Genomic DNA, 115,343 nt, shown 5'->3' on the forward strand with positions numbered 1-115,343 from the left:
GTGCAGGAGGAGGTGGGAGCGGTCGTCACCCGTATCGGTGACTCCGTCGTGCTCCGGCGCTCCCGGCGGACCGGACCTGACCTGCCCGCGCTCGTCGCCGCCGGCATCGTCACCGACGACCAGCTCGCCGAGGTCAGAACGGCGCTGGAGCGGACCCAGGCGGTGGTCCTGACCGGGCCCGCCGCTCCGGTCATCATGCGTTCCTTCACGGCGCTGCTCCCTGAGGGCAGCCGGATCTTCGAAGGCCCGTACGCGGCCCTGCCCACCTGGTGTGTCGCGGCGGAGAGCCCGCTCGACGCCGACTACGTGGTCGGAGTACGCCCGGGCGAGCCGGCCGAGGACATGGCGGCGATGGGACAGATCGGTGCTCTGATCGCCAACCCCGAGACGTGGTTCGAAGCCGCGGTCCGGTACGGCGTGCAGGGAAGGTCTGCGGCGCCCGAGAAGCTGACCTCCGGTGATCCCCATCGTTGAGCCGTTGGCTATTGCGCCGACCGTCGTCGTAGCGGGAAACCCGGGTGTCGCGAGCAGGCTCCGGGACACCGGGCGGTTCCCGGTCGTGTTCGACGTCGCCTCCGCCTCGGAGCTTCGGGATCTCTCCCGGAGCGGCAGGGTGGGCTCGCCGGTCGCCTTCGTGTTCACGCCGGGATTCGCCGAGGACGTCCGCGGCGCGGAGGTCGCCGCACTGGCCAACGGCCTGGTCCGCAACGGGCACACCGTCCTCGTCCACGTGTCCTTCGCCGAGCGCGGCGACGTCTTCGACCCGAGGGTGGTCATGGCGGCGAAGCGGCTGAACATGGCGGAGTTGCTGGTGGCTCTCGGCACCGTCGACCCGGGACCGCGGCTGGAGCTCCAGCCCGCGCCGCCGCCGGAGCCGTGGACGCCTCCGGGAGCGCCATACGCTCGGCCGATCCCCGCACCGGCTCCCCCGGCACCACCCGCCCGGCCGGTCCCCGAACACCGGGCCTGGCCGCCGACACCGATCGACGGCGGAACGGCTCCCCGCCCCGCCCCGGTGGGCTCCGGCTTCCGGCAGGAACCGTCCGCGAGCGCCGGGGCCCCGGCCGCGTACGTTCCGGCCGGCGAGCCCGCCGGGCAGGGCACGGTCATCGCGATCACCTCGGCGAAGGGCGGGGTCGGCAAGACGACTACGGCCGTGAACCTCGCGATGCACGCGGCGAGGCTGCTGCGGAGCGCGGGCCGGGCGGGGTCCGCCGTGGTGGTCGACATCAACCTCGAGCGGGCCGACGTGGCACGCTGCCTCAACCTGAAACCGCCGACCGTCCGGGATCTGCTCCAGGCCCCCTGGTCGCTTTCGCCGGGGGCGGTGCGCGAGAACCTCGCGAGCATCCCCGAGATCGGCCTCTACGCGCTGCTCGCCCCGCAGGACATCGTCAGCGTCGACCGCTCCAGGATCGACGCGCTGTACCGCCGGATCCTCGCCGTGCTGCGCCAGACGTTCGACTTCGTCTTCATCGACACGCCGGTCACCGAGCCGGCCGACCGGGCGTTCACCGACCGGGTCCTGGCGGGGGCCGACGCCGTCCTGGTGCCGGTCGAGCCCGACCGGGTGACGCTGGAGGCCGTCGGCTCCTGGCTGTCGGCCCTCGTCACGCCGGAGCGGCAGGGAGGCGGCGGGATTCCTCCGGAGAAGATCCTCATGATCCTCAACCGGACGAGGCCCGACGTGGGGTACGGGCCCAAGGAGGTCATGGACCAGCTGGGCGGCTGGCGGTTCGCCGGCCTGGTCCCCGAGGACGAGGGATGGATGCGGGCGGTGAACACGCACCGGCCGGCGAGCATGCGCCCAGGACCGGACCTCGAGCGGACGCTCCGGGGAATCCTGGCGGCCATCAGCGACGACCCCGCGTTCGGCGATACGGAGGGGGAACGGCCGGTCGTGACGAGCCGCTGAGAGCCGCCGTCCGCCGACGGCGCCACCGTCGTCGAATCGCCGGAGTCGCCGCACAGCCCATCGGCCCCGTTCTGGAGAAAGAACACGCTCCCGGGAAAGAGAGAGGTCGGCGGAAGCCTTCGTGCGTTTCGCGGGGTCAGGTCTCCTGACGCTGGGCGCGGTGGCGTTCGTCGCCGCCGTCGAAGTCGGTGTAGGTGTAGGGGTTCGGGATGCGCTCGGCGGCGGGCAGCTCCGGGGTGATGCTGTCCTGCCAGGCCTCCTCGCCCATGGTCGACCGCGCGTACTCCACGGTGCGCCCGACGGCCTCCTTGGCGCCGGCCAGGTCGGCGCCGACGAGGCGGTGCTCGTGCTTGACCACACGCCCGTTGACCAGCACGGTGTGCACGTCGCCGCGGCCCGCCTGATAGACGACGCTGCCGTACGGGTGGAGCAGCGGGTACAGGGCCGGGGCGTCGTCGTTCTTGATCAGTACGAGGTCGGCCTTCTTGCCCGGGGTCAGGCTGCCGATCACCGAGTCGAGCCCGAGCGCGCGGGCGCCGCCGATGGTGGCCCAGCGGACGACCTCCTCGGCGCGCAGCCGGTTGTGCACGACGGTGTCGCCGCGGGAGTGCGCCTCCAGGTGTTCGCGCGAACGGTCGGCGGACAGCGTCGCCCGCATCGCGGAGAACAGGTCGGCGCTCCACCACACGCTGGTGTCCATCGACAGCGAGACGGGGATGCCGTGCCGCCGCAGCTCCCAGCTCGGCGGGTATCCCTGGCCGGCGCTCTGCTCGCTCTCGGTCGACACCGACACGGACCCGCCGCTGGCGGCGATGCGCTGGTAGGAGTCCTGGGTGAGGGTGGCGGCGTGGACGTACGTGGTGCCGGGCGTCATGAAGCCGCCCTCCCACATCAGCCGGATGCTCTCGTCGTTGGTCGCGCCCCACACACCGGCGTGCGTGGTGACCCGCAGGCCCAGGTCGCGGGCGGCCTCGAACGCCGCCTTCTCCGGAAACTCCGGGTCGCCGGTGACGTCGAAGGCGAGCTGGAGGCCGAGCATGTCGTCCGGCGTACCGAAACGCTCGACGAAGCCGCGGAACTCCGGGCTGTTCGTCCACTCCCACGGGGCGCCGAGCAGGTTCCCGTACGCGAGGACGAACCGGCCGGGCGCCGACCGCAGCGCGTCGGCGGCGGCCTCGCCGTGCTCCACCGTCTGCAGCCCGTGCGACCAGTCCACCGTCGTCGTGACGCCCGCGTCGACCGCCTCGATCGCGGACAGCGTGTTGCCGGCGTGGATGTCCTCGGGGCGGAAGATCCTCCCCCAGTTGAGGTAGTAGAAGACGAAGTACTGCGTCAGGGTCCAGTCGGCGCCCAGTCCGCGCAGCGCGGTCTGCCACATGTGCCGATGGGTGTCGACCATGCCGGGCATCAGGATGCCACCGGAGGCGTCGATCTCGGCGGTGCCGTCGGGCACCGCGAGGCCGCGGCCGACCTCGGCGATCGTCTCTCCGGTGACGAGCACGTCGCCGCCCTCGATGACGCCGGCGTCGTCCATGGTGAGGACGGTCGCGCCGCGGAAGACGATCGGGCGGCCGTCGAGCTGTTCAGGGTTCAAGAGTCCTCCTTCGTCGGCCGGAGTGACCACTGGTACGCGCCTTCGATTCCCTCGCTCCGCTCGGTCATGGCGTCACCTGTGCTCACGTGGAGATGTCCGGGTACGGGAGGGTGAAGTGGGACAGCTTGGCGGCGTAGTCGAGCTGCATCCCCAGCGGTTCGGTGAAGTCGCGCTCGAACATGGCGATCCACAGCGTCAGCGTGAGGAAGTTGTGCGCGCCCATCGCGAACAGGGCGACGTGGTCGTGCGTCCTGAGCGCCTGGCGTTCCTCCTCGGTGAAGGACAGCCAGGTCGAACGCTCCTCGGACGGCAGGTTGAGGATCTCGTTCGCCTTCTCCGCCTCCCACCACGCGACGGTGCCCTCGGGGTCGTCGCGGTAGCGCTCGACGAGCTCGGGATCCCGGTCGATGGTGTAGAGAAACTTGTTCACCAGGTACTTGCTCATGCGTCCACTCCGTTCGGGTACCAGGTGAAGTAGGCCTCCATGGTGTGGAACAGGTCCAGATGGTCGGCGTAGTCGGCCTTGTGGGCGCCGGCGATGCCCATCATCAGCATGAAGTCCATGAAGCCGTGGGTGGCGTTGCCCGGGGCGTGCAGGCTGTCGAGCGTGACCTCCGCCAGGCAGCCCTCGAGGTCGCCGTTCGCGATCCACTCGACCGCCTTCGCGTCGAACTCCGGGTCGGGCCCGTGGGGGCCGAACTGACGCGGGCCGCCGAGTTCGAGCGACAGGTGGCCGGTGCCGATCACCGCGACGCGCAGGTCGCTCGGCCACGCGTCGACCAGCTCGCGGATCGTCCGGCCGAGCTGCACGAACCGCTCCGGACGCGGCAGCGGCGGGGCGAAGATGTTGGTGTAGATCGGCACGATCGGCAGGTCGTTCTGCGGCCGTACGGTGAAGATCGGGCACGTGATGGAGTGGTCGACGCGCAGCTCGTTGCTGAACGCCAGGTCGAAGCCGCGGTCGATGCCCTCGCGCAGGATGTACGCCGACAGCTCCTCGTGCCCCTTGAGGAGCAGCTTCGGCAGGCCGAACTCCCGCTCCTCGTTGTAGTAGTTCGCGTCGTAGAACGGGGCCTTGCCGACCAGGAACTGCGGCATGTTGTCCAGCCACAGCTGATGGAAGTGGTCCGAGCCGACCATGACCAGCACGTCGGGGCGGGCGCGCGTCAGCGTCTCGCGGTAGGCCTCGACCTTCCGGACCCACTCGGCGGCGAAGGGCGGCGCCTCCTCGGCGGGAAGGCGGCTGGTCCGGTAGTAGAACGGATGGTGCGTCGTGGCAAGAATCGCGACGAGCTTCGCCATCGTGACGGTCCTTCCTCGATGACAACCGTCTGCCGGACACTCGTCCGATGAGCGGCGTTAGGGGAAAGATGTCGCGGGAGCCCGGCGGGTGTCAAGGGGGACGCGGCCGGGCGTGCCGACCGGTTCACGGCCCCTTGGCCGGTTCACGGCGCGTCGGCCGCTGTGCGACCATGCTCCCGTTGTCACTGTCCGGTGACACCGGTTGAGCAGGGGAGACATCATGGCCGGACGCGGCTCCGATCCCGACTTCGTCGAGGCGCTCGCCCGCGGGCTGGACATCCTGTCGTGCTTCGGCGAGCGGCGACCGCGCATGACGCTGACCGAGGTCGCCGCGGCCACCGGCCTGGCGCGCCCGACCGCGCGCCGGCTGTTGCTGACGCTGCGGGAGCTCGGCTACGTCCGGGCCGACGACGGCGCCTTCGCCCTGACGCCGCAGGTGCTGCGCCTGGGCATGGCGTACGTGGGCGCGCTCGGGCTGTGGGACATCGCGCGCCCGCACCTGGAGGACCTGGTCGCCCAGACCGGCGAGTCGTCCTCGATGTCGCAGCTCGACGGGTCCGACATCGTCTACGTCGCCCGCGTCTCCGTGCCGAAGATCATCACCTTGCGCGTCGAGATCGGCACCCGCTTCCCGGCCGCGCGCACCTCCCAGGGCAAGGTGCTGCTCGCGGCCCTGCCCGCGCACACGCTCCGCGAGACGCTGAGCCTGCCGAGCCGTGCGGGCCTGCCGCCGTTCCTGCCCCGCGACCCGGCCGAGCTGGAAGAGGAGCTGCTCACCGTACGCGCGCGGGGGTGGGCGCTGGCGGACGAGGAGCTGGCGCCGGGCATCCGGTCGATCGCGGCCCCGGTCCGCGACGGCGCCGGCCAGGTCCGCGCCGCGATGAACGTGACCGTACACGCGGCCGAGACGAGCGTGGACGTCCTGGTCGGCGAGCACCTCCCCCGGCTCCTGCGAACGGCGGGCGACATCTCCGCCGAGTGGGCCCTGTGGGAGTCCCGCCCCCACGCCGAGGTGGAGGCCGACCGTCCCACCGGCTGACCCGGTCAGCCGGACGCGGCGCCGAGCTGACGGCGCAGAGAGTCCAGGTCGCCGAGGACCCAGGCCTCGCTCAGCCGGCCGGCGGCGGCGGTGAAGAACGCGGCCCCGCTGTAGGCGATGGGCCCGCCGGCGCCGGCGACGCCGAGCAGCGTGCCGTGGTGGTGGCCGGTGTAGAACAGGCGGGCCGCCGCCCGGTCCCCGTCGATGACGAGGTCGACGATCTCGTTGGTGAAGTCGGGCACCCCCGAGCGGATCTTGTCGCGGTAGGAGCGCCATCCGTCCGGCCCCCGTACCTCGTCACCGAGTGAGCCGCGGAAGACGAAGTCCGGAGCAAGGATCTCTTCCACGACCGAGTCGTCCCAGCGGTTCCACGCGTCGAGATAGAAGCGGTGCACAAGCGCGGCGATGTCTGACATACGACCATGATCGACTGATGCGTCCCGGCCGTCGGCCTTCGGTCTGTCGCGAATTGGCCACGGAGTCTTACACCCTGTGGTCCGGGACGGGTCAGGCCCGGTCCCGGGGCCCCGATGTGAGGAAGCCGGTGGCGGGTCGCACCAGCCGGGTCTCGTACGCGTCGGCTGACGGTTGTCCGTTGACAGATAGAGCCTGTCACTACCAGAGTTACGGACAGTTGTCCGTATCGCGGTTGGAGCGCCTCATGTCACCAGGAAATTCCGGGCCGCTGTCGGGCATCGTGGTGGCCGACTTCTCCCGTGTGCTCGCGGGCCCGTACTGCACGATGCTGCTCGCCGACCTGGGCGCCGACGTGATCAAGGTGGAAGGTCCGGCCGGCGACGACACCCGGCACTGGGTCCCGCCCGTACGCGACGGTGTGGGCACCTACTTCCTGGCGGTCAACCGCAACAAGCGGTCCATCGTGCTCGACCTCGCCGACCCGGAGGACTCCGAGGTCGCGCACGCCCTGTCCGCGCGGGCCGACGTGTTCATCCACAACTTCAAGCCCGGGGGCCTGGCGAAGTTCGGTCTCGACTACGACGCCGTGGCCGCGCGCAACGCCGACGTCATCTACTGCGAGATCAGCGGCTTCGGCTCGGCGGAGGGCGCGTCGCTGCCCGGGTACGACCTGCTCGTGCAGGCCATGTCCGGGCTGATGAGCCTGACCGGAGACCCCGGCGGCCCGCCGTACCGCTCCGGCATCTCGGTCTTCGACGTCATGACCGGCCTGCACTCGGCGGTCGGCATCCTCGCCGCGCTGCACCACCGCGACCTCACCGGCCGGGGGCAGCGCATCGAGACGAACCTGCTCTCCACCGCGCTCAGCGCCATGGTCAACCAGGTGTCGGCGTACATCGCGGGCGGCGTGGTCCCCCGGCGGATGGGCAACGCGCACCTGAGCCTCTTCCCGTACGAGCCGCTCGCCACCGGCGACGGGGAGCTGATCGTGGTCGCCGGCAACGACGGGCAGTTCCGCCGCCTCTGCGCGGCGATCGGCGCGCCCGGGCTGGCCGACGACGAGCGCTTCGCGACCGTCGGGAGCCGCAACGACAACCGCGAGGAACTGCGGCCCCTGCTCCTCGAACGCCTCGCCACGCGGTCGGCGCAGGAGTGGTTCACCGTGCTCACCGAGGCGGGCATCCCCTGCGGACCGATCAACGACGTACGCGGCGGCGTCGAGCTCGCCGGCGAGCTGGGCCTGGAGCCGGTCGTCGCGCCGGACGGCGTACCGAGCGTGCGCAACCCGGTCCGCATGTCGGCCACGCCCGCGCGCTACGACCTCGCGCCGCCCGCCCTGGACGCCCACGGTGACGAGGTACGCGCCTGGCTCGGCCTGCCCAGACACGCAGAAACCCACCCGGAAGGACCCCACGCGTGAGCCGTCCCGTACCCGAGTTCCCCACCTCGCTCGGCACGTCCGACCCCACGACCATCACGCTGCTCGGACAGGATCTCGCCCGGGACCTGATGGGCAAGGTGAGCTTCGGTGAGCTCGCGTACTGGCTGCTCACCCTCGAACGCCCGACCGCGCAGCAGTCGCGGCTGTTCGAGGCGGTGCTGCTCGGCCTCGCCGACCACGGGTTCACCCCGACCGCGATCGCCGCGCGCCTGACCTACCTCAGCGCGCCGGACGCGATCCAGGGCGCGCTCGCGGCGGGGCTCCTCGGCGGCGGCTCACGGTACCTCGGCGTCACCGAGGACACCGGCCGCTTCCTCGCCGGCGTCCTGGCCGAGGCGGGAGAGGAACCGTCCGACGAGGCGGGCTGGGACGCACTGGCCGAACGCGCGGTCGCCGCACGCAAGGACGCCGGCCTGCTGGTCCCCGGCCTGGGCCACCCGGTGCACAAGGAGGGCGACCCGCGCACGCCGGTCATCATCCGCATCGCCCACGAGGAGGGCCTGTACGGACCGCACCTGGCGCTGTTCGAGGCCGTCGGCCGCGTCCACCCCCGGATCCTCGGCCGTACGCTGCCACTCAACGGCGCCGGAGTGAGCGGCGCGGCCCTCGCCGACCTCGGCCTGCCGCTCGAACTGCTCCGCGGCACCGTACTCCTCGCCCGCTGCGCCGGCCTGCTCGGCCACATCGCCGAGGAACTGCGCCGCCCGGTGGCGAACGACATCTACCTGGCGGTCGACCGCAACGCGACGTACGTGAGTCCGGAGGGGTGAGTCGCGGCCGCCCGCCGGCCCCGATGACGGTGATCTAGGCTGCGCGCGTGCAGAACAGGACGTTCCGGGTCGTGGACGGCGAGCGGATCAAAGGAACCTGGGTCTTCGACGAGCCGCATGTCTGGATCGACCCGGACGACTTCGTCACCCAGGTCGCCGACGAGATCGACCGGTTGAACGATCGCCCGGACTCCACCGGCCACTGTCTGCGGGTTCTGGATCGGTATCTGGCCAGCCGTTCAGAAGAGGACAGACGCGCGCTCGCCACCGCGTACCTGGCGATCCCGGCGATGGACCCCCGCTATGCCCTCGGCGACATGGACTCCAAGGACTGGCCGCTGCGCGTCCTGTGCACCCCGGTGGGCGACACGCTGATCGGCGAACCCGAACCACCGGACCGGTTCGGAGTCGTCACCGAGGACATGCGGCGGCGGGCCTTCGACTACTTCGCCGAGCAGGAGCGCAGCCGCGCCGAGTACGCCGATCGGCGCGAGCCGGACGATCCGCTCGGGCCCGCGGCGGGACCGGTGAACCTGAACGCGGTCTTCTACCCGAAGGGCTGGCCGGACGATCCGGGCGTACTGGTCCTGCGGAACGAGTTCCCGGCCGTGATCGAGTTCGGCGGCGTCCGCTATCCGACGGTCACGCACGCCTACTGGTCGCTGTCCACGGACGATCCCGACGCGGCCGATCGTATCCGCGCCGCAGAGCATCCTCACGACGCCCGGAAGCTCGCCGGGCAGGCCGTACGTCGTCCGGAGTGGTCCGACATGCGGGCCGGGGTCATGGCCGCGCTGCTGCGAGCCAAGTTCGCCCAGCACCGCGGGCTCGCCGACTCCCTGATCGCCACCGGTGACGCGCCCATCCACTACTCCGATCTGGGTTCGGACTACTGGACCGCAGGCGGGGATCGAGGCCGTAACTGGGTCGGACGGCTGCTGGAGCTGATCCGTGCCGAACTCGTCGCCGAACGGGCCGGGCTGGCGCTGCGCTGAGGCCCCTGAGGGGTGGCGGTGTGCGGTCGGCACGGGATGATGGGGGGATGCCGGACGAGACGGATCTCACGCCGCAGCGGGTCCGTAACCCCTGGGGACAGGGTGAGCGGCTGCGTACGGAGATCCTGGAGGCGGCCGTGCGGCTGCTCTCGGAGCTGGGCGGCGCGGAGGCGCTGACGATCCGCGGGGTCGCGCGGGCGGCCGGCATCGCCCCGGCGAGCATCTACCAGCACTTCGCCGACAAGGCCGCGCTCGTCCGCGGGATCGTCGAGTACGACTACGAGCGCCTCTCGGCCGTCATGCGGGAGGCCGACGAGAGCGTCGACGCCGGCGACGTGGTCGGGCGGGTTCGCGCGCAGATGCACGCCTACTGCCGGTTCGCGATCGCCAACCCGGGTCACTACCGGCTGATGCTGGGCAACCGCCGCATCACGCACGAGCCGGACGGCCGGCCGCGCGGCCCCATGGTGGCGGTGGTGGAGTCCGTCGTCGCCGCGTTCGAACGCTGCGAGCGGGCGGGCCAGCGGCTGCGCCTGCCGAGCGACCGCGCGGCCGTGGTGGTGTTCGTCGGCACCCACGGCCGGGTCGCCCTGTTCCACTCCGGCCAGTCCGACGAGAACGCCGAGCGCATCCTGCGGTTCGTCGACGAACTCATCTCCCTCGTCCTCGAGTAGAACTGGCGTGTGAGGGTCGGCGTGTGAGACACCCCTGGAGCTGGGGGTGTCAAGCGGCGGTGTTGTGGTGGACTCGGTGTGCCCATGCGGTGGCCGGGTTGTAGGGGGTGCTGGTCTTCAGGCAGCCGTGCAGGATGCCGACGAGTCGGTTGCCGAGTTGGCGGAGGGCGGCGTTGTGGCTGGTGCCGCGTGTGCGGAGCTCGTCGTAGTAGGCGCGGCATCCGGTGTCGTGCAAGATCGCGCAGGATGCCTGCATGTGGAGGGCGTCGAGGAGACGGTCGTTGTGGACGAAGCGGGCGTGGACGGTTTTGGACTTGCCGGATTGGCGGGTGATCGGGCTGGTGCCGGCGTAGTTCTTGCGGGACTTGGCGTCTGCGTAGCGTCCGTCGGCGTCGCCGAACTCTGCGAGTACCCGGGCGCTGAGGATGGGGCCCAGACCAGGCTGGGATAGGTAGATCTCAGCGTCCGGGTGCCGGCCAAAATAGGCCTCGACCTGCTCTTCCATTGCCTTGATCTCGCTGGTGAGGGTCTGCAGGACCGCCACGGTCGCCCGTGTCGTCGCGGCGTAGGCCGCGGTGATGATGGGGCTTTGATCCAGGTGTGGGGTGCTCAGCGCGTCGTGGATCGCCTTTGCCTTGGCCGTGATGTCACGGCGGCGGCCGGTGAGCGCTGCGGTGATCGCCTGTGGGCCGAGTTCGGCGGCCGCCTGTGGGGTGGGGGCCGCCGCCAGCAGCTCCAGGGTGTCGGCGGCGGTCAGCCCCAGGTCTTTGTAGGCCATCAGTGCGGCCGGGAAGTACTCGCGCAGCGCGGCCCGTAACCGGAGCATGTGCCGGGTCCGTTCCCAGATCAGCGTCTGATGCGCACGGGCCAAGACCTTGACCGCCTCGGCGATGCCGGAGTCGGCGGCGACCTGGCGGAGCTGGTGACGGCGGGTCCGGGCCATGTCGGCCAGGGAGCTCGCGTCGGCCTTGTCGCTCTTGGCGCCGGAGACCGACACGATCTCCCGGTGCCGGGCGGCGACCTTGGGGTTCACCCCATACACCTGGTAGCCGGCCGCGATCAGCGCCCGTACCCACGGGCCCCGGTCGGTCTCGATACACACCACCACCTGCGAGGGGTCACCGTCATCGGGCAGGAGGGCCGCGAGGAGTTCATGCAGACCAGACACCCCCGCCACACCCTCGGGCAGCCGGGCCTTCCTCAGCGCCCGGCCCGAGCCGTCCTGAACCTCCACATCATGGTGATCTTCGGCCCAGTCATCTCCGACGAACAACATCGCCGCTCCGCTCCATCGGGGGTATCGATCCAGATCAGCAGCCCGCGAGAGCCCACCGGCGGCCTAATGGACCAGTGCTCACGCCAACCGGCGGGCACGACACCCCATCAGCGGTCCGGCTCCCGACCACCAGCGAGGGCACGATCTCACACCAGGACTCAACAACGGTCCAGGGGCACCGAGTGCTCACCCACCAGCGGCTACCAGGCACCGAGTCTGTCCCACAAACTCACCCGGCACCTCCCATTAGGGGCACCCTCACCACGCTCCTGCCCGGTCAGAGTCACCCTCACAATCCGCAAGCCCCGGCACTGGCCGGCGTGGCTGGCCGCAGTCGGCCGAGCTCCGAGAATCCGCACGACAAACCGCTAGTTAGCAGGCGAAACGTGATTTAGACCTCATGTTGGCACTCTCCTCATGCATTGCCGCTCGGCATATGCTGAGGAAGTCACCGAACAATCGTTCGGCAACTGTCCGTGTAGGAGGCCTCGATGCCGGACACCCGTGTGCCCGCCTACCCGATGAAGCGGGCCTGCCCGTTCGACCCACCGCCCGAGCTCGGCCGCATCCGCGCCGAGGATCCCGTCACCAGAGTGCGGCTCTGGGACGGCAGCCAGCCCTGGCTGGTCACCGGCTACGACGACCAGCGCGCCGTCCTGCGGGACCGCCGGTTCAGCGCCGACGTGAGGAGACCCGGATACCCCCACGTCACCGCCGCCTCACGGGCGCGGCGCCGGCGGTCGCGATCGTTCATCTCGATGGACGAGCCCGAACACGGCAAGTACCGCAGGATGCTGACCAGCACCTTCATGATCAAGCGCGTAGAGGCCCTGCGCCCGCGGATCCAGAAGATCGTGGACGAACTCATCGACACGATGCTCGCCGGCACGCCACCGGCCGACCTGGTCTCGGCCTTCGCGCTGCCCGTGCCCTCGCTGGTGATCTGCGAGCTGCTCGGCGTCCCGTACGGCGACCACGACCTGTTCCAGCGGTGCAGCCGGACCATGGTCAGCACCCGGTCCACCGCCGAAGAGGCGGTCGCGGCCGGCGACGAGCTGAAGGAGTACCTGGTCCGCCTGCTCGACCGCAAGGCCGACGAGCCCGCGGACGACCTGCTCAGCCGGCTGGTCGTCGAGCAGGCCGAGACGATGACGCGCTCCCAGCTCGCCGACATGGCCGTGCTGCTGCTCGTCGCCGGGCACGAGACGACCGCGAACATGATCGCGCTCGGCACGCTGACCCTGCTCCAGCATCCCGACCAGCTCGCCGAGCTGCGCGAGGGCGACCCGGAACTGATCAAGAGCGCGGTCGAGGAGCTGCTGCGCTACCTCAACATCGTGCACAGCGGCCGGCGCCGGGTGGCCACCGAGGACGTCGAGGTCGGCGGGCGGCTGATCAAGGCCGGTGAGGGCGTCATCGTGGCGACCGACGCGGGCAACCGCGACGAGAGCGCCTTCCCCGACCCGGACGTGCTCGACCTCCACCGCGACGCACGGCACCACGTGGCCTTCGGGTACGGCATCCACCAGTGTCTCGGCCAGCCGCTCGCGCGGGTCGAGCTCCAGGTGGTCTACGGCACGCTCTACCGCCGCGTCCCGACGCTGCGGCTCGCGGTGCCGCTGGAAGAGGTCAGGTTCAAACACGACATGCTCGTGTACGGCGTGCACGGGCTGCCCGTCTCCTGGTGAGGAGGAATTCGGCATGAAGGTCAGCGTCGATCAGGACAAGTGCATCGGATCGGGCCAGTGCGTGATGCTCGCCCCGGACGTGTTCGACCAGCGCGATGAGGACGGCATCGTCGTCCTCCGCGACGCGAACCCGCCGTCGGACCTGGACGACGACGTCAGCGAGGCCGCCCACGTCTGCCCCGGCCTCGCGATCGAGGTCGAGGACTGACACCGCGGCGGGCGGATTCAGGCAGGGGTTTCGTCGTTGTCGGAGGTCGGGTGCTTGACCTTCATCGCCCAGGCGATGAAGCGGGTGATCTGCGGCAGGGAGGGCTCCTCCTGCGGCCGGTCGGGGCGGCGGCCGTCGCTGGTGACCGGCGTCAGCCGGGCCACGCGGTTGAAGTCGCCGCGCAGCCGCAGCCAGCGGCGGCTGCGCGGCTCCGCGTGCTCGGCCAGGCGCTCCTCCAGGGAGTTCTCCAGCGCGTAGCCGACCGCACGGTTGACGCGCGTGTGCTCGCTGACCCCGTGCCGGAACTGGCCCTCGGGGTCGCGCGGCTCGGGGACCCGGCGGCGTGCCCCCTCCGGGCGCAGCACCGCGTCGTACAGCGCCTGCGCGTCGGCCATGTCGGCGCGGTGGTAGAAGAAGTCGGCGCGCGCCTCGCGCATGCGGCGGCGTACGGCGTCGTCGAAGAAGTGGCCGGTCACCACGATCACGGTGAGCCGCCCGGCGTGCCGGCGGATGTGCTCGACGACGGCCACGCCCGGGAACTGGTCGTTGGGGCGGCGGTGGTCGGCGGCGTCCACGATCGCCACGTCGGCCTCACTCCACACGCCGTCGGCGGCCAGCGCCTCGTCGTGGTCGAGCGCCGCGACCAGCGTGATGTGGTCCGAGGCGGACAGCAGGGCGGCCATCCCGTGTCGGTTGACGGCGTCGTCGTCGACGACCACCACGCGGACGCACGCATCGACAGGCCGCGGCATGCCGCCCTCCCCGCACCTGGAACCTACGCCAACATGATTACGGATTCCGTGCGGATAAACCATTCCATTCTAGAAAGGAATGGTTATTCAGTCGGCCGCGGCCGTGGCCAGCATGGCGCCCGCCTCCTCCAATCGACGTTCGATCTCCTCGCCCATATAACGCGGAACCGCGTTTCCGAGAGCGCGGTAGCGGCCCTGTAGCTGATCGACCGCCTCGCCGGTCAGCTCCACCACCAGCAGGCGCCCCCGGCGGAACCCCTCGCGGACCGCCTCGTCGCTGATCCGGACGCGCTGGGCGTGTATGTCGGCGACGTCCTGGTCGAGGATGTCGCGGACGCCCATGATGGTCAGCACCGGCGGTGCGAACCAGCACAGCCCGATCAACGCGTCCACGGCCCGGAACGGCGGCATCGCCAGCGCACCGGTGCCGAGGGCCGCCGCGAGCCCCGCCGCGACCAACGGCAGTCGGCTCCGACGCAGGTCACGGGCGTGCACGTACACCAGCGGCACCACCCAGTGCAGGAAGAACTCGAAGGGCAGACGGCCGCTGCCCACGCGCATCGCGACCGAGGTCACCACGCTCTGCAGCGCGCCCAGCAGCAGCGCCACCGGGATCACCCGCCGCGCCAGGTCGCGCGGGTCGCGGCCGGCGTTGCGGTGCGCCCACCACGCCGCGACCATGTTCACCGCCGCGAGCAGCGCGGTGAGCCAGAGCGGCACCGCCTCCCACGCCGGCACCGACTGGCAGAGCACGACCATCGCGCCGCCGATGAACGCGATCGGCGCCGCGGTGATGGGCCAGGAGTCCGGCCGCGGGTCGGCCGGGACGATGACCGTCCGGCCGTCCACGAGGACCTCCTGCCGCTGGCCGGGCGGCCCGAGATGCGGCGCGTCGACCGTCACCGTGCCGCGCGGCCCCATCGCGTCGAGGTCCGACTCCAGGTGGCGTGCCTGAGCCGGGGACAGCAGGAGGGTGCCCGCGCCCGGGCTGATCCGCAGCTCGACGTCCGTGGACAGGTCGGGGCTGCGCGAGTTGTACGCGCTCTGCCAGCGCAGCAGCGCGACTCCGAGGTAGGTCGACTGGCGCCCGCACGCCTCGGCCAGGGCCGCCTTCCACCCCGAGAACGGCGCCGGGACCGGCGCGGGCTCGTACTGCGCGATGAGCGGTGCCGTCCGTACGAGGAGGTCGACCACGGAGTCCGCGCCCATCGCGACGCTGTTCTGTCCGGCGAGTTCGGCCTGGCTGACCGCGGCCTCGATGTGGTGCCGCATGAGCCGCGCCTCTTCGCGCCAGCGCGCCAGCAGGTAGACCCGGATGAGCCGTCCGCCGAGGGCCGCGAAGCCCGGCCACAGGAGCGTCAGCAGCGTGAAGTGCCCCACCGCGGCCTGCGTGGCGGTGGCCGCGCAGCCGACGAGGACCGGGGGGACCAGGCCGCGGGTGCCGTACCAGAGCCCCGCCTCGGTGATCACCGGGCTGGCCGCGATCACGACCACGTCGCCGGACCCGGGCAGCGCGAGCGACCACAGCGCCACGTCGAGCGTGTCCAGCGCCACCCGCGGCACGATCCGCCGGCCGGGGCCGCTGAGTATCGGCGCGAGCAGGCAGTCGAGCACGCCACAGCCCAGGGCCGCGAGCGCGAGGAGCCGGCCGTGGCCGACGCCGCTCTGGAGCGCGACCAGCGCCTCGAACAGGCGGGTGACCAGCTTGAAGCTCAGCAGCATCCGGAGCGGGAAGGCCTTGGCCACGCGGGGCATCAGCCGGCTCAGCGACAGGTCCTCGCGGGGCATCCTCAGCGTCAGGTCGTCCTGCGCGGTGTCCGCGCCGGATGCTCCGCCCGTGGTCACCGAACGCCTCCTGCCGTCATCCGCCTCAACTATGGCCCAGCCCGCGCCGGATCAGCGGGGCATCGCGCAGACCGGTCCGGACTGCGCGAGCGCCGTCCCGCCGTCGGCCCGCCGCAGGAGCACACCGACCAGGAAGCAGTACTGCTGACCGGGCTTGAGCGGCACCGCGACGTACGTCTCCGGCAGCCGGCCGTTCGTCCGCGACAGCGCGGCGACCGGCTGATCGTCCGCGGGCTGGCGGCGGATGATGATGCCCGCGCCGTCGCGCCGGGCGTCCGGGGGCAGGGACCACGTGAGCACGGCCTGCTGCGGCGCGGGCACGGCCTTGAGCTTGGCGGGCTGGTAGCGGGTCAGTTCGAGCTTGCTGAGGACGGGCGCCTGCCGGGTGGCGGTGGGCGCCGGGTGCGACGGGGCGGGCGTCGGGGCGGCGGGTGTCGGGGCGGGCCGCTGCGCCGCCGCCTCCTGCGACCGGCCCCTTCCCAGCAGCCCGATGACGCCCGTGACGGCGACGATCGCCAGCGCGGCGGCGGCCACGACCAGCACGCGCCGCGCGCCCGGCCCGCCCGGTTCCGCCGTCTCGAGCTCCAGGCCGGGAAGCGTCTCGACGAGCGGCCCCGGCGTCTCGGTCACGGCGTCACCAGGAGCGGTCGTCAGGGCCTTCTCGGCGGCGGGGTCCGGCGGTGTGAACGTGGGCGCCGCCTCGGCCGGACGCGCGATCTCGTTCGTCTCGGCGGTCTGGACGCCGCGCAGCGCCGCCGCCAGGTCCGCGGCGGAGGCGTACCGGGCGGCCGGGTCCGCCGCCATCCCGCGCCGGACCACGGCGAGCAGGCCGTCCGGGACGTCCGGGCGGGTGATGGCCGCGGACAGGGGTTCGAGCTTGCGCTGGATGAGCGTCGCCTGCCCGGCCCAGGCCGCCGCGAGGTGCATGGGCTCCCCGGCGATCGCCGTGGCCAGCACGGACGTGAGGGCGTACACGTCCGCGGCGACGCCGGGCTCGGCGCCCTCCAGCACCTCCGGCGCGAGGTGGACGCACCCGGTCGGCGCCCAGGTCAGTGGCGGCGCGGCCGGGGAGAACAGCCCGAAGCCGGTGAGCTCGGGCGCGGCGTCGTCGGCGAGCCAGACGTACTCCGGCCGGATGTCACCGTGCACGATGCCGGCGTCGTGGGCCGCGCTCAGCGCCTCGGCGAGCCGTACCGTGAACGCGACGGCGGCGGGCGGCGGTAGCGGGCCGCCCGCGTCGATCCGGTCCCCCAGCGACCGGCCCGGCGCCGCGGTCGCGACGTACGGGTGGCCGGCCTTCGTGCGCCCCGCGTCGTACACCGTCGCGAGGCCGGGCCGCTGCGGGAGGTTCGCCAAAATCGCGCGGAACCGGTCGAAGTCGCCGGCGTGGGGCGCGACGAACACCAGGACCGGCCGCCCGACGCCCTCCTGCACGGCGTGGAAGGCGACCACCGGATCGGCCGCCGGCACACGTGTCAGCCCGGTGTAGCCGTCGGGGACGGAGAGTTCGGCCGTTCTCGACCGCCTGAGCTTCACTTCGTCTCCTTCACAGTGCGGCGTACGGCCGCCCACGGGGGGCGCACGAGTTCGCGGAACCGCTGGGCGCGGGTGACCCGCCCGTCCACCAGCGCCCGCATCCGCGCGACGATCAGCCACGCGGCGGCGGCGTCGGCCTCGCCGGCCGGGCGGCCGGAGAACACCGAGGCCGACAGGTGGCGGGCGAGGCTCTCCATGTGCGCGCCGGCGACATCGCCGAGGCGGCCTCGCGTGTGTTCGGTGACCTCCTCGGCGGTCGAGGTGGTCAGGTCGCCGGCGCCGGGCAGCCGGGCGAGCGCGTCGACCGTCTCCTGCCAGGCGCCGACCACCTGCTCGTACGGGGTGCCGGACCGGCGCCGCATCCGGGTCAACGCACGGGTCACCGGCCCCGGCAGCAGGTAGCCGGCGAGCAGGAGGAGCGGCAGGAGCGCGACGGGCCACCAGCGGTACACCGACGCGCCGGGCGACGCCGGGGCGGTACGCGCGGCGGCGGTCTGCTTCGGCTGCGCCGAGGTCCCTCGGGCGGCGACGGTCCGGTCCAGCGCGGCGCGCTCGGGCGGCTCGCCCACGGACCGGCCGATCGTGCCACCCCCGTCGCCGGCCCGTGGCACGGGGTAGAACGGCACCCAGCCGAGCCCGCGCAGGGCCACCTCGGGCCAGACCACGACGTCGGCCGTTGTCACCTCGTACCGTCCGCCGCCGACCGGGTGGCCCGGCGTGAAGCCGACGGCGATCCGCGCCGGGAAGCCGAGATGCCGGGCCATCAGCGCGAACACCGTGGCGAACTGGTCGGCGGTCCCCCGGTGGCTCTTGTCGTAGAAGAAGTGCAGGTGCCCGACGGTACGGCCGGGCGCGGCGCGCACGTCGTACCGGTCCTGGGTGCGCAGCCGGTCCTGGAGGGTGAGCAGCCGCTGGTACGGGCTCACGGCGTTCCGCGTCAGCCGCTCCGCGTCGGCCAGGATCGAGGGCGGCACGTCCGCCGGCACGTCGAGGGTGTCGCGGTACGCCGGGCCGTACGCCGGGGTCGCGTCGGCCGCCTGTCGCGCGGTCAGGCTCGGGACCCTCGCGGTCACGCTGTAGCGCAGCCCGGTGGCGGCGTGCCCGCCCGCCGTGGTCAGCACGCCCGCCGTCCGGTCGACGCGCACGAGCGTCCCGGTCACCTCCGTGGCCCGGTCGGGGGCGGGCAGCCAGGCGAACGGCAGGGCGTCGACGGCCACACTCTCCCGTACGGACCGGCCGGGCCGTCCACCGGCGGGCAGACGAGAGCCGACCGGGACGTACGACGCGCCGGAGGACCAGTCGAGGCCGTCGTAGTGGTCGAAGACGGCGAGCCGCTGGTTCACCGGGGCGGCGGTGGTCAGCGTCAGCAGGCGGCGGGGCGGCTCGGCGGCCCACAGCGAGGCGTACGCGAGGGGGCTGAGCTGGTGTTCGAGCTGTTCGGGCGGGTGGACGAGCGCGCGTGGGTCGAAGACCGGGCGCTTCCCCTCGTACGGGAGGCGGGCGGCGGCGGTCAGGGCGCCGAGCACGACGACCGCGCACGTGACGGCCGCGACGAGCGTCCGCCGGAGGCCGGCGCCGCTCCGGACCGCCAGCAGAAGGGCGGCGAGCCCGGCGAACAGCGCGGCGACCGGCAGCCCACGGCCCGGCTGGGAGACGCCGAACCCGATGCCGGTCAGCAGCACGAGGCCGGGCGGCAGGAGCGCGAGCAGCGGGGTGACGCGCGGGTCGGCGGCGCGCCCCGCCCAGTACGCCGCCCACCAGACCAGGGTGAACACCCAGAACAGCACGGCCGGCGTCGCGGGCAGCGGCAGCGCCTGGGTGAGCGCCATCCGGAACCCGTCCACCAGGCCGCCGCGGACGACGTCGGGCACGCCGGCGGTCCCGGCGCCGAACGCGAGCGCCAGTGGCAGCCCGGCCACGAGCCAGCCCGCGAGCGCGACCAGCAGGGATCCGCGCCGGGCGGTCACGACGACGACCGTGGCCAGGACCGCGGCGAACGGCACGACGAGCAGCACCCGCGTCGCGCACAGCGGCACGAACGCCAGTCCCGCGACCCCGGCGAGCGCCGCCGTGAGCACCCGCCTCACGGCCGTGCTCCCACGAGGTCGTTCCAGCGGGCGCACGCCTGGGCCGCGCCGGTCGCGGCGATGACCGGCACCGCGCCGTCCGTCGCCACGGGCGCGGCCACGCCCTTGAGGTGGAGCACGATCAGCGCCGTACGGTCGAACCGCGGGGCGACCTGCCGCAGCGCCGCGAGGTCGGCGTCGCCGGCCCGCCCGGTCACCGCGATGAGCGCGGCCCCCGTACGCCGGTGCGGCAGGGCGTGCGCGAGGCCGCTCACCCCCGGCCCGGCGCCGAGGGACAGCCCGGCCAGGAAGTCCAGCGCCTCCGCCGCGTCCCCCTTCGCCTCGACCGTTGACCCGCCCGCCACGCATCGGGCCGGGAAACCCAGGCGTACGGCCGCGACCAGCGCGGACGCGGCCACCTCGACGGCCTCCTCGAAGCAGACGTCGCCGTCGTAGCCCATGTACGCGGTGTCGAGGAGGACGGTGGTGGCGGGCAGGCTCGTGTCGAGGTTCTCGCGCACCATGAGCGAGCCGGTGCGGGCGGTGGACCGCCAGTGGATCTGCCGCAGGTCATCGCCCGCGACGTACTCGCGGAGCCGGTGGAAGGCCGCACCGCTGGCCACGACCGTGTCGGCCGGGCCCTCCGGGTTGCGCGCCCGGCCCGACGGGACGATGGTCATCGGATGCGCCACGGGGTGGACGTACAGGCCGCGGACGTCGCCGGCCTCGCCGCCCGCCGACGCCAGGCCAAGGCCGTCGCGCCGCTCCCAGCGCAGCGGCCCGGCCTCGTACACGCCCCGCCGCGTGCTGTCGAGCCGGTACGTCAGCGTGGTCTCCCGGCCGGGGCGCAGGAACGGCACCTCGACGGGCACCCGGCGCGACCCGAGCCGGTCGTGCACGACCGTGCGCGGCATCGGCAGCCGGCCGGTGTTGCGCACGCTCAGCACGCAGACCGCGGGCTCGCCGCGCGCCACCCGCGTCGGCTGCAGGTCGCGGGACAGCTCCAGCGACGGCCGCCACGCCACCGCGGCGACCGCGAGGACGACCGCGAGCAGCGCCGCGCAGCCGAGCACGTCGAGCTCGGTGTAGCCCAGGCCGTAGCCCCCGGCGAGGCAGCACAGGCCGGCGACGAGGAGGGCGATGCCGGTACGGGTGGGCACGGCCTACCTCCCGTCCGGCACCCGCGTGGAGGCGAGCACCCCGCGGACCACGTCCTCGGCGGACCTGCCGCCGACCTGGGCCTCGGCCGTCAGCAGCACCCGGTGCGCCAGGACCCGGACGGCCAGCGCCTTGACGTCGTGCGGCGTGACGAAGTCGCGCCCGCTCGCCGCGGCGTGCGCGCGGGCGACGCGCAGCAGCGCGATCCCGGCCCGCGGGCTGGCGCCGAGCCGTACGCCGGGCACCGTCCGCGTCGCGGCGGTCAGCCGTACGACGTAGTCGTAGACCGGGTCGCCGACGTGCACCCGCTGGGCGGCGGCGATCATCTCGCCGACCGCGGTTTCGTCGGCGACCGTGGACACCGGCCGGGCGCGGTGGCCGTTCGCCTGGGTCTTCAACACCTCCATCTCGGCGGTGTGGTCGGGGTAGCCGACGGTGAGCCGCATGGTGAACCGGTCGATCTGCGCCTCCGGCAGCGCGTACGTGCCGTCCATCTCGACCGGGTTCTGGGTCGCGACGACCATGAAGGGCCGGCGGACCGGGTACGCCATGCCGTCCACCGTCACCTGCCGCTCCTCCATGACCTCCAGGAGCGCCGACTGCGTCTTCGGCGACGCCCGGTTGATCTCGTCGGCGAGGACGATCGAGGAGAAGACCGGGCCCGGCCGGAACTGGAACTCCTGGGTGCGCTGGTTGAAGATCGACACTCCGGTGACGTCGGAGGGCAGCAGGTCCGGGGTGAACTGGATCCGCCCCCAGCTCACGCCCAGGGCCCCCGCGAGGGCGCGTGCGATCGACGTCTTGCCGACGCCGGGCACGTCCTCGACCAGCAGGTGCCCCTCGGCGAGCAGGCAGATGAGCGCGGCGTCGACGACCTCGCGCTTGCCCTTGATGTCGCGGGCGACGCTGTCGCCGATGGCGGTGAACCGGTGCGCGTACTCGGCGACCGGCAGCGGTGGCGGCGGCGCCTGGGTCGTCAGAGTCATCGGGTGCCTCTCTCCTGTCGGACGTCGTGGTTCAGTGGGTCACGGGCCGCGTCATGGGCCGCGTCACGGGTCGCGTCATGGGCAGGGCCAGACGCTCTCGTAGGCGTCCGCCCCGCCGAGCCACAGCGTGCTGACGTAGCCGCGCTCGCCGTCGTGCTCGATGAGGATCCACTGCGTCGACCGGACGCCGTCGTCGTTGCCGATCGACTGCCCGTCCTTGTGGCAGTAGCCGACGACGGTGGCGCCCTGCGGGGCCTCGCCGGTCGACGCGCTCGTGTGGGTGGGGTCCTCGCGCATGGTCGCCCGGCAGTTCGGCAGGTCGGTGCACGGGTTGACCGGATCCGTCGTGGTCTTGGACACGTCGACGGTGAAGGACTTGCCATCGCCGCCGGACCGCGCCTTGGCGGTGGCCGCCGACGAGTCGCCGCCGTCGGTGTGCGCGGTCACCGAGAAGGTGTAGGTGCGCAGGAAGACGAGCCGGGTCGCGTCGACGGTCAGGACGGTGCTGGTGGTCTGCACCGAGCCGGAGGAGTCATCGCCATCAGAGTAGAAGACCGTGTAGGAGACGTTTTTAGGCGCGCCCGACGGCGGGCTCCAGGAGACCCGGACCGAACCCCCGGGCTGCGGCGCCGCGTCGACACCGGTCGGCGCGCCCGGCGGCTCGGGCGCCGGGACGGTGTCCGTGGGCGTCGGGGTCGGAGTCGGGGTCGTGTTCGCAGGAGGCGTCGGCGTCGTGTCGCCAGGCGGCGTCGGGGTGGGGTCCGTGCCGTCCGTGGGCGTGCCGCTCGGGGTGGTCGGGATGCCCGACGGGTCGGGTGGCCCGCTCGTGTCGGACGGCCGGGACGGAGTGCCGGGGCCGGGCGTACGGACGGTGACGGGTCCGGAGGGGCCGCTGCCCGGGACGGTGGGCCGGGTCGCCGGAGCGCTCGGCGTCGATCCGGGCAGCACCGGGCCGGCCGGGCTCGGCGACTTCCTGGCCCCCGGCCGTACGGGCGTGAACTTCTGCACCGGGCGCGGCGTGCCGTCGGCGCCGACCACGACCGCGTGCGAGCTCTCGGTGTCGTTGAAGTACACGGCGTCGTTCTCGGGCAGCGTGTCGATGGGCCCTGCCTTGCCGCCGACCGGGAAGGACGGCTCCCACGTGTGGTGGGTGGTCGAGTAGACCAGGACCGAGCCGGTCGACTGGTCCGGGATGTAGACGCGGTCGCCGTTCATCGCGGGCGCGCCGAGGTCGTGCCCGCCGCCGTTGTCGAGCCGTACGGACTGGACCTTGTGGGCGTCGGTGTCGACGACGAAGAGACGGCCGCCGGTCTTGTCGACCAGCGGCAGCCGGCCCTTGTCCTGGGTGGCGGGGGCGAGCAGTGCCGCGCCGGAGGCGGCCCCGGGGAGCGCCGCCGACCAGGCGACACCGGTGGCGGTCAGCACGCTGACCCGGCCCTTGGTGCCGTCCACGACGACCGGCCGCCCGCGGACGACGGACACGGCCATGTTGGAGCCGCGCCCCTGGACGTCGACGGGGGTGCCGAGCCCGCCCGAGGTGACCGGCACGACCATGCCGTCGTCGGCGCGCGGCAACCAGAGCGTGCCCTGGGCGTCGACACCCGCGGTGCCGAGGTGCCCGGGGACGCGGATCACCGCCCCGACGTTCTCCAGCGTGGCGAGGTCGATGCGCTGCACGGTGCCGGCCCCGTAGTCCACCAGGTAGGCGGCCTTGGCCCCGGCGACCAGCCGCACGCCGGGCACGGTCGCCCGCGCCGGCCCGGCCGTCAGCCGCCCAGAGTCGATCTTGGTGAGCACACCGGTGCTCGGGTCGTACACGAGGATCGTGTCGCCGTCCTGGCTGATCTGCAGCCGGTGCCCGGCCGTACCGGGAAGGACGATCTCCGCCGACGGCCGCCCGCTCGTGCCGTCGACGAGCGTCACCGACCCCCGGGGCGTGGTCCCCAGCCAGGCGGTGCCGGCGTGCGTCGAGAAACCGGCCGAGGCGATCCCCTTGCCGGCCGCGAACGCGACCCCGGCGAGGAGCAGCGTCGCCGCGAGCCCACCCGCGATCGTCCGGCCCGGCGTCCGCCGCGCCATGACGGCACGGACGGCACGCCACACGTGGTCCTGCAGGCTGCCGAGCACGCGTTCCTCCTCGTGAACGGTCACCGGGACGCCGATGCGCCCCGCGCCTCATTCTGCGGAGAAGGGGTGCGCGTTATGGTGACCCGCTTTGCGCACTAGGCGCCGAGGTCGGCGGGAAGGAGCGCGAGCAGTTCCGCACGGCTCGGCTCGGCCACGGCCGAGAGCCGCCGCGCCTGCCGCTGGATCATCTCCTCGAGCACGACCCGCGCCGTACGGCCGTTGCCGAAGTGCCGGTCGCGCGGGATGGCCGCGAAGTGGCCGAGCAGCGCCCGTTCGGTCTCCTCGGACAGCTCGTAGTGCAGCTTCCCGGCCTGTTCGCCGACGATCGTGACGAGCTCTTCGGAGGAGTAGTCCTCGAAGGTGATCGTGCGGGTGAACCGCGACGCCAGCCCGGGGTTGACGGACAGGAACCGGTCCATCTCGTCCGGATAGCCGGCGACGATGACAATGACCTCGTCCCGGTGATCCTCCATCAGCTTGACGAGCGTCCCGATCGCCTCCCGCCCGAAGTCGTCGGAGCCGGAGGAGAGCATGTACGCCTCGTCGATGAAAAGCACACCCCCACGCGCCTTGTCGAACGCCGCCTGCGTCTTGGGCGCGGTGTGCCCGACGTACTCCCCGACCAGGTCGACCCGGCTGACCTCGACGAGATGCCCCTTGGTGAGCACACCGAGCGCCGCGAGGATCTTCCCGTACATGCGCGCCACGGTCGTCTTGCCCGTGCCGGGGCTGCCGGCGAACACCAGATGCCGGCTGAGCGGCGGAGGCGGCAACCCGGCCCGCTCCCGCTGCTTCGCGACGAGCGTCAGCTTGACCAGGTCCCCGACCTCCTGCTTGGCCCGCGCGAGCCCGATCAGCTCGTCGAGCTCGGCGAGCAGCCGGTCGATCTCAGAGATTCCGTCGTCTGCCGCGTCGTCCGCCCCGTCACGGGAGACGTCCGAGGCCGCCGCGACGGCCGGTAGGTCGGGAGCGGTCATCGCATCGAAGGCGAGCGCGCCGAGGGCGACCGTGTAGCGGCCGTCACCGTTGGTACCACCGTGGGCCGCGACCGCCGCGTTGCGGGTGTCAGTGATCAGGCAGTCATCCAGAGCGCCGCCGCCCCCCGCCTCCACGCGCACGCCTCCAGCCGGAATGTGCGAGATCGTGCAGCGCCGTAGGTGTGGCGTGCCGCCGTCGGCTATGCGTACCGCCGCCTTGGCCTCGCCGGTACGGGAGATCACGCACTCCTCGTAAGTCCCACGCGCGGCCAGGTGCAGGCCGTGCCCGGCCACATCGGAGATCATCGCACGGCGAACGACGGGATCCGCGCCATCGCTCGTCGTGAAGCCGTTCCCACCGACGTTGCGTACGAGGCAGTCCTCGTAGGTGCCGCGTGCCCCCGACACGGCGACACCGTCCCCGGCGGCCCTGATGGTCGCAGCGCGGATGACCGGATCGGCGCCACGGGAGACGTACACGCCGTGTCCCCTGACATCCTCGATCCGGCAGTCGGTGATCAAGGCGGTGGCGTCCTCGTCCACCCATATCCCATAGGCCGTCCCGCCGCGGACCGTGCAGTCCCGCACCACCGGATCCGCGCCGCCGTCGACCGCTATCGCCGGTTGCCGGGCGTCGGTGATCGTGCAGGACGCGAATGTGCCCTTCGACCGGCCGGTGACATAGATTCCGTTGCCGCCACAGCGGTCGAACGCGCATCCGGTCACCTCCGGCGCCGCGCCCGCGGTGACGAGGATCCCGCCACGTCGGCCGGTCACCTCGCATCTCGCCACTGTGCCGCGGGAGGCGTCGCGTATCACGATGCCGAATCCCGCCGCGTTGATCGCGCAACCTCTCAGCGTCGGCTCCGCACCGCCCTCGACCGCGACTCCCCCGGCATGTTCGCCGGTTATCGAACAGTTCTCGATGACCGGGCGACCTGTGGTCACCAGCAGTACCGGCTCGGCCGCGTCCCCGCCCTTCAGCGAGATCCCGTCGATCGAGGCGTCCCCTCCGACGGTGAGCGTGACGCCACGGTGGGCTGCCAGCGTGACGTCGCCCTCGGTCTCCACCGTCACCTGCTTGTCGATCACTACGTTCTCGACGTACGTCCCTGCGACGACCACGAGACGATCACCGTCCTCGGCGGCGTCCATCGCCGCGCCCAGCGACGCGAACCCGCCCCATTTGCCCCGCTCGACCCGCAACGTACGTCCAGCGGGTGCGCCGCCCGCGGGCCGGAGATCGGCAAGGTCATGAGCCGTCATGACGCGGCCACCTCTCCCACATCCGGTAGCCGATGGAACAAGAACAGATCATGGGCGACCCTCAGCGCGTCGCGGACGCGTACCGCCAGATTGGTCTCGTGGGGCGTCAGGACCTCTCCGGAACGGAGCTTGTCCAAGAGGTCCATGACTTCGGACTCCCGATTGCGGAGTTCGACCATCCGCCTGCCCCTGGCACTCCATTCCGGGGTGTCCGGAATCTCCGTGATCGCATCTTTTATGCTACGCACGATGAACGAGCAGACGTAATCATGGAGCCCGACTCCCATACGCTCCTCTCGAACGATCTCGCGAATCAGAGCCGAAGCGTGACCGTTGTACATGAGTCTTTCCAGATAATCGAGACCGACCTGAGCCCGGGACAGCCTCGCCGGGGTTTCCAGCTCTCCAAGAAGTAGGCGTCTTTCCGCGCGGAAGAGGTTCTCCGCCTTCTCAAAGTGGCGTTTCAGGGCATTGATCTCCGCGTCCGTGATCGGCTCCCCCGCGTCCAGGCGACTCGTCGCCAACACGACCAGGTCGTCCGGCTCCCCGGCCGCTCCCCACGAGTCGATCTCACGCAGCACCGCGAGGACCGCCCGCTGATCGCGCGCGTCGGCCTCACGAATCCCGAGGTCCACCAGCAGCGAGTCGCCGGCACCCGGCACGCCCGAGGTCGCGTCCCGCCTCGGAAGCCCCTCGATCGGAACGTCGGCGGAACGGAGCAGCGAGATCCTCCTATTGATCTCCTTTAGGCGCTCCAGGAGCGGAAGATACGCCTCGGAGAGCCGGGGCGTCTCCACCTCGCTCGGAAGAACCTCTACGACTTTTCCATCTCGGTCGTAGCGGAGGATACGCGCCCGATCTTCTCCGCTCACGGTCGCATGCTCGATGACGTATTCATGCGAGTAGGGATTGTCCAGCATAGTGATGAAGTCCGCAGCACTGACCATATCCGCAAAACTGTATGCGTAGGGGTGACTGTGAATTATCACTCGGGAGGTCGGCAGCGTGCCGACGTCCTCCGGCCCCCCTTCCACCAGCGACAGCTCGGGCGTCTTCACCTCGAGAGCTTCTCCCGGATCGCCGGGCCAGATTTCTCCGGCGTATTCCCATCCCTTGCCATTGGCCATCTCGTCGTTCAGGCGGCTGAGCAGATGCTGCCACTCCTTCTTGGTCAGTTCGGTCCCCTCGGCGAGCAGGCTCCGTATGGCCTCCTCACCGCCGACGAAATCCACGTCGAGGTCCCATGCCTCTACTTCGCGTGGGTTCAGGTCGTTCGCCACGTCCTCGACCACGGGAACGTCCCGATGCGGGGTCAGATCCAGCTCGTCGGTGAGTCCCAGTTCAGAAAGGGAGAGCCGACGGGTGACCGGTCGTTCCGGAAGAGCCTGCGACGACGATCGCACCACACGATCACGTATCTCGTCGATGAGCGGAAGGCGGGATCTCTTCGGAACGTTCACCTCACCCGATCGAGCCCGCAGTTCGGCGGTCAGCCGCCGAACCTGGTCGTGCCAGAGTTTTGGGCTCTCACCATTCATCGGATCGATATCGCGGCGCACTTCCTCGCCATGAACCGCATTGATGAGGCTCTCGTAGTTGACGTGGAGGGACTTCAGCCTCGCCCGAAGCCTCGTGTTCTCGAGAAGCACGCTCTCGTAGCGATCCCAGTGCCGGGCGATCGGCGAGTCCAACATCTCTTGGAGGAACTCCGCCTCACCGCGCCAAGCCGTCATCGCTGCTCCCAGAGAACCCGACCGCTGCCCCACGTACTCGGACAGGTCGTGTTCGGCCTCGATGGCGGACAGCCGCTCTTCCAAGCGGTCGTACAGTTCCCGCAGGTAAGGATCACGCAGCTCCGCCGACCGCCGGCTCGTCAACCGGAGGAAGTCGGCCTTCAGCCGGTCGCCGAGCGACGGATGCACGTGCGGGGACAGCGGGTCGACGAGCGGGGACGCGGGATTGCCTCGTACGTTGGCCTCCAGAGCGTCGAGGCCTTCCCGGAGCGCCGCGCGCAGTTCCGGCGACGGCGCTTCGCCGAGAGAGTCGACGACGTCGGCCAGGGCACCGATCAGACCGGCACGCGTCGGGTCGGGGGGCAGGCTCGCATGATGTTCGGTGAGGGCGGCGACGAGCTCGGGCAGGGGTACCGCGAACTCGTCGTCCGGGAGGGTCAGCAGATGCCGTAGCGCGTCGATCCGCGAGATGAAGTCGACCGTCTGGGAGATGGCCGGCAGGCCGAGGGCCGCACGTACCTCCGGAGGGACCTCGTACTCATACGGCAGAAGGCCGTTCTCGATGAGGATCGCCTTCGTCTGCCCGGGCGACATGCCCAGCACTCTCAGGTCTCCCAGAGACGGTCCACCCGCCGCCAGCCAGTGCGGATGGACGTGCATCCACACGCGTTCGATGCCCAGCGACGGGGTGTCGAGCATCGCGTACTTGCCCGCCTTGACGATGTGGAAGCTTCCGTCGTGGAGCTCGACGACATTGTGCTCGAGATGGGTCTGGAGGTTCAGCTGCCACAGTGCCTTCCACAACCGTTCGAACTCCGGGGAGTCGGTGCGGAGCACCGCCGACGGGTCGACGTCCGGCATGTCCACGATCTCGCCGGGCGCCTGCCATGGCAGATCGGGATAGACGTCACCCGGTGGAGGGTTGTTCGGGCCGTAGTCGCCGGGCGGCAGCGGCTTACCGTCGCCGAACGGATCGAGCGGCCCGGTGACCTTCGGGCTGCGCGGCGTCAGGCCGTTGTTCCGCGACCACCTTTGCGCGCCCGGGTACTTCGGCAGGCCCCCCTTACCTCCCGGCGTGGCCTGGATGATCGCCTTCTCCTCCGCCGGCGCTCGCGACTTCAGTTCGGCGACGAGGGCATCGGCGCGCGCATGCCATCCGGCCAGTGCCTCCGCGCGTCCGAGCGAGTTCTCTTCGTAGGCGGCGTGGATCGCCTCGTAGTCCTGGTGGAGCGCGGAGAGCCGGGCGCACACAGCCTCGTCGGCGGCGAAGAGAGCGGCATGCCGCTCATACAGGCCGGCGACGGGCGAGCGGAGCGCTTTCTCCAGGTCTTCGGCCATCGTCCGCCAGGCGACCAGTGCCTGGTCTCGCTGACCGACGTCGCCGGTACGCGCGTACTCGTTCTCGATGGCTCGCAGCATGTCCATCAGCGCCCCGTGCCGTGCCGCGAGGTGCGGGTCGGCGAACGCCGCGGCGTAGCGTTCGGGCAGCTCGGAGAACGAGGTCTCGGCGATCGGTTCGACGCGTAGCGGGCCCTCCGACGCGCCGGCCGCCTCGTGCTCGGCGACAGCGAAAGCGTCGTCCTCGACGTCCGGCAGGTCCTTGGCGCGTTCGGTCATCGGTTTGGTCCAGTCGTTCGCCGAGCGCGACGGGGCCGAATCGATCGGTTGCAACGCGTGCGACTCGCCCGAAGCCAGCTCGGCCCTCCACTCGTCCAGCACGTCGTGCAAGCTGGTGAGGTCGGCGTGGAGACGCTCCACCCGCGCGATCGCCTCCGCTGAGGGCGGATACACCACCTGGTTGTCCGGCTTGAGGCGATCGAGATACACGGCTTCGAGGGCGTACTCGGTGTCCTCCCAGTGGGTGCGGTACTCCTCCAGCGCCTTGCCCAGCGCGTTGAGCCGACTCACCTCGGCGGGGGTGTAGATGTTCAGGTCGACACGTTGAGACAGGCGGCGTATGGCCTGATCGATGACGATCCTGATGTTCCGTGTCAGGCGCATGCCCAGCAGACCGGTGTCCTGCCCTTTGAGGCGGAACTTGATCTTGTCCTCGCCCATCGCGTTGGCGATGCGCCTCGGCACCTGCTCTTCCCGCAGCCAGGCGACGTAGTCTCGGGCGTCCTCGGCGCGGGCGAGGGTGCCGGGGTGGGTGACGTCGACGTTCAACTTGTGGACGTTCGCCGTCCGCACCCCCGCACGGCGTACCTCGTTCATGACCTGCCGCAGCGACTCGACGTCATGCTCGGACAGGTGGCCTGCCGTGGTCAGCCGGTCGACATCGGCGCGCAGCCCGTCCAGGAGGGTGTGCTCCCGCACGGCGTACGGCGATCGGTCGACGATCTCGCCCGTCGCGTCCAGCAGGGCGTGGAAGCGCTCGCGAGCCACCGCCGGGTCGATGTGCGAGGACGCCAACAGCTCTTCGACGTCGTCGACGACATCGGCGAAATCGACATCCGCCCGAATGTCGACATCCGCCTGCCGGGCCACCAGTGCGTCGCTGTAGAGCGGGTCGACCGAGGGCACGACCAGCTCTTCGATCATGTCGTGCGGCCAGTTGAATTCGGGAGCCTCCCTGGTGATCCGGACGAACATGGCCCGATGGTTCGGGTCTTTCGACGCGTGGTGAATCACGTACAGGAAGTTCTGCGCCGTGTAACGGGTGGAGAACACGTCGGCGCTGGATGGCAGGCGCCCGCCCGCGTGTCCGTACGGGTGGTGATGCATGAGCACCACCCATCCCTCGGGTGGCCGCACGACGGACGATCCCGCGTTCTCGGCGACGATGATCTTCGCGGGTTCGGTCGCGGTGGCGGGACGGACGAACACCGCTCCCTCGCCGGAGTACTTCTCGGGGTGGTACATCCGGTCGACCATGATCCGGGCGTACTTCTCCAGCTCCGGACCCGTCAGGTGGAAGCCGCCGGGCGGATGACGACGTTCGATCTTCGCGCCGTTCGCCAGGTCGACGCCGCGGAGCGGTGTCGCCTTCGACTCGTCGACCTGGACTCTGCCGAGGGTCTTCCGCTCGGAGAGGTCGACGACCGCCGGGTGCACGGGATGGTCGGGCGTCGTCGGACGCACCTTGGAGATGTCCGATCCGTTGAGGTCCGTCATCGGTCCCTTTTCGCCGGGGACGAACTCCGCCTCGCTGAGCGGGCCCGTGACCATCGCCCGCCCCCGCGGAACGGCGGGCTCCTGCGGACCGACCTCGAAATGCTCGCCCTGTTCGAGCGACGACGAAGCGACGGAGATGTTCTCGGGACGCTTGAGAGCGTCGAGCAGGCCCTGGATCCGGGCGCGCTCGGCTTCTTTCGCCGCCTCGGCGGCCTTTCCCGCCGCCTCCACGGCGTCCAGCCGGGCGCGGAATCCGTCACCGAGCCCGAACGGGAGCCTGGACAGCAGCCGCGGGCCGTAGTGCTCGACATAGGGCTTGACGTCGAAGGTCAGAACCCGGTTCCAGGGCACCGTTCCCCAGCTCGAGTCCCACCCGAGGAACCACTTCGTCGGCGGTTGAAGCGGGAAGCCGTTGATGTCGTAGGGAAGGCTCACGAAAGTGCCGATCAGCCCCTCGAAACCGGCCGTCCAGTCGATCCGGTCGCCGAGGTGCGCCACCTCGCCGGTGAGCTGGATGACTCCGACGCCGCCGAACTGGATGAGCGTCGGCCGGTCCATCGGAGCGATTCCGTGGATCGTCGGGGCGAGCTGAACGATCGGGACCGCCTGCCCCTGAATGCCCCACTTCACATAGAACTGCTCCGTCTTCTGCACGTCGTCGGCGGGTCTGAGACCGATGGCGGGCTTCTCATACGACCACCGCTTCGGCAGCCCGCTCTCGTACGGGTCGGCGAGCTTCTTCACCTCGACGGTCTCCCTGCCCACCTGGTCGAAAAGGTAGAAGTCCCGCCGGAGGGCCGGGATGTACTGCAGGTCCAGGTGCGGGCCGTACGACAGGCCCAACTTCACGGTGAGCGGCCCGAGTTCGAACGCGGTGTGCGGCCCGGTCATCGCCCAGTAGGGAATCTTGCCGTCGGCGAGGCCGCCGTCGATGCGCAGCATGCTGTGCCGGCCCTCGGTCAACAGGCCACTGTCGATCATCAGTGCCTGATGCTTGTAGACGGAGACCTCCAACCGGACCCCGTCGGGCGTCTCGACGACGAACCTCCGGTCGAGGATCTTCGAATCGACCGGCAACCGTCCGCCGACGATGTCGGGCCAGGGCTGGCGTCCGGTGAGCCAGTCCCGGATGGCCTCGCGATGGGTGAGGTGAATCTTCTTGGTGACCGGCACATCGAGTTCGGTGATCTTCACCTGGTCTCCCCAGGTGCGCGGATCACCGAGCGGATCGATCACGACGTGCTTGCCCTGAAGCACTCTGCGGGCCAGCCGTACGGTGTCGCTCCACAGGTCCGTGCCGAACGGACGGTGATCGGCGCTCATCGTCTCACCGAGGTACGCGGCGAGACGTTCGCGGCCGCCGGCGGCGTGCAGGGTCGGACTACCGTCGTCGCCGGTCGACCAGTGGTCCAGCAGCCGATGCAACGACGCGACACGCTCCGTCTGGGCCCGCAGGGCGTTGCTTCCCGCGGGCCGGGTGGCCCGGAGTTCCTCCAGGCGGGCCGTCTCCTCCCGCGTCTCCGACAGCAGCGCGATGTACGTCTGATGCTGCCGCGTCCGGACCTCCAGATCCATCCGGTCGGCCAGCGTCGCACCGAACCGGCCGGAGACGTGGCTTCTGGCCATCTCGGCGATGTCGCCGGTCCAGTTCCCTTCGAGAACGGGGGCGTCGTCGAGGACCGCTCGCATGAAGTCGAGATCGAGCTTGTACAGATCGTGTTCGGCGCCCTTCAGCGACCTGGAGACCTGGTCGGCTGAGCCGAGCAACCGATCGATCGCCGGTTGGAGGGCACGGGCCCGATCCCGCAGCCTCCCCGCCTTGGGCGAACCGGCCTCGGTGAGCCGGTCCGCCTTTTCCTGGAGCCGCGTCTGGAGAGCGATCTTCCGATCGGCCTTGGACAGGCTCGCCATGGCCGCCTTCACCGACCTGTCGTACGGATCCGGCTCCGGCGCCGGCCCCCGCACATCGGCCGGCCCGTGGACCCCTACCTCTTTCTTGATCACCTCCGCATCGCCGATGCTCATGGCCTTCTCGACGAGCGTGTTCAACGCCGCGTCATCGCTGACCGCACGCTCCAGCATCTCCTGGCCGAATGACGTCCAGCCGTCGGACTCCAGCTTCCGCAACGCGTCGACCAGCTTGTAGCGCGCCTTGGCGTACCTACGCTCCAACTGGGCGGCTTCCCCCGTTTCGAGCAGGCGTGCCTCGACGTCGCCGATGCGAGTGAGCTCGGCGCGTACCGGGCGCAACGCGCGCCGTGCGCCGAGCACCTTCTTGATCGCGGTCTCCAGCTCGTCGACCCGTGGCTCGATCTGCCGTTCCAACTCGGGCACCGCAGTGGCGGCCTCCCGCTCGCGACGTCGCAGTTCCTCGGTCGCCTTGCGCAGCGGTGTCTCCAGCTTGGCGACGTCCGCGGCCCGTCCCTCGGCCGCCGCGTTGTCAAAGGCCTGCCGGGCGTCGGCGACCTTGACGCGCGCCTCCTCGATCCAGTTCTCGTACGCCCTGATCGGACGGCGGAGCGCGTCGATGTGAGACCGCAGATGATTGACGGCGCGCCTGCGGATCAACCAGTCCCGCCGGTCGGTCAGGCGGGCCACGTCGTCGGCGAGAGAGTTCACCGCGACGTGGTCTCGGCGGCCCTGCGCCTCCGCCATCGCCCGCTCCAAGCGGCTGATCTCCTCATCCACGACTTCCGGCTCGATCTCCAGAAGCCGCGGGTTGTGCTGGTAGTAACGGCGTTCCGCGCGCTCGTACCGCTCGCGCTCGACGAGTGCGGTCTTCAGCGCGGCGAGCTTGGCCTCGCGCTGGTCGATGAGGGTCCTGCGGGTCTCACCTTCGGACCGGCCGATCCGGGCGTCGAGATCGCCGAGCTCCGAACGCAGATCACGCACCCGCTGCTCGGCGGCCGACAGCCGCGACGCGCGCGCTCTCCGGTAGTCGTCGGCGCCAGGCTCACGGCCGGTCATCAGCTCGTGGAGCTTCATCTTCATGCGTTCGCCGTGCTCACGGTCGAGCGCGACGATCAACTCGGCCTCGGCCTTCCGCAAGCGCTTCTCCACGGCGACGATCCGCCGGGCGTCGTCGGCCGCCTGAGCCTCTGCCAGCTCGGAACGCAGTTCGCGGACCTTCGTCTCCAGCCGGCGGGCCTGCTGGTCGGCCAGGGGCGCCGGGTCGGTTTCGCGCAGCAGGAACTCGCCGTCCTCGCCCCGGACCAGCCGTCCCAGCTCATGGCCGGTGATGTAATCGTGGACCATCAACGCGTCCACGACGGACGCCTTCATGGCCTCCAGCCGCGCTCGATCCGCGGCGGGCAGTTCGGCCGGATCCTGGAAATCGGCGAACAGCTCATCCACGGCGGCGATGTCGGCCTTCAGCTCGTCGGAAAGCTCCAGCCGCGACTTCGCCCGGTCGACCATGGCCTCCAGACGGAACAGCTCATCGGCGTGCTTCTGCCCCTGTGCGACCAGACGGTCGAGGCGGTCCCGGCGCATGCGCATCTCGTGCGGCACGTCCTCACGGCCCGGACGCGGTACCCGCCCAGCCTCCTCGTCGAAGGCGTTCAACGCGTTCCGCAGCTCGGTGAGGTGCTCCTCATAAGTCCTGGTAAGCCGCCAGGCGAAGTCGATCGCCGCACTGATCCGGTTAATCGGGCGAAGCCCGAGTTCCTCGATCTTCGACTGCAGGGTCTCCAGATGCCTCTGCTGCCGCTCGATCTCGGCGGCCAGTTCCGGGACCGCCCGCGGCTTCGGCGTCGGCGACGCATGCTGGACGTCGCTTCGCGTCCGCGGGACATCGGCCGGGTGCGCGGCGTTCCCCTCGATGTGCTCGTTCGCGTGAGTAAGTCCGCCACCCGTGCCCTCGAACTTCAAATCGCCGTCTTTGGCGACCCAGTGGTAGTACTGCCCCTCGTTCTCCCCGGGCGTCTGCTCAACAGGCTCGTCAGCCTGAACAGACTTCTGCGGCTCCGACTCGACCGGCTCCTGGTGTTCTTCCGCCTCGGCCTCTGAAGCGATGTCCTGCTGCTCGTCCGGCGGGAACTCACGCGACTTGTGCACTTCGTCCGACACCGCAGGGTGAGGTGGCTCCGGCTCGACCGACACGTACGAGTCGGGGGCGGGAAGCGGGGAGACCTTCGCCTGCTCGGCCACACCGGTCCCCTGGAGTTCCTCGATCTTCGCGTTGAGCTCGGCGATCTCCTTCTCGATGGCCTCGACCGCGGCCTGGTCCTCGGCCTCCCTGGCCTTGCTCTCGGCGAGCCGCTCTTCGCCGAGCCGCCGGATCTCCTCGAGCTTCCTGGCGGTCTCGCTCGCGATCTTCGCCTGTTCGCTGGACAGCTGCGCGTTGATGTCCGCCTGTTCCTTTGCCAGCTCCTTCTTGAGGCGCTCTTCCTCGATCTCCAGCTCGGCCTGCCGACGGGCGAGCTCCACCTCCGGCGGTCGCTTGGATTCCTCCTGACCGCCCGAGTTGTCCTGCCGATCGACCGACGGTTGCTCCTCGACGTCGACCTCGGGCGGCTTCGGCGGCTTCTCGTTCCCCCCGCCTCCCGCCTCGGGAACGACGGCAGGCGTCTTCTCCGCGTTGTTCTCGACCTGTTCGACGAAGCCCTCATTGGGGGCGGACGCGCTCTTTTCGATCTCGTCCGCCATCCTCGGCACCACCTTCGGCGCCTCTTCGGGGACGGACACGGCGTCGGCGACGCGGACCTCGACGTCCAGACCGGAGATCTCACGCAGCTTCTGGACGATCGCCTCTCGGATCTTCTGGGCCTCGGGAAGGGATTCCAGCGGCACGACGTGGTGCCCTTCGGGCGTCGCCTTCTCGACCACCGGATCCTCCAGGACGAGCCGGGCGTCTCCGCGGGCGCCCCGCTCCATCCGCGACGTCCACGTCACCCGGTAGGCGGCTTCACCGGGCTCGTTGATCTCGACGGTGGTCGGCTTCCCGACCTCGAAGTCGACGAGGATCATCCGGCGCACGTCCTCGTCGGTCAGCCGGTAGACACGTGCGGCGGCGTCCTCCGGCGCGAGGATGGCGCCCAGCCGTGGCTCCATCGCGATCCGTACCGCCTCCGGTTCACGGGTGGCGACACGGTCAGCGATGTCCCCGACGGCCTCCTTGACCTGGCTCATGACCACGTCTTGGGGCATGTGGGCCAAAGACCCGGCGCCATCGCCGGCGCTCAGCAGCAAAAGCACCTTCCCGGTCGCGGTGTCGATCTCGCCCGCGACATTGATCATCACCACCGTGCCCTCATGTTCAATCGGGAAGGTGAAGGGCTCGATCCGCCCGCCGGTCTGCTGCACGGCGGCGACGTACTCGGCGACCTCTTCTCGCTCCAGGGCGATCGGTCCGTGCTCGGTCATGCCGCGCACACCGCCAACGGGCTCGTACACCGCCCCCCGGAAATGGCGCTCCAGCCCGGACGGGTCGAGCACCACCCGGAAACCCAGTGTCTCGGCGAAACCGCTGAGGATGCCGTCGAATCCCGTCAGGATCGCTCCGCGAAGCTCCGGGCGGCTCAGGGCCGCCGCGACATCCGCGAGGTCACCTGCGAAACGCGCATGGATCTCGCCGGCCTCCCGGTCGACCTCTCCCGTGAGCCGGATCGTCTCGTATCCCGCCCCGTGGCGTACGGTCACAGAGATCTCGGGCAGGGTCTCCGCGCCTGAGGCGAACGCGGTGCTCCATGGAGCGTCCCAGCCGGGCAGCGGGGTTCCCGACGGGACCTTGGTGATCACCGGCGGTGCCCCGGTGTCCAGCGGGGAGAAGCCGATCGTGTCGTAGTGCGGCCCGGAGCGGCCGACGTCGGACGGCCGGGAGACGGCGACATGCCCCGCCCCCTCGTCGAACTCGACCGTGCGTCCGGTGAACTCGGCGACGTCCTTCAGCGCCGGTTCCAGCAGGGGTGTCACCTGGTGGGCGGGCAGCGGCTCGGTACCCCGCAGGGCGGCGACGTCGGTCAACCGGACCGTCTCCCCGCGGGTCCCGGCGTTCTCGACGCGGGTGGTGAACTCCACCCGGATGTCATCGCCGAGGTTCAGCGTCAGCCGTTGCTCGCCCGACTCCACGGCCGACTTGATCGACTCCAGCACGTGGTAGACGGCGGCGGGCCGGTCACCGGAAGAGTGGAAGACGAGGTCGGACCCGTTTCTCGGTACGTCGAGAACGCCCCCGGTGTCGACGTGCAGCGGCGTGCCGCTCGCGTCGGCCATCTCGTGCAGCGCCGTTTCCACGGCCCGTGTCACGGCGCGACGATCGAGCCCGCCGAGGCCGTCCGCGGACAGCTTCAGCCGTACGGCGCCCGTGGCCGGATCAACCGACACGTCCACCCGGACGCCGTCCTGCGAGCCCGGCACATCGATGGTGAAATGGGCCTTCTCCCCGCGACGCGCCGCGTCGATCGCGTCGACCGCCGCACGGAGCCCGGCGGAGTGCGCGCCGGTGATCAGCCGGGGCAGCTTGGACGCGGCCGGAGAGGACGCGTCTCCGCCCTTTCCAAGGATCTCTCCCGGCGCGACCGTCGCGTGCTTGATCTGTGCGGGGTCCGGGACGGCCAACCGGATGTTGGAGACATTGCCCTCCGTGGTGATCTGGAAGAGGGCCTTGCCCTGCGCGTCGGTGACCAACCCGGTGTCGCTGATCGCCGGCGACTTCCCGTTGGCCGCGTTCGGGTCGTCGACGTCGATACCGACCGGTTGTTCGCCGCTTCTCCGCTCCGGCGGATCGATCACGACCTTGCCGTCCGGGCCTCGGTGGGCGATACCGTACGTGCCGAAGCGTCCGTCTTCGCCGAAGGCGTACAGCGTGGCGTGCGTGCCGTCCCAGCCGGGTGTCATCGCGTGCGTCACCCGCCCCGCCTCGTCGATCGAGATCGTCGACTCACGGGGAATGACGACCTCACCGGGCGCGTCGATACTCGGCAACCGCGGTCCGGTGATGATCTGGCCGGTGCTCGGGTCCACGCGCAGCGGCTCCTGGGTGAAGAACTGCGTCTCGACCGGGTGCCCTGACCCGTCGATCGCCCGGATCGCGCCATGCGAGTACGTCTCCACCTGACCGGTTCGGACGGTCGTCCCGTCCGCGAGAACCTGGTAGGAGGCGTGCGTCTCCGTGATGACCTTCTGCGGGGAAACGACACCCGTCTTCGGGTTCTCCACTCCGGCCATCTGGATCTGATGGGTGACGACGTCGACCTTCGATCCGTTCAGGCCGATGTCGAAGCTCCCCGGCGTCTTGTACTCCGGCCAGGTCATCTTGGCGTCGTCGAATGTCACATGGATCCGTGGCTCTCCCGCGTAGGAGTTGTCGAGAATCCCGGTGCCGATCTCCTTTCCCGTGTTCGGGTCGACGAAGCGGTAGTCGTCTCCATGGATGTTGAACGTGTACGTGCGGTCACCGGGGCCATGCACGGTGAGTATGTCGCCGTGCGGTGCCGCCGGGCCATGGGGAAGATCCATGCCAGTCCCCATGCCGACGTTCAGCCAGAACTCCTCCCAGTTCCATCCTTGCTGGGGATTTCCGTTGACGGCCGCGTTGAAATTACGACCGGCCTGGAAGATCGTGTCGGCGCCGCCGCCGGTGAGCCCGGCCCAGAAGTGACTGATCAGCGTGGAGAGCCACTTGGTCTTCTCAATTCCCGTATCTTTGAGAATGCTCTTTACCGCAGGCGAGGTGAAATGCAACAACCCTTCGGTGAGCGCCATCGTCCCCGCGGACTCGAAGACCTCGGCAAGATTGAATTTATATTGATCCGGAACATAATCGTCGTATTTCCCGTTAAGTGGGACCGTATAGTTGACATACCATGTCGCCTGCTTGAGGCCTTGAATCGCGAGATCCGTGATACCGCCGACAAGCGCGCCGAGGAAAGCGCGAGTGATGAGCTGCTTCAAGGCGTTCAGCGTGAATGATTTCGCGATCGCGAAAACGGCGTTCTTGAGAATGCCGAGCGCAGTGGTTTTAAGTACCTGGAGGCCGGCCTGGACCGCGATGTCGACCAGCCCTCCGGCCAGTAGGCCGATTCCCAGCGAAGCGACGGCAATGAATACCGATCCCCACGTGACGAACGTGTCGATATCCTCGATCAGCTTGCGGGTATAGAGGAACGAGCCGACCGCCTCCGCCAGGTCGTCGATGGCCTTGGCGGTGTCGAGGCTCATCTTCTTGAGCTCAGGGAGGGCTGGTTTCCAATTTCCGGCGTCAATACCGCCAAAATAATCGAGCCACTGCGTAACGAAAGCGTTCCGGGCGTCACCCTTCCACACCTTGAGGTCGTTCGTCACATAGTCGTTGGCCGTCTTGGTGTGCGGATCGATCGTATCGGCGAAGTCGCGGAACTTCTGCGCCGCATCCCGCAGCGGCTTGATACGTTCGTTCACCCATGCCACGTGATGCCACGCCACCTCGTACGCCTCACCGGAATTCGCAGGATACGGCGGAGTCGGAGTAGGCGTAGGGGTAGGTGTTGCAATAGCGGGGTAGTTCGAGTCGCCCATGACCGCTACTCCATCGACTCCTCGAGATTTCTCATCTTGGTCTTGTAATACTCATACTTGTCTTCCCCGTTGACGTATCTCCGCTGATCCTCAGGTGGCCGCGGGTCCTTGGCCGTCAGCTTGAACTGTTTGAGATTCGCCTGCTCTGTGGCGAAGTAGGCCGATGCCGTCTTCTTGAGCCCATCACCCATGTCGTATATCGCATCGATGACATTCCGCGTCGCCTGCTTCTGGCCATCGTAAAGAGAGTCGAATTTCATCTTGAAGTCATCAAGATCGACGTCGCCGTCGAACACGCTGCTCACGTCTATGTTCATGATTTTGGCCACCCAGTCACTCGAGATCGCGTCGGCGACGCTTTCGAGATCCTTTGCCAGTTGTGTCTGCTCCAATATGTCGGCGGCGACCTCTCCCGCCATCGCATAGGCGGTCGCCGCGACGGACAGGAGGTTCGCGTCGATCTTCTTGTTGTCCGAGTCCGTCAGTTGATAGGTGTCCTGCGAGAAGAAGTCGTCACCGAGTTCCGGAAGGTACTGGGATATGCCGGGAGGAAGCTCGGCATTGTTCTTGCTCAAGACGTCCTGCACGATCTGGCTCTTGGCGTCATCGCTCAAGGCCCACGGCGCATAGACGAACTTCTGCTCATCGGTCATGCTCGCGACGTCATAGCCCGACTGCGCCGTGTTCGCCCCATCCGTTCCCTGGTCATTCGGCTGGCCGGAATAGTTCGCGAACGTGTTCTGGGAACCGTTGTTCTGGGTGTCACCGAAGGAACCGTCCGTCACCAGGGAGTCCGTCTTCGACGAGCCGTCGAAGGAGCCGTCGGTGCCGACCAGCGGCTCCTGTGAGTCCGCCGGCAACGGCGTCACATCGCCCGAGTCCTTCATCAGCGCCGTGGGCCGCCCGGCACCGTCGTAGAGGACCTGGGGAGAGGACGCTCCCGGATCCGGGCTGTTCCCCCCGAGCGGAGTGAAGTGACCGTTGGAGTCCAGCGCGCCGACGGGCGCGCCCGATGAGTCGTAGAGAGGGACCTCCGCGGTCGAGGCGGAGCCTTCGTTTCCCTGTGCCGGCCACCCGCTGGAATGCTCACCCGTGCTCGGATCGGCGTGGTCGATCGACCACATTTCGCCGTTCGGGTCGGGAGCCTGCTGGTCAGGACCGCTCCAGACCTGTGGCGCCGATTGCGGGTCTTCTCCGCCGGTCGCCGGCACGACGGGGTCGGAGGCCGGATGCCGGTCCGGCGTACCGGTGGATCCGTCGGTGAGGTTGACGCCGGGATCGGCGCTCGGCGATGACACGACGTCCGGCGGAGCCGCCGGCGGAAGCGTTCCCTGTTCCTGCCCGGAGTTTCCGTCGAGCGGGGAGGACGGGTCCGTCGACCCATCCGTTACCGTGAGCGGCGTGTTCCCCTGGCCGCTGTCCCCCCGGGCGGGTGCGGTCGGCGGGGACGGCGACGCGTGAGGCGCGAAGGAGCCGTTCTCCCGCTCGCCCGCGCCGAGCAGGCCCGCGGCGGCGACCACACCGGCTCCCGCTGCCGCGCCCAGTCCCAGCTTCCGCACCCTGGAACCCCGGTTGGGCCCCTCGGCGCCCGGTACCTCATCCGGGGCGCCGTCATTCTCCTTACGCCGCTCCGGTTCGGGCGTGCTCGCACGCTCGACCGGGCCGTTCGACTGCGCCGTCATGCCATGTCCCATCGATGAGATCCAGATGTGGTAGCGAAATCATGCGCCGCCGGACTGCGCGTTCCGCGCCGTGGGAACGCACACGGGTCACGCCGGGAGACGAGCCGTCTGGATGAGCACCGGACGCTGTTTGCGGCGCACCAACAGGCCACGGCCGGGCGGCTGGGCGGTAGCGCGGATGTTGCCGAGGAGTGATCCCTCTCCGGGATCACCGGACATGATCAGCCCGGGTTGACGTAGTTCCCGCAGCCGGCCCAGCACCGGCTCGAACCCGCCTCGGGCCATGCCGCCGACCCGGCGGGCGAGAATGACGTGCAGGCCGAGGTCGCGTCCCTGGGCCAGCAGGTCGACCAGAGGCAGCAACGGGTTACCCGACGGAGAGGCGACCAGGTCGTAGTCGTCGACGACGACATAGAACTCCGGCCCGTTCCACCACGAGCGCTCTGCCAGGACCTTCGCGGTCAGGGTGGCCGGCGGCAGCCGCTCGACGATGCCTTCGGTCAGTTCCTTGACCGCCGCTGTCGCCGCGGGCGCCGCACCGCAGTACGCCCAGGTCTGCTCGGGGCGTACCGCGTCCAGCAATGTCCGCCGGTAGTCGATGATGAGGAACATCGCCTCCTGCGGCCCCTTGCGGGCCTGCAACGCGGCCAGCCACGACCGCAGAAAGCCGGTCTTGCCCGACTCGGCGTCGCCGAGCACGAGAAAGTGCGGGTCCGCCTCGCCGAGGTCGAGGCGCACCGGAGCCAACTCCACCTCGTCGACGCCGATCGGCACGCCGGTCGCCTCACCATCCTCGCCGGGTGCGGGCATCTCCGCCAGGCTGACGTCGGCGGGCAGCAGCCGGATGCGCGGTGCGACCGGCCCCTGCCACGCCGCCCCGGCCGCGCGGACCACCTCGTCGACGGAGGTGCCGAGTTCGGGCAACGCGACTTGGACCTGGTCGCCTACCGGGGTGAGCACGCGTCCGGCCACCCCGGACGGCAGGCTCGCCGCCGCCTTCCGGTTGATCTGAGAGTCCGCGGGGTCGTTGAGTCTCAGCTCCAGCCGCCCTTCGATATTGTCCCGAAGCTGGGGTCTGACCTCCATCCACCGATTCGCCGTGATGACCAGGTGAACGCCGACGCGCAGGCCGCGAGAGGCGATGTCGGCGATCTGCGGATCGAGATCCTCCAGTTCGCCGCGTACGGCACCCCAGCCATCGATGATGAGGAGCACGTCCGCACCGATTCCGGGTGGGAGGTCACCCGACTTGCGCCGCTCCCGCATGGCCTCGGCCGAGTCGATACCCGCTTCGCGGAATCGCTCCTCTCGTTCGTCGAGCAGCTTCCAGATCTGGTTGACCGTACGCCGTGCCTTCTCCGGCTCCAGGCGACCGCTGACGCCGCCGACGTGAGGGGCCGCGGCGAGGGCGAACAGGCTGCCGCCGCCGTAGTCGATGGCATAGACGTTCATCTCGCGCGGCGTGTGCGTCACGATCGCCGACAGCATGAGCGTGCGCAGCAGCGTGCTCTTGCCGGTCTGCGGCGCACCGACGATCACCAGATGCCCGGCCCATCCTCCGAAATCCACTGCGAACGGGCGTTGCTTCTGCTGCTCCGGAAGATCGAGAACGCCGACCGGCACCACGCCCGGCCCCTGTTCCGCACCGCGCACCTGCAGTCCGCGACGCGTGTGCCGCTGCAGCTCCGGGAGCATCGCCTGCAGCGGAATCTTCGGGTCGAGCGGAGGCAGCCACACGAGATGCGCCGCGGGAGCACCGGCCGCCTTGATCCGCCGCACCGCGCTCGCCATCTCGGTAGGCCGCTCGACGGCGTCGTCACCGGCCGCCGCCGTCGTGGTGGGCGTTCTGTCCACAAGATGCTCGGGTGCCGTGAGCGTACCGACGGTGAACGTCTTCGGCCGTGGGGTGCTGTCCGGCAGTTCCTCCGGAGAGACGTCGGGCGCGGACACCAGCGCGGCACGGAAGCGTTCGTAGATCGTCGTATCGACCTTCAGGTACGCCGAGCCGGGCACCGGCGGCAGATGGTACGCGTCGGGTGTGCCGATGGCCATGTTGCTCTCCACCGAGCTGAACGTCCGCAGGCAGATGCGGAACGACAGGTGGCTCTCCAACCCGCGCAGGCGGCCCTCCTCCAGGCGCTGGCTGGAGAGCAGCAGGTGCATGCCGAGGCTGCGGCCGAGCCGGCCGATCGCGACGAACAGCTCGATGAAGTCGGGCCGGCCCGCCAGGAGTTCCCCGAACTCGTCGACCACGATCAGCAGGTACGGCAGCGGGGGCGCGTCGGGGCCGAGCAGGCCGGCCGCGCGGCGGCGCTGATACTCCCGGACGTTGTCGACGTCGCCGGCGTCGCGCAGCAGTTTCTGCCGGCGCTGCTGTTCGCCGAACAGCGCCAGGTACATCCGGTCGACCATGGTGAGGTCGTCGGCCAGGTTGGTGATCATGCCGGCGACGTGCGGAAGGTCGGCGAGGCCGGCGAACGCCGCGCCGCCCTTGAAGTCGACCAGCACGAAGCTCAGCACGTCCGGCGGATGGGTCAGCGCCAGGGCCGTCACGAGAGTGCGGAGCAGCTCGCTCTTGCCGGAGCCGGTCGCGCCGACGACGAGGCCGTGCGGTCCCATGCCCTGCATGGCCGATTCCTTGAGGTCCAGGATCTCCGGCTGTCCGTCCCCGCTCACCCCGATCGGGACCCTGAGGACGTCGTACGGCGACGACAGCGCGGACCACATGCGCGTCACGTCGAGATGGCGGGCGGCGGGCGCGCCGAGGAGCTCGACCAGCCGGGTGGTCTCGCTGAGTGCCGTACGGGCCGCGGGGTCGTCCAGGCGCAGTGGCGCCAGGCTCCGGGCGATCGCCGTGCACAGCACGGGGTCGGCGGGGTCCGCCTGTCCGGTCGTCTCGTCGTCGGGCGACTCGAGCGTGAAGGCGCCGTCGTCGGCGATCCGGACGCGGGTCTGCACGCGGGGTGGCTCATCGCGCTGAACCTCGACGCAGAAGACGACGCTGACCTCCAGCGCGGAAGCGCGTTCGGCCAGTTCGCCCAGGATGTCCAGGCGGCCGGCGGGAGACGCGGCGCCGTAGCCGTCGACGATCACGAGCAGGCGGCGACGCGACTCATCGGCAGGTTGCTCGGTGAACGGTGAGGTCCGGCGGCGTGCCTGATCCCGGCGGCGTTCGATGTCCTCGGCGAGCAGTTCCCCGAACCCGTCGCCGTCGGGCAGTACGAGGACCGAGTCGCCGATCCTGGCGTGCGGAAGCCACTTCACGAACTCCCAGTCCTCGACCTCCTTCGGATGGCACACGGCCAGGAGCAGGTCGTCGGGAGCGCAGAACGTCGTCAGCTCGGTGACGAGGTCGACGGCCATCGCCCGCGTGCGCTCCCCCGGCCCGACCAGGCTCACCGCCGGCGTCTCGCGAAGATCCAGCAGAATCGGCTGGCCGGACACGTGCCCGACCTGGTCGATCAACTGTTCGGCCTCGGCCCGCAGCTCCGTACGGCCTGCGGCGAACGGACCGTCGCCGGTGGCCTGGAACCCGATCGCCGTCGCCAGCGGCACGTCTCCCCTGCCGACCCGTACCGTGAGGAAGTCGGGATGGTCGGGCCGGCGCTCCCACACGCGTACCCGGCTCCGGCAGATCGCCCAGCGTCCGCGCACGTCCGGGTGGGCGAAGCCGGCGCCGGCGGCCTGCACCGTGGCCACGGCTCTGGCCTGTGCGGCGGTTCTTCGCAGGTAGGCGCGGTACTCCGTCGCATCGGTCCGGCTCTTGCGGCGGACGAGCGCCCGCTGCTGGTGGAACATCGCGAAGCTCATGCCGATCGAGCCGACGGCCATCGTCGCGCCGATGACGATGTACAGCGGCCGCGGGTTGTAGAGCATGAACATCATGCCGCTGACGCCGCTCATCATCGGCAGCAGCAGCTGGAACCACGAACCCGGCGGTGGCGCGGGGGGATCGCCCGGAGGCGGGACGAGAACGATCGGCTCGGTGGGTACGGCCGGCGGCAGCACACGGGCGGGCCGGTGCAGCAGGACACGGCTCATGGGCACTTCCAGGCGTGAGACGGACGACGCGGTGGTGGGACGACCCGCGGCACCGTCCGGCTCAGTATCCCCTCGGGCGCGTGCGCGTTCCGGCTGAGCGGAACGCGCGGCGCGGCTCCGTAGCCTCGCCGCGGGACGACCCGCACCGCACCGGATCGCAGAAGGGATACTCCGTTGGGACTCAGGACCGGACCACAGACCACGCCGTACACCGGTGGCACGCCGGGGAGCGGCGGCAGCAGGCTCGACACCGACCTGGGCGCGATGGTGAGCGCGCAGCAGTACGTGCACGATGTCGCCGACCTCATCTACGGCGAGATCCAGCGGCTCATGACCACGATCGACGGGCTGAGCCACAACTGGAGGAGCTCGTCCGCCAGCGCGTACAACAACGCGATGGACAACTGGAACGTCAAGGCGACCGAGCTGAAGAACGCCCTCTACAACATCGGCGACGGGCTCGCGCAGAGCCACAAGACCTACAACGAGATGGAAGAGAACAACCGTCTCGGCATCACCCAGGCCGCCGCCGGCCTGGAGTACTGAGGCAACGGCCTGAGGAGGAGACGATGGACGCACCCGCCAACGACGGTGTCATCACCGTTCACTTCCCGTGGATGAACACCGCCGCCGAGGATGTCCGCAGCTGCCACAACACGCTCATCCAGCAGCAGGAGGAACTCAGGGGCTTTCTGAGCCGGCTGCGCGGCGAGTGGCACGGCGTGGGCGGCGAGAGCTGGGACCACGCGCAGCAGCGGTGGCACAACGCCGCCGATGACCTCTACCTGGTGCTCGGCCAGCTGTACCAGGCTCTCAGCGCCGCGCACACCAACTACACGACCAGCGAGAAGGCGATCGAGAGCTTCTGGAGCTCCTGAACCGGCCCGCTGAGAAGGAGCCAGGAAGATGCGCGCAGACCTGTCGGCCGTCACGGTCCACGCGACGGGCCGTCGCGTGGACGTCCTGCTGCCGAACACCGTGCCGATCGCCGAGCTGACGCCCACGATCGCCGAGTTGTGCGGCACCGCCGAGGACGACGTCCGGCCCGCGGCCTGGACACTGTCACGCGTGGGTCAGGAGCCGTTCTCACTGAGCGCCACCCTGGCCGACGCCGCGGTGGTGGACGGGGAGGTCCTGCATCTCGTCGACCCCGGCGTCTGGTCCTCGCCGATCGCGTCGCGGCTCGACGAGCCGGTCGTCTCCACGGTCGCCGGCGAGCAGGAGTGGTCGTCCCGGCGGCTGATCGACCCGGTGCTCGGCGTGCTCGGCACGGTGCTGCTGCTCGTCGCGGCCGGGTTCGTCGCGGTGCGGCCGTCGCTCCGCCACGACGCGGGGCCGGCGTTGCTGGCGGCGGTGGCCGCGATCCTCGCCGCCGCCTACCTTCTTCCCGCCGGGGAACGGCGCCGGTTCAGCCGTCCCGCGCTGGCGGCCGGCGACTGGGGGCTGGCCGTCGTGACGGGTTGGGCGCTGGCCGGTGGCCGGCTCGACGCCGCCGGTGGCTGCGGTGCGGCGATCGCGCTGGTCGTGACGGTCCTGGCGTCGATGTCGATCCTGGCGCCGGTGGCCGCCGGCGCGGCACTCGCCGGTTCGTTCGGCGCTCTGGGATTCGTGCTGGCCGCCCTGGGTCTACGGCCGGTACAGGCCGCGGCCGTCGTCGTCGTGGCCGGTACGGTCCTGGCGCGTGGTCTGCCCCGCCTGCTGAGCCACCGGCTGTCCCGGCGGTCGGTGGGCGCCGAAGCCGAGCAGGTCGCCGAGTTCGCCCGCGCATCGCGCTCGCTTCTGGTCTCGCTGACCTCGGGCTGCGTCGCGGCCGTCGTCGCCGGTTCCGCGGTGCTGGCCGCGGCCGGTGACCCGCTCACGATCGCGCTCGCCGCCGTGGCGGGCGGGATGCTCGCGCTTCGCGCGCTGACCTACCGTTTCGCCCGGGAGGCCATCGCTCCGGCGATCGGCGCCTGTCTCACGTTCGCCGGCGCGCTACTCGGCGCATCGGCGGCGGCCCCGGCTCCGGGTGCGGGTGCCCTTCTGCTGATCCTCACCGGAGTGGGCACGACCTTGCTCACGTTCGTGCCGCGCGGGGAGGGCGTGCGTCGCGCGACGATGTGGTGGACGCTGCTCGACGTCTGCATCGCTCCGCTGACGCTCTACTCCCTCGGTTTCCTCGACGCCCTCAGCCGGACCGTCGGCGGCCTGTTCGGCTGAGCGTGAGTCAGCTCCAGAGGAACTCGGCCTGCGCGGCGGCCATGCGGTCGCACGAGCCGTCCGCGCAGGACTGGGCGGCCGCCTGGTCCGTGTACGGGCGCAGGTAGGTCAGTTTCACCCACGCCGAGCCCGTGCGGCGGTCCGGTGTGCCGATGGTGAAGGTCGCGGGCAGTTCGTACCAGCCCTGGTACTCCTGCTCGGCGACGTCGAAGGTCGCGACGTTCGACGCGCTGCCGGCGGTCGAGGTGACCGTGATCCGCACCCACGCGCCCGCCTCGGCCTGGGGGATCCACAGGCGGATCTTGATCTGATCCCACCGTGCGCCGCCCGCAGGCCGGCCGAGGTTCCACTCGTACCAGGCGTTCCGGTCGGCGGAGGTGCGCACCGGTCCGGTGTACGCCGGGTAACCGCCGGTCCCGGCGGTCCAGGCGCCGCCCGACGCCGAGCAGCACGCGCCGCCGGGGCCGACGATCGCGTGGTTGGCGTACGTGAGGGATCCGCCACCGCCCTGCGGCGTCTGCTGCGGGGCCGGCGACTCCTGCGCCACCGGAGTCTGTCCGGCCGGTGCCTGGGCCGCCGGTGCGCCCGCGGGGGTCTGCGGGACCGTACCGCGTGCCGTCCCGAGCGGATCCTTTCTGATCTGCGGGATGACCGTGGCGGCGACCACGACGAGGGCGGCGGCGGCCGCCGCGCCGATCGCCGGGCCGAGTCGTACACCCGGTTTGCGCGCCGGTGAGCCGGACTCGACCGTATCGGCGAAGGCCCAGCGGTCGACCGTCTCACGAGAGGGGTCCTGCTGCGTCGTCACGTGGCGCCTCACATGCCTGGCGATGAGCGTTGTCCTCGCACCGTACGGTCCGGGGCGGTGCGTTCCGGCGTACGGGAACGCGCACCCGTCTCAGGGGCGCCGGATCCGGCCGACGCCGGGCCTTGCGCCGGCGCCCGCGCGTTGGGAGGGTCACGCCATGACGACCGTAAGGCCGAACACGGGGCGACCCGGTTCGGCGGCCTGGCCCGTGGCGGGCGTGGTCGTCGGGCTCGCCGCCGTGCTGACCGCGCTGTCCCCCCGGTACGGCTTCCACCGCGACGAGCTGTACTTCCTCGTCGCCGGCCGGCATCCCGCGTGGGGATACGTCGACCAGCCACCGCTGACGCCGCTCGTCGCCCGGGGCGCCACCGCGCTGTTCGGGGACACGCCCGCCGGGCTGCGCGTCGCCGCCACTCTCGCCTGTGCCGCCACCGTGCTCGTCACCGCCCTGATCGCACGGGAGCTGAACGGCGGCCGGCGGGCACAGGTGTTCGCGGCGCTGGCCGCGGCGGTGTCCGGGTTCGTCCTCGCGGTCGGGCACATGGTCTCGACGGCGACGTTCGACCTGCTCGCCTGGCTGGTGGTCGCGTGGCTGGCACTCGGGCTGTTGCGTACCGGCGGCGACGGACGCCGGTGGCTCGTGCTCGGTGCCGTGGTCGGGCTCGCGGCGCTGAACAAGTACCTGGTCGTCATGCTCGCCGTGGCCCTGCTCCTCGCGGTGCTCGCCGTCGGGCCGCGCGGCGCGCTGCGCGGCCCGTGGCCGGTCGCCGCGGTGGTCATCGCCGCCGTCATCGCCGCGCCGAACCTGTGGTGGCAGGCCACGCACGGCTGGCCGCAGCTCACCGTCGCCGGCGGCATCAGCGCCGACGACGGCGCGGAGAACCGCGCGCTGTTCGTGCCCCTGCAGATCGTCTACCTGTCGCCGTTTCTCGTCCCGGTCTGGATCGCCGGCATCCGGCGCCTGTGGCGCGACCCGGAGCTCCGCTGGGCCCGCGCGGTGGTCGTGGCGTACCCGCTGCTGTGCGTCGTCGTCGTGGCGTCCGGCGGCAAGCCCTACTACGCGCTTCCGCTGCTGCTCGTGCTGACCGCGGCCGGCTGCGAGCCGCTGGCGCGGTGGACGCGCGGCCGGCTGCGTACGGCCGTCGTCGTGGTCGCCGGAGCCCTCGCGACCGTCACGTCCGGGCTCGTCTCTCTGCCGCTGCTGCCGCCGAGCGAGCTCGCGCCGGTGAACGCGATCAACGCAGAACAGGGCGAGCAGGTCGGCTGGCAGGCGCTGACCTCGGCCGTCGCGGCGCAGTGGTCCGCGATCCCCCCGGCGGAGCGCGCCCACGCGGTGATCTTCGCGGAGAACTACGGCGAGCACGGGGCGATCGCGCGGTACGGGCCGCGGCACGGCCTGCCGATGCCGTACTCGGGTCACATGAGCGACGCCGACTGGGGACCGCCGCCGGACTCCGCGATCGGCCCGGTGGTGCTGGTGTACCAGGACGGAGACGAGGACGTCGACCGGTTCTTCACCGGCTGCCGTACGCGGAGCCGCGTGGACACCGGCACCGACAACGAGGAGCGGGGCGCGCACGTCGACGTGTGTTCCGGCACCACCGGACCGTGGTCGGCGATGTGGCCGCGCCTGCGGCACTACTACTGAGCCACGCCCGGACGCGAGTCGTACGGTCCAAGCCGTCGCGAAGGGGGCGGCTCTCAGGACCCGGCCGCGCCGGAGAAGGCCGCCAGGGCCTCGGCGTCGGAGTGCACGGTCAGCAGGTTCTCGGCGATGAAGCCGGCGAGGCCCGGATAGCCCGGCGCCTCGGCGCGGAACGTCCGCGCCGCGGCCTCCAGGTCGTAGGCCGTGCTCCGCAGCACCACGTCGGGACCGAGCAGGGCCCAGTGCGCCCGGGGACCCGCACCGTACGGCATGCCGACACTGCCCGGGTTGACGAACCGGCGACGGTCGGCGAGACGGTCGAAGGGCATGTGGGTGTGGCCGAGCACGACGGTCGGCTCGTCCGTGCCCGCGAACGCCTCGCGGTAGTGCTCCAGAGGCGAGTCGACCAGGATGAACTCCGCGTCGTCACGCGCGGTGGCGTGGCAGAACCGTACGGCTCCGAGCCCGGTGACCTCCAGCGTGACGGACAGCGGCAGGTCCGCGAGCCGGGCCCGGTGTCGCCGCTCCAGCCGGGTCGCGCAGTACTCCGCCGTCCGGCGGACGACGTCGGGCAGCCCGGGGGCGAGCGTGCCGTCGAAGGCGTCGGCGACCTCGCGTTCGCCGTTGCCGCGGACCCAGACGGCGCGCTCGCCCAGCGCGGCCAGGCGGTCCAGCGTCTCGGCGGGCATCGGCCCGGCCGCGATGTCGCCGTTCAGCACGATCGCGTCGGCGCCGCAGGCCTCGACCTCGGCGAGCACCGCTTCGAGCGCGGGAAGATTGCCGTGGATGTCGGCCAGGACCGCTACGCGCATTGAAGCCTCCTTGCATCTCCTTCATCCTGTCCGTTCCGATGATTCGCGTCGGCGATATTCACGGACGGCTGAACACGCCGGAGGATCTGCGTCTGATCGGCAAGACGCCCTGAGCAGCGAGATTCATTGAGCGGCCGGACGCGCTGAGAGGCCAGGCCGCACAACCGGCGGCTGTGGTCCGACACCTCACGGTTGTTTGCCGCCGGCAGGTCCGGCGCTGTTGGATCGCCTCGGTCGATGCCACGGGGAGGATCGGGATGAGGCGGTCGCTGGGCCGGGAGTTCCGGTGGTTGTGGGCGGCGTTCGGGGTCAGCACGGTCGGCACGTGGCTGGCGTTCAACGCGTTCCCGCTGATCGCGATCCGGGTGCTGCACACCGGGTCGCCGGAGGTGTCCGTGCTGGCCGCCGCGGGGATGGCGGTGGGCGCGGCGGTGGCGGTGCCGCTCGGCCCCTGGGTGGAGTTCCGCCGCAAGCGGCCGGTGATGGTCGGGATGGACCTGGTCCGGTGCGCGGCGATGCTGAGCGTCCCGGTCGCGTACGCGCTCGACCTGCTCACCTTCGTCCAGCTCCTCATCGTGTCGATCGTCGTCGCGGCGGCCGACATCGCGTTCCGGTCGGCGAGCGGCGCGTGCCTGAAGGCTCTCGTGCCGCAGGAGGACCTGCTCGTCGCGAACGGACGGTTCGAGTCCACGTCGTGGACCGCGACCATGATCGGGCCGCCGCTCGGCGGGGCCGCGATCGGGCTGCTCGGCCCGGTGACGACCGTGGTGGCCGACGCGGCCAGCTACCTGCTGTCCGCGCTGGGCATCCGCGCGATCGGCGGCGGCGAGCCGCGGCCCGCGCGGCGCGAGACGTCACGGCCGCGCGCCGGCGACCTGCTCGACGGGTGGCGCTACATCCTGTCCCACCCGGAGCTGCGCCTGCTGTTCCTCAACTCGTCCCTGGTCGGCGGCCTGATTCTGGCGACCGAGCCGCTGCTGTCCGTCCTCATGCTCGGCCGGCTGGGATTCGCTCCCTGGGAGTACGGCCTGGCCTTCGCGGCCCCCTGCGCCGGCGGGCTCATCGGCTCCCGGCTGTCCAGGCGGCTCGTGGCCCGGTACGGGCGGCGGAAGGTCGTGCTGGTCGCCGGGACCCTGGCGGCGTGCTGGCCGGTCGGCCTGGCCTTCATCGGCCCCGGAGTCGCCGGGCTGGTCCTCGTCATGGTCGTCGAGCTCGGGCTGATCACCTGCATCAGCGTGTACAACCCGGTGCTCGCCACCCGGCGGCTGGAGCTCACGGCGACGGACCGCGTCGCCCGCGTGCTGTCCGCCTGGTCGGTCACGAAGAACGCGACCGTCGCGGCGCTGACCGCGCTGTGGGGCCTGCTGGCGAGCCTGACCGGTCCCCGCGCCGCGATCGCGATCGCGGGCGTGCTCCTGCTGGCCACGCCCCTGCTGCTGCCCCGCCGGGAGGGCTCCCTGGAGAAGTCCTCCGATCCCGCGGCGGACGAGCCGACTCTGGCTTCGGTGGCGTCGGGGGACGGAAGGCCCGCACCGGCCCGAGGAGACACCGAGGGCCCAGCCGGATCCGCCTGAGCTGGAGACCCGTCGACGACCTCAACGAGACCACGCGGTAGAGGCCTTGCGCTCGGATGCCCTTCGTGGTTCCCGGCTTTCGAGGAACGTTCGCGGAAGCGGGACCGGTCGAGCCCGGTCCGCTTGATGGTTACTCCGACATCTCGTTCCAGGTGAGACAGAACGGCTTGCCTACGGGGTCGGCGTACACACGCCAGTTGTCGCCCTCGCCGGGCAGCCTCGTCGCGCCGATCGCGAGCGCCGCCTGCTCCGCCGACTCCAGGTCGGCGCGCTCGACGAGCAGGTCGAAGTGGACCTGCTGCGGCGCGGCCGGGTCGGGCCACCGGGGCCTGCGGTAGTCCTCGATCTGCTGGAACAGCACGGGCATCTTGCCGTCCTCGCCGATCATCGCGACGCCCGGCGCCTCATGGGTGATCGGTTTGCCCAGCAACTCGGAGTAGAACGTGCTCAGCACCTTCGTGTCCGGGCAGTCGAGCATCACACCCATCACCGTCGTGTTCGGGTCGTCCTCTTTGGCGCACAGGTCGAACGGATGGCCGGCCGGGTCGGCGAGCGTGTGCCGGCGCTCGTCGCGCCGCAGCGGCGTCGCGCCGAGCGAGACCGCCTTGTCGGCGGCGGCGTCGATGTCGGGTACGCGCAGATCGAGGTGGGCCTGCTGCGGCGCCGCCGGGTCGGGCCACCGGGGCGCCACGTGATCCGGCGCGAGCTGGAACGCGATGCGCCACCCGTCCGGAGTCCTCATCGTGATCCAGTCGTCCTCGACGTAGCTCTGTGTCCAACCCGCCAGGGCGGCGTAGAAGCCGGCCTCCGCGGCGATGTCCGGTGCGTCGAACGCCACCGTCTTCAGCTTGGCGATCATGTGATCTCCCCTCGTCGTCGACCCGGCCATCCTCCTCGACGGTTCCGACACTCGCGACCGTTCCGTGGTTGGGAGAAGGGCCTCCGCCGGACGTCCTACGCCGGCGTGGGAACGGCGTCCTCGGCGGAGGCGGACTCGCGGACGATGGACAGCAGCGCGGCGGTCGCCGGGTTGGCCGGGCCGTTGGACGGGACCGCGACCGAGACCATCCACTCCGGTGCGGTCGCGCGCAGCGGCACCGCGACGACCTTCTTGTTCTTCTTGTACGCGATCGGCCGCGGCACCAGGGCCACTCCCAGGTCGGCGGCCACGAAGTCGAGCAGGCTGTGCACGTCGTTGACCTCCACCGCCACCTGCCGTTCGAGGCCCGCGGCGCCGAACGCGCGGTCGGTGACCTGCCGGGCGCCCCAGTCGGGGTGGAAGTCCACGAAGATCTCGTCCGGCAGCGCGGACCAGTCGACCGCCTCGCACGCGGCGAGCGGGTGGCCGGGGTGGCAGACCAGCATCATCGGCTCGGTCGTCAGCGGCGTCAGCCCGACCCCGGCCGGCGCACGACCGCCGGACAGCGCGACGAACGCCAGGTCGAGCCCGCCCGTACGGACCTCCTCCAGCAGCCCGGACGAGCCGCCCTGGCGGAGCCGGACCTCGACGCCCGGATGCACGGCGCGGAACCGGGACAGCACCGTGGGCAGGTCGATGACGGCCAGGCACTGCTCGGTGCCGATGGACACGGTGCCGCGCAGCAGGCCCTGGACGGCGGCGACCGCGCTGCGGGCGGCCGCGACGCTGGCGAGCGTACGCCGGGCCTCGGCGAGCAGCGCGCGCCCCGCCTCGGTGAGGGCGACCCGCCGCGTGCTGCGGACGAACAGCGGGGCGCCGAGCTCGCGTTCGAGGGAGCGGATCGAGGCGGACAGGCCCGACTGGGCGAGGCGCAGGCGCTCGGCCGCGCGGGTGAAGTGCTCTTCCTCGGCGACGGCGACGAAGTGCTCCAGATGGCGCAGTTCCACGACTCATCACTTTAACTGCTTGATCTCATCTGTTTTTTCTGTTGGACATGGGGAAGCCGTGCAGGGAGGCTGTTGACGACAGCCGCCGATCAGCGTGCCCGCGCGGCCCCGAAGAGCCGCGCCGTCGGCCCGGACACCGGCCGACGGCCCGTGCGCCGGGCCCGCGCCCGCCGGCGGCTGCAGCCCTGACGCACGCCATCTTGGAGGTCTTGTCACATGCGTACTCGCAGGATCGGTCACGTCCAGGTCGGCGCGATCGGTCTCGGGGGCATGCCCATGTCGATCGAGGGACGCCCCGAAGAGAGCCGTTCGATCGCCGCGATACACGCCGCGCTCGACGCGGGCGTGACACTCATCGACACCGCGGACGCCTACCACATCGGCCCCGACGACATCGGGCACAACGAGTCGCTGATCGCGCGAGCGCTGGCCACGTACGGCGGAGACACCTCCAACGTGCTGGTCGCCACGAAGGGCGGCCACACACGCCCGGGCGACGGCTCGTGGGGGCGCGACGGCTCTCCCGCGTACCTCAAGCGGGCCTGCGAGGCCTCGCTCAAGCGGCTCGGCGTCGAGGCGATCGGGCTCTACCAGCACCACCGGCCGGACCCGGCCGTGCCGTACGCCGACTCGATCGGTGCACTCCGGGACCTGCTGGACGAGGGCAAGATCCGCATGGCCGGCATCTCGAACGCCAACCCGGGCCAGATCCGCGAGGCGAACGAGATCCTCGGCGGACGCCTCGCGTCGGTGCAGAACCAGTTCTCCCCCGCCTTCCGCAGCAGCGAGGACGAGCTGCGCCTGTGCGACGTGCTCGGCATCGCGTTCCTGCCGTGGAGCCCGCTGGGCGGCATCTCCCGGGCCGGTGACCTGGGCGGCAAGCACGCGGCGTTCGGCCGGATCGCGGAGGCGCGCGGGGTGAGCCCGCAGCAGATCGCGCTGGCGTGGATGCTCGCCAAGTCGCCGGTCGTGATTCCGATCCCCGGTTCGAGCCGGCCGGAGACGATCATCGACTCGGCCAAGGCCGCCGACCTCGAACTCACCGCCGAGGAGTTCGCCGAGCTCGACGCGGCCTGATCCACTTCACCAAGGAGAACCATGGCACTTCCGACAAAGCAGCTCGGCACCACCGACATGCGGATCACGCGCGTCGGCTTCGGGGCCTGGGCGATCGGCGGCGGCGACTGGGCGTACGCCTGGGGGCCGCAGGAGGACGCGCAGTCGATCTCGGCGATCCGGTACGCGGTCGAGCAGGGCGTCAACTGGATCGACACCGCCGCGGTGTACGGGCTCGGGCACTCCGAGGAGATCGTGGCCCAGGCGCTCAAGGACATCCCCGAGGCCGACCGGCCGTACATCTTCACCAAGTGCGGCCTGGTCTGGGATCCTGCCGACCGCCGGAAGCCGGCGCGCCGGACCGGCGCCGAGATCCGCCGCGAGGTGGAAGACTCACTGCGCCGCCTGGGTGTCGAGCGCATCGACCTGTACCAGATGCACCGGCCGGCCGAGGACGGCACACCGCTGGAGGAGTACTGGCAGACGCTCCTCGACCTCAAGGAACAGGGAAAGATCCGCGCGGCGGGCCTGTCGAACCACGACCTGAGCCAGTTGGAGGCCGCCGAGAAGCTCGGGCACGTCGACTCGCTCCAGCCGCCGTTCTCGGCGATCCACCGCTCGGCCGCCACCGAGATCGGCTGGTGCGAGGCGCACTCCACCGGCGTGATCGTCTACTCGCCGATGCAGGCGGGCCTGCTGACCGGCGCGTTCTCCCGCGAACGGGTCGAGAGGCTGCCGGAGGACGACTGGCGCCGGCACAGCCCCGACTTCACCACGAAGCTCGACACCAACCTGGCGCTCGCGGACGCACTCGTGCCGGTCGCCAAGCGGCACCACGTCCAGCCCGCCGCCGTGGCGGTCGCCTGGACCCTGGCCTGGAGCGGCGTGACCGGCGCCATCGTCGGCGCCCGCCGCCCCGACCAGGTCGACGGCTGGCTGGCGGCCGCCGGCCTGAACCTGTCCGAGGCCGACCTGAACGAAATCGCCGCCGCCATCCAGGACACCGGCGCGGGCGAGGGCCCCGCCGCACCCTGACGAACGCGAGGTGACCAAGCGCCTGACCTACTCGATGGAAGGTCAGGCGCTTGTTCGTAGCGACGAAACCTTGCTTGACGTTCGGCGCGGTTTTTGCGTTGAATGTACGGCGGTGCCGCGTGGCGTACGCAAGAGCGCCCTGACAAGGACAGCGAGCCAGACCGCGTACGAGTGGGCGAGCACCGGGAGAGCCCGAAGGGGATGATGCAGGTGGCCGCCTACCGCATGGATCGCGCCTAGCCGCGTCCGACGCCGTTCGGGTCGTTCCTGGCCTGCGCCCTTGCCCGCACGCCATCTTTGGAACGCCGTGAGCTGAACGCGTCCTGATACTCGCGCCGTCACTGTTTTCTTCGGCCTATGCCGTTCGTCGGACGAGCGCGCCATTTACCCCGTTTATTCGTCGTTCATTCCGTCATGCGACAAAACAGCAAAGGAGAGTTTTGACCACCCCCATCGTTGATTTCAACCAGCGGGTCATCGAGGAGTTCCGCGCCGACCACGGGCGTGTGGGCGGCATGTTCGAAGGAGCCCGGCTGATCCTGCTCACCACGACGGGAGCGCGCACCGGCCGTCCTCACACCGTCCCTGTCGGTTTCCTCCCCGACCCCGACCGGTTCCTGGTGATCGCTTCGGCGGGCGGCGCGGACCGGCATCCGGCCTGGTACCACAATCTGGTGGCCGAGCCGCGCGTCACCGTCGAGACCGGCTCGTCCACGCTGGAGGCCGACGCGGTCGTGCTCCAGGGAGCCGAGCGCGAGGAGGTCTGGGCGCGCGCCGTCGAGTCCGACCCGGGCTGGGCCGAGTACCAGCGGAAGACCGCGCGTGTCATCCCCGTCGTCGCGCTGCACCCGGTACGGACGAGCCATGCCGACCGGCCCGAGGGTGACCTCCTGACGGCGATGAACGACGCGTTCCGGCGGGAGGATCGCCTGACGACCAACCACGTCACCGGCCCCGATACCTTCGACACGGTGCTCACCGCGCTGACCGGCCTCAGCGCGGGCGCGCCGCCGCTGCCACCGGACGCCGAGACCGCCGAGCCGTTCGCACTGCCCGTGGCGGGCCGCTGGGCGAACGCCTCGGGCCGCACGCCGCAGGAGGCGGGCGTCGTGCTGTACCTCCACGGCGGCGGATTCGAGCAGCGCACCCCCGAGCTCGAGCACCTCATGGCCTACCACCTGTCGAAGGCGGCCGGCCGTCCGGCGTTCAACGCGGACTACTCGCTGGCCCCGGAGCACGCGTTCCCGGTCGCGCACGACGAGGTGGTCGCCGCGTACCGCGCACTGCTGGCCGAGGGCGTACCGGCGGAACGTACGGTCCTGTTCGGCGAGTCGGCGGGCGCGACACTCGCGCTGGAGGTGCTGCTCACGCTGCGGGCGGAGGGCGTGCCGCTCCCGGCCGCCGTGGTACCGGTCTCGCCGATCACGGACTTCACGTTGACGAACCCGTCGATCGACGCCTCAGCGGGCCGGGACGTCGTAAGCCGGGAGGTCGTCGAGCACGTCGTCGGCCAGTACCTGAACGGGCGACCGAACGACCGGGCGCCGCAGTCGCCCATCCACGGCGACCTGACGGGCCTGCCGCGCATGCTCCTGGCGGTGGGCGGCGACGAGATCCTGCTGGACGACTCCCGGCGCTACGCCGAGGCGGCGGCCGAGGCGGGCGTCGAGGTCACACTGGACGTCTACGAGGGCATGCCGCACGCGTTTCACGTCGCGGTCCTGCCGGCCCCGCAGCCCCCGGTGGGCGCCGTCTTCCTGAACCGCCTGTCCGCCTGGCTCGACGACCACCGCTAGCGCGACGGCACGCCCTGACCCGCGGCAGGTGCCGGTGACCACCTCGTGAGGGCGGGCACCTGCGGCGGGTCGTTTTCACACGGTGTTGGGCACGTCGGGGAAGCGGACCACGCGTACGCGGCAGGGTGAACGGCGCTCCAGTTCCAAAGCCGGGCAGCGGTGCAGGCGGGCCGCCCAGCCCGTACGGATCCGTGAGCCGACGAAGACCGCGCAGGCCGCTCGGTCGGCGGCGTACGAGCGCAGGGCCGGGGCCGGTTCGCCGTCGACGACCGCGTACTCCCACTCCAGCGGCAGGTCGGCGAGCAGGAGCGCGCACTGCAGCCAGGCCTCGAGTTCGAGCTCGTCCCGCCACTGCTCCGCCAGTGGATAGGCCTCCCACGCCATCAGCTCCAGCGGCCGGGGCGACCGGCGTACGTGCAGGGCCACGAGCCGGAGGCCGCCCGACACCGCCTCGGCCGCGGCGGTCTGCAGTGCCGCGCGCCCCGAGTCGGTGCCGTCCACCCCGGCCAGCACCACGCCGCCGTGATCCATCTCAGTACCGCTCCGCAGGCTGCGTACGCGGCATTTCCCGGCCTCCTTTCCGGCGGACCCGCAGCCGAGGGAGGCAGGCGACTCCAGCGAACGCACCGACTACCAGGAGTAGCCGGTCAGGCGGCTCGAAGTCAGCGACTTGGCCGGAGAGTGGCCCTCCCGTCTCATGGCTCTGTCCTGCGCGGACATCCTCTTCCAACCCGCCCGCCAGCTCCGGTTGTCCACAGCCTGTGGATGACCGGGCGCTACGTTCGGTTGAAGTGGATCTCCGACAGGCCCAGCCGGGCGAGGCCCTCGGCGGCCCTGGCGGCCTCCCGCTCGCGCGTCCGGTCCCGGTACATCAGGTCGATCTTCTCCTCGATGTTGGCCCGGTGCACCGCGACGACGACCCAGGTGAGATTCGAACCGGGACGCACGTCGATGAGCTCGGCCTCGTCGCCCAGCCGCGGAATCCTCGTCTCGTACTCGCCGGCGTCGATCCGCGTCTCCCGTACGAAGTCCCGGTGGGCCTCCTCGGCGTCACTGACCGGGCCGACGCCGTGCTCCAGTTCGATCACGACGCTCAGCCGCCCGATGACGACGAGCGTCGTCCCGTCGGCCGCGAGGCGGGTGGAGTTCCACTGGCAGGCGTGCCGCGCGACGTGCGGGCCGTCGTCGACGCGGCTGAGCATCCGGTCCACCGTGGCTCCCGGCAGCAGCGCCCGCGCCTGGGTGTCGAACATCTGGCACGCGTCGGGAAGGCGCCGGGCATGCCGGCGCAGCGGCCAGGCGTCGCTCGCCCACGGTGGATCGATGAGCACGAGCGCGACCGCGATCGCGGTGAGCAGCGGGCCGGTGGCCGGCCGCAGCACGCCCCGCTGCGGCCGGGTCACGACGGACGCGTGCGCCCGGACGTGCGCGCGCAGCGCGTCCAGGTCGCGGTCGAACTCCGGGTCGGCGCGGAACCAGAAGCGGGCCGGCGCCGCCAGCTCCACCAGGCCGCCGTCGCGCAGGCAGAGGACCGGCCACTCCAGGAGCAGCCCACGCCGGAGCTTCACCAGCCCGACGCGCGAAGCCGGGACGACGCGCCGCAGCGGCGGCCGGCGCGCGACGATGCCGTCGCCGGTGAGGAGGGTACGGCCGCCCAGCACGGCCAGCGGCCGGCCGACGAGCACGAGGACGACGAACACGACGGGCGGCAGGAGGTGGGCGCCATGGCCCATCAGCCCCATGACCGCGTACAGGCCGCTCACCACGGCCCCGGCGGCCACGGCCGACCAGGCGGCTCTCCTCACGGCCCGGCAGAGACCCAGCGGCCTGCCTGCTTCCGACATCTGCTCCCCCGGACGCGTATCCCCCGTGCGGTGCGCGCGATGTCGCGCCGGGGCTGTCACCTGCGGCTTCCACGTCCTTCCGTACCCCGCGGCGGCCCGGCGACCGGCCACGTACGTGCTAGTGCTGTGGCAGGCAATGTTTGCCCTGTTGACCACGGTCGGGGCACGGTCGGTGCTGCGGCGCTACAGCGACGCCTGGTTCGCCACCGCCAAACGCCGCAAAGACGGTGAGTCGGCGGCGCGGTACCCTCGACGTAAACGCGGGTTGATGCCGGTGCGCTACTACCACGGCACGTTCACCCTCGATGGACGGCGGTCGCGGCTCCCGGTCGGTCGAGGGTGTGCGCCGTTGTGGGTGCGGTTGGACCGGCCGGTCCCCTACGAGGCTGGGCAGGTACGGTCGGTGACGTTGGTGGCCGAGGGCAGCCGGTTGTTCGTCGATGTCACCGCCGAAGTCCCCGTCATCGCTTACCCACCGGGCCAGGAACCGGACCCCGGGCGGGTGGCGGGGGTCGATCCGGGGGTGATTCACCCATTTGCGGTGGCGGGCCCGGATGGCGAGGGCCTGGTGGTGTCGGGACGGGCCATCCGCGCCGAAACCCACCTGCACCTCAAGGACACCAAACACCGGCGACGCACGATGGCACGGTTGGTACCCAAACCGGGCCAAGTCGGGTCACGGCGATGGCGTAAGCACCGGGCCCGGCAACGCAGACTCGAAGCCCGTCATAGGCGGCGGGTCCGCCAGGCCCAGCACGAGGCCGCCCGTCAGGTCACCACGTGGGCGACCGCACGCCGGATCGGCACACTCGTGGTCGGTGACCCGCGCGGCGTCCTCGCTCTCAAAGCCGGGCGGCGGCACAACCAACGGATCCATGCCTGGAGGATCGGGCACCTGCTCCGGTGTTTGACCGATAAGGCCGAACAGGCCGGGATCGGCCTGGTGCTGGTGGATGAGCGGGGCACGTCCTCGACCTGCCCCGCCTGCCACCGGCGGGTTCCCAAACCCAAGGATCGGAACTTCACCTGCGTTCGTTGCGGGTTCAACGGGCACCGCGACCTGGTCGGCGGCGCCAACATCGCCCGGCGCGGCCCGGGCGGCACCATCACCACCACGAGCATGTTTCCGGTGGTGATCACGCACCGTCGAGCCGGACGACACCTCCCCGGTGCCGGACCGTCCCGGCATGACCCCAGGCGGTCCCCCCATCACGGCACCGCACCCGCGGTCCCCTGGCCGGCCGTGGCCCGCCCCACCACCCAAGGTGGGGAGTCGCTCGCCCCAGCGAGGATCAGCCAACCCCCTCCCCAACGAGGCAAACGTTGACTGACACGGCACTAATTTGTCGAGATCGATCTACTGGGTCCTGGAGTGACGATGGCTGTAGGGGAAAGCGGCACTGAGGTGCCCGTGCTGTTCGTGCACGGCAACCTCTCCGACGGATCCGCCTGGCGGGAGCAGCTCGGCCTGCTCCCGGCCGGTCTGCGAGGCATCGCACCCGACCTGCGCGGGTTCGGCGGCGGCCGGCCCGAGCCGGTGGACGCGACGCGTGGCGTCGGCGACTTCCGCGACGACCTCGTCGCGCTCCTGGACGACCTCGGTCTCGGCGCGGTGCACCTGGTCGGCCACTCGATGGGCGGCGGCATCGTCATGGACCTGGCCGCCCGGCATCCCGGCCGGGTACGGACCATCACCCTGGTCGCGCCCGTCTCGCCGTACGGCTATGGCGGCACGCGAGATGACGGCACGCCGTGCGCACCCGACTTCGCCGGGTCCGGCGGCGGCACCGCCAATCCCGGTCTCGTCGCGGCGATCCGGGCCGGCGACCGGACCGACGCCGACCCGCTGTCGCCGCGCAACGTGGTCCGCACGCTCTACTTCTCCGATCCGTCGGCGGTGCGGAACGAGGACGAGTTGCTGGCGGGCATCCTCGGCTCGCGGATCGGCGACGACCACTACCCCGGCGACGCCACGCCCTCGCCGCACTGGCCCGGTACCGCGCCGGGCACGCGCGGCGTGCTCAACGCCATCTCCCCTAAGTACTTCGGCTGGCAGGACTTCCCCGGGTCGGGCTGCCGGGCACCGGTGCTGTGGATCCGCGGTGACCGGGACGCGATCGTCTCCGACACCGCGATGACCGATCTCGGGCATCTCGGGGCACTCGGCATGGTCCCCGGCTGGCCCGGCGCGGAGGTCTTCCCCGCGCAGCCGATGATCGCCCAGACCCGCCGGGTGCTGGAGCGGTACGGCGACTACGAGGAGCGGGTCATGACCGGCACCGGGCACTTCCCGTACGCCGAGCGGCCCGAGGAGTTCGCCGCGCTGCTGCACGCCCACCTCACCCGCGCCGGCCGATAGGTATGGACGAACCCACTGCTGAGGAGGATGGATGCTGACCGTCGACATGGTGCGGGCCGGAGCGCGCCGGCACGGGGACCGCGTCGCGATCCGGTACGGGGAGCGGTCGCTCACGTTCCGCCAGGTCGACGAGGCGGCCAACCGGATGGCCAACGTGTTCCTGGGCATGGGGGTCGAACCGGGCGAACGCATCGGGCTACTGCTCGGCAACGGGCTCTGGACCGTGCCGCTGGACTTCGCGTGCCTCAAGGCGCGTGCGTGCCGGGTGCCGCTGAACGCCCGGCTGTCGCTGGAGGAGCACGCGCGGATGCTCGCCGACGCCGGCGTACACACGCTGGTGCACGAGTCCGCGCTGGCCGAGCGCGCCGGCGAGCTGGGCGAACGCCTCGACGGGCTGCGCACGCTCGGTCTGGACGACCTGCTGGAGCAGACCCACGCGGCGTCGGCGGCCGATCCGCGGCTGCCCGCCCGGCCCGAGGACGTGATCCTCGCCCTGTACACCTCCGGCACGACCGGCACGCTCAAGGCGGCGCAGCACACCCAGGCGAGCTACGCCGCGATCGTCGTCAACATCATGGCCAACCTCATCAGCCCGGCGCCCGACGACGTGATGCTGCACGCCGCGCCGCTGATCCACGCGAGCGGCACGTTCGTGCTGCCGTTCTGGCTGCGCGGCGCGCAGGCGACCGTACTCGACGGCTTCGACCCGCAGGGGTACCTCGCGGCGATCCCCCGCTACGGCGTCACGCACGCCAACCTCGTGCCGACGATGCTCCAGATGCTGCTGGCCGCCGGCGGCGCCACCGCCGAGACCGGCCGCCTGCGCTCGGTGATCTACGGTGCCTCGCCGATGCCGCGCCCGGTGATCGAGGAGGCGATGGCGGCCTGGGGGCCGATCTTCAGCCAGTACTACGGGCAGACCGAGGCACCGCTGTGCCTGTCGGTGCTGCCCGCCGCCGACCACGTCGGACCGGACGCGCCGCTCGGCTCGTGCGGGCACCCGTCGGTGGACGCGGAGATCCGGCTGATCGACGAGCACGGCGCGGACGTCGCGGACGGTGAGCCGGGCGAGATCGCGGTGCGCGCGCCGTTCACGATGGCCGGTTACCTCAACGCCCCCGAGCTGAACGCCGCGACCTTCCTGGGCGACGGGTGGCTGCGCACCCGCGACGTGGCGCGCTTCGACGACCGCGGCTACCTGTACCTCGTCGACCGCACCTCGGACATGATCGTCAGCGGCGCGTACAACGTCTATCCGCGCGAGGTCGAGGACGCTCTGCACTCCCACCCGGCCGTGGCCGAGTGCGCCGTCGTCGGCGCGCCGGACGAGCGCTGGGTGGAGGCCGTGGTGGCGTTCGTGGTGCCCCGGCCGGGCGTCACGGTGACCGGTGCCGAGCTCACCGCGCACGTACGGGACCGGCTCGCCGGCTACAAGGTGCCCAAACGCGTGGAGTTCGTCGCGTCGATCCCCAAGAGCGGCGTCGGCAAGGTGCTCCGCCGGGCGTTGCGCGACCCCCTCTGGGCGGGCGTCGAGCGTACGGGCGGGGCCCGATGATCCGCGTGGAGCGCACGGGCGCGGTCACCACGGTGGTGATCGACCGGCCCGAGGTGCGCAACGCCGTCGACCCCGAGCACGCCGCCGAGCTGTACACGGCGTTCACCGCCTTCGACGCCGACCCGGAGGCGAGCGTCGCGGTGCTGTACGGCGAGGGCGGCACGTTCTGTGCGGGAGCGGACCTGAAGGCGGTCTCGGCGGGCCGGTTCGACGTGGCCGCGGCGGAGGAGTCCGACCACGGCCCCATGGGCCCGACCCGGCTGCGGCTGTCCAAACCGGTGATCGCCGCCGTGGCCGGGCACGCGGTCGCGGGCGGCCTCGAACTCGCCCTGTGGTGCGACCTGCGCGTCGCCGAGGAGGACGCGGTCTTCGGCGTCTTCTGCCGCCGCTGGGGCGTCCCGCTGATCGACGGCGGTACCGTACGCCTGCCGCGCCTGATCGGCCTGAGCGCGGCGATGGACATGATCCTCACCGGCCGCCCGGTCGGCGCGCAGGAGGCGTCCCGCCTGGGCCTGGCCAACCGCGTGGTCCCCACCGGCCAGGCACGGGGACGCGCCGAGGAACTGGCGGCGGAGATCGCCCGCTTCCCGCAGCTGTGCATGCGCCACGACCGCATGTCCGCCTACGAACAGGCGGGCCTGCCGATCGAGACCGCGATGGCGAACGAATGGCGCCACGGCCAGGTCGCCCTGGAGGCCGAGGCCCGCCAGGGCGCCACCCGCTTCGCGGAAGGCAGCGGCCGCCACGGCGACTTCGGCGCCCTCTGAGGCCGGCGTCCACGGCTCGTACGGCCGTGGGTCAGAGGCGGCGGAACCAGTCCCGGGTGGCGCGGCGCCAGTGCCCCAGCCGTGACGTCGGCTCGGGCCGGTATTCCGGCTTGCGGGCGGTCAGGACGGCGGCCAGGCCCTCCTGCGGAGCGGTCACGTCCGCCGCCGGAATCGGCGTCGAGACGATTCCCGTCGTCACCGTCACCGGCGGGAAGTTGACCGGCAGGGAGTGCAGCGCCCGGTGGAACGGGCCCGGCCGCCACGTCAGCATGTGCGCCGGCACGGCGAGTTCCATGTCCGGCAGGGCGTCGAGGACCTTCTCGATGGCCGCCGAGGCGATGAGGCGGGCCTGGCCCTGGGCCGGGCAGGTGTGCGGGCCGGCGCTCCAGGACAGGTGGGCGCGGTTGCCCCCGCGGTGCTCGCCGGCCAGGGCCGGGTCGGTGTTCGCGGCGGCGAGGCTGATGACGACCGGCTGGTTCTTCGGCAGCGTCACGCCGCGGAACTCGACGTCCTCGGCCGGATAAGTGATCGCGAAGTTGGCCAGCGGCGGGTCGGTCCACAGGATCTCATCCAGGGCGTCCTCGACCTGGAGGTTGCCGCCCGACAGGTCGCCGGCGAAGCGCTCGTCCGACAGCAGCAGCCGCAGGCCGTTCACGATCAGGTTCTGGGTGGGCTCGGTGCCGGCGCCGAGGAGGGTGAGGATCTGGTGCATCAGCTCCTCGTCGGTGAGCTGGACGGGGTGTTCGGCCAGCCAGGTGGTGACGTCCTGCGCGGGCTCCCGCCGCTTGAGCCGTACCAGCTCCAGGACGGCGTCCCTCATGATCTCGTTCGACTGCTTGGCGTTGACGGTGTCGAAGATGCCGCTCATGCCGAGCACGAGACGGTCGCCGACGTCCGGCGGGCAGCCGAACATCTCGTTGAAGACCAGCAGCGGCAGCACCCGGGCGTAGTCGGCGACCAGGTCGCCGGCGCCCCGGCCCGCGAACCGGCCGATGAGGACGTCGGCGTTCTTCTCCACGTACCCGCGCAGCGCGAACACGTCGACGCGTTCCAGGCTGTCGGTGACGGCCAGCCGCAGCCGGCTGTGGGCCGCGCCGTCGGCGAGCCGGCAGTTCGGCCGGTACATCATCAGGGGCAGCACCGGGCAGTCCTCCGGGACCGTCTCCTGCCAGCCGCGCGGATCCTTGCGGAACGTCGTCGGGTCGCGCAGCACCTGGAGGGCCTCGTCGTACCCGGTGACGAGAGAGGCGGGCACGCCCGGGGACAGCTCGACCGGCACGACGGGGCCTCGCGTGCGCAGGCGCTCGTACACGGCGGGGGCGTCGGCCCCCAGCTCGTACAGCGGGTACCGGCCCTCGTGCGCGGGGCAGCCGGGCGGCGGGGCGCCGGCCTCGGACGGACCGGCGGTCACGCGGACTCCCGTTTCTTGGTCTCGATCAGGTACTCCACGAGCGAGATCAGCGCCTGGGTCGAGGAGACCGGGTCACGCGCGTCGCAGGTGACGAGGGGCGTGGTCGGCAGCAGGTCGAGTGCCTCGCGCAGCTCCTCCTCCGGGAACATCGGCGCGCCGTCGAACTCGTTGATCGCCACGGCGTACGGCAGCCCGCGCTCCTCCAGGAGCGTCATCACGTCGAAGGAGTCCTCGATGCGGCGGGTGTCGGCGAGCACCAGCGCGCCGAGGGCGCCGCGCGCCAGGTCGTGCCACAGCGCCTTGAAGCGGTCCTGGCCCGGCGCGCCGAACAGGTACAGCACGAGGTCATCGCTGAGCGTGAGGCGGCCGAAGTCCATGGCCACCGTCGTGGTGGTCTTGCCCGGCACACCGGTCAGGTCGTCGACGGATTCACCGACCTGCGTCATGCGTTCCTCGGTGCGCAGCGGTTTGATCTCCGACAGCGCTCCGACGAGCGTGGTCTTGCCGACCGCGAAGTGCCCGACGATCAGGATCTTCACGGAGTGGCGCACACTCTCGCGCACGTACAAACGGTCAGAGACGAGCGCGGAGCCCATCCAATACCTCCCTGAGCAGACGGTCCGACGGCTCGTCGGGCTCGGCGACGGACGCGCGGGTCACGATGTGCCCGCTGTCCACGAGGTCGGACAGCAGAACCTTGGTAACGCTGACGGGCAGCGCGAGATGGGCGGCGACCTCGGCGACCGAGAGTGCGCCGCCCTGACACAGCTCCATCACCTTGCGTTTCTCCGGGCTCAGCCCGGTGACCTGGGTACTGTTCACGATCACGAGAGTGACCAGGTCGAAGATGTTGCGGGTCGGGTGCGCGCGGCCTCCGGTGACGACGTGAGGGCGGACGAGCGCACGTTCGTTCCGCGGCGGACTCACCGCACGCCGCCCAGATCACCCCTCGGCGGAGTGGTGAGCTCCTTGCCCAGGCGCTGCACGAGCTCCTGGAGCCGGAACGACACCGCCTCCATGTCGACGTTCTCGGTGGCGGAGACCGCCAGGTACGCGCCCGGGCCCGCGGCGACGAGGAAGACGTACCCGTCGTCGAACTCGGTGACCGTCTGCCGCCACGTCGTCTCCGCGTTGCTGCAGAACTCCGCCGCGCTCCGGGCGAGCGACTGCAGGCCGGCCATGCCGGCGGCGTGGCGCTCGGCGTCGTCCACGCTGATCCGCTCGGAGTGCGCCATCAGCAGCCCGTCGGCGGACAGCAGCACGGCGTGGCGCGTCTCCGGCATCTTGAGGGCATCGTCGAGCATCCAGCCGAGCTTGTTGGTCGCGGCGTCGTTCATTCCGGCTTCCCTTCGGAGTCGGGCGGGACGGTGGCGCGGCCGGACCTGGTGCCGCGCTGCCAGGCGCCCAGCCCGGCGGCGGTCCGCCGGGCCGGCCGGACGGGCTCGCCGAGCGGTACCTCACCCGGCTGCGACCGCTGTTCCGGTACGGCGGTAGGCGCCGGCACGGCGGGCGGAGCCGAGGCCGTGTCCGCCGACGCGGCGGCCACGCGGCGACGGCGCGGCAGGCCGTTCGCGGTCAGCGACGGCTTCTCCTCCGCGACGGTGGTCTCGTGCTGTGGGGCCGGAGCGGGTCCGGTGGCCGCGACCTCGGCCTTGCCCGGGGCCTTGGCCTTGGGGCGGTCCTCGATCCGGGTCAGCAGCGCCGTGGGCAGGAAGACCACGGCCCGTACGCCACCGTACGGCGAGCGCGTGTCCACCGAGACCTTGAAGCCGTACCGGGCCGCGAGCACGCCGATCACGGCGAACCCGACCTGCGGCGGGTCTCCGAGCCGGTTGATGTCCACCGTGTCCTGGCCGGCGAGGAGGCGCTCGGCCCGCTTCAGCTCCTCGGTGGTCATCGCGACGCCCGCGTCGTCGATGACGATCGCCATCCCGTTGTGCGCCGGCTGGAAGTTGACCTCGACCGGGGTGTTCGGCTGCGAGTGGCGTGCGGCGTTGTCGAGCAGTTCGGCGAGGGCGAGCACGACCGGTTCCACCGCGCGGCTGACGACGGCGTCGCTGACCTGGGAGTGGACCTGGACCCGGAGGTAGTCGCGGATCCGGGAGGTCGCCCCGCGTACGACGTCGGTGAGCGGGGAGGCGGACCGCTGCAGGCCGGGCCATGATCCGCAGAGCACGGCGCTGACCTGGGCGCGCCGGCCGAGCTGCGCGTTCATGTGGTCGATCTTGAGCAGGCCCTCGAGCACGTCCGGATCGTCGTGCTGGGCCTGCATCCGGGAGATCGCCAGTTGCTGTTCGTTGGCCAGGCTCTGCACACCGCGCATCATCGACTTCAGCGTGGCCTTGGCCGACTCGTCGGCGCGCGCCTTGGCCCGGCCGCCGGACTCGGAGAACATCTCCACGATCTTGTCCAGATGCCGCCCGTACGCGACCTCGCCGAGCCGGGGGTTCAGCGGGCCGGGGATCTCGACCGGCCGGCCGTTCAGGGTCTGCACCAGGGCGGGCAGGCGCGTGGTGACCATGTGCGCCAGCTCCTTCTCCCGGATCTCGGCGCCGCCTTCGAGCGCGCCGACCCGGTTGCGCAGGCGCTTGGTGGTCCGCCGCTGCCACACCAGCATGGCGATGACGACGACGGTGACCACGGCGAGACAACACACCGCTGCCACCAACAGTTGTTGCTCCATCAGATCCTCGCGGGCGGTGGGACTAAGACAGGAACGGTCGTCGGGCCGGATCGGGTACGGGACGGCTCCGCCGGTCCGGGTGCGACGACAGTCCTGACGGCACCCATGCCGTCCGGTCCGGACGGAAGCACGTTCTGGTCACATCCGCGTGATCTTACGACCCCGACGAGCAACGTTGGGGCCATTCCACCCACTTGAGTCACGTCTCTCCCGATATCGGCAGGATGCTCGGGTGGGGGCGCCGGGCGACGGTCGGCGGTGGATGCGCCGGGGTAGATAGACCCACGTGCACCATCGGGAGCCCGAGGGCCTCTACCGCTCGGCCTGGCGACCGAGCCAGGCGTGGCGGCTGATCCCGATCCTGTTCATCGTGGCGATCGTGGTGGCCGACCGCCTCCTGCCCGCGGCCGTCCACCTCGGCCCGCTGCTGGCGGTGGCCCCGGCCCTGACCGCCATGTTCGCCGGTCCGTGGACGACCGGGCTCTCCGGCCTCCTGGCCCTGCTGGCGCTGCTGTTCGTCGGGCGGCTGCACGGCGGGCTGAGCACCCTCAACCACCAGCTGCAGATCAGCGCCGTGGCGCTGATCACCGTTTTCCTGGTGATCTACTGCCTGCTCCGCGACCGGCGCCAGCGGGAGCTCGCGCAGGTCCGCTCGGTGTCGGAGGCCGCGCAGCGCGTCGTGCTCCGCCCGATGCCGGCCCGGCTGGGCCCGCTGCGCATCGCCTCGGTCTACGTCGCCGCGGCGGCCGAGGCACACATCGGCGGCGACCTGTACGCCGCCGTCCGCACCGACGGCGCGAGCCGCCTGCTCATCGGCGACGTGCGCGGCAAGGGACTGGCGGCGATCAGCGACGCCGCGGTCGCGCTGTGCGCGTTCCGCGAGGCCGCGCACCGGTGTGTCGACCTTCCCACGCTCGTCGGCCATCTGGAGGAGAGCGTCGCCCGCAACCTCGCCGAACTCGGCGGCGCGGAGTCCCCGCACGCCGTGGAGTTCTTCATCACCGCGGCGGTGGCCGAGGTGCCCGACGACGAGCCGGTGGTGCGCATGATCAGCCGTGGCCACCCGCCACCGCTGGTGCTGCGCGGACGGCGGGTCCTCAAACCGCGGTTCCCCGACCCCGCGCCGCCGCTGGGGATGACCGAGCTGATCACCAGTGATCACCCCGTGGAGACCCTGCCGTTCCGCCCCGGCGACCTGCTCGTGCTCTACACCGACGGGGTCATCGAGGCACGAAACCGGTCCGGCGCCTTCTATCCCCTCGCGGAACGTCTCGCGTCATGGCAGGACGGCGACCCCGAGGCGCTGGTCCGCCTCCTCCGCGACGATCTTCTGGCGTACGTCGGCGGCCGGCTGCCCGACGACGCCGCCGTGATCGTCGTCGAACGCACCGGCGGCCTGTCGGAGGCCCCTGCGAGCATCGGGCTCCATGGGTGAGAACAGGATCGCGTTGGTGGCGGGCGCGACGCGCGGCGCCGGGCGTGGCATCGCCGTGGAGCTGGGCGCCGCCGGGTTCACGGTGTACGTCACCGGGCGCAGCACGCGGGAGCGGCGTTCGGAGATCGACCGTCCGGAGACGATCGAGGAGACCGCGGAGCTGGTCACCGCCGCGGGCGGCGAGGGCATCCCGGTCCGGGTCGATCACCTGGTGCCGGACGAGGTACGCGCGCTGGTCGAGCGCATCGACCGCGAGCAGGGCCGGCTCGACGTGCTCGTCAACGACATCTGGGGCGGCGAGCTGCTGTTCAGCTGGACCGACCGGCTCTGGGAGCACTCCCTCGACACGGGTCTGCGCATCCTGCGGCTGGCCGTCGACACGCACATCATCACCAGTCACCACGCACTGCCGCTGCTGATCCGCCGGAAGGGCGGGCTGGTGGTGGAGGTGACCGACGGCACGGCGGAGTACAACGCCGACCACTACCGCGTCTCCTTCTTCTACGACCTGGCCAAGACGTCGGTGACGCGCATGGCGTTCGCGCAGGCCCAGGAGCTGGCGCCGCACGGCGCCACCGCGGTGTCGCTGACCCCCGGCTGGATGCGCTCGGAGATCATGCTGGACCACTTCGGGGTCACCGAGGCCGGCTGGCGCGACGCGATCGCCGCCGAGCCGCACTTCGCCATCTCCGAGACACCGGCCTACACCGGCCGGGCCGTCGTGGCGCTGGCGACCGACCCGGACGTCGCCCGCTGGAACGGCCGGTCGCTGTCCAGCGGGCAGCTGGCCCGCGAGTACGGCTTCACGGACGCCGACGGAAGCCGCCCGGACTCCTGGCGTTACATCGTCGAGGTACGGGAGGCCGGGCTCCCCGCCGACGTGACCGGCTACCGCTGAGAGGGATCAGGGGCGGTCGGCGGCGCGGAGGGCGGCGAGGGTGTTCCAGGCGCGGGTGGCCAGTTGCAGGTTGAAGTACGTGTCCGGGTCGGCCAGGTCGTGGCCGGAGATCTCGCGGATGCGGCGCAGGCGATACTTCAGCGTGCTGCGGTGGATCGCGAGCGCCGACGTCGTCGCCTCGTAGCCGCGACCGCACTCCAGATAGCGGCTCAGCGTCCCCACCAGCTCCGAGCCCTTACGCGCGTCGTAGTCGAGCAGGTCGCCCAGCCACTCGCGGACGAAGCCCTCGACCGTGGCCGGCTCGCCCACGCCGGCGAGCAGCCGGTACACCCCCAGCCGGTCGAACTCCGTGGCCTGGTGGTCGCCCGTGACGGCGGTCTGCAGGCGCAGCGCGAGCCGGGCCTCGTGGTAGGAGCGCGGCAGGTCCAGCGGCCGGTCGTACGCCCCGCCGACGCCGACCCGGCACAGGCCGCCGCCGAGTTCGCGGCGTACGGCCTCGCGGAAGCGCGGCCACGGCCGGTCGGTGTCGGACAGCACGACCACCTCCCGGCTCCGTACGGCGAACAGCGAACCGACTCCCGTGTCCCGCATCGCCGCGCCGACGGCGCGCCCGAACCCCTCGTCGACCGGGCCCACGACGACGACCACGCGATGCGGTCTCCGCAGGTCGTAGCCGAGGGCGTCGGCGCGGGCCAGCACGGTCTCCTCGCTCGCGCCGGACAGCAGCTCCTCGACCAGGTCGCGCCCGAGCCGCAGCTCGGCCTCGGCGACGTTGTGCAGGTGGGCGAGTTCGAGGCCGAGCACGGTCGCGGCGTGCTGGAGGGCGACGCGTTCGGGGCGGCCGGCCGACTCGCCCGGGTCGATCAGGGCGAGCAGGCCGAGGACGTCGTCGCGCGGGCCCGCCGTGACGACGAGGCGGTCCTGGCGTCGCAGGGGCCGGGATGAGCGCACCGCCGCGTTCAGCGTCCGCTCGCGCGACTCCCACGGCTCCTTCGGATACGGGTCGGGGCGGCGGGGCCCGGCCCACGCCCGCAGGTTCCCGTACCGGTCCTCGACGGCGATCGGGTAGCCGGTCAGCTCGTGCAGCGCGACCGCGATGCCCTCCGGTCCTTCGCCCGCCGCCGCGACGCGGGTGAGGCGTTCGTGCACGTTCGTGCTGAACTCCAGTTCGGCGACGGTCTCGGCGAGCGCGGCGTTGGCGGCGCGCAGGCGTTCGGCGTCGGCCCGCTGGCGGGCCCGCTGCCGGGCGCCGGCGATCGCGATCCCCGCCTGCTGGGCCAGCACGCGCAGCAGGAACTGCTCCGCCGAGGAGGGTTCGCCGGCGGCGCTCGCCACCAGGTAGCCGAGATGCCCGTCGAGACTGCGCAGCGGGAACGCCCACGCCCACGCGCGCCCGAGCACCGCCACCGGCCCGCCGGCCACGCTCAGCACCGCGAACTGCGTCTCGAGATCGCCCCGGGCGTCCGAGGTGGCGTGCACGCCGGGTACCGCCTGCCAGCCGCCCTCGGTGAGGTAGAGGCCCTCCAGCCGGCACTGTCCGAGCGAGGGCACGGCCGTGGCCGCCAGCCCGAGGATGTGGTCCTGATCTTCGCTCTCGCTCATCACCATGGACAGGGCGAGCAGCGACCGCATGCCGGACAGTTGATCCTGCGGGGACGGACCGGGCGGCGGGCCGGGCGGCGACTCCGGGATAATCGGCATCGCGACGCACCCCCCGTGCGTCGCGTGGCGGCGTCATGCGTCGCGCCGCGGCCCCAGAAAGCGCGATGACCAGCCATTTCCCCCCTCTTACCAGCATACGTACCCAGTTTCGGGACCACCGGCTCCCAGGACGATGAACGCTGATCGTTTCGGCCCCCGGGGACACCCGTCAGGTCGGAGTAGGTGAGAGGGCGTGACGCCCGGACCGTACGGGAGCGCGGTTTTGGCCCCGTGGTGACCTGTCGGGCCCCTGGGTACCCGCCCGACGCTGAAGCCATGACGGCTACCGTGTCCCGCGATCCGGGCCCGGCGGCGAGGACGATGCGCGGCCGGAGGCGCGAATGGACCACGGTGCTCGAGCTGCTGAACGCGGCCGAGTCCGGGCGGCCGGGAACCCTCCTGGTGGAGGGCGAACCGGGCGCGGGCAAGAGCCTGCTGCTGGACCAGGCGGTGCGCGCGGCCGCCGCGCGGGGCTTGATCACGGTCACCGGCCGGGCGCGGGAGTTCGGCTCGCCCGCGCCCGCCGAGCCCCTGCTGGCCGCCTTCGGCGAGCCGCTGCCGCCGGAGCCGCCGATCGAGCGGCTGCGGCCGGCGCTGGACCGGCGCGCCGGCGCGGGCCCCGTGCTGGTGGCGCTCGACGATCTGCAGTGGGCCGACCCGGGCACACTCGCGGCCCTGGAGCCGCTGGCGTCGCGAGGCACCCGTCACGCGGTGGCCTGGCTGCTGGTCCGGTGCACGGGCACGGACCACGACGCCGTGGCACGCCTGTTCGACCGCGGGGAACGCGACGGTGCCGCACGCTGCCGCCTCGGCCCGCTCGACGAGGACGCGGTGACCGAGATCATGATCGACCTGCTCGGTGCCGTGCCCGACGCCGGGCTGCTGGCCTCCGCCGCCGAGGCGGGCGGCAACCCCTTCCTCATCACCGAACTCCTGACCGGCCTTCGCGACGAAGGTGCGGTCAGGGTCTCCGGCGGCCGTGCGCGCCTCTCCTCCGCGCGGCTGCCGGATCGAGTCCGCACCGGCGTGGCCCGCCGGCTCGGCGGACTGCGCCCCAGGACGCGCCACCTGCTGACAGTGAGCGCCGTCCTGGGGCGTTCCTTCTCCCCCGAGGACGTGGCCGAGGTCCTCGGCACGACCCCGGCGGCGCTCGTACCCGACCTGGAGGAGCTGCTGGAGGCCGGGCTGCTGGCCGCCGCGCCGGCGGTTCTGCGCTTCCGGCACGAGCTGATCCGCCGCGTGATCGTCGAGGCGGTGCCACCTCCGGTACGGCAGGCCTTGCACCGGCAGATCGGCGAGCTGCTGATCGGGCGCGAGGACTCCGTCGCCTCGGCCGCCGCCCACCTGGTCCGCGGCGTACGGCCGGGGGACGCGCGCGCACTGGCCCGGCTCGACGAGGTGATCGCGTTCGTGCTGCCCCGGTCGCCGCGGAACGCGGCGGCGCTCGCCATGCACGCCCTGGAGCTCACCGGCCCGGCCGAACCCGCCCGGCCCGACCGCACCCTCACCGCGGTCCGCGCCCTCACCGCGACGGACCGGCTGGATGAGGCCGCCCGGCTCGCGCGCGCCGCGTTCGACCGGCCGATGCCCGCCCCGGCCTGCGCGCGGCTGCACTGCACGCTGGCGGAGATCCTCAGCCTGCGAGGACACGACGACGAGGCGGCCGAAGAGGCGTCGGCGGCGCTGGCGGAGCCCGGCCTGCCCGGCGGCCTGCGCGACGACGCCGAACTGGCCCTTCTGAACGCCCGCGCCGGCTCCGGCACCGGGGTACGGGAACGCGCGCAGGCGATCGTCTCCTCGACGGGTGAGCACGGCGACGCCCTGGTCGCCGGGGCCTTCGTCACCCTGGCGCTGGCCGAGTGGGACGCGGGCCGGCTGACGTCCGGCCTCGCGCTCGCCGAGGAGGCCGTACGCCGCGCGGTCTCCGCGGACACCCGCCGGGTCCATCCCCGGCTGGTCCTCGCGATGCTCCTCACCGACGCGCAGCGGCACGACACGGCGCGGACCGTCATGACGAGCGCCGGCGACGACACGCTGGGGCCGTTCGCGTGGTCGGCGGCGCCGGCCGTCCTGGCCGCGCGGGCGCACCTGGCGGCGGGCCGGTTCCACGAGGCGATCGCCGCCGCCGAGAAGGGCCTGTCCTCGACGGGACGCCCGCGGCTGCTCGTCGCCTCCGCACTGTCGGTGCTCATCACCGCGTCGCTCCGGGCCGGGGACCTCGGCGCCGCCCACGATCACGCGGCGGCGCACCGCTCCGCGCCGGGCTATCCGCACGCCGCGCTCGCCCTGGCGGCGGCACAGGTCGCCGAGGCGCGGGACGGGGCGGAATCGCTGGACCTCGGCGCGCTGCGCGACAAGGTGCTGCGGCACCGCTGGACGCTGGTCGCCGATCCGGCGGCGGCGGCCTGGCTGGTGCGTACGGCCCTCGCCGCGGACGCCCGGCCCGCGGCCGAGGCCGTGGTCACCGCCGTAGAGCGCCTCGCCGCCGGCAACCCGGCCTTCCCCGCCGTCCGCGCCGCCGCGGACCACGCCCGGGGCCTGCTGGACGGCTCACCGGCGACGCTGGAACGGGCCGCCGCGGATCATCCGGACCCGTGGGCACGGGCGTCGGCGCTGGAGGACCTGGCCGTGATCGTCGCCGCCGAGGAGGAGACCGCCAAGGCGAGACGCCGTGCGGTCTCCGCGTTCGACACGGCCCTGTCCGCGTACGAGGCGATGGACGCCGACCGGGACGCGGCCCGGGTCCGCCGCCGGCTGCGGCGCCTGGGCGTACGCCGCCGGCACTGGAACAACGCCGACCGCCCGGTCTCCGGCTGGGCGAGCCTCACCGACACCGAACGCGCCGTGTCCGAGCTGGTCGCCCAGGGCCTGACGAACCGCCAGGTGGCCGACCAGCTGTTCATGAGCGCGCACACGGTCGCCTTCCACCTGCGCCACGTCTTCCGCAAGCTGAACATCGGCTCCCGCGTGGAACTGACCCGCCGGACCCTCCAGCGCACCGCGTCAACTTGACCCGGTACTGAAGGGCCGGGTGGGGAGGTAGCTCCCGGCTGGCTGCTGGGTGGGCTCCTCCGTCCAGTCACCCCTTTTATGGGGTGGCAGGGACGCGTGACTCACGCCCCGCGGTCCACGCAGCCTCGCCCTTACGGGCGATGTTGCGGGAGGCGTTCCGGTCCGCGTGGGCAACGACCCCGCAGTTCCGGCAGCAGAAAACCGATTGGCTCACCCGGTTCTTGTCATCGATGTGACCGCACTCGGAGCACTGTTGTGAGGTGTAGGCCGGATCGACGAAGACCACGGGCACGCCGGCCCGCTTGGCCTTGTAGACGATGAAGTCGGCGAGCTGGGCGAACGCCCAAGAATGCAGCGCGACCCGTTGGGGCTTGCGGAGCCGTACCCTCTGCCGGATCCCCTTCAGATCCTCCAGGGAGATCCCGGAAGAGGTGCGTTCAGCCTCGGCCACGATCGTCTTGGCGATGATGTGATTCTGGTTCGCCGCATGACGCTTCTCGCTCCGGCTGCGTTTCTTCAGCAGCCGCTTGGCGGACTTGGTCCGCTTCTTCTGAAGCTTGCGGCGTAATTCGAGCTGCCGCCTGCGGTGCCGGTTGAGTCCGCGCCCCGCGGCCTGGTAACCGGTCGAAGTGGTCGCGATGGCGACGATACCGAGGTCCACGCCGATGAACCGGCCGGGCTCGTACCGCTCGGCCTCGGGCACCTCGCACGTGGCGATCAGATAGAACACCCCGTCACGCCGGACCAGATCGGACTCGCCCTGCCGGTAGGCCTGCAGCGTCTTGAGCGCACCCGCCGAGCAGACGAACCGGACGTTCTTCACCCGACCCTCGACGGTCCACACCGACACGGTCCCGGCGTCGTACTGCCACGACAAACACCGGTCATCGTAGGGTTGCGCGGCCCCGGGACGGAACACGATCGGCTTGGTCTCGGCCTTGACGCGACGGCGAGAGCCCGGCCTGCCGAGGTTCCCGGCGCGGGTGTTCGCCTTCAACGCGGTGTAGGCGTCACGGACCTTCTTGATGACATGCTGGGCGGCTTGTGCGCCCAGGCCCCGGGACTTCAGCTCGGCGTAGGTGTGCTTGCGCAGCTCGTACACGTGCGGCACACCGTGGTCGAGCGCCACGGCCGATACCCAGTTCGCCGCCTCGTTCACCGCGTGCAGGGTCCGCTCAAGCGCCAGCGCCTGCCCGGCGTCCGGCATGAGCTTTACCTGCACCACAATCTTCACGGAAAGTGGTCGTAGTGTTCTTCTGTGTCACGCGTGAGGAGAATCTCCCGATAATCACAAGGGCAACAGCGTCGCCTACACTCCTGCGCGCGCACTTGGTCTCCCGCGCCCCAGCACCGGTCCAGGCGGCGCAGCTAGCGCGCCGCACTTAAGGGAAGCGATTCCTCCCGGCCCTGAAGGAAGGACCGGGGTTCCCGGCTAGATCATGCTGTCAGGACGGCTCTTTCCCGGTCTTCGGAGGTCAGGACCGGTAGACGTCGATGTCGCCGTAGTTGGTGTTGGCGTGCACCTCGACGACCGTGTCGGCGGTCTCGGGGCCTTCGGCGGCGGTCAGGTTGTTGCGCACCACGCCGTTCTTGGTGTGCAGGTCCAGCCAGGCGGCCGTGCCCTCGGCGATGCCGATCCCGACCTTGCCGTAGCCGGTCTCCAGGTGGACGGCGCCGCGCACCACCGCGCCGACCTGGAGCCGGCCGTGCGCGGTCTTGGCGGTGAGGTCGCCCAGCACGCGGCCGACGGTGATGTCGCCGGTGGCGGTCTTCAGCTGCAGGTCGCCGGTCACGTCGCCGACGGCGATGGCGCCGGTGGAGTTCTTCACCGTGCCGGGGCCGTCGATGGTTCCGATCCGGACCGTCCCGGTGGAGGCGGTCACCTCGGCGGGCCCGGTCACCCGGTCCACGGAGATGTCGCCGACGGAGGCCTTGGCCTCCAGCGGACCGGTCTCCTCCAGACGCAGGTCACCGGTCGAGCTGTGCAGGACGGTACGGCCGAGCGGGCCGGTGGCGACGAAGTCCGCGGCGGCCTTGGCCTCGACGCGGGATCCGGCCGGCAGGTCGACGGTCACCTCGACCGATCCGCGCCAGGCCCGCAGGTAGGCGAGCCCCTTGGGCTTGGGGCCCTTGACCAGCAGCCGCCCGCCGGAGAACTCGACGATCGTGCGCTCGGCGGCCTGCACGCTCGCCTCGGTGGACGGGTCGCTGGGGCGCACCTCCACCACGGTGTCGGCGCGGTCGCTCGCGTTGATCTGGACGCGGCCGGCGTAGATATCGACGTCGAGGGTGATGGGTTCGGGGGTGTCGAAAGCAGGCATGGCGGAGCCCTCCTCATGGGTCCGGTGAAACTTCCCGGCCCCGGGGCCGGGTGATGAGTGGTGAGAGACGGGGGGCTAGCGCACCCAGCCGGTGAAGCTGCGCCCGCTCTGGTGCTGCTGCGGCCGGTCGGCGGGGCGGGGGCCGGCGCCGGGCTCGAACGCCGCGGAGATGGCGCGCACCAGCCAGGCGTTCACCGAGAGCCCCTGCCGGCCGGCGACCTCCTCCACACGCAGCTTGAGGTGCTCGGGCAGCCGCAGGGTCATCCGCGCGGTGCCGCCCTCCTCGGAAGGAGGCGGCCCGACGGGCGGCGCGGCCTCCGCCGCGGTCTCCGCCCCGCCGCCGGCCGCACCGCCTGAGGACGGCCCCGGCTGCGGCGGCGTCACCACGAACGCCGGGTCGCCGCCGCGCAGCCGTACATCGACCGAGCCCGGCGCGAGATCGCGGGTGATCTCGTCCGCCGCCGCCGACAACGCCTCCAGCAGGGTGAGTTTGGCGGCCGACTCGAGGGCGCCGGTGAGGCGGTCGGCCAGCGCGCGAGCTTCCGGACCGCCCGCCTCGGCGGCGACGGCGAGCTCGCGTCGGAGGTTGTCCACGTACGGCATCAGGTCCATGCCCCAACTATGACGCCATGGCGACGTCACGTCAAGCCGCGATGACGTCACAGCTGACGTCATACGGTCGGGAACCCCTGAGCCGCAGGTCAGCGGGCCCGGTCTTCGGGTCGCCCCTTGGCGACCACCACCTGCGCCGGTCGCAACCGGCGCGCTCCCTCGCCGTACCCCGGCACCAGCACACGCACGACCGTGCCGTCCGGCGCTTCGGAGGGCACGACGGTGACCGCCTGGTGACGCGCCGGATCGAACCGTACGCCCATGTCGTCCTGGCGGGGGTAGCCGAGGCGCGCGATGACGTCGCGGGCCTGGTCGAGGACGGCGCGGACGCCCTGGATGACGGCACCGGGCTCGGCTCCGGAGTGTTCGAGGGCACGTTCGAGGTTGTCCAGGACCGGCAGCCACCGCGCGGCCGTACGGGCGCGCTCGGCGTCCCGTTCCTCCTGCAGGGCACGGACGGTGTGTTTGCGGTGATTGTCCAGGTCAGCCAGTGCCCGCCGCCACCGGTCCTCCAGCTCGGAGATCTTGGTGGCGTGATCGTCTTCCGGCGGTGCCGCCTCCGGTGCCGGAGTGCCCGGCGTCTCGTGCCCGAGCACCACCCGCTCCGGTGACCCGCCTCCAGACACCGCGCGCTCCGGCTCACCTCCGGGCGCCTCGGGCCGCGGTGCACCGGCCTCGCGCGGCCAGTCGCCCTGCCCATGATCGTCGGCTCGCGGCGTGGCCGTGCCACCCGGATCCCGTGGCCAGGCGCGCGGCTCTTCCGGCCCTTTCGACATGCCTCACCTCCTGCCACCGGTCGCGAGGCGCCGGCCACCGGCCACCGCCGCAACCGACGCTCGTCGCAGCAGCGCGCGGGCACATCCTCAGGATTGGTAAGCCCCACCAGGCCGACGATCCGGCAGCCGACCGGCAAGGCCCTTACGTGATCAGGGCTGATTCGCCTCGCGTTCCGGGCATCGACGCATGCAAGGTGGGCCGCCGAATCCGGACGACTTCCGAAGCCATTTTTGCCCTCTATGGGGGCCTTATGCGGATATGACCCGCTGAGTGGTCATATGGGTACCCGGCCAAGCGGTCATATGGGTACCCGGGAGTGCGGTCATGTGCGTGTTCGGGAGAGCCGCCATGTGCGTGTTCGGGAGAGCCGTCATGTGCGTCTGCGGCACGACGGTCATCGGCGTCCCCGCCAGGGCGACCATGGGCGTCTCCTGCGGCGCGACCACATGCTCGCCCGTCCGGGGCGCGGGCACCGCCAGCACCGCGAACGCCAAGAATGCCACTGCGGCCCGTTTCGGAAGAAACTTCATGTTCACCCTTCGAGGACCTTGGCGATCACCGTTGATCGTCAAGCGCAGCCGATCCTAGCCAGGAATTCGGGCCGGACTACCCCGAATCACGCCATTACCCAGTCGATCCCGATCTCCGCCACTAAGCACCGAACGGCGCGCTCCTCGGACGGTGGGTAAGGCCCGTGCCCAGGCTCAGGTCAGCCGGTGAGGGCGGCGGCGAGGAGCGCGGCCGGGCCGTCGGTCACGCCGCCGTGCAGCAGCTCGACGCGGTGGACGAGCCGGGGCACCGGGACACCGGCCGCCACGCCGTCCAGCGCCGGTTCCGGCAGCAGCGCCAGCCCGTGCCCGGCGAGCGCGAGGGCGATGAGGCCGCGTACGTCGGTGCCCTCGTAGCGCAGTGAGGGCCGGAAGCCGTCCGAGCCGCTCGCGGCGCGCAGCCGGTCGAGGGGCATCGCGACCTCGGGCGCGTCGATCCAGCGGGCGTCGGCCAGGTCCGCCAGGCGGAGCCCGCGCCGGCCCTCCAGCGGATGGCCGGGCGGCAGCAGGACGGCCAGCGGAGCCTGGGCCACCGCGACGGCGCTCAGCGGTCCCACGTCGGGCAGGGGAAGCGGGTCGGTCGGGGCCGCGACACCGTCGACGAGGCCCAGGTCCAGGGTGCCGTCGGCGACCTGTGCCGCGATCTCGGCGCGTGAGAGCACCCGGACGGTCACGGACACGAGCGGGCGCCGGGACCGTACCGCCGCCAGCGCGCCCGTGAGCTCGCCGGTGAGGGCCAGCGCCGAGGCGCCCACGACGAGGTGCTCGGCGGGCGCGGCGACGAGACGCGTGACGTCGGCGCGTGCGGCGGCGAGGCGCAGGAGCAGGGGCTCGGCGTGTTCGAGCAGACGGGTGCCCGCGTCGGTGAGCGCGACCGGGCGGCGGCGCAGCAGCGGAGCCCGCAGGTCGGCCTCGAGCGCGGCGATGTGCTGGGAGACCGCCGACTGGGTGTAGCCGAGCTCGCTCGCCGCGGCGGTGAACGAGCCGTGGCGGGCCACGGCCACGAAGGTGCGGAGCAGATGCGTGTCCACGCCTCATAAGTATCCCTGATGACGAGTCGCGAGATCATCGTTGGCGCTGAACTCGCCTTCGTGGTCAGGATGTCCGCATGGACACCTTCACCCCGCGGATCGCCCTGGTCGGCGACCGCTCCCCGAACGTACGGGCGCACGTCCGGATCCCCTCACTGCTCACGGCGCTCGCCGAGCGCGACCGGCTGGTCCTCGACGCGTACTGGATTCCGACCGAAGAGGCCGACGGCGCGGTGGACGGCTTCGACGCGATCTGGCTGGTGCCGGGCAGCCCGTACCGCAGCCTGACCGGCGCGGTCGCCGCCGCCCGTACCGCCCGAGAGCGGAACATCCCGTTCCTGGGCACGTGCGGGGGCTTCCAGCACGCCCTCCTGGAGTACGCGCGGAACGTCTGCGGGCTCGCCTCGGCCGGCCACGCCGAGTATCCGTCCGCCACCGGCGACCCGCTGATCGCGCCGCTCGCGTGCTCGCTTGTGGGGCACGAGGGCGCCGTACGGGTCGCGCCCGGCTCGCTGGCCCGGCGCATCCTCGGCGCCGAGCGGACGGTCGAGCGGTACCACTGCTCGTACGGTCTGAGCCGGGAGTTCCTCGACGTGCTGCGCGAGAACGGGATGCGGTTCAGCGGCGCCGACGAGAACGGCGAGGTACGCATCGCCGAACTGCCGGAACACCCGTTCTACCTGGCCACACTGTTCCAGCCCGAGCTGGCGGGCGACGGCAGCCGCGCCCACTCGATCATCCGGGCCTTCGCCGCCGCCGCGCACGCCAACCACACCGTGACGGCCTGACCCGCCGGACGAACGTGACGTCCGTTTCCCGCCAGCGGACGTCATCTCCTCTGCCGCACAGTGGAAGGGTGATGACCGACCACAGCAGGCAGAACGTCGACGCGGCGGACTGGGAAGCGCTCGCCAAGGAACTCGACGCCCACGGCTGCGCGCTCACGCCGCGGTTGCTCACCCCGGAGCAGTGCCGCGACGTCGCCGCGCTGTACGAGCGGGAGGAGCTGTTCCGGACCACGATCGACATGGCCCGTCACCGCTTCGGCTCCGGTCAGTACCGTTACTTCACCCACGACCTGCCCGACCTGGTGGCGGGCCTGCGGGAGGCCTTCTACCCGCACCTGCTGCCCATCGCCCGTGAGTGGGCGGCCCGCCTCGGCCGCACCGCGCCGTGGCCCGACAGCCTCTCCGAGTGGGTGGCGATGTGCCACGAGGCCGGGCAGGACCGGTCGGCTCAGATCCTGCTGCGCTACCACGCGGGCGACTGGAACGCCCTGCACCGCGACGTGTTCGGGGACATGCTCTTCTCGCTCCAGGTCGTCATCGGCCTCGACGAACACGGCACCGACTACACCGGCGGCGAGTTCCTCCTGGTCGAACAGCGCCCCCGCGCCCAGTCCCGTGGCACCGTGCAGGTGCTCGAACAGGGCCACGGCCTGATCTTCACCACCCGCGACCGCCCCGTCCGTACCAAGCGCGGCTGGTCGGCCGGTGCCGTACGCCACGGCGTCAGCACCGTACGGACGGGCCGCCGCCACGCCCTCGGCCTCGTCTTCCACGACGCCGCCTGACCCGTGGCCACCGCCATCGCGGCCGAACCCGGGCGCCCCGGTTCGCCGCTGATCACCGAGACGACCGCGTACGGCGAATCGCCGCCGCCGTCTTCGCACACCGACGCCGAACTGACCGCCCTCATCGGCCTGCTGACGGGGCCGGGGGCCCGGATCGGGACCGTCGTGGTCGGCCACGGCCGCGACGATGCCTCCCGAGCGGCCGCCGGGGCCTTCGCCGTCGCCTGGCAGGGGCTGGGCAAGGAGATCGTCGCGACGGTGGACTGGCCCGAGGAGGCCGCCTCCTGGCTGCGCCCCGCCCGGCGGCTGACCGCTTCCGCGCCGGACGCGTGGGTGGTGGCCGCCGCCACGCTCGGCTTCGCCCAGCTGAGCCGGCGCCTGCGGTACAGCACCGACTGGGACCCGCGGCGAACCTTCGCCTTCGCCTCACTCCACGACGCCCGCCTGCCCGCGCTGGCCGGCCCGGAGACCGTGCGCGGGTTGCGCGGCGCCACCGCCGACGGCGGCTCCTGGGAGGTACGCGGCCGGTGGGTCACGTCCTCCTTCGGTCCGGGATGACGGCGGCGGCCGGAAAAACCGGATGCGCGGGAGGGGCGGTCGCGCCGACCATGGGGCATGGGCTGGAACATCACGGGTGATCTGGACGCCTACGTCGCCGAGGCCGGCGACTTCCTGCGCGCGGACCCGGTGGAGAACACCGTGCCCCTGGGCGTGGTCGAGACCCTGCGGGCGAGCGGCGTGGACGCCTTCGGCGAAGGGCCGCTGTTCGGCTGGTGGCGCTCGGACGCGGGCGTACAGGGTGCGCTCCTGCGGACCGGAACCTTCCCGCTGCTGCTCAGCGCGATGCCGGACCACGCCGCCGCCACGCTCGCCGACGAACTCGCCGACCGCGGTGTCGGCCTGGGCGGCATCACCGGCCACCCCACGGCGGCCCGTGCCTTCGCCGACGTCTGGGAGAAGCGCACGGAGACGATCGCGGAGGTGCACATGCGCCAGCGCCTGTTCCGTCTCGGACGGCTGAAGCCGCCGGAGCCCCGGCCGGACGGCACTCCGCGCGTCGCCACCGCCGCCGACCACGCCCTCGTACGCGACTGGTACACGGCGTTCCAGAACGAGGCGCCGGGCGGCGGCCTGGCGAACACCGCGTTGATCGACGACCGCCTCGGCTACGGCGGCGTGCTGCTGTGGGAGGCGAAGGGCCGCCCGGTCGCGCTGGCGGGCCGTACGCGCGTGGTGGCGGGGATGGCGCGGATCGGCCCGGTCTACACGCCACCGGAGCACCGCCGGCGCGGGTACGGAGCCGCGGTGACCGCGGCGCTGTCCCAGGCGACGCTGGACGCCGGCGCCTCGCACGTCGTGCTGTTCACCGACCTGGCCAACCCGACGAGCAACGGCGTCTACCGGCGGATCGGCTTCCGCCCGGTCAGCGACCGGCTGAGGCTCGGCTTCCGCACCGACGGCCGGCCCGGCGCGTGAACCGAGCCCGTCAGGTCCTGTGTCTCGACCCGGTAAGCGGGAGGTGGTTTCCCTGATCGGAGGCCTGTCCTCGTGACCGGCTCAGTCGGCGGCGCACGGCCTCCGGAGCCGCCTGTGACCGACCGCCGTGAGCATCAGATCGTCGAGGATCCCGGCCGTGACGCGTTCCCAGAGCACCTGCGCCTCGACGCCGACCGGCTCTCGGAGTGACTCGCCACAGATCGCCCGGACGGCCGGAGGACTATGGTCGAGGTTCCTCCGTTTTCCGAAAGGCCTTCGATGTTGCGTCTCGCCGGAATCATCCTTGCCGGAACCGGAGCGGCCCACTTCGCCGCTCCCCAGGTGTTCGACCCGATCTCCAAGGCCGCCTTCCCCGACGACACCCGCCAGTGGACCTACCGCAACGGCGCGATCGAGGTCGCCCTCGGACTGGCCCTGACCACGAAGAAGACACGCCTCCTCGGCCTGGCGGGCACCGCCGGCTACGCCGGCTGGCTGGCCGGCCGCATCCGCGCCAACCGCCCCACCCCCCAGTAGGCCTCTCATCCCGGCGCCTGAATGCCACTGAACGTCCTGCGCTCGGCGAGCGCACGACTTACAGCCGATATGACTCCGTCAAGGTGGCCCTGCATTGATCAACGCGGCCTGAGCCTAGCTGCGATCAACACACGTGGGCCGGACGAGGTCCATCCCGTCCGGCCCACGGTCATGCGCTGAGCTTTTGGTTCAGAAGTAGATCGAGGGGGTCGCAGTCATGTGCGTGCCCGGAATGTAGGAGATCACCTCGAACGCGAATGCTGAGATCATGGCCGCTCCAACGACATATTTAAGGATATGTTTCACGTTTGTCCTTTTTGGGTTGTTTGCCGATCGTCCCCCCGAGCGCATCCAAGATCATAATCCCTTGATCCACTCGATTGGCGAACTTTCCCGAAAATCGCGTGAGTTGCGAATCGGCGGATCACATTCGCCCGGAAAGCGTCGCAAATCGAGGCGTATGCGCGCTTATGTCGTGATGACCGGCCTGGCGGGCGGGGGCAGGGCGGGGCACACTGGGGCATACCTGGTGGCATCGGGATGTACGGGAGAGAGCACTGGCTTCCACGCGAGAGACCGGAACGCCCGAGGCGCCGGTTCGTTTCGAACGTTCGTCGGTTCTGCGGTTCGCCGCGGAGCTGGTCGCCTGGGTGGCGACGCCGTGGGCGCTGGCCTCCCACTCGCCGGTCCTCGCCGGCGTGGCGCTGCTGCTGCTGATCGGGCTCCCGGCCGTGTTCGTCACGCCGGGCGACAAGACCCAGGTTCCCGTCGCGGTGCCCGGCTGGGTCACGGTCGCGCTGGTCGTGCTGCAACTCTTCGCCGCGGTCACCGCGTCCTGGGCGGCCTGGCCGGTGCCGGTGGCCCTCCTGGTCTGGGCGCTGGTCATCGGCACCGTCTACACGGAGATCCCTCGCTGGCGGCGACTCACCGGCGGAGATCTCGTCGCCACCGGTCCGGTGCACCTGGCGAACGAGGGGCTGGCGTTCGTCTTCGAGCTGCTCGCCCTGGCGTTGCTCGCCTGGTGGGGCGCGACGGTCGGGAGCGGCCTGGCCCTCCATCTGGTCCTGGGCATCGGGACGCCGCTGGTGGCGGCGGTCGTGTGGGGGCTGTTCGCCGCGCCGAAGGCCCGGGTGGCACTGCCGCTCGCCGGGGTCCTCGCGGTGAAGGCGCTGGTCTTCGTCACGGCGATGCTCTGCCTGGACGTGCTCGGGCACCGTACGCTCGCCGTCGTGTTCGGCGTGCTCGTCACCGCCAACACCGTCATCGCCACCCTCGACCGGGAGGCCGCCTTCCGCAAGGTGGACGTCTCGCCCAGCGCGGTGATCACGAACGTTCGCCGGGTGCTGTGATTCGGCGGCCGACCGGGCCCCTGCGCGCGAACGGCCTGGTTCGCGTGATGGCGAACCAGGCCGTTTCAGATGCTCAGAAGTCGAATTCGACCGAACCTGCGGAGTCGCTGAAGTACTTGGTGGCGACGGCCAGCCACTGGCCGTTGATGTTCCGGTAGCCCACCGCTTCGTCGCTGGCCACCCCGGTCAGATTGGCGCTCCAGCAACCGCCCGGCGGCTGGATGGTGGAGGAGAACCAGCCGCGGTACGGGAATGAAACATATTCGTCGTGCGGGTTGATGTTCCCGCTGACGTTGCAGAATCGGAAGTTCACACCGGCGGCGTGCGCCGCCGACGGGACCAGTACTGATGCGAAGATCCCCGCTGCGGTCAGGCCCAGCGCGGCCTTGATGCGAGCACTCATATGAAGCTCCCTTTCCCCGGTGTCGGGAAAACCGTTACAGAAGAGCCGTGGGTTGGATCCAGGTGGAGTATCACGTCGCCACAGGCCGCGGGAGTATCGGCAAACTTGCCTATTTAGCCCTCATCGGCAATGCCTATTGCTGATTTCGCTGCCAGGCGTTGTCGGGCACGATGCCCACTGGTCGCCGTACCAGGTGGGACCGATGACCACGCCGGGCACCCGATCGGCTGTTGTTGTCACGACTTTCGGTTGATGTGGTGTGACCGTCTGGTCGATGTGGAGCCCGGTGCGCGTTCGCCAGTCTGGCCGGGAGTCCGCGGTGGGCGCGGGCACCGGGAGGAGATGGGATGCGCGGAGCGCGAGGGCGCCGGCGGATGGCGATACCGGCCGTGGTGTCTCTGGTCATGCCGCTGACCGCGATGACGGCGTCGGCGGACGCCGCCGTGCCGCGGGCGAACGGTGACTGGCCGACCTGGCAGGGCGACCCGCTCGGCTCGCGGTTCAACCCGGCCGAACACACCATCACGCCGGCCGACGTCGGCGGGTTGAGGCTGAAGTGGGCCTTCGCGTACCCGAAGGAGGCCGGCACGCCGCGCAGCCAGCCCGCGGTCGCGGACGGCACGGTCTACTTCGGCGGCCCGGACGGCAAGATGTACGCGCGCGACGCCCGTACCGGAGGCGCGCGGTGGACCTTCGACCTGGCCTCGGTCGGCACCGGCGCCACGCAGGTGCAGGACGGCCCGGCGGTCTCCGGCGGCAGGGTCTACTTCGGCGACGTCCGCGGCTACCTGTACGCGGTCGACCAGCGCACCGGACGGCTCGACTGGGCCACGCGCCTCGACGCGACGCCCGGGGCGGTCGTCACCAGTTCGCCCCTCGTCTTCCAGGGCCGCGTGTACGTGGGGGTGTCCAGCGGTGAGAACGTCGCCGGGAAGGACCACGCCTGCTGCACCTTCCGCGGGCACCTGGACGCCCTCGACGCCCGCACGGGAAGGGTCGCCTGGCGCTACTACACCGTGCCGAAGCCCAAGCGGGACGGCACCTGGCCGAACGGCGTGCCGAAGTACGCACCGTCCGGCGGCGGGGTCTGGAGCACTCCGGCGGTCGATCCGGTGACGCGCACCGTGTACGTCGGCACCGGGCAGAACTACACCGGCAGCGGCGGGCACTTCGACTCCGTTCTGGCACTCGACGCGCGGACCGGACGGGCCCGCTGGACCGAGAAGATGACCGACGTCGACACCTGGCGGGCCGAGTGCGCCAGCCAGGACCCGGCGGACCAGAAGTACTGCCCCAACCTGCCGGAGGGCACCGCGCTGGACTTCGACCTCGGCGCGGCGCCGAACCTGTTCACCGTGGGCGGCCGTCGCCTGGTCGGCATCGGCCAGAAGGTCGGTGTGTACCACGTGCTGGACGCCCGTACGGGCAAGGCGGTCTGGCGGCGGCAGCTCTCCACGCCCATGCCGAACGGCGGCCTGTCCGGCATCCAGTGGGGGTCGAGCTACGACGGGCACCGGCTGTACGTCGCGACGTACATGGCCGGCCCGGGCACGCTGTTCGCGCTGGACCCGGCCACCGGTCACGTCCTGTGGAAGACGCCGAGCCCGGCGGACGGCTGCACGACGGGCGGCGCGGCGAAGTACCCCGACATCTGCCAGCGCGGATTCACCCCGGCGGTGACCACGACGCCCGGCATCGTCTGGGAGGGCGGCATGGACGGCAAGATGCGGGCCTACTCGGCGGAGACCGGCAGGGTCCTGTGGAGCTACGACACGATGCGCGACTTCCAGGGCGTCAACGGCCTGCCGGGCCGGGGCGGCGCCCTGTCCGGCGGCGGGGGCGCGGTCGTCTCGCACGGCCTGCTCTACACGCAGGCCGGGTACGCCTTCACCCCGTACCCGAACGACCGTGGCTCCGCGCTGATGGTGTTCGGCCGCTGACCGAGCGGGCGGCCCCTGCGGAGGGGCCGCCCGCTCTCACGTCAGTTCCAGAAGGTCACCTCCGGAAAGGCCGATGAGGGCCCGTCCAGCAGGGGCTCGGGCCGGTGCCGGAGGCTCCGGTCGAAGAAGGCGCCGACGTAGGCCCGCGTGATCTGTACGGCGCGGGTCCCGGAGATGTCGGCGCCGAAGGCGAGGCCGAGCTGGTCCGCGAGCGGGTGCAGGTCGGTGAAGGAGGAGTGCTGCGTGCCGGCCACGGTGATCCACCGTTTCCATCCGGTGAGGTGCTGCCACGCGTCGCCCCAGGTCGTGTCCTTGGAGGTCGGCGTGTGCATGGCCGCGGTGCCCACGAGCAGGAACGGGCGGGAGAGTCCGGTGACGGGCGTGTTGAACGTGCCGTCCATGTTGACCCCGGCCCGTACGCGCGGGTCGGCCGCCATGGTCACGGCCGTGCTGTCCCCGCCGAGGGAGTGCCCCGCCATGCCGATACGGGAGGCGGAGATGCCGCCCTTCCACACGGGGCGCGGGCCGGTGAGCCGGTCGAGGACGAACGACAGGTCGGCGGCACGGCCGGCGGCCAGCTTCCGCGCCAGCGCGGGCGTCTGATCGAGTTCACAGGCGACACACGTGGTGGTGTGGCCGTCGGGGAAGGTCTCACCGAAGTTCTCGTACGAGTGGTCGACCGCGGCGACCACGTAACCCCGGCTCGCCAGGTCCTCGCCCAGCGAGGTGAGCGACGAACGTGGCAGCGAGAACCCCGGGGAGAGCACGACCAGCGGATGCCGCCCGCGGGCCGGCGTGGCGTCCGCGTACGCGTCGGTGCGCGTGCGGCTCAGTGTGTCCGGCGGCACGGTGGTGATGCCCTCTCCCTTGAGCAGCAGCGCCGATTCGTCCGGCGTCATGTACGCGGCGCGCGGGCCCCGCGCCGCCGACGCCGGGTACCACAGCGACACCATCAGCCGGCGCGCACCCGACGACGGCACCCACGGGTCCGTACGCGACGAGTCGACCAGCTGCAACGTCGTGGCCCCCACCGGGCGCGGGCCGGTCGGCCGCGGGAGGCGAAGGGTGGGCTCCGCGGTCGCCTGGGTGGCGGCGGTGCAGGTGAGAAGGGTGGCGGCCAGCAGGCCGCCGAGAATGGATTTCCGCATGGACCGCAGCCTTCAGCGATGCGGCGGCGAACACGTCTGCCGGTCGTCGGTCGGCCGGCTACGACTTTCGTCGGCGGCCGGTACGACGATCGTCGTGGGTTCATGTCGCGGACCGGCCGTACGCTCGAGGCCATGGAGCGACGCCGGTGATGGAGAGGCTGAGGCGTATCGACCGCCTGATCGACCCGGCTCTTCCGTGGGTCCTCGGCGCGGTCGTCGGCCTGCTGTCCGTGGTCTACGCCGAGGGCTTCCTCGGCATGCTCTACCCGCCGGCGACCGGCCCGGCGGCGCCGTGGCTCCACCCTCTGATCATCGTCTTCTGCGTGGCGTGCGGGGTCGCGGCCGGTCTCGCCCGGCGCCGGCGGTGGCCCGTGTTCGCGCTGGCGGCGCTGGGCTGGGTGTGGCTGGCGCTCTGGCCCGCCTCCATGGTCGCCGCGTACTACGCCGGCACGAGCCTGCGGCGGACACGCGTGGTGACCTTCGGCCTGGCGGCTCTCGCGGTCGCCGGCGTGTCGATCGGGACCGGGGCCGCGGTCGGCGGATCCCGATACCTCGCGACCGCGACGTTCCCCAACATCGCGATCCTGCTCGCCGTGCTGGTGGGGCTGCCGCTGGCCACGGGCCTGTGGGTGAACGCGCGGCGGCTCGCCTTCGCCGCGCTCCGCGAGCGCGCCCGGCGGCTGGAACGCGAGCAGGTGGCCCGCGACGAGCAGGCGCGTGCGCAGGAACGGACCCGGATCGCCCAGGAGATGCACGACGTCGTCGCCCATCGCGTCTCCCTGATGGTGCTGCACGCGGGGGCGCTGGAGGTCGGCGCCGGCGACGAGCGCACGGCCGAGGCGGCCGCCCTGATCCGCGGCATCGGCCGCGAGGCGCTCAGCGACCTGCGGAACGTCCTGGGCGTGCTCCGCTCGCCGTACGCGGGCGAGGCCACGGTGCCCCAGCCGACGCTGTCCGACCTCGACCGGCTGCTCGACCAGACCAGGAGCCTGGGCATCCGCGTCACCCGGCGCGACGAGGGCGAGGTACGGGCGCTGCCGGACCTGGTCGAGCGGACCGCCTACCGTGTCGTACAGGAGGCCCTGACCAACGTGCACAAGCACGCCGGCGGCGCGCCCACCGAGGTCGCGCTGCGCTATCTTCCGGGCGAGGTCGAGGTGGCGGTGTGCAACGATCCCGGTGACGGCCCGGACGATCCGCTGCCCGGCGCCGGCCTGGGCCTGAGCGGGCTACGGGAGCGCGTGGGGCTGCTGGGCGGCGCGTTCGAGGCGTGCCCGCGGCCGGACGGCGGGTTCGAGATGATCGCGAGGCTGCCGGCCGAAGGAGGTACCGGTTGATCAGGGTGCTGGTCGTCGACGACGAGGCGCTCGTACGGTCCGGGCTGCGGCTGATTTTGGAGGCCGCCGGCGACATCGTCGTGGTGGGCGAGGCACGGGACGGCGCCGAGGCCGTCGCCGCGGTCGAACGGCTCCGCGCCGACGTCGTACTGATGGACGTCCGGATGCCCGGCATGGACGGCCTGACCGCCGCGGAGCGCATCACGCGGCGGGACGACCCGCCAAAGGTGATCATGCTCACCACGTTCGACCTGGACGAACACGTGCACCGGGCGCTGCGCGCCGGTGCCGTCGGGTTCCTGCTCAAGGACACTCCCCCCCGCGACCTGGCCTCCGCCGTCCGTACGGTCGCGGCGGGCAACGCCATGCTCGCGCCCACCGTGACCAGGCGGCTGATCGAGTCGTACGCCGAGCGGCGCCCATCGCGCGCCCAGGCGGCACACGACCGGTTCGCCGCCCTCACCACACGGGAACGCCAGGTCGTCCGCGCGGTCGCCCGCGGCCTGTCCAACGCCGAGATCGGCCGGGAGCTCACCATGCGGGAGGCCACGGTGAAGACACACGTCAGCCGCGCACTCGCCAAGCTCGGCCTGACCAACCGCGTCCAGGCGGCGATCCTGGTGTACGAGGCCGGCCTGATCTGACCTTCCCAACTGACCGAGCTTGCTGCGGATGCCACCGCCGGGTCCCGGGGAAATAACAATCGACGTTCGGGCAGCCGGTGTGAATATGGCCGATTTCTTGGTCTGCCTCAGCGCGATCTCTAATGCGACGCTGCTTCCGGCCCATCCGCGACCTTTGAGCCGTCGCGTCACACGGCGTCCAGGAGGGTTCGGAGGGTCTCGGACTCCGCGGGCATGCCCGCTCGCTCGAAGAAGCGCAGTGCCTGGCGCCAGCAGCGGCGCGCGTTGTGCCGGGCACCCCTGCGCAGGTGGAGGCGTCCGAGGCCTTCCAGCACCTTGGCCCGTTCGTACGGCTCGCCGATGACGCCGGCCAGCTTCAGCGCCTCGCGGAACGCCTCGTCGGCGTCCGCGAGGCGCTCGTCCGCCAGCAGCACCTCCCCGATGCGCCGCAGCGCCTTCGTCTGCTCGAACATTTCCGATATTCGCCGCGAAAAGGCCAAAGCCTGCTCGAAGTGGATCAGCGCCTCCCCGTGCTGCCCCATCCCGAAATAGGTCGTTCCGATCTCGATGAGCGTTTCTATCTCGTTCCGCTTGTCCCCAATCTGCCGATATGTAAGCAATGCGTAGCGGAACCCGGTCAGCGCTTCGTCGTACCGTCCGGTATGTAAATGGATGCGCGCCATGTTGTTGCGCCAGATCGCATCGTGCTGACGGCTCATCTCCGGCATGACGCGGGAGGCGTCCTCGTAGTATCCGCGCGCGGCGTCGACCCGGCCCAGCCGCAGCATCAGGTCGCCCTGGTTGTTCAGCGACATCAGCAGCCCGCGCGGGTCGTCGATCGACGCGTAGATCTCCAGAGCCGTGTTCCGGCGGTCGGCGGCCTCCTGGTACCGGCCGACGAACTCCAGGAAGATCGCGATGTGGTCCAGCACCCGGGCCTCGCCGCGCCGGTCGCCCAGCGACCGCCGGATCGCCAGCGCCCCGCGCGAGCTGGTCAGAGCGTCGCGGTACAGCGACCGCTGCCACAGGATGAGTCCGCGATGGGCCAGGACATCGGCCTCCCCCCGCGCGTCGCCGAGCGACCGATAGATCTCCAGGGACGCCCGCGCGTGGTCGAGCGCCTCGCCGTACTGCCCGGTGCGGAACCGCACGCCGCTCAGGTCGAGCAGCGCCTGTGCCTCTCCGGCCGCCTCGCCCAGCTCCCGCCAGGCCTCGACCGCGCGCCGGTGCAGGACGTCGGCCCTGTCCCAGTGTCCCCCGGCGTCGAGGTATCCGGCGAGCGCGTGCGCGAGCAGGGCCGTATGCCGCAGGGCGCCCACGCTCTCCGCGTACTCGGCGGCGGCGAGAAGGTTGGCGTACTCCGCCGTCATCCACGCGTCCGCCTCGGCCGGGGTCGCGAACGGCGCCGGGTCGGGCGGCGGGACGTCACGGCCGAGGTCGCGGCCGTGCGCGTGGAGCAGCCGGTCGGCGAGCAGCGCGGCGGACACCGCGTGGTCGAGCTGGCACCATACGGCGTCCCGGCGCACCGACTCCGAGTCCTCACCGGCCGCCCGCTGACGCGCGTAGTCGCGGACCAGGGCGTGGAACCGGTACCGCCCCTCCATCGGCTCGGTCAGGAGATGGTGGTCGAGCAGTTCCTCGATCAGCCGGTCGGCGTCGCCCGGCGGCTCGCCGGTGATCGCCGCCGCGCCGTGGAGGGCGAAGTCCGCGCCGAGGTGCAGGCCCAGGCGGCGGAACCCCCGGCGCGCCCGGGGAGCGAGCCCGCGGTACGACAGGTCGAAGGCCGCCGTGATCTCGCGGTCCGCCGCCCGGATCTCGGCGAGCCGCCGGTTGCGCGCCGCGAGCCGTTTCGCGAGGACGGCGCTGGTCCAGGCGCGGCGGTGCCGTAGCCGGTTGCCGACGAGCTGGATCGCGAGCGGCAGGTGGCCGCAGAGCGCGACCACCTCGGCGATGTCGCCGGGCGGGGACGCCCGGTCTGGTCCGATCGCGCGTTCGAGCAGGTCGGCGGCGTCGGAGGGACTCATCACGTCGATCGAGTGCGACCACACGTCGTCCAGGCCGACGAGCCGCCGCCGGCTCGTGATCAGGGTCAGGCAGCCCGGCGCCGAGGACAGGAGCGGCTGGATCTGCTCACGCCCGCGAGCGTTGTCGAGGACCACGAGCACCCGGCGGCCCGCGAGCTCGGCCCGCCACAGCGCCGTGCGCTCCTCGACCGACGGCGGGACGCCCTGGATGCCGAGCATCCGCAGCAGCGCGTCCAGCGCGGCGGCGGGGGTGGTCGCCTCCTGCTCGGCGTCCAGGCCGTGGAGGTCCAGGTACAGCTGCCCGTCGGGGTACTCCTCGGCCAGCCGGTGCGCGAGATGCACGGCCAGCACCGTCTTCCCGACGCCGGCCATGCCGTCCAGGGCGATCACCGTGGGACGCCCCGGGCGCGTGGGAGAGGCGACCTCGATCAACGCGCGGACCTCCTCCTCACGTCCGGTGAAGTGCCGGATGTCATCCGGCAGGGTGCGGCGCGGATCGCTCACCACGGCCCGCGCCCGCGGCACCGGGAGCAGGGTGCGGTCGCGCCGCAGGATCCGCGCCTGGAGTTCCTGGAGCTCCGGGCAGGGCTGGGTCTGCAGCTCCTTCCACAGCCGGTGGCTGGCGTCGTGGTACACCGTCAGCGCGTCGGCGTGCCGTCCGGCGCGGTAGAGCGCCTTCATGAGGTGCTCCACGAGCTTCTCGTTGTACGGGTGCTCCTCGACCAGGACGCGGAGTTCGCTCACCAGGTCGGTGTGGTGCCCCAGCCGCAGCTCCACCTCGACGCGTTCGAGGGTGGCGCCGAGGAGTTCGTCCTCGATGGCCCGGCGGATGCCGTCCGCCCATGCGCTGGACAGATCGGCCAGTGGCCGGCCGTGTACGAGGGCGTGCGCGCCGCGGAGGAGTTCGAGCGCCCGTTCGTCGTCACCGCTCGCCGCGATGGCCCGCGCCTGTCTTCGCAGATTGCGGAACCGGTGCAGATCGATGTCCTTGGAATCGGCCTGGAGGACATATCCGCCGGGCCGGAAAGTTCCGATGGTCGCGTCGTCGCCGATACTGCTGAGCCGTGCGCGCAACCGCGAGACATATGTGTGCAGATTGGCACGTGCGCCGGGTGGCTCCGCCCCGTCCCAGACCCAGTCGACGAGCGTTTCCATGGGCACCGGAATCCCGGGTGTCTGGGCGAGAATCGCCAGCACACAGCGCTCTTTGGTGCGCCCGACGGCGTGTCGCCGGCCATCGGACCAGAGCTCTACCGGACCGAGAATTCGGAACTCCACCAACGACCTCTTCGGTGGATCTTCACATATTCATCACATGGTTTCACTCACGGTGTCATCATGACCAGAAGCCCCCATGGCCGATATGGGTCGCCCCTCTGACGCATGGCAAGCCTGCGTCAAGGCTTCGTCAAGGCGCGTCGCCGACTCTCATTACATGTTCGGTTTCGAATGGCGCCGGTCTCCGGTCGGACACGACACGGGGATCTGGGGGGCGCCCGGCGACCGCCACACCGTTCTCGTCGTGGTCCGCAGCGCCGCGTGCGGACAGCATCTGCTGGACGTCGTCCGGCTGGTGGAGTCGGACCCGCGCGTCAAGGTCGCGTTCACCACCGACTGCGACATCTACCACCGAGGGGTCGAGCGGCTTCTCAGCGACGTCGGTGCCGTGGTGATCTCCTGGCGGGACGCCACGGCGCGCGACTTCGGGCTGGCCGTCGCCACCGACCTCGCCGCCGTACGCAGGGTGCGCGCGCCGTCGGCCGTGATGCCGTTCGGCGAGCGCATCGAGGCCGCCGCGCTGCGCGAGGCCCACCGCCGCGACCTGCCGTGCGCGTCCGGCGCCCATCGGGTCGTGCACCGCTGCGGCGCCGGGCCGGCGTCGATCGTGCTCGCGCACGAGGCCGAGGTGGCGCGCCTCGCCCGGAGGCACCCGGAGACGCTGCCGGTCACGACGGTCGCCGGCGACCCGACCTACGACCGGCTCACCGCGAGCCTGCCGCTGCGGAACTTCTACCGGCGCGCGCTCGGCGTCGGCCCGCGGCAGCGCCTCGTCGTCGTGGTCGCACGGTCCGCGGCGCGCCCGCCCGGAGCGACGGACCTGCTGGCCCGGCTCCCCAGGGAGCTGCCGGCGGAGGAGTACCGGGTGATCGCGCTGTTCCCGCCCGAGCCGGGCCCGGGAGGGGTGGGCCTGGCCGACTGCCTGCGCGGCGGGCTCGGGGTGCTGCCGCCCGAGGGCGACTGGCGCGCCGCGCTCGTCGCCGCCGACTGGATCATCGACGACGGTGCCGTCGGCCCGTACGGCGCGGTCACCGGGGTGCCCGTGCTGCTCAGCGGCGTCGAGGACGCCGACATCGCTCCGGACTCCGCCCTCGCCGAGCTCGCCCGGGTGGCGCCGCGGCTGTCGCCGTACCGGCCCATCGAGCCGCAGCTCCACGCCGCCGCGGCCCGGCACCGGCCGGACCTTCACCGGCCGGTGCTGGAGCGCATCACCTCCGAGCCCGGCCGGTTCAACCGCAACATGCGGTCGCTGCTGTACCGCCACCTGCGGCTCCGGCAGCCGCTCAGCATCCCCACGACGGATCCGGTCTCTCCGCCGTTCCGCCTCGACTAGACACGGGAGACACGATCGTGGAAACGAGCCTCATCGCGGCCCACCTGCTGCGCGTCGAAGACTCACTGGCCCTGGACCACCTGCCGCCGGACGGGCGCGCCGCGTACCGGCCGGCCCGGCCCGAGGCGGAGATGCCGGGCATGCTGGTCATCCCGTCGGGCCGGGGGCTGTCCGAACCGCACCTCGTCGTCATGACCGACCCCGACCGGCACCGGCTGCCGCGGCCGGCCGGGTGGATCACGACCGACATTCATCTCGTCGTCTGCGCGCGGAGCCGCCACGACCGCCCGGCTCCGGCCGTGCCGGGCGTGTTCGTACGGCGGGGACTCCGCGACCTCATCGCCCGGCGGCGCGGCGACGTCGTCGTCGGCCACCGTACGGGCGGTTGTGACCTGCGGTTACGCGACGGACGGCTGCTGGCGGTGGCGGGACCGCGGATCGCGCCGGCGTCGGCGGGTATCGGCTCCTGCTACGCCATGTACGGCTCGGCGGTGCACTGCTGGCAGACGGCGGGGATCTCGGTGACCGCCCTGGATGAGGCGGTCGTGGCCGTGGGCCGGTACGTCGCCGCGACCGCGGGACGACCGGCGCACTTCCTGGTGACCGGGCGCGCGGAGATGAAGCTCCGCCGGCCGAAACCGATGACAGCGGCGTTCCACGCCGCATAGGGGGAGGATCAGGTTGTCGAACGACGAATGGGTCCCGGGGCCCTTCGGGCCGGACGCGGCCAGGGGGACGACCGTGCCGGGCCAGCGGACGGTGCTCGCCGTCGTCCATCACCTCACCGCCGGCACGCGGCTGGCCGAAGTGCTTCCGCTGCTGGAGAGCGACCGCCGGATTCAGGTCGTCTACACGGCCGCGCCGTCGTCGCACTTCACCGGCGGGCTCGCGGACTACCTACACCGCCTGGGCGGCCTGACGGTGCCCTGGAGCCAGGCGATCCGGACGCCCTTCGACCTGGCGATCGCGGCGTCGAACGGACGGCTGGAGAGCCTGCACGCGCCCGTCCTGACGCTGCCGCACGGGTCCGGTCCCGGCAAGCTCTACCCGCGTATCCAGGGAGCCGGACCGGCCGCGCCCCGCCCGGTCACCGGCGTGCTCCGCGACCGCCTGGTGGTCGGCGGACGGGTCGTCCCGTCGGCGTACGTGCTGCCGCACGAGCGGCACCTGCGCCTGCTCGAGCGCGACTGTCCCGAGGCGTTACCCGTGGCGGTCGTCGGCGGCGACCCGTGCTTCGACCGGCTCGTCGAGAGCCGGTGGCGGCGCGCGGCCTACCGGCGTGCCTTCGGCGTCGGGCGCGGACGGCGGCTGGTCCTGGTCACCTCGACCTGGGGCGCGCACTCGCTGTTCGGGCGGCACCCCGACGTCCTGTTCCGCGTCGCCGCCCAGCTCTCACGCGAGGAGTACGCGGTGGTGGCGGCGCTCCACCCGGGCATCTGGACCATCTCGGGGCGGCGGCAGGTGACGCGCTGGCACACCGACTGCCTGCGCCACGGCGTACGGCTGCTGCCGCCGGAGGAGGGCTGGCGTGCCGCGCTGATCGCGGCCGACCACGTGATCGGGGACCACGGCTCGGTCACCTACTACGGAGCCGCGCTGGGCGTGCCCGTCGCCCTCGGGGCGTTCGCCGAGGATGACGTCGAGCCGGGCTCGCACATCTCCCGCCTCGGTGCGATCGCGCCGAGGATCGACTGGGACGCGCCGCTGTCCCCGCAGCTCCGCGCCTCCACCGGGTGCTTCGGTGAGGACGTCCACGCCGCGCTCCGTACGGAGCTCACCTCCGTGCCGGGGCGCGCCGCGCAGATCCTGCGGCGGGAGATGTACCGGCTGATGCGGCTGGCCGAACCGGACCTCCCGGCCCGGCTGGAACCGGTGCCGCTGCCGTACTGCGCGTCTCGCGACGGGCTGCGGGCCGCCTGATGGACACGAGCGCGTGGCGCGTCCGGGTGTATCCGGCGCCGGACGACGCGGACCCGTACCCCTTACCCGGCCCCGACCGGCGGCGCGTCGTCGTCACGGGACCGGCGACGCCGCCGGCCACGGCGGTGGTCCACCGCGTGTCGATCGACATGCGTCATCCCGGCGGCTCTGGGTTCGCCGACGAGCACCTGCTCGCGGACGCCGGCGTCCCGGGGCCCTGGCCGCCGATCGCGGATGTGATCGTCGCCGACGGGCCGCTCGGACGGGTGGCGGCCCTGCGCGCCCGATGCCCGGGGTGTCTCGTGGCGGCGTTCGGCCGACCGGGCGGCGAATATCTGCTGGAGGTCGCCGCCGACTGGTTCGCACGGCTGGTGCCGCTCGGGCCCAGGACCGTGGACGTGTGGCCGTACGCATCGTTCGTCCACACGTGGACGGTGACCGGCCGGCCCCTCGACGCGCTCGACGGCGGATGTCTGCACGACGGCCGGACGGGCGTCCGGATCAGCGTGATGGGGCGTCCGGAGGTGTGGCAAGTCGCCTCGTGACCTCGTCGGCCTGCGGTGCGCCCAGCTCGGTGTAGATGGTCAGCGCGGCCCGCAACCGGTCGCGTACCTCGTCCGGCTCGGCACGCCGCTCGGCGAGATCGGCGAGCGAGACGTGCACGCCGGCCTCCTCGTGCCGGGCACCCGCGGTCCGGGCGCTCACGAGCGCCCGGGCCAGCGCGTCGGCGGCCTCGTCGAGCCGGTCCGCGCGCAGGTACACCGTCGCGAGGCCGCCCAGCGTACGGGCCTGGTGGTAGTACTCCTCCTGCGCCTCGAACCAGCGGAGCGCCGCCGTGAAGTGCGCGATCGCCTCGTCGTGGCGGCCGATCGCGCTCTCCGCCTCACCGAGGTGGCGGGTCATCAGGGCGACACCGCGCGGGCGTCCGAGCTCCTCGTGGATCGCCCGGGCCCGCGCGAAGTGGCCGATGGCGCGCTCGCCGTGGCCCGTCGCGAACTCGGCCACGCCGAGCCCCTCCAGGGCGGACGCCTCGCCGAGCGGATGCCCGCCCGGCGGGTCGAGCCGCAGCGCTCGGCCGTTGTAGTCGATGGCGGACCGGAAGTCCCGGCGGTTGAGGTGGGCCGTGCCCAGCGCGGTGAGCATTCGGGACTCCGCCTTCGCGTCACCGCACTCGCGTGCGGCGGCCAGCCCGACCTCGTGCGATTCGAGCCAGCTGCCGTAGTGCTTGCGCAGCAGGAACAGCGGCCACATCGCCTCGCAGAGCTGCCAGGCGGCCTCGTGCAGCCCCGCCTCGTGGGCGTTCTCCACCACGGCCACGAGGTTGGCGCGCTCGCGTTCCAGCCAGCCGAGCGCGTCCTCCCGGCCGTCGAAGGCGGCGGCACCGTGCCGTGCTTCGTCGTAGTGGCCGCCCAGGTGCCAGCGGCCCGGCATGACGGCCAGGTCGGCCGCGACGGCCGTCCGCAGGTACCAGTCGGTGAGACGCCGCACGGCCGCCGCGCGACCGGTCGCGGACTCGGAGACGTCGGCCTCGCCCCGCGCGTGCAGGCGCACCAGGTCGTGGAAGTGGTAGCGGTCGCCGGGACCCTCCTGGAGGAGGTTCGCCCCGGCCAGGAGGTCCAGCAGGTGGGCGGCCTCCTCGGCGCCGGCGCCGAGGAGCGCCGCGGCGGCTCCGGCGTCGAAGTCGGTGCCGGGGTGCAGGCCGAGCAGGCGGTACAGCCGCCGGGCGGCCTCGTCGGGGACCGCGCCGTAGGAGGCGTTGAAGACCGCCTGCACCGACGCGTCGTCCTCGTCCCCGACGAGCGTGGCCAGCCGGCGTGTCTCGTCGGTCAGCTCGCGGACGACCCGCGCGATCGGCCAGCGCCGCCGCGCGGCGAGGCGCACTCCCGAGGCGCACACGGCCAGCGGCAACCGGCCGCACAGCGCGACGAGGGCGACGGCCTGCTCGCGCTCGCCCGCGACGCGCCCGTCGCCGAGGAGACGGTCGAGCAGTTCGACCGCTCCCTCGTCGTCGAGCGGTGCGACGTCGAGGAAGCGCGCGCCGTCCAGGGCGAGGCCCGTGAGGCGGTGGCGCGTCGTGACCACGACCAGGGCCGGTCCCGGGCCGGGCAGCAGCGGGCGTACCTGGGCGGCCGAGACGGCGTTGTCGAGCATGACGATCAGGCGCCGGCCCGTGGTCAGGGTGCGGAACAGCGCCGCCTGCTCCTCGGCGTCCGCCGGCACCGCGGCGGCGTCGACGCCGAGCGCGCGCAGGAAGCGTTCGAGTGGCTCGCCCGGCGGCATCGGCCGCTGCCCGGAGAATCCGCGCAGGTCGACGAAGAGCTGACCGTCGGTGTAGGACTCGCGGATCTGGTGCAGCCAGCGGAGCGCGAGGGTGGTCTTGCCGACGCCGCCCGTACCGCTGACCACGACGATCAGCGGAGCGCCGGTCTCCGGCGGTCGCTCGGCGAGCCGCCGCAGCGCGGCCAGTTCGCGCGTGCGGTCGGCGAAGAACCCGGCGGAGGGTAACTGCGCCGGCGCGGGGAGCGCGGCGGGAGTGCCGAAGTTGAACCGCACGTCGCCGTGAATGGAGCGGGCCTGCACGGCGGCTCCGGCGACATCTCCGGCCAATTGATTCTCCCAGCCACCATCGGCCCCGGTCGTCGCACTCTCGTCACGCAACAGGCCGCCCCTTTTTCTCCCGTCTTACATTGCCGCAGTATAGATCGCCGAACGACGAAAGCACGCGAGCTGACCAGGTCAGGCCGTTTCCCTGAAAGGCGGCACTGATCTCCTTTGCTCTGACAATTTGCACGATAACCAGCAATAAACGACAGCCGTCCGCCGACTCTTAGCAGGTCAGTAGCCAGATTGACGGAAGCGGTCGCGGGAATTGAATTGATGCGCGGCCCGATCTGTGGCCGCGTTGAATGCGACAGAAGTTAAATGACCGATACGCCGCGCGGATGCCGCTCGCCTCGTTCGTCTCGAGTCCGGTTCCCGCCGTGAAGGGAGCAGATGTGTTCATCCCCACCCGGCGGACGAGACGTGCCGGAATCGCCGCGCTGGCCGCCCTGGCGCTCGTCTCCGCGCCGGCCCGCGCCGACGTCGGCTCGCCGGACCACGGCGCCGATCCGCTCGCCGCGGTTCCGGTCAAACGGGCGTGCCCCGACACGTCCCAGCCGGGCATGGTGACCTGCCTCGCGCTCGTACGCACCGACGTGAAACCGCTGCACGGCGTCCAGCCGCAGCGCGCGCCCGCCGGGCTGGGCGCCACCGACCTGCGCGACGCCTACCGGCTCCCGACCGCGACCGCCGGCAAGGGCCAGACGGTCGCCATCATCAACGTCTACGACGACCCCAAGGCCGAGTCGGACCTCGCCGTGTACCGCGCGCAGTACGGCCTGCCGCCGTGCACCACCGCGAACGGCTGCTTCCGCAAGGTCAACGCCGACGGCGGGAGCCGGCTGCCCCGCGCCGACAGCAGCTGGGCCGAGGAGATGTCCCTCGACCTCGACATGGTCTCGGCGACCTGCCCGAACTGCAAGATCCTCCTCGTCGAGGCCGACCAGCCCTCGATCCCCGGTCTGGGCAAGGGCGTCGACACCGCCGTACGCCTCGGCGCCAGGTACATCTCCAACAGCTACGGCGGCCCGGAGTCGGCGTCCGCGAGCGCGAGCGACTTCCAGCACTTCGACCATCCGGGTGTCGCGATCACCGCGGCCTCCGGCGACAGCGGCTACGGCGTGCTGTTCCCGGCCACCGCCCCGCACGTCACCGCGGTCGGCGGCACGTCGCTCAACCGGGCGGCCAACGCGCGCGGCTGGAACGAGACGGCGTGGAGCGGTTCGGGCTCCGGCTGCTCGACGCGGGCGCCGAAGCCGCCGTGGCAGAAGGACACCGGCTGCTCGCGCCGCACCGTCGCCGACGTCGCGGCGGTCGCCGACCCGCACACGGGCGTCGCGGTCTATGACACGTTCGGGTTCGGCGGCTGGCAGGTCGTCGGCGGCACCAGCGCGGCGGCACCGATCATCGCCGGAACCTACGCCCTGGCCGGCTCCCTGCCCGCCAACGGGTACGCCGCCTCGGTGCCGTACGCGCACGCGGGCAGGCTGCACGACATCGTCGAGGGCAACACCGGCACCTGCACCCCGGCGTACCTCTGCACCGCGGGCCCCGGCTACGACGGCCCGACCGGCCTCGGCACGCCCGACGGCGTGGACGCCTTCCGCGCCGGCCAGGCGGGGTCGAGCCGGGCGCGGGCCCGCGCGGCCGGCGCTTCCCACCCGGCCCCGGCGGCGTCCCGTCCCGGCGCACCGCGCGGAGCCGTGGCGGGCAGAGCCGTCGCGGGTCAGGCCGTCAGGGGCGGCGGCGCCCCGGCGAGTACGGTCGCCGTGGCGCGTACGGCCGCGGTGGCGCTCCGGCCGCTCGCCAACGGCGGGTTCGAGACCGGCTCGCTGGCCGGCTGGACGTCCGCGGGCGTGGTGACCGGCGTGACCAAGGACCATCCGCACAGCGGCGGGTACGCGGCGCTGCTCGGGTATCCCGACGACCCGAAGAAGGGCGACTCCGTCATCCGGCAGGGCTTCACCGCCGTCCGCGGCAACCGCAGGCTGTCGTTCTGGTACAACGTCAGCTGCCCGGACCGGGTGCGCTACGACTGGGTGACCGCCTCACTGCGCGACGACACGACCGGCGCCACCCGCACGGTGCTGCCCCGGACCTGCACGTACGACAACAGGTGGGAGAAGGCCGAGGCTCCGGTCGTCGCCGGCCACGCGTACACCCTCACGCTGCTGAGCCACGACGACGGCTACTTCGGCGACCCGACGTCGGCCAAGTTCGACGACGTGACGCTGTCCTGACCTCAGGGGTGCAGGGGCAGTCCCTTGAGCGTCTTGTCCAGGGGGTTCTTCGACCCGAACACCACGAGACCCACCAGCGCCAGGTCCTCGGCCGCCACGGCGCGGACGACGGCGCGGTTGGCCTCGTCGTGCCCGGTCTTGAACATGTCCTCGGTGAAGACGGCGACGTCCAGGCCGCGGTTCACTGCCGAGGCGCGCACCCGGCCGAGCGCCTCGGCGTCGGCGGCGTAGACGAGCACGGGCTGGCGGAACATCGACAGGTACTCGGTGCCGGAGCCGTCCTCGTACGGCTCGCCGATGACCTCGGGGTGGTTCGCGGCGACCGCACCGGCCAGGAACGCGGTGACGTTGAGCTTCTGCCAGACGGCCAGATCCTCCCGGACCACAATGCCGATCTTGGTATCGAATCGCATGGGACCGATCCTGGCGCAGCGGCCCGCCGGGGTCTTGAACGCTCGTGCGCCTCTGACGAGCGACAATGGGGTGATGTCACGCGATTGGTCCCGTTACTGGCACTCGGGTGACCGGCCGCTGGAGGCCATGCACGCGCACTTCGAGCGGCATGTCTACCACCGGCACAGCCACGAGTCCTACTCCTTCGGCGTCACGGAGAGCGGCGCCCAGTCGTTCACGTGCCGCGGCGGTGCGCACACCAGCGCCAGCGGCATGGTGATGGCGTTCAACCCCGACGATCCGCACGACGGACACGCCACCGACGGGCTCGGCTTCACCTACCGCATGGTGCACATCGGGCCCGGTCTCGTACGGGACGTGCTCTCCGACCGGGACGGGCGCCCGGCCGCTCTGCCGCTGTTCGCCGAGCCGGTGATCGACGATCCGGTCGCCGCGTGGCACGTCCACGCCCTGCACCGCGCGCTGCTCGGCGGCGCACCGGCCCTGCGGCGCGACGAACTGCTCGCGGCCACGGTCGCGTGCCTCACCCGCCGCGCCACGCGGTCGCGGTCCGACCGGACCACGGCTCCGGACTCCGCGGTCGCCGCCCTCGCGCGGGACGTCATCCACGGCGCGTACCTGGAGGACATCACCGCCGACGACCTCGCCGCCGCGACCGGCCGTACCCGCTACGCGGTCTACCGCGCGTTCCGGGCGTCGTACGGGATGGCGCCGAGCGACTACCAGCGGCAGCTGCGGCTGCGGGCGGCCCGGGGGCTGATCGCCGCCGGCGAGCCGCTGAGCGACGTCGCGGCCCGTACGGGGTTCGCCGACCAGAGTCACCTCACGCGCTGGTTCACGCGCTACTACGGCGTCACGCCCGGCGACTACCGGCTCGCGCTCCTCAGGACGGGGTGAACCCGGGCAGCAGGACGGGCAGCCGCTCGGCGCCCGCCGCCGTCACCGTCAGCTCCCGCCCACCGGCCGGCGCGACGAGGCCCCGGTCGACGAAGGCGTCCAGCACGCAGCGGCCGAGCGCCCCGCCGAGGTGCGGAAGCCGCCGCGTACGGTCCAGGCAGGCGGTGGCGAGCTTGCGGCGCCCCGGGTCGACCGCCGCGACGTCGACGCCGAGCTCGCCGAAGAACGCCGGATCGGGTCCCAGGCTCCGGCCGTCGCCGGTCAGCGCGCCCCGCTGGACGAGCGCGCCGAACACCGCGACGCCGAGCCGCCCGGCGAGGTGGTCGTAGCAGGTCCGCGCGGTGTCGGCGGTGGTGACGGCCCGTTGGGGCCCGGCCCCGGGATCGGCGTGCGCGTACCGGGAGAGCGCCGCGAGCACGTCGCCGAGACCGGGGGCCGACATGCGGTAGACCGCGTGCCGTCCGGAGTGCTCGACGTCGACCAGCCCGGCCGCGCGCAGCCGTGCCAGGTGGTTGCCCAGGCGGGGCGCGGTCACGCCGAGGGCGTCGGCGAGCTGGGTGAGCGTGTGCGGGCCCTCGATGGCGAGGAACTGCAGGGCGGTGAGCCGGATCTGTCGGCGCTGGGCGACGGCCTGTGGTTCACCATCTGGGCGCTGTACTTCACCCGGGTCCTGCGCCTGCCCGCGCCGACCGTCGGCCTCGCCATGGCGCTGGCCGGAGGCGCCGGGCCGGCCCTGGCCGTACCGATCGGGGCCCTCGCCGACCGCCACGGCCCGCGCGGGGTCCTCATCACGGTCACTCTCGTACGGGCGGCGGCGATGGCGGGCTACCTGGCCGTCCACGGCACCGTGGCGTTCCTCGTGGTCACGGTCCTGTTCACGGCGCCGGCCAACGGCGCCACCGCGGCGCGGACCGCGATGGTGGCCGGCCTGGTCGGCGGGGACGCCGAACGGGTGAGGACGCTCGCCGGGCAACGCGTCGCCCAGCACGTCGGGTACGCCCTCGGCGCCGGACTCGGCGCGCTGGTGCTGTCGGCCGACCGGCCCGCCGGGTACCTCACGGCGATCGCGGGCGGCGCGGCCAGCTTCCTCGTGCCGGCCGCCGTGACCGCGACCGTCCCGGCCGTGGCGCCGGTCGCCCGGTCGCGTACGGCCCGGGTCCGGCCGGTGCTGCGCGACCGCCCGTACCTCGCCGTCGTCGGGACCACGGCGGGGCTCTCCCTGTGCTGGGCCATGCTGTCCACGGGGCTTCCGCTGTGGGTCTCCCGGTCCGGCCGGCTCCCGCTGGCGCTGAGCGGCGCCGTCGTGGTGATCAGCTCGGTCGGGATCGCCCTGCTCCAGGTGCCCGCCTCCCGGCTGGCGCGCGGCGTCGGCGCCTCGGCCCGTACGGCGGTGCGGTCCGGCGTCGCGCTCGCGGTGAGTTGCGTGCTCCTGGCCACCACGGGGGCCGGTCCCGTGCCGGTCGCGGCGACGGGGGTCGTCGTCGCGGCGCTGTTCCACGTGGCGGGCGAACTCGGCTTCGTCGCGGCGAGCTGGGGCCTGTCGATCACCCTGATGCCCGAGGACGCCCGCGGCGCGTACCAGGGCGCGTCGGAGGCGGCCACCGCGACGGTGCAGATGTTCGCGCCCGCGGTGTTCACGCTGGCGCTCACCGGGCTCGGTGCGGCCGGATGGCTCCTCGTCGCCGTGGTGTTCATCGGCTGCTCGGCGCCCCTACCGACACTCGCCCGCTGGGCCAAGCGGACCCGCCCGGAGCCGCGACACACCATCTGACCAGGTCGAACATTGGTGATCGCGCCCCCTCTGTTCGCTACCGTCGCGATCAAGGCCTCCGCGAGACGCGGGGGAGCGAAAGGAGCCCTCGTGCGAGTCGTGATCATCGGAGCGGGCATCGTGGGCGCCGCGGTCGCGGCCGGGCTGACCCGCCGCGGGGCGCGGGTCACGGTGCTGGAGGAACGTTTCCCCGGCGCCGGCACCACCGGCGCCTCATTCGGCCTGGTCGCCGCGGACCATCCGGAGTCGGAGTCGTACCACACGCTGACCCACGCCGCCGTCCACGCCCACCACGCGCTGGGCAGCGACGCGTTCGTGCCGACCGGACACCTGATGTGGGCGACGGAGCGAGCGGGCCTGGAGGAGCTGAACCGCCGCGTGGACTGGCTCGCCGGCCGCGACTACGCCGTCGAGCGGATCACCGCCGACCGGGCCGCCGAGCTGGAGCCGGGCCTGGTTCCACGCCCGGACGGCACCGAGTACGTGCTGTTCCCGGAGGAGGCGCACGTCTTCCCGGCCCGGCTGCTCGGCCGCCTGCTGGCCGAGGCGCGCGCGGGCGGCGCCGACGTCGAGACGGGCGTCGCCGTACGGGAGATCCGGTCGAACGGGTCGGGAGCGAACGTCGTGCTCGCGGACGGCGACGTGCGCACCGCCGACTACGTGGTGAGCTGCGCGGGCCGCTGGACCGGCACGCTGCTGGACGTCGCGACGCTCGACTCGCGCATGCCGGGCGCGCACACGGGAGGCTTCCTGGCGAGCACGACGCCGGTGACGGTCCCGCTGTCACGGGTCCTGACGACGGACCGCCTGAGCGTACGCCCGGACGGCGGGGGCCGCCTGCTGCTGCGCGCCCCGGACCTGGACGCGGCGGCCGACCCGGCGCTACCACCGCCTCCCCGGATCGGCGCGGAACTGCTGTCGCGACTGCCGGAACTGCTGACCGGCACCGACGGCGCACACGTGGAACAGGTACGCGTCGCCCAGTACGCGGGCCCGTGCCGCGGCCGTACGGCAGCCGGCTTCGTGGACCACGCGTACCGCGTGTACGCGGTGGTCACCCGCGACGGCATCACGCTCGCACCCCTGCTGGCGGACCTGGTCGCCGGCGAACTACACGGCACCGAGTCCGCCCTGCTGAGCCCGTTCCGCCCAGGCGCCGAAGTACTCACGTTCCCCGGATAGCCGCGTCACAGAGCTCCGGCGTCTTCGGCGGTGTGGACGGTGGGATGGACGGGACGGAAGCCGAGTTCGCGGCGGATCTTGGCGGTGTCGACGATGCCTTCCCAAGGGTCGTCGAGGGTCCGGCTCGCCGCTTCTTCGGCGGTCGGCTCGCGGTTGAGGTCGAGCAGTTCGAGGGCGGTGACGGGCGCGTCGTCGGCCACGTTGTAGATCTGGCCGTCCACGCCGTTCGCCTGGACGAGGCGTAGGAGGGCTTGGCCGACGTCGGCGTGGTGCACCATGTGCAGGCGCTTGTGCAGCGGCCAGTCACGTGCCCACAGCAGCGATTCGGCCAGGTGCGGATCTCCCTCGCCGTAGACGAACGCCAACCGGGCGATGCGCAGCGGCAGTCCCTCGGTTCGGTGGAGTCGCAGGAGTGCTTCTTCGGCGGCCACCTTGCTCGCCGGGTAGGCCTGCCCGGGTGGCGCGAGCTCGTCGGCCTCCGACGCCGGGCGACCCCGGCCCGGCCCGTAGACCCGTGTGGTACTGGCGTAGACGAACCGGCCGACGCCTGCCCGAAGGGCGGACTCGGCCAACGCGACCGTCGCGGTGTGGTTGACCGTGACCGCTTCCTCATCGGTCACGCCGCGGAACGCCGCACCCAGGTGAACGATCGTCTCGACGCCCTTGAGGGCATGCTCGAGAGCGCCCGGGTCACGCAGGTCGCCCACGGCGACCTCGGCACCGAGCCGGCCGAGGGACTCGGCCCGAACCGGGTCACGGACCAGGATGCGGACGGGTGGTGCCTGCTGCAGCAGGCGGGGGACGAACCGGCTACCGACTCGACCGGTGGCACCGGTCACCAGGACGGTCATCGCGACTCCCGAAGCTCGATGTGCTGTTGGCCTCGACGGTAGCAGAAGCTTTGATGAGTCCAACTATTTGACTCATCGAATATTTTGAGCGATCCTACGGACGTACCATGGCCGTCATGGAAGAACGCGGCCCCGACCAGGACGAGCAACTCAAGGCCGAGATCTGGAAAGCGCTGTATGACTTCTTCCTGGACGAGCACGAGCTTCATCTGGCGTCCGTCGCCGAGTTCGGCGTCAGCGCCGGCGATCTCAAGGCCCTCATGCGGCTGGTCCCCGGCCGCCGCGAGCCGATGCGCGCCCTGGCCGACATGTGGCGCTGCGACGCCTCGACCGTCACCTGGATCGTCGACCGGCTGGAGAAGCAAGGCCTGGTCGAGCGCCAGGCCCACGAGACCGACCGGCGCGTCAAGGTCGTCGTGCTGAGCGATCGCGGCAGGCAACTCCGCACACAGGTGCGCAACCGCCTCTACCGGCCACCCGCCGTACTGTCGGAACTGTCACACGACGACCTGCGGACGCTCCACCGGCTGTCCGGGCGGCTCCGCCCGGAAGCATCCGGCGCCGAGCGCGGTAACGACCAACCCCCGCCAGGCCCTCGGCCCCTGTGAGGGGCACCCTCACACGCGGCGAGCGTTCCGCCGGCGTCTGTCGCGACTTCTCACCGTAGGGTCCGCCCTCGCCGTCCAGCCTCCTCGTGTCCGGTGACACCGGGAAGGTGGAAGTCACACCGGATCCTCACAAGGGGTGTGACGATGGGCGCCCGATGTGCACCGCGACCGAGAACCTGCTGCTCGCCGGGCGCGTCCACGGGATGTCCCGTCGGGATCCGATGGCGCGGGCGCGTGAGCTCGTCGACAGGTTCGGCCTGGCCGACGCCGCGAACCGGCTGGTGCGGACGTACTCCGGCGGCATGGCGCGCCCCGGCACGGCGCATGCCGGGACGGCCGGCCGGTCCGGGGCGCTGTGGGTGGAGGCTCGCTACTGCACGGTCGCGCAGTAGGCGTCCACGGCCGTGTTCCACTGCGCCGTCAACCACGCGGCGTACGGGCACGCATGATGAGCGCGGCGACGTAATAGGTGCACGGCTCGGAGCCCGCGTTCGCGTACGCGTGGCCGACATCGGCGGCGAAGTAGGCCGAGTCACCCTCACCGAGGTCGACGGACGTGTCGGCGATGGTCAGGCGGAGCGTGCCGGACTCGACGACGATGTACTCGTGGGAGCCCGGGGCGTACGCCGGGAACCCGCCCGCGTCACAGTCCGGCGGCAGCGTCGTACGGATCCACTCGAAGTTCACGCCGGGCACCACCGGCGAGAGGATCGTCCGCCGCCACCCTCCGGGTTCGTCGACGCTGTCCTGGTCGGCGGCGCGGCGTACGACGATCCGAGTGTCGTCGGGCTCGGCGACGAGGTCGGTGAGGGGCACGCCCAGACCGTCCGCGATGCGGGCCAGAACCACGATCGTGGGCGCCTTCTGCCCGCGCTCCACCGACGACAGCATGCTCACGCTCACGTCGGCCGCCTCGGCCAGCTGCTGAAGGGTCAGGCTTCGATCGTGTCGCAGTCCCTGAACGCGTCGGCCCAGCGTCGCGAGTTCCAGCATTCCTCTATAATAGCGACTAGTTTCGCTATAGAGAATCGAGCATGCCGTGACAGTCCCCGAAGCGGTCATCCGCCCCGCGGTCCCCGCCGACCTGCGGACCGTAGCCGAGATCTACGCGCACTACGTCTCCCAGACCGTGATCACCTTCGATCAGGTCCCGCCGACCGTCGCCGAATGGGAGCAGCGGCTCGACGGTCTCGCCGACCGGGGCCTGCCCTTCCTGGTCGCCGACGTGAACGGCACCGTCGTCGGGTACGCCTACGCCGGCCCCTGGCGCCCGAAACCGGCCTATCGGTACACCGTGGAGGACTCGATCTATCTCGCCCCCGACCAGACCGGCCGGGGGCTCGGCGGAACGCTGCTCGGCGCGTTGCTGCCCCGATGCACCCAGGCGGGCATGCGCCAGATGATCGCGGTCATCGCGGACACCGGAAACGGCGCCTCCACGGCGCTGCACCAGCGTTTCGGCTTCGCCCACGCGGGCCGGCTGACCGGCGTCGGGCACAAGCACGGCCGGTCGGTCGACACGCTGCTCATGCAACGCGCACTGACCACGGATTAGAAACGGTCCGACCCGGCGATAATCTTCCTCACGGCTTTCCAGGCACGCACACAAATCAATTTATCTTAAATGTCCACATCGGCCCGTCGGGGCTGAAGCGTGCATCGATGTCCGACCGTTAAGGCGCCGCGCGACATGACATTCCCGGCGAATACGGTCGGCACAGCGAATTCTGCGTCGTAGCCGAGTTGGAGGAGAGCAGTTAATGGCAATCTCGGGTTTTCTGGCTCGAACCGCCCTTGGTCTGGCGCTGACGGTCACAGTTCCGCTGACCGCATACCCGGCCGTTGCGAAGCCGCCCCCTCCGCCGACTCCTCCGGCGCCCCCTCCGGTGGCGTCCTCCAGGTGGGGAATCATCGGCCGCAACACGATCGGCGAACCGAACGCCTTTCTCCGCGGCGGGCCGTGGGCCCGGAGCAGCCCCACCAACCCTTCCGCCGATGTTCCACCGCCGTACGGCAACGGGAGCCTAGGGATCATCGTCGGCACCGGTGCGGAGAAGATCGAGTATGGGAACGAGACAGATTTCGCGAATCTTCCCATCCGCAACCTCAACACTCTCAAGTACTGGATCTACGCGGGGACAGACTCCTTGAGCGGCATCTCGCTGCCGATCATCTCCATCGAGGCGAACCCCAAGGTGGGAGCGATCACCTACACGAGTTTGAGCTACATGCCCGAGAGTTCGACCAGCCCGTCGGCTCCCGCCGTGCGGGTGCCCAACGTCTGGCAGCAGTACGACGCGACGGCGGCCGGCAACCGGTGGTACGCCACCGGGTCGGCGGGCACGGCGATCGGCTGCACCCAGGCGACTCCGTGCTCGTTCGCCGACCTGAAGTCCAGGATCCCGAACGCCGTCGTGAGCCTCAGCCTGGGGATCAGCAAGGGCAGGGACACCCCCTTCATCGGCGCGGTCGACGGTCTACAGGTCAACAACGTCGTTTACGACTTCGAGCAGAACGGCGTGCGTCAACGTCCTTCGAGGCTGCTGACGGCCATCCAGAAGTGGTGGTAGGCGGTCGTGTCTTGTGAAGGTAGGCGGTCACGGAAGTGGCGGTGGTCGGACAGCGAAAGTGCAGTCCAGGTTCGGTCAGGACGGCGGTTCCGTGTCGCCGGGACCCGGGTGATGGGCTGGGCGGCCGACTCGGTGGCCGTGGTGTCCAGGGCGGCATGGCTGCGCTGGTTCAGGTCGATGGCCAGGTTGCGTGAACTCTCCTCCGCTTGACCCGGCTGGGAGTCTGCTGCCGGTGGGCCGCGACGGTGGTCGCGGTGCGGACGAATGCCGCGAGTGCGGATGCTCGGTGTCCTTGTGGCCAGGCGAGGATGAGGGTGGTGGGCTGGGCGTCGGTGACGGGTACGCAGGCCAGGTCGTCGCGGAGTTGGCCGCGTACGGATGCGGGCACCACGGCGACCGCGCGGCCAAGTGCGATGAGCTGCATGAGTTGGCCGACGTCTCGTACGGACAGCCTGTTCGGGGTGTTGTGGGGATCGGCCGACCAGTGGGGCATTGTCTCGCCGGCCAGGTCGGCGAGACGTACGCTTACCCGGTCGGCCAGGTGGTGGCTGTGGGGGAGGACGACGACCTGGTCTTCGGTCAGGAGTTCCTCGATGTCGAGACCGGTCAGGTCGGTGTTCGAGCGGTGCAGCAGGCCGACGTCGGCGCGGCCGTCGCGGATCATCTGGGCGCGTTCGTGGGCCGAGCACAGGACGATGTCGACCGGGACCGCGTCCGGGTCGGTCTCGTAAGCGGCCAGGATGTCGGGCATCAGGCCGCAGTCACCGCCGGGTTTCATCACCAGGACCAGCCGCGAGGCGGGCCGGCCCGCGCGCTGGGCGCGTCGCACGGCAGCGTCGACCGCATCCAGGGCCCGGCGACTCTCGGTGAGGAACACCTCGCCGGCCGGGCTGAGCGTGACCTTTCGGCTGTTGCGTTCCAGCAGGGGCACGCCCATCCGGCGTTCGAGCCGGCTGATGGCCCTCGACAGCGGCGGCTGCGCGATGCCGAGACGCTCGGCCGCCCGGCCGAAGTGCAGTTCTTCGGCGACCGCCACGAAGTACGCGAGTTCGCGGGTCTGTAGTCGATCCATACCGTGAGGGTATCGGCCGAGACTCAGCCGGGCATTGTCCTGCTGCGGCCCCCGGTGCTGAAGTCATCCCCATGACTGACGAGAAGATCGCCCTGATCACAGGAGCGAACAAAGGAGTGGGGCGTGCCGTCGCCCGCCAGCTCGCGGATCGCGGCGCGACGGTCCTTCTCGGCTCCAGGGACCTTGGACGCGGTGAGGAGGCTGCCGAGGCGCTCAGGTCCGGCGGCGGTGACGTATGCGCCCTCATGCTCGACGTCACCGACGCGGCGACGATCGAGTCGGCCGCCAGACAGATCGACGAACGCTTCGGCCGGCTCGACGTGCTGGTCAACAACGCCGGAATCTCCGGCAGCCCCGGACCGACGGAGCCGGCGACCGCCGACCTGAACCTGGTCAGGCGGGTGTTCGAGACCAACGTCTTCGGTGTGATCGCGGTGACCAACGCCATGCTGCCGCTGCTGTCGCGCTCGGCGGCGGCCCGCATCGTCAACGTGTCCAGCGGTATCGGGTCGCTCGCCTACATGACCGATCCGGATCACTACATGTCCCGGTTGGCGGGGCACGCGGCGTACCCACCCTCGAAGACGGCGCTCAACTCCTTGACCGTGCAGTACGCCAAGGACCTTCGGGAGCAGGGCATCCTGATCAACGCCTGTACCCCTGGTCCCTGCGCGACGGACTTCACCCGGCACCTCGGCCTCCCCGTCACCCGCACGGCCGACGACGGCGCCGCGATCGTGGTGCGACTGGCCACCCTGGGCGCGGACGGCCCGACCGGAGGGTTCTTCGACGACGACGGCGTGGTGCCGTGGTGATCGCTTGCCGCCGCTTCCACTGTCCGCCTACCGCCACGCCCTGTCCGCCTACCTGCAGTTTTCGGTGTCCACTAGCAGAGGCCGTGACCGCAGGGTCTGTCCGTGGCCGCCGATGGCAGCGGCCACGGACAGACCGGTCCGCCGAGTGATCACGACGCGCACGGCGCGGGAGCGGCGACAATGGAGGCGTGGGCATCGTGGTCGAGTTCGCGCACGAGCTGCGGCTGTTCTTGCCTTCCCGACATCGGGACGGGCCGGTGGAGACGGCAGTCGACGGCACGTCTTCGCTGGGACACGTGATCGAGTCGCTCGGCGTGCCGCTGCCCGAGGTCGGCACGCTGCTCCTGGAGGGCGACCCGGTCGCCCCGTCACACCGGCCCACCGGCGGGGAGCACGTCACCGTACTCGCCGTCTCACGGCCACAGCCGACGCCGTCCCCGCCCAGGTTCCTGCTCGACGTTCACCTCGGCACGCTCGCACGGCGGCTCCGGCTCGTCGGGGTCGACGCCGCGTACGACAACGACCTCGACGACGACACCCTCATCGACATGGCCAACGCACAGCGCAGGATCCTGCTCACCCAGGATCGCGGCATCCTCCGCCGCCGCAAGCTGTGGTTCGGCGCCTTCGTACGGGGCGGCCGGCCCGAGGAGCAGTTCGACGACCTCCTCGACCGGTTCGCACCGCCCCTGCACCCCTGGACGCGCTGCACCGCCTGCAACGGGCTGCTCGCCCCCGTCGCCAAGGCGGAGATCGAGCACCGCCTCGAACCCGGCACCCGCCGCTGCCACGACGAGTTCGCCCGCTGCCAGACCTGCGACCGGCTCTACTGGAAGGGCGCCCATCGCGAACGGCTGCAAGCGATCGTCGACGATGCCCGCCGGATGCGCCACGCGTGACCGGTGGCGCGTTAACGCGTAGTCGTCGCGGACGAGCACTCGGACGAGTGTGTTCGTGCGGGGCTTCCTGCGGGGATGCGTGCGCGTACGAGGAAGCCGCCGCCGTCTTGGCGGTGGGCGGTGAAGTGGCCGCCGAGGGCGTCGACGCGTTCTTGGAGGCCGGTGAGGCCGCGTCCGCTTCCGCCAGGGGATGCGGTCCGCGAGGTGGGGCCGTGGGTGGCGACCTCCACGCTGATCTCCTCTTCGTCGTAGTGGACGCGGACGGTGGTGTGGTTGCCATGTGCGTATTTGAGGGCGTTGGTCAAGGCTTCTTGGACGACTCGGTAGGCGACGAACTCGGCACTGCCGGCCGTTTCGGCGCGTTCGCCCTCCTCGGTGAACTTCACGGGCTGCCCGGCTTGGCGGGTTTGTTCGATGAGTGTGTGGAGGTCGCCGACGGACGGGGTGTCGATCTGGGTGTCGTGGTCGGGGTTGAGCAGGTCGAGCAGGTGCCGTAGGTCGGTGATGGCGCGTCGGCCGGTGTCGGTGACGGCGGTCAGGGTCGCGTCGAGGCGGTCGGGTGCGGCGGTCAGGTAGCGCGCGGCCTCGGCCTGTACGACCATGGCCGTGACGTGGTGGGTCACGACGTCGTGGAGTTCGCGGGCGATGCGGGTGCGTTCGGCGGTACGCGTCGCCTCAGCGATACGTAGGCGGCGCTCGACCTCGGCGGCCCGGGTCGAGCGCAGCCAGGACCCCACCCTCCACACCATGACCAGCGCGGCGTAGAACAGCGCGAATCCGTCCACCTTCTCGGTCCCGCCGAGCCGGTGGAGCTCCACCGCCAGCGACACGTAGCCCAAGCTGAACACGATGGCGGTGACCCGCCGTCGGCGTTCTGAGTGGGCGCCGACGCTCATCAGCGCGATGGCCAGTGCGGTGCCCGCTATCTCGTGGTAGCCGCGGAGCTGGTCGAGGGCGAACCCGAGCGATACCAGGGTCATGCAGAGGACCGGCCAACGCCGGCGTATGGCGAGCGGGAGGCATTCGAGGGCGACCGCCACGATGGTCAGGTCGTCGAAGGGGCGGGCCGGCAGACCGCCGATCTGTGTCCCGGAGCCGTGGAACGCGGGAGACACCGACACGAGGAACAAGATCAACCCGAACGGGAGATCCCGGACTGTGACGTCCCATCGGTGCCACAGGTCCGGGATCCGCCGGATGTCGGTCACTGGGCGAGGGTAGCGGTAGCGGTGGTCTGGGTGTTGCGTCGGCGGGGGACCAGGTTGCCGCGGCGGTGGGCGATCCACAGGAACACGGCGGTCAATACGATGCCGAAGAAGATCGCGGAGGGGGCCGCTTCGGGTCCGAACTCGCCGCCGGTGATCATGGCTGGGCCGGACATCGTGCTGTGCAGCAGGCCGTCGTTTTGCCCGTTGCCGGACACCTCGGTGCTGAAGATGGCGGCCTCGGCGAAGTTCCAGCCGAAGTGCAGGCCGATCGGCACCCACAGGTTACGGGTGGCGGCGTAGGCGGCGGCCAGGGTGCCGCCGGCCTCCACGGCGATGGCGAGTGCGCCCCATAGGGTCGCGTCCGGGTTGAGCAGGTGCCATCCGCCGAACAGCACGCTGGTCACCACCATCGCCACCCAGGTGCCGGTGCG

The 115,343-nt window shown here is 71.6% G+C and carries 91 protein-coding genes (2 of these 91 running past the window's edge); 47 read left to right on the forward strand and 44 right to left on the reverse strand.

The window, feature by feature from the left end; all coding sequences use genetic code 11:
• Both OG417_RS53700 and OG417_RS53705 read left to right on the forward strand, forming a co-directional pair.
• Window positions 1-474 carry the final stretch of a hypothetical protein gene (locus tag OG417_RS53700; protein ID WP_329247554.1) on the forward strand. Its footprint begins 642 nt before the window's first position, so 474 of the gene's 1,116 nt are visible here — the last part of the coding sequence; its start codon lies beyond the left edge, outside the window; its stop codon occupies window positions 472-474.
• A gap of 4 nt (window positions 475-478) precedes the next feature.
• Window positions 479-1,915, forward strand: a complete 1,437-nt coding sequence (locus OG417_RS53705) for an AAA family ATPase (RefSeq protein WP_329247556.1) — start codon at window positions 479-481, stop codon at window positions 1,913-1,915.
• 136 nt (window positions 1,916-2,051) lie between these two features.
• On the opposite strand, the gene OG417_RS53710 is transcribed toward OG417_RS53705, so the two are convergent.
• From OG417_RS53710 to OG417_RS53720, 3 genes are all read right to left on the reverse strand, one after another.
• Window positions 2,052-3,449: an amidohydrolase family protein gene (locus OG417_RS53710; RefSeq protein WP_329263149.1), complete on the reverse strand. Its 1,398-nt coding sequence runs from the start codon at window positions 3,447-3,449 to the stop codon at window positions 2,052-2,054.
• A gap of 142 nt (window positions 3,450-3,591) precedes the next feature.
• Complete coding sequence (locus OG417_RS53715; protein ID WP_329247559.1) at window positions 3,592-3,954, reverse strand: hypothetical protein; 363 nt, start codon at window positions 3,952-3,954, stop codon at window positions 3,592-3,594.
• Complete coding sequence (locus tag OG417_RS53720; RefSeq protein ID WP_329247562.1) at window positions 3,951-4,811, reverse strand: extradiol ring-cleavage dioxygenase; 861 nt, start codon at window positions 4,809-4,811, stop codon at window positions 3,951-3,953. The genes OG417_RS53715 and OG417_RS53720 overlap by 4 nt, the downstream gene beginning before the upstream one ends.
• A 220-nt stretch (window positions 4,812-5,031) precedes the next feature.
• On the opposite strand from OG417_RS53720, the gene OG417_RS53725 reads away from it, so the two are divergent.
• Window positions 5,032-5,850, forward strand: a complete 819-nt coding sequence (locus OG417_RS53725) for an IclR family transcriptional regulator domain-containing protein (RefSeq protein WP_329247564.1) — start codon at window positions 5,032-5,034, stop codon at window positions 5,848-5,850.
• Between the two features lie 5 nt (window positions 5,851-5,855).
• Here OG417_RS53725 and OG417_RS53730 read toward each other — a convergent pair whose 3' ends face one another.
• A complete protein-coding gene (locus OG417_RS53730; protein ID WP_329247567.1) occupies window positions 5,856-6,266 on the reverse strand; it encodes an ester cyclase in 411 nt (136 codons plus the stop codon).
• A gap of 245 nt (window positions 6,267-6,511) precedes the next feature.
• Here OG417_RS53730 and OG417_RS53735 point away from each other — a divergent pair, with 245 nt between their 5' ends.
• Genes OG417_RS53735 through OG417_RS53750 form a run of 4 tightly spaced genes read left to right on the forward strand, consistent with a single transcriptional unit; the run spans window position 6,512 to window position 10,147 of the window.
• Window positions 6,512-7,687 carry a CaiB/BaiF CoA transferase family protein gene (locus tag OG417_RS53735; protein WP_329247570.1) on the forward strand — a complete coding sequence of 392 codons (1,176 nt, stop codon included), beginning with the start codon at window positions 6,512-6,514 and terminating at the stop codon, window positions 7,685-7,687.
• Entirely contained in the window at window positions 7,684-8,478 is a 795-nt protein-coding gene (locus OG417_RS53740; RefSeq protein WP_329247573.1) for a citryl-CoA lyase, read from the forward strand. Before OG417_RS53735 ends, OG417_RS53740 begins: the two co-directional genes overlap by 4 nt.
• A 47-nt stretch (window positions 8,479-8,525) precedes the next feature.
• Complete coding sequence (locus OG417_RS53745; protein ID WP_329247576.1) at window positions 8,526-9,473, forward strand: NADAR family protein; 948 nt, start codon at window positions 8,526-8,528, stop codon at window positions 9,471-9,473.
• 47 nt (window positions 9,474-9,520) lie between these two features.
• Window positions 9,521-10,147 (forward strand): TetR/AcrR family transcriptional regulator, encoded by a 627-nt coding sequence (locus OG417_RS53750; protein ID WP_329247579.1) that lies wholly within the window; start codon window positions 9,521-9,523, stop codon window positions 10,145-10,147.
• Window positions 10,148-10,196: 49 nt separating this feature from the next.
• Here the strand turns inward: OG417_RS53750 and OG417_RS53755 are convergent, their stop codons facing one another.
• Window positions 10,197-11,423 (reverse strand): IS110 family transposase, encoded by a 1,227-nt coding sequence (locus OG417_RS53755; RefSeq protein ID WP_329239396.1) that lies wholly within the window; start codon window positions 11,421-11,423, stop codon window positions 10,197-10,199.
• A gap of 491 nt (window positions 11,424-11,914) precedes the next feature.
• Between OG417_RS53755 and OG417_RS53760 the strand changes: the two genes are divergently transcribed.
• Window positions 11,915-13,111 (forward strand): cytochrome P450, encoded by a 1,197-nt coding sequence (locus OG417_RS53760; protein ID WP_329247582.1) that lies wholly within the window; start codon window positions 11,915-11,917, stop codon window positions 13,109-13,111.
• A 13-nt stretch (window positions 13,112-13,124) separates the two neighbouring features.
• Window positions 13,125-13,319 (forward strand): ferredoxin, encoded by a 195-nt coding sequence (locus OG417_RS53765; protein ID WP_329247585.1) that lies wholly within the window; start codon window positions 13,125-13,127, stop codon window positions 13,317-13,319.
• A gap of 17 nt (window positions 13,320-13,336) precedes the next feature.
• On the opposite strand, the gene OG417_RS53770 is transcribed toward OG417_RS53765, so the two are convergent.
• From OG417_RS53770 to eccCb, 11 genes are all read right to left on the reverse strand, one after another.
• Window positions 13,337-14,071 (reverse strand): hypothetical protein, encoded by a 735-nt coding sequence (locus OG417_RS53770; protein WP_329247588.1) that lies wholly within the window; start codon window positions 14,069-14,071, stop codon window positions 13,337-13,339.
• An 87-nt stretch (window positions 14,072-14,158) separates the two neighbouring features.
• The gene (locus tag OG417_RS53775) at window positions 14,159-15,916 is read right to left on the reverse strand and encodes a hypothetical protein (RefSeq protein WP_329247591.1); all 1,758 of its coding nucleotides are present in this window, start codon (window positions 15,914-15,916) and stop codon (window positions 14,159-14,161) included.
• Window positions 15,917-15,967: 51 nt separating this feature from the next.
• On the reverse strand, window positions 15,968-17,452 hold the full coding sequence (locus OG417_RS53780) for a protein kinase domain-containing protein (protein ID WP_329247593.1): 1,485 nt from the start codon (window positions 17,450-17,452) through the stop codon (window positions 15,968-15,970).
• Complete coding sequence (locus tag OG417_RS53785) at window positions 17,449-19,539, reverse strand: transglutaminase family protein (protein ID WP_329247596.1); 2,091 nt, start codon at window positions 19,537-19,539, stop codon at window positions 17,449-17,451. Before OG417_RS53785 ends, OG417_RS53780 begins: the two co-directional genes overlap by 4 nt.
• On the reverse strand, window positions 19,536-20,678 hold the full coding sequence (locus tag OG417_RS53790) for a DUF58 domain-containing protein (protein WP_329247599.1): 1,143 nt from the start codon (window positions 20,676-20,678) through the stop codon (window positions 19,536-19,538). The genes OG417_RS53785 and OG417_RS53790 overlap by 4 nt, the downstream gene beginning before the upstream one ends.
• Before the next feature lie 3 nt (window positions 20,679-20,681).
• Window positions 20,682-21,662 carry an AAA family ATPase gene (locus OG417_RS53795; protein ID WP_329247602.1) on the reverse strand — a complete coding sequence of 327 codons (981 nt, stop codon included), beginning with the start codon at window positions 21,660-21,662 and terminating at the stop codon, window positions 20,682-20,684.
• Window positions 21,663-21,737: 75 nt separating this feature from the next.
• Complete coding sequence (locus OG417_RS53800) at window positions 21,738-23,813, reverse strand: fibronectin type III domain-containing protein (RefSeq protein WP_329247604.1); 2,076 nt, start codon at window positions 23,811-23,813, stop codon at window positions 21,738-21,740.
• Between the two features lie 71 nt (window positions 23,814-23,884).
• Window positions 23,885-26,032 (reverse strand): right-handed parallel beta-helix repeat-containing protein, encoded by a 2,148-nt coding sequence (locus OG417_RS53805; protein ID WP_329247607.1) that lies wholly within the window; start codon window positions 26,030-26,032, stop codon window positions 23,885-23,887.
• Window positions 26,029-39,258, reverse strand: coding sequence for a hypothetical protein (locus OG417_RS53810; RefSeq protein WP_329247609.1), 13,230 nt, complete (start codon window positions 39,256-39,258; stop codon window positions 26,029-26,031). Before OG417_RS53810 ends, OG417_RS53805 begins: the two co-directional genes overlap by 4 nt.
• Before the next feature lie 122 nt (window positions 39,259-39,380).
• Window positions 39,381-41,057: a hypothetical protein gene (locus OG417_RS53815; RefSeq protein WP_329247611.1), complete on the reverse strand. Its 1,677-nt coding sequence runs from the start codon at window positions 41,055-41,057 to the stop codon at window positions 39,381-39,383.
• An 87-nt stretch (window positions 41,058-41,144) separates the two neighbouring features.
• Window positions 41,145-45,098, reverse strand: coding sequence for a type VII secretion protein EccCb (gene eccCb / locus OG417_RS53820; RefSeq protein WP_329247614.1), 3,954 nt, complete (start codon window positions 45,096-45,098; stop codon window positions 41,145-41,147).
• Window positions 45,099-45,272: 174 nt separating this feature from the next.
• On the opposite strand from eccCb, the gene OG417_RS53825 reads away from it, so the two are divergent.
• The 3 genes from OG417_RS53825 to OG417_RS53835 are packed head-to-tail and all read left to right on the forward strand — an operon-like array spanning window position 45,273 to window position 47,297.
• Window positions 45,273-45,644, forward strand: a complete 372-nt coding sequence (locus OG417_RS53825; protein ID WP_329247617.1) for a WXG100 family type VII secretion target — start codon at window positions 45,273-45,275, stop codon at window positions 45,642-45,644.
• 23 nt (window positions 45,645-45,667) lie between these two features.
• Window positions 45,668-45,976: a WXG100 family type VII secretion target gene (locus tag OG417_RS53830; protein WP_329247620.1), complete on the forward strand. Its 309-nt coding sequence runs from the start codon at window positions 45,668-45,670 to the stop codon at window positions 45,974-45,976.
• 28 nt (window positions 45,977-46,004) lie between these two features.
• Complete coding sequence (locus OG417_RS53835) at window positions 46,005-47,297, forward strand: EsaB/YukD family protein (protein WP_329247622.1); 1,293 nt, start codon at window positions 46,005-46,007, stop codon at window positions 47,295-47,297.
• Window positions 47,298-47,304: 7 nt separating this feature from the next.
• Here the strand turns inward: OG417_RS53835 and OG417_RS53840 are convergent, their stop codons facing one another.
• Complete coding sequence (locus tag OG417_RS53840; protein ID WP_329247625.1) at window positions 47,305-48,105, reverse strand: hypothetical protein; 801 nt, start codon at window positions 48,103-48,105, stop codon at window positions 47,305-47,307.
• Between the two features lie 157 nt (window positions 48,106-48,262).
• Here OG417_RS53840 and OG417_RS53845 point away from each other — a divergent pair, with 157 nt between their 5' ends.
• A complete protein-coding gene (locus OG417_RS53845) occupies window positions 48,263-49,753 on the forward strand; it encodes a glycosyltransferase family 39 protein (protein WP_329247627.1) in 1,491 nt (496 codons plus the stop codon).
• A 53-nt stretch (window positions 49,754-49,806) separates the two neighbouring features.
• On the opposite strand, the gene OG417_RS53850 is transcribed toward OG417_RS53845, so the two are convergent.
• Entirely contained in the window at window positions 49,807-50,562 is a 756-nt protein-coding gene (locus OG417_RS53850; protein ID WP_329247630.1) for a metallophosphoesterase family protein, read from the reverse strand.
• A 257-nt stretch (window positions 50,563-50,819) separates the two neighbouring features.
• Here OG417_RS53850 and OG417_RS53855 point away from each other — a divergent pair, with 257 nt between their 5' ends.
• On the forward strand, window positions 50,820-52,136 hold the full coding sequence (locus OG417_RS53855) for an MFS transporter (RefSeq protein ID WP_329247632.1): 1,317 nt from the start codon (window positions 50,820-50,822) through the stop codon (window positions 52,134-52,136).
• Between the two features lie 130 nt (window positions 52,137-52,266).
• Here OG417_RS53855 and OG417_RS53860 read toward each other — a convergent pair whose 3' ends face one another.
• Window positions 52,267-52,995 (reverse strand): VOC family protein, encoded by a 729-nt coding sequence (locus tag OG417_RS53860; protein WP_329247636.1) that lies wholly within the window; start codon window positions 52,993-52,995, stop codon window positions 52,267-52,269.
• Window positions 52,996-53,090: 95 nt separating this feature from the next.
• Window positions 53,091-54,002, reverse strand: coding sequence for a LysR family transcriptional regulator (locus OG417_RS53865; protein ID WP_329247639.1), 912 nt, complete (start codon window positions 54,000-54,002; stop codon window positions 53,091-53,093).
• Window positions 54,003-54,218: 216 nt separating this feature from the next.
• On the opposite strand from OG417_RS53865, the gene OG417_RS53870 reads away from it, so the two are divergent.
• The 3 genes from OG417_RS53870 (at window position 54,219) to OG417_RS53880 (ending at window position 57,889) form a co-directional block, all read left to right on the forward strand.
• Complete coding sequence (locus OG417_RS53870; protein ID WP_329247642.1) at window positions 54,219-55,079, forward strand: aldo/keto reductase; 861 nt, start codon at window positions 54,219-54,221, stop codon at window positions 55,077-55,079.
• A gap of 21 nt (window positions 55,080-55,100) precedes the next feature.
• The gene (locus OG417_RS53875; RefSeq protein ID WP_329247645.1) at window positions 55,101-56,093 is read left to right on the forward strand and encodes an aldo/keto reductase; all 993 of its coding nucleotides are present in this window, start codon (window positions 55,101-55,103) and stop codon (window positions 56,091-56,093) included.
• 440 nt (window positions 56,094-56,533) lie between these two features.
• On the forward strand, window positions 56,534-57,889 hold the full coding sequence (locus tag OG417_RS53880; RefSeq protein ID WP_329247648.1) for a nitroreductase/quinone reductase family protein: 1,356 nt from the start codon (window positions 56,534-56,536) through the stop codon (window positions 57,887-57,889).
• A gap of 75 nt (window positions 57,890-57,964) precedes the next feature.
• Here OG417_RS53880 and OG417_RS53885 read toward each other — a convergent pair whose 3' ends face one another.
• On the reverse strand, window positions 57,965-58,420 hold the full coding sequence (locus tag OG417_RS53885; RefSeq protein WP_329247651.1) for a universal stress protein: 456 nt from the start codon (window positions 58,418-58,420) through the stop codon (window positions 57,965-57,967).
• 245 nt (window positions 58,421-58,665) lie between these two features.
• Complete coding sequence (locus tag OG417_RS53890) at window positions 58,666-59,733, reverse strand: hypothetical protein (protein ID WP_329247654.1); 1,068 nt, start codon at window positions 59,731-59,733, stop codon at window positions 58,666-58,668.
• Between the two features lie 148 nt (window positions 59,734-59,881).
• On the opposite strand from OG417_RS53890, the gene OG417_RS53895 reads away from it, so the two are divergent.
• Genes OG417_RS53895 through OG417_RS53910 form a run of 4 tightly spaced genes read left to right on the forward strand, consistent with a single transcriptional unit; the run spans window position 59,882 to window position 64,414 of the window.
• On the forward strand, window positions 59,882-61,060 hold the full coding sequence (locus OG417_RS53895) for an RNA-guided endonuclease InsQ/TnpB family protein (protein ID WP_329247656.1): 1,179 nt from the start codon (window positions 59,882-59,884) through the stop codon (window positions 61,058-61,060).
• A gap of 51 nt (window positions 61,061-61,111) precedes the next feature.
• Complete coding sequence (locus OG417_RS53900; protein ID WP_329247659.1) at window positions 61,112-62,092, forward strand: alpha/beta fold hydrolase; 981 nt, start codon at window positions 61,112-61,114, stop codon at window positions 62,090-62,092.
• 31 nt (window positions 62,093-62,123) lie between these two features.
• Entirely contained in the window at window positions 62,124-63,647 is a 1,524-nt protein-coding gene (locus OG417_RS53905; RefSeq protein WP_329247661.1) for a class I adenylate-forming enzyme family protein, read from the forward strand.
• Window positions 63,644-64,414, forward strand: coding sequence for a crotonase/enoyl-CoA hydratase family protein (locus tag OG417_RS53910; RefSeq protein ID WP_329247663.1), 771 nt, complete (start codon window positions 63,644-63,646; stop codon window positions 64,412-64,414). Before OG417_RS53905 ends, OG417_RS53910 begins: the two co-directional genes overlap by 4 nt.
• 31 nt (window positions 64,415-64,445) lie before the next feature.
• Here OG417_RS53910 and OG417_RS53915 read toward each other — a convergent pair whose 3' ends face one another.
• Genes OG417_RS53915 through OG417_RS53935 form a run of 5 tightly spaced genes read right to left on the reverse strand, consistent with a single transcriptional unit; the run spans window position 64,446 to window position 68,508 of the window.
• The gene (locus OG417_RS53915) at window positions 64,446-65,825 is read right to left on the reverse strand and encodes a cytochrome P450 (RefSeq protein WP_329247666.1); all 1,380 of its coding nucleotides are present in this window, start codon (window positions 65,823-65,825) and stop codon (window positions 64,446-64,448) included.
• A complete protein-coding gene (locus OG417_RS53920) occupies window positions 65,822-66,421 on the reverse strand; it encodes a GTP-binding protein (protein ID WP_329247670.1) in 600 nt (199 codons plus the stop codon). The genes OG417_RS53915 and OG417_RS53920 overlap by 4 nt, the downstream gene beginning before the upstream one ends.
• Window positions 66,399-66,752, reverse strand: a complete 354-nt coding sequence (locus tag OG417_RS53925; RefSeq protein WP_329247673.1) for a DUF742 domain-containing protein — start codon at window positions 66,750-66,752, stop codon at window positions 66,399-66,401. Before OG417_RS53925 ends, OG417_RS53920 begins: the two co-directional genes overlap by 23 nt.
• On the reverse strand, window positions 66,749-67,162 hold the full coding sequence (locus OG417_RS53930; protein ID WP_329247676.1) for a roadblock/LC7 domain-containing protein: 414 nt from the start codon (window positions 67,160-67,162) through the stop codon (window positions 66,749-66,751). Before OG417_RS53930 ends, OG417_RS53925 begins: the two co-directional genes overlap by 4 nt.
• A complete protein-coding gene (locus OG417_RS53935) occupies window positions 67,159-68,508 on the reverse strand; it encodes an ATP-binding protein (protein WP_329247678.1) in 1,350 nt (449 codons plus the stop codon). Before OG417_RS53935 ends, OG417_RS53930 begins: the two co-directional genes overlap by 4 nt.
• A 286-nt stretch (window positions 68,509-68,794) precedes the next feature.
• Here OG417_RS53935 and OG417_RS53940 point away from each other — a divergent pair, with 286 nt between their 5' ends.
• Together OG417_RS53940 and OG417_RS53945 are read left to right on the forward strand one after the other, a co-directional pair.
• Window positions 68,795-69,943: a PP2C family protein-serine/threonine phosphatase gene (locus OG417_RS53940; RefSeq protein ID WP_329247680.1), complete on the forward strand. Its 1,149-nt coding sequence runs from the start codon at window positions 68,795-68,797 to the stop codon at window positions 69,941-69,943.
• A complete protein-coding gene (locus tag OG417_RS53945) occupies window positions 69,936-70,841 on the forward strand; it encodes an SDR family oxidoreductase (protein ID WP_329247683.1) in 906 nt (301 codons plus the stop codon). Before OG417_RS53940 ends, OG417_RS53945 begins: the two co-directional genes overlap by 8 nt.
• Before the next feature lie 6 nt (window positions 70,842-70,847).
• Here OG417_RS53945 and OG417_RS53950 read toward each other — a convergent pair whose 3' ends face one another.
• Window positions 70,848-72,542, reverse strand: coding sequence for a PucR family transcriptional regulator (locus tag OG417_RS53950; protein ID WP_329247685.1), 1,695 nt, complete (start codon window positions 72,540-72,542; stop codon window positions 70,848-70,850).
• A 276-nt stretch (window positions 72,543-72,818) separates the two neighbouring features.
• Here OG417_RS53950 and OG417_RS53955 point away from each other — a divergent pair, with 276 nt between their 5' ends.
• On the forward strand, window positions 72,819-75,554 hold the full coding sequence (locus OG417_RS53955; protein WP_329247687.1) for an ATP-binding protein: 2,736 nt from the start codon (window positions 72,819-72,821) through the stop codon (window positions 75,552-75,554).
• Between the two features lie 76 nt (window positions 75,555-75,630).
• On the opposite strand, the gene OG417_RS53960 is transcribed toward OG417_RS53955, so the two are convergent.
• From OG417_RS53960 to OG417_RS53980, 5 genes are all read right to left on the reverse strand, one after another.
• On the reverse strand, window positions 75,631-76,788 hold the full coding sequence (locus OG417_RS53960) for an RNA-guided endonuclease InsQ/TnpB family protein (RefSeq protein WP_329247689.1): 1,158 nt from the start codon (window positions 76,786-76,788) through the stop codon (window positions 75,631-75,633).
• 241 nt (window positions 76,789-77,029) lie between these two features.
• A complete protein-coding gene (locus OG417_RS53965) occupies window positions 77,030-77,875 on the reverse strand; it encodes a DUF4097 family beta strand repeat-containing protein (RefSeq protein WP_329247691.1) in 846 nt (281 codons plus the stop codon).
• Between the two features lie 75 nt (window positions 77,876-77,950).
• Window positions 77,951-78,487 carry a hypothetical protein gene (locus OG417_RS53970; protein WP_329247694.1) on the reverse strand — a complete coding sequence of 179 codons (537 nt, stop codon included), beginning with the start codon at window positions 78,485-78,487 and terminating at the stop codon, window positions 77,951-77,953.
• Window positions 78,488-78,576: 89 nt separating this feature from the next.
• Window positions 78,577-79,263, reverse strand: a complete 687-nt coding sequence (locus tag OG417_RS53975) for a nucleotide exchange factor GrpE (RefSeq protein WP_329247698.1) — start codon at window positions 79,261-79,263, stop codon at window positions 78,577-78,579.
• Between the two features lie 710 nt (window positions 79,264-79,973).
• Window positions 79,974-80,843, reverse strand: a complete 870-nt coding sequence (locus tag OG417_RS53980) for a LysR family transcriptional regulator (RefSeq protein WP_329247701.1) — start codon at window positions 80,841-80,843, stop codon at window positions 79,974-79,976.
• Window positions 80,844-80,920: 77 nt separating this feature from the next.
• Here OG417_RS53980 and OG417_RS53985 point away from each other — a divergent pair, with 77 nt between their 5' ends.
• The 6 genes from OG417_RS53985 to OG417_RS54010 all read left to right on the forward strand — a co-directional run bounded on the left by OG417_RS53985 (window position 80,921) and on the right by OG417_RS54010 (window position 85,778).
• On the forward strand, window positions 80,921-81,631 hold the full coding sequence (locus OG417_RS53985; RefSeq protein ID WP_329247704.1) for a CTP synthase C-terminal region-related (seleno)protein: 711 nt from the start codon (window positions 80,921-80,923) through the stop codon (window positions 81,629-81,631).
• A gap of 71 nt (window positions 81,632-81,702) precedes the next feature.
• Window positions 81,703-82,416, forward strand: coding sequence for a 2OG-Fe(II) oxygenase (locus OG417_RS53990; protein ID WP_329247708.1), 714 nt, complete (start codon window positions 81,703-81,705; stop codon window positions 82,414-82,416).
• Window positions 82,417-82,419: 3 nt separating this feature from the next.
• Window positions 82,420-82,974, forward strand: coding sequence for a hypothetical protein (locus OG417_RS53995; protein ID WP_329247711.1), 555 nt, complete (start codon window positions 82,420-82,422; stop codon window positions 82,972-82,974).
• A gap of 57 nt (window positions 82,975-83,031) precedes the next feature.
• Window positions 83,032-83,892 (forward strand): GNAT family N-acetyltransferase, encoded by an 861-nt coding sequence (locus OG417_RS54000; protein WP_329247713.1) that lies wholly within the window; start codon window positions 83,032-83,034, stop codon window positions 83,890-83,892.
• A gap of 279 nt (window positions 83,893-84,171) precedes the next feature.
• On the forward strand, window positions 84,172-84,429 hold the full coding sequence (locus OG417_RS54005; protein ID WP_329247716.1) for a hypothetical protein: 258 nt from the start codon (window positions 84,172-84,174) through the stop codon (window positions 84,427-84,429).
• Between the two features lie 650 nt (window positions 84,430-85,079).
• Window positions 85,080-85,778 (forward strand): YrdB family protein, encoded by a 699-nt coding sequence (locus OG417_RS54010; protein WP_329247718.1) that lies wholly within the window; start codon window positions 85,080-85,082, stop codon window positions 85,776-85,778.
• A 73-nt stretch (window positions 85,779-85,851) separates the two neighbouring features.
• Here the strand turns inward: OG417_RS54010 and OG417_RS54015 are convergent, their stop codons facing one another.
• On the reverse strand, window positions 85,852-86,181 hold the full coding sequence (locus OG417_RS54015) for a hypothetical protein (RefSeq protein WP_329247721.1): 330 nt from the start codon (window positions 86,179-86,181) through the stop codon (window positions 85,852-85,854).
• A gap of 347 nt (window positions 86,182-86,528) precedes the next feature.
• On the opposite strand from OG417_RS54015, the gene OG417_RS54020 reads away from it, so the two are divergent.
• Entirely contained in the window at window positions 86,529-88,121 is a 1,593-nt protein-coding gene (locus tag OG417_RS54020) for an outer membrane protein assembly factor BamB family protein (protein ID WP_329247724.1), read from the forward strand.
• Window positions 88,122-88,162: 41 nt separating this feature from the next.
• On the opposite strand, the gene OG417_RS54025 is transcribed toward OG417_RS54020, so the two are convergent.
• Window positions 88,163-89,269 carry an alpha/beta hydrolase family protein gene (locus OG417_RS54025; protein WP_329247727.1) on the reverse strand — a complete coding sequence of 369 codons (1,107 nt, stop codon included), beginning with the start codon at window positions 89,267-89,269 and terminating at the stop codon, window positions 88,163-88,165.
• 149 nt (window positions 89,270-89,418) lie between these two features.
• Here OG417_RS54025 and OG417_RS54030 point away from each other — a divergent pair, with 149 nt between their 5' ends.
• The gene (locus tag OG417_RS54030) at window positions 89,419-90,606 is read left to right on the forward strand and encodes a sensor histidine kinase (RefSeq protein ID WP_329263153.1); all 1,188 of its coding nucleotides are present in this window, start codon (window positions 89,419-89,421) and stop codon (window positions 90,604-90,606) included.
• Complete coding sequence (locus tag OG417_RS54035) at window positions 90,603-91,250, forward strand: response regulator transcription factor (protein WP_329247730.1); 648 nt, start codon at window positions 90,603-90,605, stop codon at window positions 91,248-91,250. The genes OG417_RS54030 and OG417_RS54035 overlap by 4 nt, the downstream gene beginning before the upstream one ends.
• A gap of 167 nt (window positions 91,251-91,417) precedes the next feature.
• On the opposite strand, the gene OG417_RS54040 is transcribed toward OG417_RS54035, so the two are convergent.
• Window positions 91,418-94,531, reverse strand: coding sequence for an AfsR/SARP family transcriptional regulator (locus tag OG417_RS54040; RefSeq protein ID WP_329247733.1), 3,114 nt, complete (start codon window positions 94,529-94,531; stop codon window positions 91,418-91,420).
• Window positions 94,532-94,688: 157 nt separating this feature from the next.
• On the opposite strand from OG417_RS54040, the gene OG417_RS54045 reads away from it, so the two are divergent.
• The 4 genes from OG417_RS54045 to OG417_RS54060 are packed head-to-tail and all read left to right on the forward strand — an operon-like array spanning window position 94,689 to window position 98,329.
• On the forward strand, window positions 94,689-95,864 hold the full coding sequence (locus OG417_RS54045; protein ID WP_329247736.1) for a hypothetical protein: 1,176 nt from the start codon (window positions 94,689-94,691) through the stop codon (window positions 95,862-95,864).
• A 17-nt stretch (window positions 95,865-95,881) separates the two neighbouring features.
• Window positions 95,882-96,532, forward strand: coding sequence for a hypothetical protein (locus tag OG417_RS54050; RefSeq protein WP_329247738.1), 651 nt, complete (start codon window positions 95,882-95,884; stop codon window positions 96,530-96,532).
• A gap of 13 nt (window positions 96,533-96,545) precedes the next feature.
• A complete protein-coding gene (locus tag OG417_RS54055) occupies window positions 96,546-97,784 on the forward strand; it encodes a hypothetical protein (protein ID WP_329247741.1) in 1,239 nt (412 codons plus the stop codon).
• Window positions 97,784-98,329: a hypothetical protein gene (locus OG417_RS54060; RefSeq protein ID WP_329247744.1), complete on the forward strand. Its 546-nt coding sequence runs from the start codon at window positions 97,784-97,786 to the stop codon at window positions 98,327-98,329. The genes OG417_RS54055 and OG417_RS54060 overlap by 1 nt, the downstream gene beginning before the upstream one ends.
• Here the strand turns inward: OG417_RS54060 and OG417_RS54065 are convergent.
• A complete protein-coding gene (locus OG417_RS54065; RefSeq protein ID WP_329247747.1) occupies window positions 98,286-100,442 on the reverse strand; it encodes a tetratricopeptide repeat protein in 2,157 nt (718 codons plus the stop codon). The two genes, OG417_RS54060 and OG417_RS54065, sit on opposite strands and share 44 nt — an antisense overlap.
• A gap of 338 nt (window positions 100,443-100,780) precedes the next feature.
• Between OG417_RS54065 and OG417_RS54070 the strand changes: the two genes are divergently transcribed.
• Window positions 100,781-102,625: a S8 family serine peptidase gene (locus OG417_RS54070; protein ID WP_329247750.1), complete on the forward strand. Its 1,845-nt coding sequence runs from the start codon at window positions 100,781-100,783 to the stop codon at window positions 102,623-102,625.
• 2 nt (window positions 102,626-102,627) lie between these two features.
• Here the strand turns inward: OG417_RS54070 and OG417_RS54075 are convergent, their stop codons facing one another.
• Window positions 102,628-103,038 (reverse strand): DUF2000 domain-containing protein, encoded by a 411-nt coding sequence (locus OG417_RS54075; RefSeq protein ID WP_329247753.1) that lies wholly within the window; start codon window positions 103,036-103,038, stop codon window positions 102,628-102,630.
• Between the two features lie 73 nt (window positions 103,039-103,111).
• Between OG417_RS54075 and OG417_RS54080 the strand changes: the two genes are divergently transcribed.
• Window positions 103,112-103,936: a helix-turn-helix transcriptional regulator gene (locus tag OG417_RS54080; protein WP_329247755.1), complete on the forward strand. Its 825-nt coding sequence runs from the start codon at window positions 103,112-103,114 to the stop codon at window positions 103,934-103,936.
• Here OG417_RS54080 and OG417_RS54085 read toward each other — a convergent pair.
• Entirely contained in the window at window positions 103,923-104,546 is a 624-nt protein-coding gene (locus tag OG417_RS54085; RefSeq protein WP_329263157.1) for an ArsR/SmtB family transcription factor, read from the reverse strand. The genes OG417_RS54080 and OG417_RS54085 overlap by 14 nt on opposite strands.
• Here OG417_RS54085 and OG417_RS54090 point away from each other — a divergent pair.
• Together OG417_RS54090 and OG417_RS54095 are read left to right on the forward strand one after the other, a co-directional pair.
• Window positions 104,502-105,707, forward strand: a complete 1,206-nt coding sequence (locus tag OG417_RS54090) for an MFS transporter (RefSeq protein ID WP_329247758.1) — start codon at window positions 104,502-104,504, stop codon at window positions 105,705-105,707. The genes OG417_RS54085 and OG417_RS54090 overlap by 45 nt on opposite strands.
• A gap of 90 nt (window positions 105,708-105,797) precedes the next feature.
• Window positions 105,798-106,889: an NAD(P)/FAD-dependent oxidoreductase gene (locus tag OG417_RS54095; RefSeq protein ID WP_329247761.1), complete on the forward strand. Its 1,092-nt coding sequence runs from the start codon at window positions 105,798-105,800 to the stop codon at window positions 106,887-106,889.
• Between the two features lie 5 nt (window positions 106,890-106,894).
• On the opposite strand, the gene OG417_RS54100 is transcribed toward OG417_RS54095, so the two are convergent.
• Window positions 106,895-107,740 carry an NAD-dependent epimerase/dehydratase family protein gene (locus tag OG417_RS54100; RefSeq protein WP_329247764.1) on the reverse strand — a complete coding sequence of 282 codons (846 nt, stop codon included), beginning with the start codon at window positions 107,738-107,740 and terminating at the stop codon, window positions 106,895-106,897.
• A 116-nt stretch (window positions 107,741-107,856) separates the two neighbouring features.
• Between OG417_RS54100 and OG417_RS54105 the strand changes: the two genes are divergently transcribed.
• Both OG417_RS54105 and OG417_RS54110 read left to right on the forward strand, forming a co-directional pair.
• Entirely contained in the window at window positions 107,857-108,348 is a 492-nt protein-coding gene (locus OG417_RS54105) for a MarR family winged helix-turn-helix transcriptional regulator (protein WP_329247767.1), read from the forward strand.
• A gap of 155 nt (window positions 108,349-108,503) precedes the next feature.
• On the forward strand, window positions 108,504-108,740 hold the full coding sequence (locus OG417_RS54110) for a hypothetical protein (protein ID WP_329247769.1): 237 nt from the start codon (window positions 108,504-108,506) through the stop codon (window positions 108,738-108,740).
• Window positions 108,741-108,768: 28 nt separating this feature from the next.
• Here OG417_RS54110 and OG417_RS54115 read toward each other — a convergent pair whose 3' ends face one another.
• Entirely contained in the window at window positions 108,769-109,341 is a 573-nt protein-coding gene (locus tag OG417_RS54115) for a helix-turn-helix domain-containing protein (protein WP_329247772.1), read from the reverse strand.
• Window positions 109,342-109,387: 46 nt separating this feature from the next.
• Between OG417_RS54115 and OG417_RS54120 the strand changes: the two genes are divergently transcribed.
• Together OG417_RS54120 and OG417_RS54125 are read left to right on the forward strand one after the other, a co-directional pair.
• Window positions 109,388-109,903, forward strand: coding sequence for a GNAT family N-acetyltransferase (locus OG417_RS54120; protein ID WP_329247776.1), 516 nt, complete (start codon window positions 109,388-109,390; stop codon window positions 109,901-109,903).
• A 592-nt stretch (window positions 109,904-110,495) separates the two neighbouring features.
• On the forward strand, window positions 110,496-110,918 hold the full coding sequence (locus tag OG417_RS54125) for a hypothetical protein (protein ID WP_329247778.1): 423 nt from the start codon (window positions 110,496-110,498) through the stop codon (window positions 110,916-110,918).
• Between the two features lie 169 nt (window positions 110,919-111,087).
• Here OG417_RS54125 and OG417_RS54130 read toward each other — a convergent pair whose 3' ends face one another.
• Window positions 111,088-111,990: a LysR family transcriptional regulator gene (locus OG417_RS54130; protein WP_329247780.1), complete on the reverse strand. Its 903-nt coding sequence runs from the start codon at window positions 111,988-111,990 to the stop codon at window positions 111,088-111,090.
• A gap of 71 nt (window positions 111,991-112,061) precedes the next feature.
• Between OG417_RS54130 and OG417_RS54135 the strand changes: the two genes are divergently transcribed.
• The gene (locus OG417_RS54135; protein WP_329247783.1) at window positions 112,062-112,805 is read left to right on the forward strand and encodes an SDR family oxidoreductase; all 744 of its coding nucleotides are present in this window, start codon (window positions 112,062-112,064) and stop codon (window positions 112,803-112,805) included.
• A 188-nt stretch (window positions 112,806-112,993) separates the two neighbouring features.
• Complete coding sequence (locus OG417_RS54140) at window positions 112,994-113,704, forward strand: Mut7-C RNAse domain-containing protein (protein WP_329247786.1); 711 nt, start codon at window positions 112,994-112,996, stop codon at window positions 113,702-113,704.
• Window positions 113,705-113,715: 11 nt separating this feature from the next.
• Here OG417_RS54140 and OG417_RS54145 read toward each other — a convergent pair whose 3' ends face one another.
• A complete protein-coding gene (locus OG417_RS54145; RefSeq protein WP_329247788.1) occupies window positions 113,716-114,912 on the reverse strand; it encodes a sensor histidine kinase in 1,197 nt (398 codons plus the stop codon).
• Window positions 114,909-115,343, reverse strand: partial view of a CPBP family intramembrane glutamic endopeptidase gene (locus OG417_RS54150; RefSeq protein WP_329246572.1) — the 3' portion only. The gene runs 399 nt beyond the window's last position; the window shows 435 of its 834 coding nt (coding positions 400-834); its start codon lies off the right edge, out of view — the gene reads right to left on this strand; its stop codon occupies window positions 114,909-114,911. The genes OG417_RS54145 and OG417_RS54150 overlap by 4 nt, the downstream gene beginning before the upstream one ends.

The organism is Actinoallomurus sp. NBC_01490 (genome assembly GCF_036227085.1).
In the GTDB taxonomy this organism is placed as follows: Bacteria; Actinomycetota; Actinomycetes; order Streptosporangiales; family Streptosporangiaceae; genus Actinoallomurus; species Actinoallomurus oryzae.

Coding starts and splice junctions, on each gene's coding strand:
- OG417_RS53710 (WP_329263149.1), bottom strand. CDS start 3,449: ATGGACGACGCCGGCGTCATCGAGGGCGGCGACGTGCTCGTCACCGGA.
- OG417_RS53715 (WP_329247559.1), bottom strand. CDS start 3,954: ATGAGCAAGTACCTGGTGAACAAGTTTCTCTACACCATCGACCGGGAT.
- OG417_RS53720 (WP_329247562.1), bottom strand. CDS start 4,811: ATGGCGAAGCTCGTCGCGATTCTTGCCACGACGCACCATCCGTTCTAC.
- OG417_RS53725 (WP_329247564.1), top strand. CDS start 5,032: ATGGCCGGACGCGGCTCCGATCCCGACTTCGTCGAGGCGCTCGCCCGC.
- OG417_RS53730 (WP_329247567.1), bottom strand. CDS start 6,266: ATGTCAGACATCGCCGCGCTTGTGCACCGCTTCTATCTCGACGCGTGG.
- OG417_RS53735 (WP_329247570.1), top strand. CDS start 6,512: ATGTCACCAGGAAATTCCGGGCCGCTGTCGGGCATCGTGGTGGCCGAC.
- OG417_RS53750 (WP_329247579.1), top strand. CDS start 9,521: ATGCCGGACGAGACGGATCTCACGCCGCAGCGGGTCCGTAACCCCTGG.
- OG417_RS53755 (WP_329239396.1), bottom strand. CDS start 11,423: ATGTTGTTCGTCGGAGATGACTGGGCCGAAGATCACCATGATGTGGAG.
- OG417_RS53760 (WP_329247582.1), top strand. CDS start 11,915: ATGCCGGACACCCGTGTGCCCGCCTACCCGATGAAGCGGGCCTGCCCG.
- OG417_RS53765 (WP_329247585.1), top strand. CDS start 13,125: ATGAAGGTCAGCGTCGATCAGGACAAGTGCATCGGATCGGGCCAGTGC.
- OG417_RS53770 (WP_329247588.1), bottom strand. CDS start 14,071: ATGCCGCGGCCTGTCGATGCGTGCGTCCGCGTGGTGGTCGTCGACGAC.
- OG417_RS53795 (WP_329247602.1), bottom strand. CDS start 21,662: ATGACTCTGACGACCCAGGCGCCGCCGCCACCGCTGCCGGTCGCCGAG.
- OG417_RS53805 (WP_329247607.1), bottom strand. CDS start 26,032: ATGACGGCTCATGACCTTGCCGATCTCCGGCCCGCGGGCGGCGCACCC.
- OG417_RS53815 (WP_329247611.1), bottom strand. CDS start 41,057: ATGACGGCGCAGTCGAACGGCCCGGTCGAGCGTGCGAGCACGCCCGAA.
- eccCb (WP_329247614.1), bottom strand. CDS start 45,098: ATGAGCCGTGTCCTGCTGCACCGGCCCGCCCGTGTGCTGCCGCCGGCC.
- OG417_RS53830 (WP_329247620.1), top strand. CDS start 45,668: ATGGACGCACCCGCCAACGACGGTGTCATCACCGTTCACTTCCCGTGG.
- OG417_RS53835 (WP_329247622.1), top strand. CDS start 46,005: ATGCGCGCAGACCTGTCGGCCGTCACGGTCCACGCGACGGGCCGTCGC.
- OG417_RS53845 (WP_329247627.1), top strand. CDS start 48,263: ATGACGACCGTAAGGCCGAACACGGGGCGACCCGGTTCGGCGGCCTGG.
- OG417_RS53850 (WP_329247630.1), bottom strand. CDS start 50,562: ATGCGCGTAGCGGTCCTGGCCGACATCCACGGCAATCTTCCCGCGCTC.
- OG417_RS53855 (WP_329247632.1), top strand. CDS start 50,820: ATGAGGCGGTCGCTGGGCCGGGAGTTCCGGTGGTTGTGGGCGGCGTTC.
- OG417_RS53860 (WP_329247636.1), bottom strand. CDS start 52,995: ATGATCGCCAAGCTGAAGACGGTGGCGTTCGACGCACCGGACATCGCC.
- OG417_RS53870 (WP_329247642.1), top strand. CDS start 54,219: ATGCGTACTCGCAGGATCGGTCACGTCCAGGTCGGCGCGATCGGTCTC.
- OG417_RS53875 (WP_329247645.1), top strand. CDS start 55,101: ATGGCACTTCCGACAAAGCAGCTCGGCACCACCGACATGCGGATCACG.
- OG417_RS53885 (WP_329247651.1), bottom strand. CDS start 58,420: ATGGATCACGGCGGCGTGGTGCTGGCCGGGGTGGACGGCACCGACTCG.
- OG417_RS53890 (WP_329247654.1), bottom strand. CDS start 59,733: ATGTCGGAAGCAGGCAGGCCGCTGGGTCTCTGCCGGGCCGTGAGGAGA.
- OG417_RS53900 (WP_329247659.1), top strand. CDS start 61,112: ATGGCTGTAGGGGAAAGCGGCACTGAGGTGCCCGTGCTGTTCGTGCAC.
- OG417_RS53905 (WP_329247661.1), top strand. CDS start 62,124: ATGCTGACCGTCGACATGGTGCGGGCCGGAGCGCGCCGGCACGGGGAC.
- OG417_RS53910 (WP_329247663.1), top strand. CDS start 63,644: ATGATCCGCGTGGAGCGCACGGGCGCGGTCACCACGGTGGTGATCGAC.
- OG417_RS53920 (WP_329247670.1), bottom strand. CDS start 66,421: ATGGGCTCCGCGCTCGTCTCTGACCGTTTGTACGTGCGCGAGAGTGTG.
- OG417_RS53930 (WP_329247676.1), bottom strand. CDS start 67,162: ATGAACGACGCCGCGACCAACAAGCTCGGCTGGATGCTCGACGATGCC.
- OG417_RS53935 (WP_329247678.1), bottom strand. CDS start 68,508: ATGGAGCAACAACTGTTGGTGGCAGCGGTGTGTTGTCTCGCCGTGGTC.
- OG417_RS53945 (WP_329247683.1), top strand. CDS start 69,936: ATGGGTGAGAACAGGATCGCGTTGGTGGCGGGCGCGACGCGCGGCGCC.
- OG417_RS53950 (WP_329247685.1), bottom strand. CDS start 72,542: ATGCCGATTATCCCGGAGTCGCCGCCCGGCCCGCCGCCCGGTCCGTCC.
- OG417_RS53955 (WP_329247687.1), top strand. CDS start 72,819: ATGACGGCTACCGTGTCCCGCGATCCGGGCCCGGCGGCGAGGACGATG.
- OG417_RS53965 (WP_329247691.1), bottom strand. CDS start 77,875: ATGCCTGCTTTCGACACCCCCGAACCCATCACCCTCGACGTCGATATC.
- OG417_RS53970 (WP_329247694.1), bottom strand. CDS start 78,487: ATGGACCTGATGCCGTACGTGGACAACCTCCGACGCGAGCTCGCCGTC.
- OG417_RS53975 (WP_329247698.1), bottom strand. CDS start 79,263: ATGTCGAAAGGGCCGGAAGAGCCGCGCGCCTGGCCACGGGATCCGGGT.
- OG417_RS53985 (WP_329247704.1), top strand. CDS start 80,921: ATGGACACCTTCACCCCGCGGATCGCCCTGGTCGGCGACCGCTCCCCG.
- OG417_RS53990 (WP_329247708.1), top strand. CDS start 81,703: ATGACCGACCACAGCAGGCAGAACGTCGACGCGGCGGACTGGGAAGCG.
- OG417_RS54000 (WP_329247713.1), top strand. CDS start 83,032: ATGGGCTGGAACATCACGGGTGATCTGGACGCCTACGTCGCCGAGGCC.
- OG417_RS54005 (WP_329247716.1), top strand. CDS start 84,172: ATGTTGCGTCTCGCCGGAATCATCCTTGCCGGAACCGGAGCGGCCCAC.
- OG417_RS54015 (WP_329247721.1), bottom strand. CDS start 86,181: ATGAGTGCTCGCATCAAGGCCGCGCTGGGCCTGACCGCAGCGGGGATC.
- OG417_RS54020 (WP_329247724.1), top strand. CDS start 86,529: ATGCGCGGAGCGCGAGGGCGCCGGCGGATGGCGATACCGGCCGTGGTG.
- OG417_RS54025 (WP_329247727.1), bottom strand. CDS start 89,269: ATGCGGAAATCCATTCTCGGCGGCCTGCTGGCCGCCACCCTTCTCACC.
- OG417_RS54030 (WP_329263153.1), top strand. CDS start 89,419: ATGGAGAGGCTGAGGCGTATCGACCGCCTGATCGACCCGGCTCTTCCG.
- OG417_RS54045 (WP_329247736.1), top strand. CDS start 94,689: ATGTTCGGTTTCGAATGGCGCCGGTCTCCGGTCGGACACGACACGGGG.
- OG417_RS54060 (WP_329247744.1), top strand. CDS start 97,784: ATGGACACGAGCGCGTGGCGCGTCCGGGTGTATCCGGCGCCGGACGAC.
- OG417_RS54075 (WP_329247753.1), bottom strand. CDS start 103,038: ATGCGATTCGATACCAAGATCGGCATTGTGGTCCGGGAGGATCTGGCC.
- OG417_RS54080 (WP_329247755.1), top strand. CDS start 103,112: ATGTCACGCGATTGGTCCCGTTACTGGCACTCGGGTGACCGGCCGCTG.
- OG417_RS54100 (WP_329247764.1), bottom strand. CDS start 107,740: ATGACCGTCCTGGTGACCGGTGCCACCGGTCGAGTCGGTAGCCGGTTC.
- OG417_RS54105 (WP_329247767.1), top strand. CDS start 107,857: ATGGAAGAACGCGGCCCCGACCAGGACGAGCAACTCAAGGCCGAGATC.
- OG417_RS54110 (WP_329247769.1), top strand. CDS start 108,504: ATGTGCACCGCGACCGAGAACCTGCTGCTCGCCGGGCGCGTCCACGGG.
- OG417_RS54115 (WP_329247772.1), bottom strand. CDS start 109,341: ATGCTGGAACTCGCGACGCTGGGCCGACGCGTTCAGGGACTGCGACAC.
- OG417_RS54130 (WP_329247780.1), bottom strand. CDS start 111,990: ATGGATCGACTACAGACCCGCGAACTCGCGTACTTCGTGGCGGTCGCC.
- OG417_RS54135 (WP_329247783.1), top strand. CDS start 112,062: ATGACTGACGAGAAGATCGCCCTGATCACAGGAGCGAACAAAGGAGTG.